The organism is Pseudomonas vancouverensis, assembly GCF_004348895.1.
GTDB classification, from domain to species: domain Bacteria; phylum Pseudomonadota; class Gammaproteobacteria; order Pseudomonadales; family Pseudomonadaceae; genus Aquipseudomonas; species Aquipseudomonas vancouverensis.
In genome coordinates, this window is sequence record NZ_RRZK01000030.1 from 1 (window position 1) to 113,199 (window position 113,199).

Annotated in this window: 113 protein-coding genes and 4 tRNA genes (1 of these 117 only partly in view); 87 read left to right on the forward strand and 30 right to left on the reverse strand. The window is 59.9% G+C overall.

Features of this window, described 5'->3' with window-relative positions; genetic code table 11:
- The first annotated feature begins 196 nt into the window (after positions 1-196).
- From birA to bfr, 49 genes are all read left to right on the forward strand, one after another.
- On the forward strand, positions 197-1,156 hold the full coding sequence (gene birA, locus EIY72_RS22095; protein ID WP_093229654.1) for a bifunctional biotin--[acetyl-CoA-carboxylase] ligase/biotin operon repressor BirA: 960 nt from the start codon (positions 197-199) through the stop codon (positions 1,154-1,156).
- A complete protein-coding gene (locus EIY72_RS22100; protein WP_093229656.1) occupies positions 1,146-1,895 on the forward strand; it encodes a pantothenate kinase in 750 nt (249 codons plus the stop codon). The genes birA and EIY72_RS22100 overlap by 11 nt, the downstream gene beginning before the upstream one ends.
- A gap of 7 nt (positions 1,896-1,902) precedes the next feature.
- Positions 1,903-2,343 (forward strand): hypothetical protein, encoded by a 441-nt coding sequence (locus EIY72_RS22105; protein ID WP_093229659.1) that lies wholly within the window; start codon positions 1,903-1,905, stop codon positions 2,341-2,343.
- A gap of 143 nt (positions 2,344-2,486) precedes the next feature.
- Positions 2,487-2,571: transfer RNA gene (locus EIY72_RS22110), tRNA-Tyr, on the forward strand.
- A 23-nt stretch (positions 2,572-2,594) separates the two neighbouring features.
- A tRNA-Gly gene (locus EIY72_RS22115) sits at positions 2,595-2,668 on the forward strand.
- A 26-nt stretch (positions 2,669-2,694) separates the two neighbouring features.
- Positions 2,695-2,770: transfer RNA gene (locus tag EIY72_RS22120), tRNA-Thr, on the forward strand.
- 173 nt (positions 2,771-2,943) lie between these two features.
- Positions 2,944-3,019 (forward strand) — tRNA-Trp (locus tag EIY72_RS22125).
- Positions 3,020-3,064: 45 nt separating this feature from the next.
- Positions 3,065-3,433 carry a preprotein translocase subunit SecE gene (gene secE / locus EIY72_RS22130; RefSeq protein ID WP_007896620.1) on the forward strand — a complete coding sequence of 123 codons (369 nt, stop codon included), beginning with the start codon at positions 3,065-3,067 and terminating at the stop codon, positions 3,431-3,433.
- A gap of 9 nt (positions 3,434-3,442) precedes the next feature.
- On the forward strand, positions 3,443-3,976 hold the full coding sequence (gene nusG, locus EIY72_RS22135; protein ID WP_007984405.1) for a transcription termination/antitermination protein NusG: 534 nt from the start codon (positions 3,443-3,445) through the stop codon (positions 3,974-3,976).
- Between the two features lie 117 nt (positions 3,977-4,093).
- Entirely contained in the window at positions 4,094-4,525 is a 432-nt protein-coding gene (gene rplK / locus EIY72_RS22140) for a 50S ribosomal protein L11 (RefSeq protein WP_007933726.1), read from the forward strand.
- Positions 4,525-5,220: a 50S ribosomal protein L1 gene (gene rplA / locus EIY72_RS22145; RefSeq protein WP_003228754.1), complete on the forward strand. Its 696-nt coding sequence runs from the start codon at positions 4,525-4,527 to the stop codon at positions 5,218-5,220. Before rplK ends, rplA begins: the two co-directional genes overlap by 1 nt.
- Positions 5,221-5,418: 198 nt before the next feature.
- Complete coding sequence (gene rplJ, locus EIY72_RS22150) at positions 5,419-5,919, forward strand: 50S ribosomal protein L10 (RefSeq protein WP_007970413.1); 501 nt, start codon at positions 5,419-5,421, stop codon at positions 5,917-5,919.
- A gap of 75 nt (positions 5,920-5,994) precedes the next feature.
- Positions 5,995-6,360: a 50S ribosomal protein L7/L12 gene (rplL, locus tag EIY72_RS22155; protein ID WP_093229662.1), complete on the forward strand. Its 366-nt coding sequence runs from the start codon at positions 5,995-5,997 to the stop codon at positions 6,358-6,360.
- 220 nt (positions 6,361-6,580) lie between these two features.
- Positions 6,581-10,654, forward strand: coding sequence for a DNA-directed RNA polymerase subunit beta (gene rpoB, locus EIY72_RS22160; protein WP_093229665.1), 4,074 nt, complete (start codon positions 6,581-6,583; stop codon positions 10,652-10,654).
- A 64-nt stretch (positions 10,655-10,718) separates the two neighbouring features.
- Positions 10,719-14,918, forward strand: a complete 4,200-nt coding sequence (gene rpoC, locus EIY72_RS22165) for a DNA-directed RNA polymerase subunit beta' (RefSeq protein WP_093229667.1) — start codon at positions 10,719-10,721, stop codon at positions 14,916-14,918.
- 216 nt (positions 14,919-15,134) lie between these two features.
- A complete protein-coding gene (rpsL, locus tag EIY72_RS22170; RefSeq protein ID WP_003186084.1) occupies positions 15,135-15,506 on the forward strand; it encodes a 30S ribosomal protein S12 in 372 nt (123 codons plus the stop codon).
- Between the two features lie 119 nt (positions 15,507-15,625).
- Positions 15,626-16,096 (forward strand): 30S ribosomal protein S7, encoded by a 471-nt coding sequence (gene rpsG / locus EIY72_RS22175; protein WP_002555493.1) that lies wholly within the window; start codon positions 15,626-15,628, stop codon positions 16,094-16,096.
- Positions 16,097-16,126: 30 nt separating this feature from the next.
- A complete protein-coding gene (gene fusA / locus EIY72_RS22180; RefSeq protein WP_093229670.1) occupies positions 16,127-18,232 on the forward strand; it encodes an elongation factor G in 2,106 nt (701 codons plus the stop codon).
- A gap of 31 nt (positions 18,233-18,263) precedes the next feature.
- Positions 18,264-19,457, forward strand: coding sequence for an elongation factor Tu (gene tuf, locus EIY72_RS22185; protein WP_093229673.1), 1,194 nt, complete (start codon positions 18,264-18,266; stop codon positions 19,455-19,457).
- Positions 19,458-19,615: 158 nt separating this feature from the next.
- A complete protein-coding gene (gene rpsJ / locus EIY72_RS22190; protein ID WP_003186070.1) occupies positions 19,616-19,927 on the forward strand; it encodes a 30S ribosomal protein S10 in 312 nt (103 codons plus the stop codon).
- Between the two features lie 80 nt (positions 19,928-20,007).
- Positions 20,008-20,643, forward strand: a complete 636-nt coding sequence (gene rplC, locus EIY72_RS22195) for a 50S ribosomal protein L3 (protein WP_093229675.1) — start codon at positions 20,008-20,010, stop codon at positions 20,641-20,643.
- A gap of 12 nt (positions 20,644-20,655) precedes the next feature.
- Positions 20,656-21,258, forward strand: coding sequence for a 50S ribosomal protein L4 (gene rplD / locus EIY72_RS22200; protein WP_003228735.1), 603 nt, complete (start codon positions 20,656-20,658; stop codon positions 21,256-21,258).
- The gene (gene rplW, locus EIY72_RS22205) at positions 21,255-21,554 is read left to right on the forward strand and encodes a 50S ribosomal protein L23 (protein WP_002555488.1); all 300 of its coding nucleotides are present in this window, start codon (positions 21,255-21,257) and stop codon (positions 21,552-21,554) included. Before rplD ends, rplW begins: the two co-directional genes overlap by 4 nt.
- A gap of 14 nt (positions 21,555-21,568) precedes the next feature.
- Positions 21,569-22,393 carry a 50S ribosomal protein L2 gene (gene rplB, locus EIY72_RS22210; protein ID WP_093229677.1) on the forward strand — a complete coding sequence of 275 codons (825 nt, stop codon included), beginning with the start codon at positions 21,569-21,571 and terminating at the stop codon, positions 22,391-22,393.
- 16 nt (positions 22,394-22,409) lie between these two features.
- Positions 22,410-22,685: a 30S ribosomal protein S19 gene (gene rpsS / locus EIY72_RS22215; RefSeq protein ID WP_002555486.1), complete on the forward strand. Its 276-nt coding sequence runs from the start codon at positions 22,410-22,412 to the stop codon at positions 22,683-22,685.
- An 11-nt stretch (positions 22,686-22,696) separates the two neighbouring features.
- Entirely contained in the window at positions 22,697-23,029 is a 333-nt protein-coding gene (gene rplV, locus EIY72_RS22220) for a 50S ribosomal protein L22 (protein ID WP_003103908.1), read from the forward strand.
- 13 nt (positions 23,030-23,042) lie between these two features.
- Positions 23,043-23,729: a 30S ribosomal protein S3 gene (rpsC, locus tag EIY72_RS22225; protein WP_007970424.1), complete on the forward strand. Its 687-nt coding sequence runs from the start codon at positions 23,043-23,045 to the stop codon at positions 23,727-23,729.
- A gap of 12 nt (positions 23,730-23,741) precedes the next feature.
- The gene (gene rplP / locus EIY72_RS22230) at positions 23,742-24,155 is read left to right on the forward strand and encodes a 50S ribosomal protein L16 (protein ID WP_003176421.1); all 414 of its coding nucleotides are present in this window, start codon (positions 23,742-23,744) and stop codon (positions 24,153-24,155) included.
- Positions 24,155-24,346 (forward strand): 50S ribosomal protein L29, encoded by a 192-nt coding sequence (gene rpmC / locus EIY72_RS22235; RefSeq protein ID WP_002555481.1) that lies wholly within the window; start codon positions 24,155-24,157, stop codon positions 24,344-24,346. The genes rplP and rpmC overlap by 1 nt, the downstream gene beginning before the upstream one ends.
- Positions 24,347-24,348: 2 nt before the next feature.
- Positions 24,349-24,615, forward strand: coding sequence for a 30S ribosomal protein S17 (rpsQ, locus tag EIY72_RS22240; RefSeq protein WP_003194644.1), 267 nt, complete (start codon positions 24,349-24,351; stop codon positions 24,613-24,615).
- Between the two features lie 23 nt (positions 24,616-24,638).
- Entirely contained in the window at positions 24,639-25,007 is a 369-nt protein-coding gene (gene rplN, locus EIY72_RS22245; RefSeq protein WP_002555479.1) for a 50S ribosomal protein L14, read from the forward strand.
- 11 nt (positions 25,008-25,018) lie between these two features.
- A complete protein-coding gene (gene rplX / locus EIY72_RS22250; protein WP_003186046.1) occupies positions 25,019-25,333 on the forward strand; it encodes a 50S ribosomal protein L24 in 315 nt (104 codons plus the stop codon).
- A 20-nt stretch (positions 25,334-25,353) separates the two neighbouring features.
- Positions 25,354-25,893: a 50S ribosomal protein L5 gene (gene rplE / locus EIY72_RS22255; RefSeq protein ID WP_003210069.1), complete on the forward strand. Its 540-nt coding sequence runs from the start codon at positions 25,354-25,356 to the stop codon at positions 25,891-25,893.
- A 13-nt stretch (positions 25,894-25,906) separates the two neighbouring features.
- On the forward strand, positions 25,907-26,212 hold the full coding sequence (gene rpsN / locus EIY72_RS22260) for a 30S ribosomal protein S14 (protein WP_003176414.1): 306 nt from the start codon (positions 25,907-25,909) through the stop codon (positions 26,210-26,212).
- A gap of 209 nt (positions 26,213-26,421) precedes the next feature.
- Entirely contained in the window at positions 26,422-26,814 is a 393-nt protein-coding gene (gene rpsH, locus EIY72_RS22265; RefSeq protein ID WP_008065722.1) for a 30S ribosomal protein S8, read from the forward strand.
- Between the two features lie 12 nt (positions 26,815-26,826).
- Positions 26,827-27,360: a 50S ribosomal protein L6 gene (rplF, locus tag EIY72_RS22270; protein ID WP_003176412.1), complete on the forward strand. Its 534-nt coding sequence runs from the start codon at positions 26,827-26,829 to the stop codon at positions 27,358-27,360.
- Between the two features lie 10 nt (positions 27,361-27,370).
- Entirely contained in the window at positions 27,371-27,721 is a 351-nt protein-coding gene (gene rplR, locus EIY72_RS22275; RefSeq protein WP_003186037.1) for a 50S ribosomal protein L18, read from the forward strand.
- 3 nt (positions 27,722-27,724) lie between these two features.
- A complete protein-coding gene (gene rpsE / locus EIY72_RS22280) occupies positions 27,725-28,225 on the forward strand; it encodes a 30S ribosomal protein S5 (protein WP_003186035.1) in 501 nt (166 codons plus the stop codon).
- Between the two features lie 2 nt (positions 28,226-28,227).
- Positions 28,228-28,404 carry a 50S ribosomal protein L30 gene (rpmD, locus tag EIY72_RS22285; protein ID WP_003176408.1) on the forward strand — a complete coding sequence of 59 codons (177 nt, stop codon included), beginning with the start codon at positions 28,228-28,230 and terminating at the stop codon, positions 28,402-28,404.
- A gap of 3 nt (positions 28,405-28,407) precedes the next feature.
- Positions 28,408-28,845, forward strand: a complete 438-nt coding sequence (gene rplO / locus EIY72_RS22290; protein WP_003228720.1) for a 50S ribosomal protein L15 — start codon at positions 28,408-28,410, stop codon at positions 28,843-28,845.
- On the forward strand, positions 28,846-30,174 hold the full coding sequence (secY, locus tag EIY72_RS22295) for a preprotein translocase subunit SecY (RefSeq protein WP_003228718.1): 1,329 nt from the start codon (positions 28,846-28,848) through the stop codon (positions 30,172-30,174).
- A 24-nt stretch (positions 30,175-30,198) separates the two neighbouring features.
- Complete coding sequence (rpmJ, locus tag EIY72_RS22300) at positions 30,199-30,315, forward strand: 50S ribosomal protein L36 (RefSeq protein ID WP_002555468.1); 117 nt, start codon at positions 30,199-30,201, stop codon at positions 30,313-30,315.
- A 130-nt stretch (positions 30,316-30,445) separates the two neighbouring features.
- A complete protein-coding gene (rpsM, locus tag EIY72_RS22305; protein ID WP_009045849.1) occupies positions 30,446-30,802 on the forward strand; it encodes a 30S ribosomal protein S13 in 357 nt (118 codons plus the stop codon).
- Positions 30,803-30,832: 30 nt separating this feature from the next.
- The gene (rpsK, locus tag EIY72_RS22310; protein ID WP_002555466.1) at positions 30,833-31,222 is read left to right on the forward strand and encodes a 30S ribosomal protein S11; all 390 of its coding nucleotides are present in this window, start codon (positions 30,833-30,835) and stop codon (positions 31,220-31,222) included.
- Positions 31,223-31,240: 18 nt separating this feature from the next.
- A complete protein-coding gene (gene rpsD, locus EIY72_RS22315) occupies positions 31,241-31,861 on the forward strand; it encodes a 30S ribosomal protein S4 (protein WP_003176404.1) in 621 nt (206 codons plus the stop codon).
- Positions 31,862-31,883: 22 nt separating this feature from the next.
- Positions 31,884-32,885: a DNA-directed RNA polymerase subunit alpha gene (locus EIY72_RS22320; protein WP_007970428.1), complete on the forward strand. Its 1,002-nt coding sequence runs from the start codon at positions 31,884-31,886 to the stop codon at positions 32,883-32,885.
- A gap of 42 nt (positions 32,886-32,927) precedes the next feature.
- On the forward strand, positions 32,928-33,314 hold the full coding sequence (gene rplQ / locus EIY72_RS22325; protein WP_007970429.1) for a 50S ribosomal protein L17: 387 nt from the start codon (positions 32,928-32,930) through the stop codon (positions 33,312-33,314).
- A gap of 239 nt (positions 33,315-33,553) precedes the next feature.
- On the forward strand, positions 33,554-35,008 hold the full coding sequence (locus EIY72_RS22330) for a catalase (protein WP_093229680.1): 1,455 nt from the start codon (positions 33,554-33,556) through the stop codon (positions 35,006-35,008).
- A gap of 148 nt (positions 35,009-35,156) precedes the next feature.
- The gene (gene bfr / locus EIY72_RS22335; RefSeq protein WP_093229683.1) at positions 35,157-35,621 is read left to right on the forward strand and encodes a bacterioferritin; all 465 of its coding nucleotides are present in this window, start codon (positions 35,157-35,159) and stop codon (positions 35,619-35,621) included.
- A 66-nt stretch (positions 35,622-35,687) separates the two neighbouring features.
- On the opposite strand, the gene uvrA is transcribed toward bfr, so the two are convergent.
- Positions 35,688-38,522 carry an excinuclease ABC subunit UvrA gene (gene uvrA, locus EIY72_RS22340; RefSeq protein WP_093229686.1) on the reverse strand — a complete coding sequence of 945 codons (2,835 nt, stop codon included), beginning with the start codon at positions 38,520-38,522 and terminating at the stop codon, positions 35,688-35,690.
- 191 nt (positions 38,523-38,713) lie between these two features.
- On the opposite strand from uvrA, the gene EIY72_RS22345 reads away from it, so the two are divergent.
- Both EIY72_RS22345 and EIY72_RS22350 read left to right on the forward strand, forming a co-directional pair.
- On the forward strand, positions 38,714-40,111 hold the full coding sequence (locus EIY72_RS22345; RefSeq protein WP_093229689.1) for an MFS transporter: 1,398 nt from the start codon (positions 38,714-38,716) through the stop codon (positions 40,109-40,111).
- Positions 40,112-40,120: 9 nt separating this feature from the next.
- Entirely contained in the window at positions 40,121-40,636 is a 516-nt protein-coding gene (locus EIY72_RS22350; RefSeq protein ID WP_007970128.1) for a single-stranded DNA-binding protein, read from the forward strand.
- 82 nt (positions 40,637-40,718) lie between these two features.
- Here EIY72_RS22350 and EIY72_RS22355 read toward each other — a convergent pair whose 3' ends face one another.
- Complete coding sequence (locus tag EIY72_RS22355) at positions 40,719-41,264, reverse strand: cysteine hydrolase family protein (protein WP_093229692.1); 546 nt, start codon at positions 41,262-41,264, stop codon at positions 40,719-40,721.
- A gap of 101 nt (positions 41,265-41,365) precedes the next feature.
- Between EIY72_RS22355 and EIY72_RS22360 the strand changes: the two genes are divergently transcribed.
- The 3 genes from EIY72_RS22360 to EIY72_RS22370 all read left to right on the forward strand — a co-directional run bounded on the left by EIY72_RS22360 (position 41,366) and on the right by EIY72_RS22370 (position 44,530).
- Positions 41,366-42,349: a GlxA family transcriptional regulator gene (locus tag EIY72_RS22360; RefSeq protein WP_093229694.1), complete on the forward strand. Its 984-nt coding sequence runs from the start codon at positions 41,366-41,368 to the stop codon at positions 42,347-42,349.
- Between the two features lie 323 nt (positions 42,350-42,672).
- Positions 42,673-43,782 carry a DUF3182 family protein gene (locus tag EIY72_RS22365; protein WP_093229697.1) on the forward strand — a complete coding sequence of 370 codons (1,110 nt, stop codon included), beginning with the start codon at positions 42,673-42,675 and terminating at the stop codon, positions 43,780-43,782.
- A complete protein-coding gene (locus EIY72_RS22370) occupies positions 43,772-44,530 on the forward strand; it encodes an alpha/beta hydrolase family protein (protein ID WP_093229699.1) in 759 nt (252 codons plus the stop codon). The genes EIY72_RS22365 and EIY72_RS22370 overlap by 11 nt, the downstream gene beginning before the upstream one ends.
- Positions 44,531-44,679: 149 nt before the next feature.
- Here EIY72_RS22370 and EIY72_RS22375 read toward each other — a convergent pair whose 3' ends face one another.
- Genes EIY72_RS22375 through EIY72_RS22385 form a run of 3 tightly spaced genes read right to left on the reverse strand, consistent with a single transcriptional unit; the run spans position 44,680 to position 47,739 of the window.
- Positions 44,680-45,666, reverse strand: a complete 987-nt coding sequence (locus tag EIY72_RS22375) for a lysylphosphatidylglycerol synthase domain-containing protein (RefSeq protein WP_093229702.1) — start codon at positions 45,664-45,666, stop codon at positions 44,680-44,682.
- Positions 45,653-46,945 (reverse strand): cardiolipin synthase ClsB, encoded by a 1,293-nt coding sequence (clsB, locus tag EIY72_RS22380; RefSeq protein ID WP_093229705.1) that lies wholly within the window; start codon positions 46,943-46,945, stop codon positions 45,653-45,655. The genes EIY72_RS22375 and clsB overlap by 14 nt, the downstream gene beginning before the upstream one ends.
- The gene (locus EIY72_RS22385) at positions 46,942-47,739 is read right to left on the reverse strand and encodes an endonuclease/exonuclease/phosphatase family protein (RefSeq protein ID WP_093229708.1); all 798 of its coding nucleotides are present in this window, start codon (positions 47,737-47,739) and stop codon (positions 46,942-46,944) included. The genes clsB and EIY72_RS22385 overlap by 4 nt, the downstream gene beginning before the upstream one ends.
- Before the next feature lie 305 nt (positions 47,740-48,044).
- Between EIY72_RS22385 and EIY72_RS22395 the strand changes: the two genes are divergently transcribed.
- Positions 48,045-50,168, forward strand: a complete 2,124-nt coding sequence (locus EIY72_RS22395; RefSeq protein ID WP_093229711.1) for a mechanosensitive ion channel family protein — start codon at positions 48,045-48,047, stop codon at positions 50,166-50,168.
- Positions 50,169-50,219: 51 nt separating this feature from the next.
- Here the strand turns inward: EIY72_RS22395 and EIY72_RS22400 are convergent, their stop codons facing one another.
- Positions 50,220-54,536 (reverse strand): DEAD/DEAH box helicase, encoded by a 4,317-nt coding sequence (locus tag EIY72_RS22400; RefSeq protein ID WP_093229714.1) that lies wholly within the window; start codon positions 54,534-54,536, stop codon positions 50,220-50,222.
- Between the two features lie 231 nt (positions 54,537-54,767).
- Here EIY72_RS22400 and EIY72_RS22405 point away from each other — a divergent pair, with 231 nt between their 5' ends.
- Entirely contained in the window at positions 54,768-55,652 is an 885-nt protein-coding gene (locus tag EIY72_RS22405) for a sugar nucleotide-binding protein (RefSeq protein WP_093229716.1), read from the forward strand.
- Positions 55,645-56,574: an NAD-dependent epimerase/dehydratase family protein gene (locus tag EIY72_RS22410; protein WP_093229719.1), complete on the forward strand. Its 930-nt coding sequence runs from the start codon at positions 55,645-55,647 to the stop codon at positions 56,572-56,574. Before EIY72_RS22405 ends, EIY72_RS22410 begins: the two co-directional genes overlap by 8 nt.
- Positions 56,575-56,762: 188 nt before the next feature.
- Here the strand turns inward: EIY72_RS22410 and EIY72_RS22415 are convergent, their stop codons facing one another.
- The 5 genes from EIY72_RS22415 to EIY72_RS22435 all read right to left on the reverse strand — a co-directional run bounded on the left by EIY72_RS22415 (position 56,763) and on the right by EIY72_RS22435 (position 60,911).
- Entirely contained in the window at positions 56,763-57,461 is a 699-nt protein-coding gene (locus EIY72_RS22415; protein ID WP_093229721.1) for an OmpW/AlkL family protein, read from the reverse strand.
- 230 nt (positions 57,462-57,691) lie between these two features.
- Positions 57,692-58,210, reverse strand: coding sequence for a DUF3299 domain-containing protein (locus EIY72_RS22420; protein ID WP_093229724.1), 519 nt, complete (start codon positions 58,208-58,210; stop codon positions 57,692-57,694).
- Between the two features lie 11 nt (positions 58,211-58,221).
- A complete protein-coding gene (locus EIY72_RS22425) occupies positions 58,222-59,487 on the reverse strand; it encodes an ABC transporter permease (RefSeq protein WP_093229726.1) in 1,266 nt (421 codons plus the stop codon).
- A gap of 1 nt (position 59,488) precedes the next feature.
- On the reverse strand, positions 59,489-60,199 hold the full coding sequence (locus EIY72_RS22430) for an ABC transporter ATP-binding protein (RefSeq protein WP_093229729.1): 711 nt from the start codon (positions 60,197-60,199) through the stop codon (positions 59,489-59,491).
- 115 nt (positions 60,200-60,314) lie between these two features.
- The gene (locus EIY72_RS22435; RefSeq protein WP_093229732.1) at positions 60,315-60,911 is read right to left on the reverse strand and encodes a DUF2796 domain-containing protein; all 597 of its coding nucleotides are present in this window, start codon (positions 60,909-60,911) and stop codon (positions 60,315-60,317) included.
- 133 nt (positions 60,912-61,044) lie between these two features.
- Between EIY72_RS22435 and EIY72_RS22440 the strand changes: the two genes are divergently transcribed.
- On the forward strand, positions 61,045-61,386 hold the full coding sequence (locus EIY72_RS22440; protein WP_093229734.1) for a hypothetical protein: 342 nt from the start codon (positions 61,045-61,047) through the stop codon (positions 61,384-61,386).
- Between the two features lie 19 nt (positions 61,387-61,405).
- Here the strand turns inward: EIY72_RS22440 and trxA are convergent, their stop codons facing one another.
- The 3 genes from trxA to EIY72_RS22455 form a co-directional block, all read right to left on the reverse strand.
- Positions 61,406-62,278 carry a thioredoxin gene (gene trxA / locus EIY72_RS22445; RefSeq protein WP_093229736.1) on the reverse strand — a complete coding sequence of 291 codons (873 nt, stop codon included), beginning with the start codon at positions 62,276-62,278 and terminating at the stop codon, positions 61,406-61,408.
- A gap of 156 nt (positions 62,279-62,434) precedes the next feature.
- Positions 62,435-63,091: a class I SAM-dependent methyltransferase gene (locus tag EIY72_RS22450; protein WP_093229738.1), complete on the reverse strand. Its 657-nt coding sequence runs from the start codon at positions 63,089-63,091 to the stop codon at positions 62,435-62,437.
- On the reverse strand, positions 63,088-63,552 hold the full coding sequence (locus tag EIY72_RS22455; RefSeq protein WP_093229740.1) for a YbaY family lipoprotein: 465 nt from the start codon (positions 63,550-63,552) through the stop codon (positions 63,088-63,090). The genes EIY72_RS22450 and EIY72_RS22455 overlap by 4 nt, the downstream gene beginning before the upstream one ends.
- Positions 63,553-63,680: 128 nt before the next feature.
- Here EIY72_RS22455 and nrdR point away from each other — a divergent pair, with 128 nt between their 5' ends.
- From nrdR to EIY72_RS22520, 12 genes are all read left to right on the forward strand, one after another.
- A complete protein-coding gene (nrdR, locus tag EIY72_RS22460; protein WP_003228656.1) occupies positions 63,681-64,145 on the forward strand; it encodes a transcriptional regulator NrdR in 465 nt (154 codons plus the stop codon).
- Positions 64,142-65,275 carry a bifunctional diaminohydroxyphosphoribosylaminopyrimidine deaminase/5-amino-6-(5-phosphoribosylamino)uracil reductase RibD gene (ribD, locus tag EIY72_RS22465; RefSeq protein ID WP_093229743.1) on the forward strand — a complete coding sequence of 378 codons (1,134 nt, stop codon included), beginning with the start codon at positions 64,142-64,144 and terminating at the stop codon, positions 65,273-65,275. Before nrdR ends, ribD begins: the two co-directional genes overlap by 4 nt.
- A gap of 47 nt (positions 65,276-65,322) precedes the next feature.
- Positions 65,323-65,988, forward strand: a complete 666-nt coding sequence (locus tag EIY72_RS22470; RefSeq protein WP_093229746.1) for a riboflavin synthase — start codon at positions 65,323-65,325, stop codon at positions 65,986-65,988.
- A gap of 16 nt (positions 65,989-66,004) precedes the next feature.
- Positions 66,005-67,096 (forward strand): bifunctional 3,4-dihydroxy-2-butanone-4-phosphate synthase/GTP cyclohydrolase II, encoded by a 1,092-nt coding sequence (ribBA, locus tag EIY72_RS22475; protein ID WP_093229748.1) that lies wholly within the window; start codon positions 66,005-66,007, stop codon positions 67,094-67,096.
- A gap of 229 nt (positions 67,097-67,325) precedes the next feature.
- Complete coding sequence (gene ribH, locus EIY72_RS22485) at positions 67,326-67,802, forward strand: 6,7-dimethyl-8-ribityllumazine synthase (RefSeq protein WP_003228649.1); 477 nt, start codon at positions 67,326-67,328, stop codon at positions 67,800-67,802.
- Complete coding sequence (gene nusB, locus EIY72_RS22490; RefSeq protein WP_007933632.1) at positions 67,799-68,299, forward strand: transcription antitermination factor NusB; 501 nt, start codon at positions 67,799-67,801, stop codon at positions 68,297-68,299. Before ribH ends, nusB begins: the two co-directional genes overlap by 4 nt.
- 21 nt (positions 68,300-68,320) lie before the next feature.
- Positions 68,321-69,286: a thiamine-phosphate kinase gene (gene thiL / locus EIY72_RS22495; protein WP_093229750.1), complete on the forward strand. Its 966-nt coding sequence runs from the start codon at positions 68,321-68,323 to the stop codon at positions 69,284-69,286.
- The gene (locus tag EIY72_RS22500) at positions 69,283-69,786 is read left to right on the forward strand and encodes a phosphatidylglycerophosphatase A family protein (protein WP_093229752.1); all 504 of its coding nucleotides are present in this window, start codon (positions 69,283-69,285) and stop codon (positions 69,784-69,786) included. The genes thiL and EIY72_RS22500 overlap by 4 nt, the downstream gene beginning before the upstream one ends.
- Before the next feature lie 54 nt (positions 69,787-69,840).
- Entirely contained in the window at positions 69,841-70,581 is a 741-nt protein-coding gene (locus tag EIY72_RS22505) for a substrate-binding periplasmic protein (protein WP_093229755.1), read from the forward strand.
- Positions 70,582-70,736: 155 nt separating this feature from the next.
- Positions 70,737-71,354, forward strand: a complete 618-nt coding sequence (gene ribA / locus EIY72_RS22510; RefSeq protein WP_046041645.1) for a GTP cyclohydrolase II — start codon at positions 70,737-70,739, stop codon at positions 71,352-71,354.
- Positions 71,351-71,770, forward strand: a complete 420-nt coding sequence (locus EIY72_RS22515) for an MFS transporter (protein WP_093229757.1) — start codon at positions 71,351-71,353, stop codon at positions 71,768-71,770. Before ribA ends, EIY72_RS22515 begins: the two co-directional genes overlap by 4 nt.
- Complete coding sequence (locus EIY72_RS22520) at positions 71,770-72,567, forward strand: cobalamin-binding protein (protein WP_093229760.1); 798 nt, start codon at positions 71,770-71,772, stop codon at positions 72,565-72,567. The genes EIY72_RS22515 and EIY72_RS22520 overlap by 1 nt, the downstream gene beginning before the upstream one ends.
- A gap of 59 nt (positions 72,568-72,626) precedes the next feature.
- Here EIY72_RS22520 and EIY72_RS22525 read toward each other — a convergent pair whose 3' ends face one another.
- Positions 72,627-73,745: a succinylglutamate desuccinylase/aspartoacylase family protein gene (locus tag EIY72_RS22525; protein ID WP_093229763.1), complete on the reverse strand. Its 1,119-nt coding sequence runs from the start codon at positions 73,743-73,745 to the stop codon at positions 72,627-72,629.
- Positions 73,746-73,996: 251 nt separating this feature from the next.
- Between EIY72_RS22525 and EIY72_RS22530 the strand changes: the two genes are divergently transcribed.
- The 7 genes from EIY72_RS22530 to EIY72_RS22560 are packed head-to-tail and all read left to right on the forward strand — an operon-like array spanning position 73,997 to position 81,558.
- The gene (locus EIY72_RS22530) at positions 73,997-75,598 is read left to right on the forward strand and encodes a 5-guanidino-2-oxopentanoate decarboxylase (RefSeq protein WP_093229766.1); all 1,602 of its coding nucleotides are present in this window, start codon (positions 73,997-73,999) and stop codon (positions 75,596-75,598) included.
- Positions 75,599-75,631: 33 nt separating this feature from the next.
- Complete coding sequence (locus tag EIY72_RS22535) at positions 75,632-77,215, forward strand: zinc-binding metallopeptidase family protein (RefSeq protein ID WP_093229768.1); 1,584 nt, start codon at positions 75,632-75,634, stop codon at positions 77,213-77,215.
- A 33-nt stretch (positions 77,216-77,248) separates the two neighbouring features.
- Complete coding sequence (locus tag EIY72_RS22540; RefSeq protein ID WP_093229771.1) at positions 77,249-78,061, forward strand: ABC transporter ATP-binding protein; 813 nt, start codon at positions 77,249-77,251, stop codon at positions 78,059-78,061.
- Between the two features lie 54 nt (positions 78,062-78,115).
- On the forward strand, positions 78,116-78,889 hold the full coding sequence (locus EIY72_RS22545) for a transporter substrate-binding domain-containing protein (protein ID WP_093229774.1): 774 nt from the start codon (positions 78,116-78,118) through the stop codon (positions 78,887-78,889).
- A gap of 39 nt (positions 78,890-78,928) precedes the next feature.
- Complete coding sequence (locus EIY72_RS22550) at positions 78,929-79,642, forward strand: ABC transporter permease (protein ID WP_093229776.1); 714 nt, start codon at positions 78,929-78,931, stop codon at positions 79,640-79,642.
- Positions 79,643-79,654: 12 nt separating this feature from the next.
- On the forward strand, positions 79,655-80,344 hold the full coding sequence (locus EIY72_RS22555) for an ABC transporter permease (RefSeq protein ID WP_093229779.1): 690 nt from the start codon (positions 79,655-79,657) through the stop codon (positions 80,342-80,344).
- A 32-nt stretch (positions 80,345-80,376) separates the two neighbouring features.
- Positions 80,377-81,558, forward strand: coding sequence for a pyridoxal phosphate-dependent aminotransferase (locus tag EIY72_RS22560; RefSeq protein ID WP_093229782.1), 1,182 nt, complete (start codon positions 80,377-80,379; stop codon positions 81,556-81,558).
- A gap of 45 nt (positions 81,559-81,603) precedes the next feature.
- On the opposite strand, the gene EIY72_RS22565 is transcribed toward EIY72_RS22560, so the two are convergent.
- The 4 genes from EIY72_RS22565 to EIY72_RS22585 form a co-directional block, all read right to left on the reverse strand.
- Positions 81,604-83,487 (reverse strand): TonB-dependent receptor domain-containing protein, encoded by a 1,884-nt coding sequence (locus tag EIY72_RS22565; protein ID WP_093229785.1) that lies wholly within the window; start codon positions 83,485-83,487, stop codon positions 81,604-81,606.
- Positions 83,488-83,644: 157 nt separating this feature from the next.
- On the reverse strand, positions 83,645-85,543 hold the full coding sequence (gene dxs / locus EIY72_RS22575; RefSeq protein ID WP_093229788.1) for a 1-deoxy-D-xylulose-5-phosphate synthase: 1,899 nt from the start codon (positions 85,541-85,543) through the stop codon (positions 83,645-83,647).
- Positions 85,544-85,634: 91 nt separating this feature from the next.
- Positions 85,635-86,522, reverse strand: coding sequence for a (2E,6E)-farnesyl diphosphate synthase (gene ispA, locus EIY72_RS22580; protein WP_093229791.1), 888 nt, complete (start codon positions 86,520-86,522; stop codon positions 85,635-85,637).
- Positions 86,519-86,761 carry an exodeoxyribonuclease VII small subunit gene (locus EIY72_RS22585; RefSeq protein ID WP_007970180.1) on the reverse strand — a complete coding sequence of 81 codons (243 nt, stop codon included), beginning with the start codon at positions 86,759-86,761 and terminating at the stop codon, positions 86,519-86,521. Before EIY72_RS22585 ends, ispA begins: the two co-directional genes overlap by 4 nt.
- Positions 86,762-87,271: 510 nt before the next feature.
- Here EIY72_RS22585 and EIY72_RS22590 point away from each other — a divergent pair.
- The 6 genes from EIY72_RS22590 to EIY72_RS22615 are packed head-to-tail and all read left to right on the forward strand — an operon-like array spanning position 87,272 to position 97,436.
- The gene (locus tag EIY72_RS22590; RefSeq protein WP_093229793.1) at positions 87,272-88,060 is read left to right on the forward strand and encodes a YfaP family protein; all 789 of its coding nucleotides are present in this window, start codon (positions 87,272-87,274) and stop codon (positions 88,058-88,060) included.
- Between the two features lie 38 nt (positions 88,061-88,098).
- Complete coding sequence (locus tag EIY72_RS22595; protein ID WP_093229795.1) at positions 88,099-89,805, forward strand: DUF2138 domain-containing protein; 1,707 nt, start codon at positions 88,099-88,101, stop codon at positions 89,803-89,805.
- Positions 89,790-90,440, forward strand: coding sequence for a DUF1175 domain-containing protein (locus EIY72_RS22600; protein WP_093229798.1), 651 nt, complete (start codon positions 89,790-89,792; stop codon positions 90,438-90,440). The genes EIY72_RS22595 and EIY72_RS22600 overlap by 16 nt, the downstream gene beginning before the upstream one ends.
- Positions 90,437-94,999, forward strand: coding sequence for an alpha-2-macroglobulin family protein (locus EIY72_RS22605; protein ID WP_093229800.1), 4,563 nt, complete (start codon positions 90,437-90,439; stop codon positions 94,997-94,999). The genes EIY72_RS22600 and EIY72_RS22605 overlap by 4 nt, the downstream gene beginning before the upstream one ends.
- Before the next feature lies 1 nt (position 95,000).
- Positions 95,001-96,620 (forward strand): DUF2300 domain-containing protein, encoded by a 1,620-nt coding sequence (locus EIY72_RS22610; RefSeq protein WP_093229803.1) that lies wholly within the window; start codon positions 95,001-95,003, stop codon positions 96,618-96,620.
- 3 nt (positions 96,621-96,623) lie between these two features.
- Positions 96,624-97,436 (forward strand): YfaP family protein, encoded by an 813-nt coding sequence (locus EIY72_RS22615; RefSeq protein ID WP_093229806.1) that lies wholly within the window; start codon positions 96,624-96,626, stop codon positions 97,434-97,436.
- 355 nt (positions 97,437-97,791) lie between these two features.
- Here EIY72_RS22615 and EIY72_RS22620 read toward each other — a convergent pair whose 3' ends face one another.
- From EIY72_RS22620 to exaC, 8 genes are all read right to left on the reverse strand, one after another.
- A complete protein-coding gene (locus tag EIY72_RS22620) occupies positions 97,792-98,538 on the reverse strand; it encodes a S24 family peptidase (protein ID WP_093229812.1) in 747 nt (248 codons plus the stop codon).
- A gap of 228 nt (positions 98,539-98,766) precedes the next feature.
- Positions 98,767-99,294 (reverse strand): inorganic diphosphatase, encoded by a 528-nt coding sequence (ppa, locus tag EIY72_RS22625; RefSeq protein ID WP_007933577.1) that lies wholly within the window; start codon positions 99,292-99,294, stop codon positions 98,767-98,769.
- Between the two features lie 112 nt (positions 99,295-99,406).
- Entirely contained in the window at positions 99,407-100,219 is an 813-nt protein-coding gene (locus EIY72_RS22630) for a M90 family metallopeptidase (RefSeq protein ID WP_093229815.1), read from the reverse strand.
- A 4-nt stretch (positions 100,220-100,223) separates the two neighbouring features.
- Complete coding sequence (locus tag EIY72_RS22635; protein ID WP_093229818.1) at positions 100,224-100,880, reverse strand: DedA family protein; 657 nt, start codon at positions 100,878-100,880, stop codon at positions 100,224-100,226.
- Positions 100,881-101,106: 226 nt separating this feature from the next.
- Positions 101,107-101,562, reverse strand: coding sequence for a GNAT family N-acetyltransferase (locus EIY72_RS22640; protein WP_093229820.1), 456 nt, complete (start codon positions 101,560-101,562; stop codon positions 101,107-101,109).
- Positions 101,563-101,676: 114 nt separating this feature from the next.
- The gene (gene eutC, locus EIY72_RS22645) at positions 101,677-102,501 is read right to left on the reverse strand and encodes an ethanolamine ammonia-lyase subunit EutC (RefSeq protein WP_093229822.1); all 825 of its coding nucleotides are present in this window, start codon (positions 102,499-102,501) and stop codon (positions 101,677-101,679) included.
- 8 nt (positions 102,502-102,509) lie between these two features.
- The gene (locus EIY72_RS22650; RefSeq protein ID WP_093229825.1) at positions 102,510-103,904 is read right to left on the reverse strand and encodes an ethanolamine ammonia-lyase subunit EutB; all 1,395 of its coding nucleotides are present in this window, start codon (positions 103,902-103,904) and stop codon (positions 102,510-102,512) included.
- 224 nt (positions 103,905-104,128) lie between these two features.
- Positions 104,129-105,649, reverse strand: coding sequence for an acetaldehyde dehydrogenase ExaC (exaC, locus tag EIY72_RS22655; protein ID WP_093229827.1), 1,521 nt, complete (start codon positions 105,647-105,649; stop codon positions 104,129-104,131).
- 299 nt (positions 105,650-105,948) lie between these two features.
- On the opposite strand from exaC, the gene EIY72_RS22660 reads away from it, so the two are divergent.
- The 4 genes from EIY72_RS22660 to EIY72_RS22675 all read left to right on the forward strand — a co-directional run bounded on the left by EIY72_RS22660 (position 105,949) and on the right by EIY72_RS22675 (position 110,276).
- Positions 105,949-107,862 carry a sigma-54-dependent Fis family transcriptional regulator gene (locus tag EIY72_RS22660; protein WP_093229829.1) on the forward strand — a complete coding sequence of 638 codons (1,914 nt, stop codon included), beginning with the start codon at positions 105,949-105,951 and terminating at the stop codon, positions 107,860-107,862.
- A gap of 158 nt (positions 107,863-108,020) precedes the next feature.
- Positions 108,021-109,370 carry a UDP-N-acetylmuramate:L-alanyl-gamma-D-glutamyl-meso-diaminopimelate ligase gene (gene mpl / locus EIY72_RS22665; RefSeq protein WP_093229832.1) on the forward strand — a complete coding sequence of 450 codons (1,350 nt, stop codon included), beginning with the start codon at positions 108,021-108,023 and terminating at the stop codon, positions 109,368-109,370.
- Positions 109,367-109,999: a flavin prenyltransferase UbiX gene (gene ubiX, locus EIY72_RS22670; protein WP_093229835.1), complete on the forward strand. Its 633-nt coding sequence runs from the start codon at positions 109,367-109,369 to the stop codon at positions 109,997-109,999. Before mpl ends, ubiX begins: the two co-directional genes overlap by 4 nt.
- Positions 109,992-110,276, forward strand: a complete 285-nt coding sequence (locus EIY72_RS22675) for a YceK/YidQ family lipoprotein (protein ID WP_093229837.1) — start codon at positions 109,992-109,994, stop codon at positions 110,274-110,276. Before ubiX ends, EIY72_RS22675 begins: the two co-directional genes overlap by 8 nt.
- A gap of 99 nt (positions 110,277-110,375) precedes the next feature.
- On the opposite strand, the gene EIY72_RS22680 is transcribed toward EIY72_RS22675, so the two are convergent.
- The 3 genes from EIY72_RS22680 to EIY72_RS22690 all read right to left on the reverse strand — a co-directional run.
- Entirely contained in the window at positions 110,376-111,017 is a 642-nt protein-coding gene (locus EIY72_RS22680; RefSeq protein ID WP_093229840.1) for an oxidoreductase, read from the reverse strand.
- Between the two features lie 27 nt (positions 111,018-111,044).
- Positions 111,045-112,763, reverse strand: a complete 1,719-nt coding sequence (locus EIY72_RS22685) for a C13 family peptidase (protein WP_093229843.1) — start codon at positions 112,761-112,763, stop codon at positions 111,045-111,047.
- Positions 112,764-112,877: 114 nt separating this feature from the next.
- Positions 112,878-113,199, reverse strand: the 3' portion of a protein-coding gene (locus EIY72_RS22690) for a MaoC family dehydratase (RefSeq protein ID WP_093229845.1). Its footprint extends 134 nt past the window's final position; only the last 322 of its 456 coding nucleotides appear in the window; its start codon lies beyond the right edge, outside the window — the gene reads right to left on this strand; it ends in the stop codon at positions 112,878-112,880.

The following is a 113,199-nucleotide window of genomic DNA, read 5'->3' on the forward strand; positions in this document are numbered from 1 at the left end:
AACGATGCATCGCCGATGGTAGTGTGGGGTTTCCCCATGTGAGAGTAGGTCATCGTCAAGATTAAATTCCGAAACCCCAATTGCGAAAGCAGTTGGGGTTTTGTTTTTGGCCGCGGAAAAGTCTCGATGCTCGGAATTCTATGCAATGGCTCATGGCGTGGCTATTATGCGGACCTCATTGTGAGGCGGGACTTGCATGCTGACGTTGTTAAAGCTTCTTGAAGATGGTCGATTTCATTCTGGGCAGGCCCTGGGTGCTGCCTTGGGCGTCAGTCGTAGCGCAGTATGGAAGCAGCTTCAGCAATTGGAGGCTGAACTGGGGCTGTCTATTCACAAGATCCGTGGTCGGGGCTATCAATTGTCTGCGCCATTGGCGCTCCTTGATCCCGGCGTAATACAGTCTCAATCGGCCTCATGCGCCTGGCCTGTCCAGGTTCACGATTCAATCGACTCCACGAATGCTGCGGCTCTTCGAGCGATAGAGCATGGTGGCGTGGCCCCTCTCCTGGTTCTTGCTGAGCGGCAAACGGCGGGGCGCGGACGGCGAGGGCGTAAGTGGGCAAGCCCTTTCGCTGAAAATGTCTACTACAGCCTGGTGCTGCGTATCGAAGGCGGTATGCGCCAACTGGAAGGGTTGAGTCTCGTGGTCGGGCTCGCTGTTCTACAGACGCTGCGTCAGCTCGGCATCTCCAATGCTGGATTGAAATGGCCCAACGACGTCCTGGTGGGGCAGAAAAAAATCGCCGGCATATTGCTTGAGTTGGTGGGCGATCCTGCGGACGTTTGCCACGTAGTGCTTGGCGTAGGCATAAATGTGAACATGCAATCGACCGAAGAGGTTGATCAGCAGTGGACATCCATGCGTCTTGAGTCGGGGCAGTTGTTCGATCGCAACAGGCTGGTCGCGGAACTGAGTTTGATGCTGCAGAAGTATCTTGCTCGTCATCAGGAGGGTGGTTTCATGGCGATCCAGCCTGAGTGGGAGCAGAGTCATCTGTGGCAGGGACGAAATGTGTCACTGATAGCAGGCACTCACCAAATAGAAGGTGAGGTGCTGGGTATCGATAGCCAGGGTGCGCTGCGCTTGAAGGTGGATGGTGTGGAGAAGGTCTTCAGTGGCGGTGAGTTGAGTTTGAGGTTGCGTGATGATTCTTGAGCTCGACTGCGGAAACAGTTTTATCAAATGGCGCGTGCTCGCAGCCAATGCCCGGCAGGTAATGGGTGAGGGGGTTGTCGACTCCGATCTTGCGTTGCTGGACGGTGTAAGGGCGATCGAAGGGCTTTCTCTGGTGTTCTGCCGGCTGGTGAGTGTCAGAACTGCCGAGGAAACCGCGTCCTTGACCGCCTTGCTATCGGCGACTTTCGGAGTCTCTGCGGTTTGTGCGGCGCCTGCGCTTGAAATGTCGGGTGTGCGCAACGGATATGAGTCATTCGAACGCCTTGGTCTTGATCGTTGGCTCGCAATGCTCGGGGGCTTTCATCTCGCGGCAGGTGCGTGCCTGGTCCTGGACTTTGGTACAGCGGTCACCGCGGACTTTATTGCGCCCGATGGCGAGCATCTCGGCGGGTTCATTTGCCCAGGCATGCCATTGATGCGCAACCAGTTGCGTACACATACGCGAAAGATCCGCTATGGCGACGTAGCTGCCGAACGTGCCCTGGAAAGTCTTGTGCCGGGGCGGACGACGGTTGAGGCGGTCGAGCGTGGTTGTCTGTTGATGCTGCGTGGTTTTGTGATGACTCAGCTTGAACTGGCCCGCAGCTATTGGGGTGAGAACTTCGTCGTGTTTCTCACGGGAGGGGACGCGGACCTGGTATCCGAGGTCGTACCCGAGGCCAGGGTTGTTCCCGACCTGGTGTTTGTCGGCTTGGCCATGGCCTGCCCTTTGTCTTGAGGTCCTTATGCGTTGGTTGTTCCTGTTGCTGCTTGTTCTCAACGGCTTCTACTACATCTGGCATCAACAGGAGGCTCCCCTGCGTGCGAAGGATGTCACGCCGCTGAGTTTGTATCGCGGAAGTCAGCAGGACATCCGCTTATTGAGTGAGGCTGGAGACGTCACTCGGGACAAGGCCAAGTCTGCGCCCGTCGACAGTGGTTGCCTTTACGTAGGTGGCTACGTTCGCCAGGAGTCCGCCCAGGCCGTTGAGCGGCGCTTGACGGGGATGGATGTCAAATTTCAAACCTTGCCCAAGGCAGCGTCCGAATCGGCTGGTTACTGGGTACGTATTGCCCCTGAAAGCCGGCGCTGGTTGGACGACGTGCAGCTGCAAAACCTTTCTAAAGAATTCAATGAGTTAAAACATAAAATAATGCCTTGCGAGGGGGTTGCGCCCTTCGAATAGTTTGCATAGAATGGCGCCCGCTCCACAGGGAACACCGGAAACGGCAAACGATGTGAAGCGAGGTCAACGCAGCTAAGCTCAGGTTTTTAATGAGAAAAATGCTTGACAGAAGGCTGGCATGATGTAGAATGCCGGCTCGCTTAGGAGGGGTTCCCGAGCGGCCAAAGGGATCAGACTGTAAATCTGACGTCTACGACTTCGAAGGTTCGAATCCTTCCCCCTCCACCATTTTAGCGAGAGCTGTAAGCCTCGCGGGTATAGTTTAGTGGTAGAACCTCAGCCTTCCAAGCTGATGATGCGGGTTCGATTCCCGCTACCCGCTCCAAGTTTACAGGTTTTGCACAGTGTTACGCTCTTGTAGCTCAGTTGGTAGAGCACACCCTTGGTAAGGGTGAGGTCAGCGGTTCAAATCCGCTCAAGAGCTCCATACAGAAGGCAGATATGAAAATATCTGCCTTTGTTTTAGGCGGCTAAGGCTGCGCCCCGTAGAGAGCCTCAAGGTTGTTGCTCTTGTAGGTCGGGGTGTTTTAGTCGGGTCGCCTAGCAAGTGGTTGTAAAGTCTTTTTCAGGTCTGCATAATGGTCGGCCTGATTTTGTTTTAGGTCAGTAGCTCAATTGGCAGAGCGACGGTCTCCAAAACCGTAGGTTGGGGGTTCGATTCCCTCCTGACCTGCCAGATTCACTCGGTGTGTCTGGCTTTCTTTTCACAGGATCTTCATAGATGACTCCTAAAGCTGAAGCTCAAGGCTCTCGTTTCGACCTCCTCAAGTGGCTTGTAGTAGTCGCTTTGGTGGTTGTTGGCGTTGTTGGCAATCAGTATTACTCTGCTTCGCCGATCCTGTACCGCGTACTCGCTTTGCTTGTTATTGCTGCCGTAGCTGCCTTTGTAGGCCTGCAGACAGTCAAGGGCAAGTCTTTCTTTGTACTGGTTAAGGAAGCGCGCACTGAAATTCGTAAAGTCGTATGGCCAACTCGCCAAGAAACCACGCAGACCACGTTGATCGTTGTGGCTGTTGTCCTGGTTATGGCGTTGCTGTTGTGGGGGCTTGATTCCCTGCTCGGCTGGCTTGTTTCCTTGATTGTCGGCTAAGGGTGTCCCGTGGCTAAGCGTTGGTATGTTGTGCATGCTTACTCCGGTTACGAGAAGCATGTAATGCGCTCGCTCATCGAGCGCGTAAAGCTGGCTGGCATGGAAGATGGCTTCGGCGAGATTCTGGTCCCCACTGAAGAAGTGGTTGAAATGCGCAATGGCCAGAAGCGCAAAAGCGAGCGTAAGTTCTTCCCTGGCTACGTGCTGGTGCAGATGGATATGAACGAGGGTACTTGGCACTTGGTCAAGGACACGCCTCGGGTGATGGGTTTCATTGGCGGTACTGCCGATAAGCCTGCACCGATCACCGATAAAGAAGCAGAAGCGATCCTGCGTCGCGTTGCTGATGGTAGCGACAAGCCGAAGCCGAAGACGTTGTTCGAGCCGGGTGAGTCGGTACGTGTTAACGACGGTCCGTTCGCTGACTTTACCGGTGTTGTTGAAGAAGTTAACTACGAAAAGAGCCGGATCCAGGTCGCAGTGCTCATTTTCGGTCGCTCTACTCCGGTGGAGCTCGAGTTCAGCCAGGTCGAAAAGGTCTAGTTGAGCAAAAATCCCAACCCCGCAGCCATAGGCTGTGGGGTTTTGTCGTCACTGGGATAAACGCGCAAGTAACCGGGGAGCCTTTCGAGGCGTTCGAACCCGTAATTGGAGTGCCTCATGGCCAAGAAGATTACCGCTTACATCAAGCTGCAAGTGAAGGCCGCTCAGGCTAACCCAAGCCCACCTGTTGGTCCTGCTCTGGGTCAGCACGGCGTGAACATCATGGAATTCTGCAAGGCTTTCAACGCCCGTACTCAGGGTCTTGAGCCAGGTCTGCCGACTCCAGTGATCATCACTGTCTACAGCGACCGTAGCTTCACTTTCGAAACCAAATCCACCCCTGCTTCGGTTCTGCTGAAGAAGGCGGCCGGTCTGACCAGCGGTTCCGCTCGTCCGAACACCGTTAAGGTTGGCACCGTGACCCGTGCTCAGCTGGAAGAAATCGCGAAAACCAAAAACGCGGATCTGACTGCAGCTGATATGGAAGCAGCCGTGCGTACTATCGCCGGTTCTGCTCGTAGCATGGGCCTTAACGTGGAGGGTGTGTAATGGCTAAGCTGACCAAGCGTCAAAAGGCTATCGCCGGCAAAATCGAAGCAGGCAAGGCCTACAACATTGTAGACGCCGCTGCTCTGCTGGCCGAGCTGTCGACAGTCAAGTTCAGCGAGTCGTTCGACGTTGCTGTAAACCTGGGTGTAGACCCGCGTAAATCCGACCAGGTCGTTCGTAGCGCTACTGTGCTGCCACACGGCACTGGCAAGACCGTTCGCGTTGCCGTGTTCACCCAGGGTCCAGCTGCTGAGGCCGCTCTGGCTGCCGGCGCTGACCGTGTAGGTATGGACGACCTGGCTGCCGAAATGAAAGGCGGCGACCTGAACTATGACGTAGTCATCGCATCCCCGGATGCCATGCGCGTTGTGGGTCAACTGGGTCAGATCCTCGGTCCACGTGGCCTGATGCCTAACCCTAAAGTCGGCACCGTAACTCCAGACGTAGCTACCGCGGTTAAAAACGCCAAGGCTGGTCAGGTTCGTTATCGCACCGACAAAAACGGCATCATCCACACTTCCGTTGGCAAGATCGGCTTCGACGCCGTCAAGCTGAAGGAAAACGTTGAAGCCCTGATCGCTGATCTGAAGCGTATCAAGCCAGCTTCCTCGAAAGGCATTTACGTCAAGCGCGTTACCCTGAGCACCACCATGGGCCCAGGTCTGGTTATCGACCAGAGCTCGCTGGACGCGTAAGACTAAGATTGGCGCGATTATTCGCGCCAGTTGAAAGATTGGGGTCCCTGCCTGGCGGGGGCTATCCAAGACCGTAGGCGACGCAAGTCTTAAACCACAAGCCTACGCAGATGGTGCTCCCGGTTCCTTACCGAATCAGACACCAAAACGACATCCGGCTCCGGCCAGATGAAACGGTAACAAGCAGGAGTTAAACCCGTGGCAATTAAACTCGAAGACAAGAAGGCCATCGTCGCTGAAGTCAACGAGGCTGCCAAAGTCGCTCTGTCCGCTGTCGTGGCTGATGCCCGTGGCGTAACAGTAGGCGCGATGACCGGACTCCGTAAAGAGGCTCGTGAAGCTGGCGTTTACGTACGTGTTGTACGTAACACCCTGCTCAAGCGCGCTGTTGCTGACACTGAATTCAGTGTTCTCAACGACGTGTTCACCGGCCCTACCCTGATTGCATTCTCGAAAGAACATCCAGGCGCTGCTGCCCGGATCTTCAAAGAGTTCGCAAAGGGTCAGGACAAGTTCGAGATCAAGGCAGCTGCGTTCGAGGGCAAGTTCCTCGCAGCTAACCAAATCGACGTACTGGCAACTCTGCCGACCCGTGACGAAGCAATTTCTCAGCTGATGAGCGTGATTCAAGGCGCTACCAGCAAATTGGCTCGTACTCTGGCGGCAATTCGCGACCAGAAAGAAGCTGCTGCAGCCTAAGGCTCGTCAACTTCTCGCGTTTTTTGTTTTTTTCGATGGTCGCGTAGGCCGTCCCCAATATCAGGAATTAGATTCATGTCTATCTCTCAGAACGATATCCTTGAAGCCGTTGGCAACATGTCCGTAATGGAAGTTGTTGAACTGATCAAAGCTTTCGAAGAAAAATTCGGCGTTACCGCTGCTGCTGCATCGGCTGGTCCAGCTGTTGCTGTTGCCGCTGCTGAAGAGCAAACCGAATTCAACGTCATGCTGACCGAAGCTGGCGAGAAGAAAGTTAACGTGATCAAGGCTGTACGTGAACTGACCGGTCTGGGCTTGAAAGAAGCCAAGGCTGTAGTTGACGGCGCACCTGCCATGGTTCTGGAAGCTGTTGCCAAAGACGCAGCTGACAAAGCCAAAGCAGCTCTGGAAGAAGCAGGCGCTAAAGTCGAGCTGAAGTAAGCATCGACTTTGCTCCTCCAGCCCGAGCGTTAAGCGACAGGCTGATGGCTGGTGGCTCTTGCCACCGGCCTTTTTCCGTTATTGGCAGCCGACTCGGTCGGCGCCGACAACGTGCTGTAACCACCCGATGCGGTGGCGCAAACCATGGGGTTTGCACGATTTTCTGGCTGCTCCCGTCGGGAGGGGCCAAACAAGCAGGTGACCAAGCTGGGGAACGCTGATGGCTTACTCATATACTGAGAAAAAACGTATCCGCAAGGACTTTAGCAAGTTGCCGGACGTCATGGATGTGCCGTACCTCCTGGCCATCCAGCTGGATTCGTATCGTGAATTCTTGCAAGCGGGAGCGACTAAAGATCAGTTCCGCGACGTGGGCCTGCATGCGGCCTTCAAATCCGTTTTCCCGATCATCAGCTACTCCGGCAATGCTGCGCTGGAGTACGTCGGATATCGTCTGGGCGAACCGGCATTTGATGTCAAAGAATGCGTATTGCGCGGTGTAACTTACGCCGTACCTTTGCGGGTAAAAGTGCGCCTGATCATTTTCGACAAAGAATCGTCGAACAAAGCGATCAAGGACATCAAAGAGCAAGAAGTCTACATGGGTGAAATCCCCCTGATGACTGAAAACGGTACCTTCGTAATCAACGGTACCGAGCGTGTAATCGTTTCCCAGCTGCACCGTTCCCCGGGCGTGTTCTTCGACCACGACCGTGGCAAGACGCACAGCTCCGGTAAACTGCTGTACTCCGCGCGCATCATTCCTTACCGCGGTTCGTGGCTGGACTTCGAGTTCGACCCGAAAGACTGCGTATTCGTGCGTATCGACCGTCGTCGCAAGCTGCCTGCATCGGTACTGCTGCGCGCGCTCGGCTACACCACCGAAGAAGTGCTGGACGCGTTCTACACCACCAACGTATTCCACGTGAAGGGCGAAAGCCTGAGCCTGGAGCTGGTGCCTCAGCGCCTGCGCGGTGAAATCGCTGTCCTGGACATCCAGGATGACAAAGGCAAGGTTATTGTCGAGCAGGGTCGTCGTATCACCGCTCGCCACATCAACCAGCTGGAAAAAGCCGGGATCAAAGAGCTGGATGTGCCTCTGGACTACGTCCTGGGTCGCACAACCGCCAAGGTCATCGTGCATCCGGCAACCGGCGAAATCCTGGCAGAGTGCAACACCGAGCTGAACACCGAGATCCTGGCGAAAATCGCCAAGGCCGGCGTTGTTCGCATCGAAACTCTGTACACCAACGATATCGACTGCGGTCCGTTCGTCTCCGACACGCTGAAGATCGACTCCACCAGCAACCAACTGGAAGCGCTGGTCGAGATCTATCGCATGATGCGTCCTGGCGAGCCGCCAACCAAAGACGCTGCCGAGACCCTGTTCAACAACCTGTTCTTCAGCCCTGAGCGCTATGACCTGTCTGCGGTCGGCCGGATGAAGTTCAACCGTCGTATCGGTCGTACCGAGATCGAAGGTTCGGGCGTGCTGTGCAAGGAAGACATCGTCGCGGTACTGAAGACCCTGGTCGACATCCGTAACGGTAAAGGCATTGTCGACGACATCGACCACCTGGGTAACCGTCGTGTTCGCTGCGTAGGCGAAATGGCCGAGAACCAGTTCCGCGTTGGCCTGGTACGTGTTGAGCGTGCGGTCAAAGAGCGTCTGTCGATGGCTGAAAGCGAAGGCCTGATGCCGCAAGACCTGATCAACGCTAAGCCAGTGGCTGCGGCGGTGAAAGAGTTCTTCGGTTCCAGCCAGCTGTCGCAGTTCATGGACCAGAACAACCCGTTGTCCGAGATCACCCACAAGCGTCGTGTTTCCGCACTCGGCCCTGGCGGTCTGACTCGTGAGCGCGCGGGCTTTGAAGTTCGTGACGTACACCCGACTCACTACGGTCGTGTATGCCCGATTGAAACGCCGGAAGGTCCGAACATCGGTCTGATCAACTCCCTGGCTGCCTATGCGCGCACCAACCAGTACGGCTTCCTCGAGAGCCCGTACCGCGTGGTGAAAGACGCTCTGGTCACCGACGAGATCGTGTTCCTGTCCGCCATCGAAGAAGCTGATCACGTGATCGCTCAGGCTTCGGCCACGATGAACGACAAGAAAGTCCTGATCGACGAGCTGGTAGCTGTTCGTCACCTGAACGAATTCACCGTCAAGGCGCCGGAAGACGTCACCTTGATGGACGTATCGCCGAAGCAGGTAGTTTCGGTTGCTGCGTCGCTGATTCCGTTCCTCGAGCACGACGACGCCAACCGTGCGTTGATGGGTTCGAACATGCAGCGTCAAGCTGTACCGACCCTGCGCGCTGACAAGCCGCTGGTAGGTACCGGCATGGAGCGTAACGTAGCCCGTGACTCCGGCGTTTGCGTCGTGGCTCGTCGTGGCGGCGTGATCGACTCCGTCGACGCCAGCCGTATCGTGGTTCGTGTTGCCGATGACGAAGTTGAAACCGGTGAAGCCGGTGTCGACATCTACAACCTGACCAAGTACACCCGCTCCAACCAGAACACCTGCATCAACCAGCGTCCGCTGGTGCGTAAGGGTGATCGGGTTCAGCGTAGCGACATCATGGCCGACGGCCCGTCCACCGACATGGGTGAGCTGGCGCTGGGTCAGAACATGCGCATCGCGTTCATGGCATGGAACGGCTTCAACTTCGAAGACTCCATCTGCCTGTCCGAGCGTGTTGTTCAGGAAGACCGTTTCACCACGATCCACATTCAGGAACTGACCTGTGTGGCCCGTGACACCAAGCTTGGCCCAGAGGAAATCACTGCGGACATCCCGAACGTGGGTGAAGCTGCACTGAACAAGCTGGACGAAGCCGGTATCGTTTACGTAGGTGCTGAAGTTGGCGCAGGCGACATCCTGGTCGGTAAGGTCACTCCGAAAGGCGAGACCCAACTGACTCCGGAAGAAAAACTGCTGCGTGCGATCTTCGGTGAAAAAGCCAGCGACGTTAAAGACACCTCCCTGCGTGTACCTACCGGTACCAAAGGTACTGTCATCGACGTACAGGTCTTCACCCGCGACGGCGTTGAGCGTGATGCTCGTGCACTGTCGATCGAGAAGTCCCAACTGGACGAGATCCGCAAGGATCTGAACGAAGAGTTCCGCATCGTCGAAGGCGCTACTTTCGAACGTCTGCGCTCCGCTCTGGTCGGCCACAAAGCCGAAGGCGGCGCCGGTCTGAAGAAAGGCCAGGACATCACCGACGAAGTACTCGACGGTCTTGAGCACGGCCAGTGGTTCAAACTGCGCATGGCTGAAGATGCTCTGAACGAGCAGCTCGAGAAGGCCCAGGCCTACATCGTTGATCGTCGCCGTCTGCTGGACGACAAGTTCGAAGACAAGAAGCGCAAACTGCAGCAGGGCGATGACCTGGCTCCGGGCGTGCTGAAAATCGTCAAGGTTTACCTGGCAATCCGTCGTCGCATCCAGCCGGGCGACAAGATGGCCGGTCGTCACGGTAACAAGGGTGTGGTCTCCGTGATCATGCCGGTTGAAGACATGCCGCACGATGCCAATGGCACCCCGGTCGACGTAGTCCTCAACCCGCTGGGCGTACCTTCGCGTATGAACGTCGGTCAGATCCTTGAAACCCACCTGGGCCTCGCGGCGAAAGGTCTGGGCGAGAAGATCAACCGCATGGTTGAAGAGCAGCGCAAGGTTGCCGAGCTGCGCAAATTCCTGCACGAGATCTACAACGAGATCGGCGGTCGTCAGGAAAGCCTCGATGACTTCTCGGACCAGGAAATCCTGGACCTGGCTCAAAACCTGCGTGGCGGCGTTCCAATGGCCACTCCAGTGTTCGACGGCGCCAAGGAAAGCGAAATCAAGGCCATGCTGAAACTGGCAGACCTGCCAGAAAGCGGCCAGATGCAGCTGACCGACGGCCGTACCGGCAACAAGTTCGAGCGCCCGGTAACCGTTGGCTACATGTACATGCTGAAGCTGAACCACTTGGTAGACGACAAGATGCACGCGCGTTCTACCGGTTCGTACAGCCTGGTTACCCAGCAGCCGCTGGGTGGTAAGGCGCAGTTCGGTGGTCAGCGTTTCGGGGAGATGGAGGTCTGGGCACTGGAAGCATACGGTGCCGCTTACACTCTGCAAGAAATGCTCACAGTGAAGTCGGACGATGTGAACGGCCGTACCAAGATGTACAAGAACATCGTGGATGGCGATCACCGTATGGAGCCGGGCATGCCCGAGTCCTTCAACGTGTTGATCAAGGAAATTCGTTCCCTCGGCATCGATATCGATCTGGAAACCGAATAACACGTGACGCGAATCGAGAGCGGGGCAGGACTGCCCGCTCTCTGCTCCGCCAGGAGGAAAGGCCTTGAAAGACCTACTGAATTTGCTGAAAAACCAGGGTCAAGTCGAAGAGTTCGACGCCATCCGTATCGGATTGGCATCGCCTGAGATGATCCGTTCGTGGTCGTTCGGTGAAGTTAAAAAGCCGGAAACCATCAACTACCGTACGTTCAAACCTGAGCGTGACGGCCTGTTCTGCGCCAAGATCTTTGGCCCGGTAAAGGATTACGAGTGCCTGTGCGGTAAGTACAAGCGCTTGAAGCATCGCGGTGTGATCTGCGAGAAGTGTGGCGTTGAAGTCGCACTGGCAAAAGTTCGTCGTGAGCGCATGGCGCACATCGAACTGGCTTCGCCGGTTGCCCACATCTGGTTCCTGAAATCGCTGCCGTCCCGTATCGGCTTGCTGATGGACATGACCCTGCGTGATATCGAGCGTGTTCTCTACTTCGAGAGCTATGTCGTTATCGATCCAGGCATGACCACCCTTGAAAAAGGTCAGCTGCTGAACGACGAGCAGTACTTCGAAGCGCTGGAAGAGTTCGGCGACGATTTCGATGCCCGCATGGGTGCCGAAGCTGTCCGCGAACTGCTGCACGCTATCGACCTGGAACACGAGATTGGCCGTCTGCGTGAAGAAATTCCGCAAACCAACTCCGAAACCAAAATCAAGAAGCTGTCCAAGCGTCTGAAGTTGATGGAAGCCTTCCAGGGTTCCGGCAACCTGCCAGAGTGGATGGTGCTGACCGTTCTGCCGGTTCTGCCGCCAGATCTGCGTCCACTGGTCCCGCTGGATGGCGGTCGCTTCGCGACTTCCGACCTCAACGATCTGTATCGTCGAGTGATCAACCGTAACAACCGTTTGAAGCGCCTGCTGGATCTGTCCGCTCCGGACATCATCGTGCGCAACGAAAAGCGTATGTTGCAGGAAGCCGTCGACGCACTGCTCGACAACGGTCGTCGTGGCCGCGCTATCACCGGTTCCAACAAGCGTCCTCTGAAATCCCTGGCTGACATGATCAAGGGTAAGCAAGGTCGTTTCCGTCAGAACTTGCTCGGTAAGCGTGTTGACTACTCCGGTCGTTCGGTAATTACCGTAGGTCCGACCCTGCGTCTGCACCAGTGCGGTCTGCCGAAGAAAATGGCTCTCGAGCTGTTCAAGCCGTTCATTTTCGGCAAGCTGGAAATGCGTGGTCTCGCTACCACCATCAAAGCTGCCAAGAAGATGGTCGAGCGCGAGCTGCCAGAGGTTTGGGACGTTCTCGCTGAAGTGATTCGCGAACACCCAGTGCTGCTCAACCGTGCACCGACCCTTCACCGTCTGGGTATCCAGGCGTTTGAACCGGTACTGATCGAAGGTAAGGCTATCCAGCTGCACCCTCTGGTCTGTGCTGCGTACAACGCCGACTTCGACGGCGACCAAATGGCCGTGCACGTACCGCTGACGCTGGAAGCCCAGCTCGAAGCGCGTGCGTTGATGATGTCGACCAACAACATTCTGTCGCCAGCCAACGGTGAGCCAATCATCGTTCCGTCGCAGGACGTTGTATTGGGTCTGTACTACATGACTCGTGAAGCGATCAACGCCAAGGGCGAAGGTCGTGTGTTCGCGGATCTGCAGGAAGTTGACCGTGTGTTCCGTGCCGGCGAAGCCGCACTGCACGCCAAGGTCAAGGTGCGGATCAACGAAACCGTCAACGACCGTGATGGCGGCAGCGTGACCAACACCCGTATCGTCGACACCACTGTCGGCCGTGCGCTGTTGTTCCAGGTTGTGCCAAAAGGCCTGTCGTTCGACGTCGTCAACCTGCCGATGAAGAAAAAGGCGATCTCCAAGCTGATCAACCAGTGCTACCGCGTGGTTGGTCTGAAAGAGACCGTGATCTTCGCTGACCAGTTGATGTACACCGGTTTTGCTTACTCGACCATTTCCGGCGTTTCCATCGGTGTTAACGACTTCGTTATCCCGGATGAAAAAGCCCGCATCATCGGTGCTGCCACCGACGAAGTGAAAGAGATCGAGAGCCAGTACGCCTCCGGCCTGGTAACCCAGGGCGAGAAGTACAACAAAGTGATCGACCTTTGGTCGAAGGCGAACGACGAAGTTTCCAAGGCGATGATGGCCAACCTCTCGAAAGAGAAAGTCATCGACCGTCATGGCGACGAAGTCGACCAAGAGTCCTTCAACTCGATGTACATGATGGCCGACTCGGGTGCGCGGGGTTCCGCAGCACAGATTCGTCAGCTGGCCGGTATGCGTGGCCTGATGGCCAAGCCGGACGGTTCCATCATTGAAACGCCGATTACTGCGAACTTCCGTGAAGGTTTGAGCGTACTCCAGTACTTCATCTCCACTCACGGTGCTCGTAAAGGTCTGGCGGATACCGCGTTGAAAACCGCTAACTCCGGTTACCTGACTCGTCGTCTGGTAGACGTGGCACAAGATCTGGTTGTAACCGAGATCGATTGCGGCACCGAGCACGGTCTGCTGATGACTCCGCACATTGAAGGCGGTGACGTTGTAGAGCCGTTGGGTGAACGCGTATTGGGTCGTGTTATCGCCCGTGACGTATTCAAGCCAGGTACCGAGGACGTCATCGTTCCTGCCGGCACCCTGGTAGACGAGAAGTGGGTCGAGTTCATCGAGCTGAACAGCATCGACGAAGTGATCGTGCGTTCGCCGATCAGCTGCGAAACCCGCTACGGCATTTGCGCCAAGTGCTACGGCCGTGATCTGGCCCGTGGTCACCAGGTGAACATCGGTGAAGCGGTCGGCGTTATCGCTGCCCAGTCCATCGGTGAGCCGGGTACCCAGCTGACGATGCGTACGTTCCACATCGGTGGTGCGGCAAGCCGGACCTCCGCAGCCGACAGCGTTCAGGTGAAGAATGGCGGTACCGTCCGTCTGCACAACCTGAAACACGTTGAGCGAGTGGATGGTCACCTGGTTGCCGTGTCCCGTTCCGGTGAGCTGGCCATCGCTGATGACTTCGGTCGTGAGCGCGAGCGTTACAAGCTGCCGTACGGTGCCGTGATTTCGGTTAAAGAAGGTGACAAGGTCGACGCTGGTGCCATCGTGGCCAAGTGGGATCCGCACACTCACCCGATCGTTACCGAAATGAAAGGTACCGTGACCTACGTGGGCATGGAAGAAGGCATCACGATCAAGCGTCAGACTGACGAATTGACCGGTATGACCAACATTGAAGTACTTGACGCGAAAGATCGTCCAGCTGCCGGCAAGGACATCCGTCCAGCCGTGAAGATGGTCGACGACAACGGCAAGGATCTGTTGCTGCCAGGCACTGACGTTATCGCTCAGTACTTCCTGCCAGCCAACGCCCTGGTCGGTGTAGCGGACGGTGCGAAGATTGCGATCGGTGATGTTATCGCTCGTATCCCGCAGGAAACTTCGAAGACCCGTGACATCACCGGTGGTCTGCCGCGTGTTGCCGACCTGTTCGAAGCCCGTCGTCCGAAAGAAGCGTCGATTCTGGCTGAAGTCAGCGGCACCATCGCGTTCGGTAAAGAGACCAAAGGCAAGCGCCGTCTGGTTATCACCCCGAACGACGGTAGCGATCCGTATGAAGAGCTGATTCCGAAGTGGCGTCACCTGAACGTGTTCGAAGGCGAACAGGTAAACCGCGGCGAAGTTATCTCCGACGGCCCGAGCGATCCACATGACATCCTGCGTCTGCTGGGTGTGAGTGCGCTGGCCAAGTACATTGTTAACGAGATCCAGGACGTTTACCGTCTGCAAGGCGTGAAGATCAACGACAAGCACATCGAGACCATCCTGCGTCAGATGCTGCGTAAAGTTGAAATCGCTGAATCCGGCGATTCCAGTTTCATCAAGGGCGACCAGATGGAATTGACTCACGTTCTCGTAGAGAACGAGCGTTTGAGCAACGAAGACAAGTTCGTCTCCAAGTTCACTCGCGTTCTGCTGGGTATCACCAAGGCGTCGTTGTCCACCGAATCGTTCATCTCGGCGGCTTCCTTCCAGGAAACCACTCGCGTACTGACCGAAGCGGCGGTAACCGGCAAGCGCGACTACCTGCGCGGCCTGAAAGAAAACGTGGTCGTGGGTCGTTTGATCCCGGCTGGTACCGGCCTGGCCTACCACAGCGAGCGCAAGCGTCGCCGTGATGCAGACAAGCCGTTGCGCGTAAGCGCCAGTGAAGTGGAAGCTGCACTGACCGAAGCGCTGAACTCGAGCGGTAACTGAGTTCTGCGGTGAATGAGCGTAAGGCCCTGGTCACTCCGTTCATCGAATCGAGACAATTTGTCGAGGTTGGATGAGCGGGGAGGTCGGGGCCTTGCCTTGACTGGGGACAAGATCCTCTTTAGACTCTTGTACCCCTAAATTTGGCGGGAACTCGTTCCTGCCATTTTGCTTTTCTTGCAAGACAATAGCGTCGCAAGACAACAGTGGAGCTAGTAGATGGCAACTATCAACCAGCTGGTACGTCAGCCGCGTAAGCGTATCGTCGAGAAATCCGACGTGCCTGCGCTGCAGAACTGCCCGCAACGCCGTGGCGTGTGCACCCGTGTGTACACCACCACGCCGAAAAAACCTAACTCGGCACTGCGTAAAGTATGCCGTGTGCGTCTGACCAACGGTTTCGAGGTTTCCTCGTACATCGGTGGTGAAGGCCACAACCTGCAAGAGCACAGCGTGGTACTGATCCGCGGCGGTCGTGTAAAAGACTTGCCAGGTGTTCGTTACCACACCGTTCGCGGTTCGTTGGATACTTCCGGTGTTAAAGGTCGTAACCAGGGTCGTTCGAAGTACGGTACCAAGCGTCCGAAGTAATGGCCGCTTGCTGCAAAAAACTGATTTCTATTTTTCTGAGTCGATAAGAGTAAGGTCGGAGGCGTGCCGTAAGAGGCGCCTATTCCGAGCGAACCTGAAGACCGTTTGAGGGCTTATCCATGCCAAGAAGACGCGTAGCAGCCAAGCGCGAAGTGCTTGACGATCCAAAATACGGAAGCCAAATTCTGGCCAAGTTCATGAACCACGTAATGGAAAGCGGCAAGAAAGCCGTTGCCGAGCGTATCGTTTATGGCGCGCTGGAAAAGGTTAAAGAACGCAAGAACAGCGACCCCCTGGAAATCTTCGAGAAAGCTCTCGACGCCATCGCTCCGCTGGTCGAAGTAAAGTCGCGCCGTGTTGGCGGTGCTACTTACCAGGTTCCGGTTGAAGTTCGTCCGTCCCGTCGTAACGCTCTGGCAATGCGCTGGTTGGTAGACTTCGCCCGTAAGCGCGGCGAGAAGTCTATGGCTCTGCGTTTGGCTGGCGAACTGTTGGACGCCGCCGAAGGTAAAGGTGCTGCAGTTAAGAAGCGTGAAGACGTACACCGTATGGCTGAAGCCAACAAGGCTTTCTCGCACTACCGCTTCTAATTTTAGCGTCACTAATTTTGCGAGGGCTTTATGGCTCGTACAACACCGATTAATCGCTACCGTAACATTGGTATCGTTGCACACGTGGATGCTGGTAAAACCACCACCACCGAGCGCGTCCTTTTTTACACTGGCAAAAGTCACAAAATGGGCGAGGTGCATGACGGCGCCGCGACCACAGACTGGATGGTTCAGGAGCAGGAGCGTGGTATTACCATTACTTCTGCTGCCATTACCGCCTTCTGGCAGGGTTCCGCCAAGCAGCACAAAGACCAGTATCGCTTCAACGTCATCGATACCCCAGGCCACGTAGACTTCACCATTGAAGTAGAGCGTTCCCTGCGTGTACTCGACGGCGCGGTCGTTGTGTTCTGTGGTACTTCCGGCGTTGAGCCGCAGTCCGAAACCGTATGGCGTCAAGCCAACAAGTACGGTGTTCCACGTATCGTTTACGTGAACAAGATGGACCGTGCCGGCGCTAACTTCCTGCGCGTGATCGGTCAGATCAAGCAGCGTCTGGGTCACACCCCGGTGCCAATCCAGTTGGCTATCGGTTCCGAAGACAACTTCCAGGGTCAGATCGATCTGATGACTATGGAAGCGGTTTACTGGAACGATGCTGACAAGGGCATGACTCCACGTCGCGAAGCTATCCCTGCTGAACTGCAGGAACTGGCTGAAGAGTGGCGCAGCAACATGGTTGAGGCTGCTGCCGAAGCCAGCGAAGAGCTGATGAACAAGTACCTCGAAGGCGAAGAGCTCTCCATCGAGGAAATCAAGGCCGCTCTGCGTCAGCGTACTATCGCTGGTGAGATCGTTCTGGCTGTTTGCGGTTCCTCGTTCAAGAACAAGGGCGTTCCCCTGGTTCTCGACGCCGTTATCGACTACCTGCCTGCTCCAACCGACATTCCTGCCATCAAGGGTACTGACCCGGATGACGAGGAAAAGCAGATGGAGCGTCATGCAGACGACAACGAGCCGTTCTCGGCTCTGGCGTTCAAGATCGCTACCGACCCATTCGTGGGTACCTTGACCTTCGTCCGCGTTTACTCGGGCGTGTTGGCCTCCGGCGACGGCGTGATCAACTCGGTTAAAGGCAAGAAAGAGCGCGTGGGTCGTATGGTGCAAATGCACGCAAACGCCCGTGAAGAGATCAAGGAAGTACGCGCTGGTGACATCGCGGCCCTGATCGGCATGAAGGACGTCACCACTGGTGAAACTTTGTGCAACGCTGACAAGCCAATCATCCTGGTTCGCATGGACTTCCCGGAGCCGGTTATTTCGGTTGCCGTTGAGCCTAAGACCAAGGATGACCAGGAAAAAATGGGTATCGCTCTGGGCAAACTTGCTCAGGAAGACCCGTCTTTCCGCGTCAAGACTGATGAAGAGACTGGTCAAACGATCATCTCTGGCATGGGCGAGCTGCACCTGGACATCCTGGTTGACCGGATGCGCCGTGAGTTCAACGTCGAAGCCAACATCGGTAAGCCTCAGGTTTCCTATCGTGAGCGCATCACGAAGAGCTGCGAAATCGAAGGCAAGTTCGTTCGCCAGTCCGGCGGTCGTGGCCAGTTCGGTCACTGCTGGATTCGTTTTGCACCTGCTGACGAAGGTCAGGAAGGTCTGCAATTCCTGAACGAAGTAGTGGGTGGTGTGGTTCCTAAGGAATACATCCCGGCTATCCAGAAGGGTATCGAAGAGCAGATGAAGAACGGTGTTGTTGCCGGCTATCCGCTGATCGGCCTGAAGGCTACCGTGTTTGATGGTTCCTACCACGACGTCGACTCGAACGAGATGGCGTTTAAGGTGGCTGCTTCCATGGCGACCAAGCAACTGGCCCAAAAGGGCGGTGGTGAGCTGCTTGAGCCGATCATGGCGGTAGAGGTTGTTACGCCTGAAGACTATATGGGTGACGTGATGGGCGACCTTAACCGTCGTCGCGGCATGATTCTGGGTATGGAAGACACGGTTTCCGGTAAGGTTATCCGTGCTGAAGTACCGTTGGGCGAAATGTTCGGTTATGCGACCGACGTTCGTTCGATGTCCCAGGGTCGCGCAAGCTACTCTATGGAATTCAAAAAATACAATACAGCTCCGTCGCACATCGTCGAAACTGTTACCAAAAAACAAGGCTGATTCAGCCCCTTTAGGCTAGGAGTTAATTGTCGTGGCTAAAGAAAAATTTGATCGTTCCCTTCCGCACGTCAACGTTGGCACCATCGGTCACGTTGACCACGGTAAAACCACTCTGACCGCAGCTCTGACTCGCGTTTGCTCCGAAGTTTTCGGTTCCGCAATCGTTGAATTCGACAAGATCGACAGCGCTCCAGAAGAGAAAGCTCGCGGTATTACCATCAACACCGCGCACGTTGAGTACAACTCGAACATTCGTCACTACGCTCACGTTGACTGCCCAGGTCACGCTGACTACGTGAAGAACATGATCACTGGTGCTGCCCAGATGGACGGCGCGATCCTGGTTTGCTCGGCTGCCGATGGTCCGATGCCACAAACCCGTGAGCACATCCTGCTGTCCCGTCAGGTAGGCGTTCCGTACATCGTGGTTTTCCTGAACAAGGCTGACCTGGTAGACGACGCTGAGCTGCTGGAACTGGTTGAGATGGAAGTTCGCGACCTGCTGTCCACCTATGACTTCCCAGGCGACGACACTCCGATCATCATCGGTTCGGCTCGTATGGCTCTGGAAGGCAAAGACGACAACGAAATGGGCACTACCGCTGTTAAGAAGCTGGTAGAAACTCTGGACAACTACATCCCAGAGCCAGAGCGTGCTATCGACAAGCCGTTCCTGATGCCAATCGAAGACGTATTCTCGATCTCCGGTCGCGGTACTGTTGTAACTGGTCGTATCGAGCGCGGTATCGTTCGCGTTCAGGACGCCCTGGAAATCGTTGGTCTGCGTGACACCACCACCACCACCTGCACCGGTGTTGAAATGTTCCGCAAGCTGCTCGACGAAGGTCGTGCTGGCGAGAACTGCGGCGTTCTGCTGCGTGGTACCAAGCGTGACGACGTTGAGCGTGGCCAGGTTCTGGTTAAGCCAGGTTCGGTTAAGCCGCACACCAAGTTCACCGCAGAAGTTTACGTTCTGAGCAAGGAAGAAGGCGGCCGTCACACTCCGTTCTTCAAAGGCTACCGTCCACAGTTCTACTTCCGTACTACTGACGTGACTGGTAACTGCGAACTGCCAGAAGGCGTTGAAATGGTAATGCCAGGTGACAACATTCAGATGACTGTTACCCTGATCAAAACCATCGCAATGGAAGACGGTCTGCGCTTCGCTATCCGTGAAGGCGGCCGTACCGTTGGTGCTGGCGTTGTAGCTAAAATCATCGAGTAATCTCTTTTTTGAGATAGCTTCGATGCTTTGAAAAAAGCCCCCGCTCAGCGGGGGCTTTTTTATTGGGTTGACACCTATCTGGGGCGTCTATAGAATTGCGCCTCCTTTTAACGGGCGTATTGCGCCCGGTGGGAATAGCAGCCGGAGTCTGAAATCCAATGCAAAATCAGCAAATCCGTATCAGGTTGAAGGCTTTCGACCATCGCCTGATCGACCAATCAACCCAGGAAATCGTGGAAACCGCGAAACGTACTGGTGCTCAAGTGCGTGGTCCAATTCCACTGCCTACCCGTAAAGAGCGGTTCACCGTTCTGGTCTCCCCGCACGTCAACAAAGACGCGCGTGACCAGTACGAGATCCGTACTCATAAGCGCGTTCTGGACATCGTCCAGCCAACGGATAAAACCGTTGATGCTCTTATGAAGCTTGATCTTGCGGCCGGTGTGGAAGTGCAGATCAGCCTCGGCTAAGACTCGGTCTTGGTCGTGTAACGCTCTGAAATGGGCGGCCATAGCGGGTGAAAGCCCCGTACACTCATGAGGTTTACAACATGACTATTGGTGTAGTCGGTCGAAAAGCGGGCATGACCCGTATTTTCACCGAAGAAGGTGTCTCCATTCCGGTCACGGTCATTGAGATCGAGCCGAATCGCGTCACCCAGTTCAAAACTGAAGAAACCGATGGCTATCGTGCAGTGCAAGTCACTGTCGGCGAGCGTCGCGCTTCGCGTGTAACAGCAGCTCAGGCTGGCCACTTCGCCAAGGCGAACGTTGCCGCTGGTCGTACCGTAATGGAATTCCGTCTTGAAGACGGCGAATACCAGGCCGGCGATCTGATCAACGCTGAAATCTTCGCCGCTGGTCAACTGGTTGATGTAACCGGTCAGTCCAAGGGTAAAGGCTTCCAGGGTACGATCAAGCGTTGGAATTTCCGCGGGCAAGATAACACCCACGGTAACTCCGTATCCCACCGCGTTCCAGGCTCTATCGGCCAGTGCCAGACTCCTGGTCGTGTATTCAAGGGCAAAAAAATGTCCGGTCATATGGGCGCTGAGCGCGTGACCGTGCAGTCCCTCGAAGTAGTGCGCGTGGACGCTGAACGCAATCTGTTGTTGGTCAAGGGCGCTGTTCCTGGCGCTACTGGCGGCAACGTGGTTGTACGTCCAGCAGCCAAGGCTCGCGGTTAAGGGGAAGCTGACATGCAATTAAATGTAAATGACGCTCAAGCGATCGAAGTTTCCGAACTGACATTTGGCGGCGAGTTCAACGAGACGCTGGTTCACCAAGCAGTCGTGGCCTACATGGCTGGCGGTCGTCAGGGTTCCAAGCAGCAAAAGACCCGTTCCGACGTTCGTGGTGGCGGCAAGCGCCCATGGCGTCAGAAAGGTACTGGCCGTGCTCGTGCCGGTACTATCCGTAGCCCAATCTGGCGTGGCGGCGGTACCACTTTCGCAGCTCGTCCACAGGATCACTCCCAGAAGCTGAACAAGAAGATGTACCGCGCAGCAATGCGTTCCATCCTTGCTGAGCTGGTGCGTACTGATCGTCTGGTCGTGGTTCAGGATTTCGCCGTTGAAACGCCGAAAACCAAAGACCTGCTGGGCAAACTGAACAACATGAGCCTGACCGACGTTCTGATCGTGTCGGACGCTGTTGATCAGAACCTGTACCTGGCTGCTCGTAACCTGCCACACGTTGATGTACGTGACGTGCAAGGTTCCGATCCAGTTAGTCTGATCGCATACGACAAGGTGTTGATCACCGTGTCGGCCGTGAAGAAATTCGAGGAGCTGCTGGGATGAACCAGGAACGCGTATTTAAAGTTCTGCTTGGCCCGCACGTTTCCGAGAAGGCTACGGTTCTGGCAGACAAGAAAGGCCAGTTCGTTTTCAAGGTTGCGACTGACGCAACCAAGCTGGAAATCAAGAAGGCCGTCGAAAGCCTGTTCAGCGTGAAAGTAGAGCGTGTTACTACCCTGAATGTTCTGGGTAAGAGCAAGCGCACTGCTCGCGGTCTGGGCAAGCGTAATGACTGGAAGAAGGCAGTTATCTCCCTTCAGCCAGGCCAAGATCTCGATTTCAGCAGCAGTGCTGAGTAAGGAAGGGGTGCATCATGGCAATCGTTAAATGCAAACCGACTTCCCCTGGCCGCCGTTTTGTGGTCAAGGTGGTCAACCAGGAGCTGCATAAAGGCGCTCCTCACGCACCGCTGCTCGAGAAGAAATCGAAGTCTGGTGGTCGTAACAACAATGGCCGTATTACCACTCGTCACATCGGTGGTGGTCATAAGCAGCATTACCGTATGGTCGATTTCCGTCGCAACGACAAAGATGGCATCGTCGCCACTGTCGAGCGTATCGAATACGATCCAAACCGTACTGCTCACATCGCACTGCTGTGCTATGCAGACGGCGAGCGCCGCTACATCATCGCCCCTAAAGGCGTGAGTGCTGGCGACCAGCTGATCGCAGGTTCGTTGGCTCCGATCAAACCGGGCAACGCTCTGCAACTGCGTAACATCCCAGTGGGTTCCACTGTACACGGCATCGAATTGAAGCCAGGTAAAGGCGCTCAGATCGCTCGTTCCGCTGGTGCTTCGGCTCAGTTGATCGCTCGTGAAGGCGTGTACGTTACCCTGCGTCTGCGTTCCGGTGAAATGCGTAAAGTCCTGGCTGAATGCCGTGCGACCCTGGGCGAAGTCTCGAACTCCGAGCACAGCCTGCGTTCGCTGGGTAAAGCTGGTGCCAAACGCTGGCGTGGCGTTCGCCCAACCGTTCGTGGTGTTGCCATGAACCCGGTTGACCACCCACATGGTGGTGGTGAAGGTCGTACCTCTGGTGGTCGTCATCCGGTATCGCCATGGGGCTTCCCGACTAAGGGCGCGAAGACTCGTGGTAATAAGCGTACCGACAAAATGATCGTCCGTCGTCGCAAGTAAATAGAGGGATACGACAGTGCCACGTTCTCTGAAAAAAGGTCCTTTTATCGATCTTCACCTACTGAAGAAGATCGAAGTGGCGGCGGAAAAGAACGATCGCAAACCGGTGAAAACCTGGTCGCGTCGTTCGATGATCCTGCCACAAATGGTCGGTCTGACCATCGCAGTACACAACGGTCGTCAGCACGTCCCAGTTCTCGTGAACGAAGACATGGTCGGCCACAAACTGGGCGAGTTCGCCGGTACCCGCACTTATCGCGGGCACGTGGCAGACAAGAAAGCCAAGCGTTAAGGGGTTAGGAAATGGAAGTAGCCGCTAAGTTGTCGGGCGCTCGAATCTCCGCCCAGAAAGCCCGCTTGGTCGCCGACCAGATCCGCGGGAAGAAGGTGGGCGAAGCGCTCAACCTGTTGGCTTTCAGCAGTAAGAAAGCCGCCGAGATCATGAAGAAAGTGCTGGAGTCGGCCGTAGCCAACGCCGAGCATAACGAAGGCGCAGACGTTGATGACCTGAAGGTCAGCACTGTTTTCGTCAACGAAGGGCGTTCGCTGAAGCGCATCATGCCACGTGCCAAAGGCCGTGCTGATCGCATCGTCAAGCGGTCTTGCCATATCACTGTCAAGGTTGCTGACAAGTAACGGAGTCGAAGAGATGGGTCAGAAAGTACATCCCATTGGCATTCGCCTGGGAATCGTCAAGGAGCACACCTCCGTCTGGTACGCAGACGGTCGGACTTATGCGGACTATTTGCTCGCAGATCTGAATGTGCGTGAGTACCTCCAAGACAAACTAAAAAGCGCGTCCGTAAGCCGTATCGATATTCATCGTCCGGCTCAAACTGCACGCATCACCATCCACACCGCTCGTCCAGGTATCGTTATCGGGAAGAAAGGTGAAGATGTTGAGAAACTGCGTCAGGACCTGACCAAGCAAATGGGTGTGCCTGTGCACATCAATATCGAAGAGATCCGCAAGCCGGAACTCGACGGTATGCTGGTTGCGCAGAGCGTAGCTCAGCAGCTGGAGCGTCGCGTAATGTTCCGTCGCGCTATGAAGCGCGCAGTACAGAACGCCATGCGCATTGGTGCCAAAGGCATCAAAATCCAAGTGAGCGGTCGTCTCGGCGGTGCTGAAATCGCACGTACTGAATGGTATCGCGAAGGTCGTGTGCCACTGCACACCCTGCGTGCCGACATCGACTATGCCAACTACGAAGCTCACACCACCTACGGTGTGATCGGTGTAAAGGTTTGGATCTTCAAAGGCGAAGTAATTGGTGGTCGCCAAGAAGAACTGAAACCACAAGCACCAGCGCCTCGTAAAAAAGCTGCTAAGTAAGGGGTACGCCAAATGTTGCAACCAAAGCGTACGAAGTTCCGCAAGCAGATGACCGGCCACAACCGTGGTCTGGCTCAGCGCGGTAGCAAAGTCAGCTTCGGCGAGTTCGCGCTGAAGTCTGTAGCTCGTGGTCGTCTCACCGCTCGTCAGATCGAGTCAGCGCGTCGTGCTCTGACCCGTCACGTAAAACGTGGCGGCAAGATCTGGATCCGTGTATTCCCGGACAAGCCGATCTCCAAGAAGCCTCTCGAAGTGCGGATGGGTAAAGGTAAGGGTAACGTGGAATACTGGGTTGCCCAGATTCAGCCAGGCAAAGTCCTGTATGAAATCGAGGGTGTTTCTGAAGAGCTGGCGCGTGAGGCTTTCGCCCTGGCTGCTGCAAAGCTGCCGCTCGCCACCTCCTTTGTTAAACGGACGGTGATGTGATGAAAGCGAATGAACTTCGTGAAAAATCCGCACAGCAGCTGAACGAGCAACTGCTCGGCTTGCTGCGCGACCAGTTCAATCTGCGCATGCAGAAAGCAACTGGCCAGTTGGGGCAGTCGCATCTGCTCTCGCAAGTTAAGCGTGACATCGCTCGCGTGAAGACTGTGCTCAACCAGCAGGCAGGTAAGTGATCATGGCTGAAGCCGAAAAAACTGTCCGTACGCTGACTGGCCGTGTTGTCAGCGACAAGATGGACAAAACCATCACCGTTCTGATCGAGCGTCGCGTTAAGCACCCGATCTACGGTAAATACGTTAAGCGTTCGACTAAGCTGCACGCGCACGACGAAACCAATCAGTGCCACATCGGCGACAAAGTCACTATTCGTGAAACTCGTCCGATGGCCAAGACCAAGTCTTGGGCGCTGGTTGATGTTCTCGAACGCGCTGTGGAAGTCTAAGGGCTAGGGGTCGGAGAAATTATATGATTCAGACTCAATCCATGCTCGATGTGGCCGATAACAGCGGCGCTCGCCGCGTTATGTGCATCAAGGTGCTGGGTGGCTCCCATCGTCGTTACGCTGGTATCGGTGACATCATCAAAGTTACCGTCAAGGAAGCAATTCCTCGCGGTAAAGTGAAAAAAGGCCAAGTGATGACTGCTGTTGTAGTCCGCACTCGTCACGGCGTACGTCGTGCTGATGGCTCCATTATCCGCTTTGATGGCAACGCTGCTGTTCTTCTGAACAACAAGCAAGAGCCGATCGGCACCCGTATCTTTGGGCCAGTGACCCGTGAACTTCGTACTGAGAAGTTCATGAAGATCGTCTCGCTCGCCCCAGAAGTGCTGTAAGGAGATCCGACATGCAAAAGATTCGTCGTGACGACGAGATCATCGTGATCGCCGGCAAAGACAAAGGTAAGCGCGGTAAGGTGCTGAAGGTTCTTGCTGACAACCGTCTGGTTGTTGGTGGTCTGAACCTGGTCAAGCGTCATACCAAGCCTAACCCGATGTCGGGCGTACAGGGCGGTATCGTCGAGAAAGAAGCGCCACTGCACGCTTCCAACGTCGCCATCTTCAACGGCGAAACCAACAAGGCTGACCGCGTTGGTTTCAAAGTAGAAGACGGTAAGAAAATTCGTGTCTTCAAGTCGACCCAAAAAGCGGTTGATGCTTGAACACTGCTAGGTAGAAGACCATGGCACGACTAAAAGAGATTTACCGGAAGGAAATCGCTCCGAAACTTAAGGAAGAACTTAAGCTTTCGAACGTGATGGAAGTTCCGCGCGTTACCAAAATCACCCTGAACATGGGTCTGGGCGAAGCGATCGGCGACAAAAAAGTCATCGAGCACGCTGTTGCTGACCTGGAAAAGATCACCGGCCAGAAAGTCGTTGTGACCTACGCTCGCAAATCCATCGCTGGCTTTAAAGTCCGTGAAGGTTGGCCGATCGGCGTCAAAGTGACTCTGCGCCGTGAGCGTATGTACGAGTTCCTGGATCGTCTGCTGTCGATCTCCCTGCCTCGGGTTCGCGACTTCCGCGGCCTGAATGCCAAGTCCTTCGATGGTCGTGGCAACTACAGCATGGGCGTGAAAGAGCAGATCATCTTCCCGGAAATCGACTACGACAAGATCGATGCTCTCCGCGGTCTGGACATCACCCTGACCACCACTGCCAAGAACGATGATGAAGGCCGCGCTCTGCTGCGTGCGTTCAAATTCCCGTTCCGCAACTGATTGGAGTAGGACCATGGCCAAGATGAGCATGAAAAACCGCGAGCTGAAGCGTCAGCTCACGGTTGCCAAGTACGCCAAGAAGCGTGCAGCACTGAAAGCAATCATCGTTGATCTGAACGCAAGTCCAGAAGCGCGTTGGGAAGCTACAGTAGCTCTGCAGAAGCAGCCACGTGACGCAAGCGCTTCGCGCATGCGTAACCGCTGCCGCCTGACCGGTCGTCCACACGGCGTTTACCGCAAGTTCGGCCTCGGCCGTAACAAACTGCGTGAAGCGGCAATGCGTGGTGACGTACCGGGTCTGGTTAAAGCCAGCTGGTAAGTACTGTCAAAGTCCTGGTGTTCAGGTTCGCAAGATCCTGACCACCGGTGGCCTTGAATCTGGATCAAGCCCCTTTTGGGGCTTGATTCATTTCTGGTGTGTGTCTAGAATACCCGGCTCGCCTGAGCCCGTGTTTTTCATGCCCGGAGATTCTCGGCGACACGTAATAGCCGCAAGGCTAATTTTTTTGTATTAGGAGCGTCTAGCCCATGAGTATGCAGGACCCGTTAGCGGACATGCTAACTCGTATCCGTAATGCCCAGATGGCTGAAAAGTCCGTCGTAAGCATGCCATCTTCCACGTTGAAGGTAGCTGTTGCCAAAGTCCTGAAGGACGAAGGTTACATTGCGGGTTATCAGATCAGCAGCGAAACCAAACCACTGCTGTCCATCGAGCTGAAGTACTTCGAAGGCCGTCCGGTTATCGAAGAAGTGAAGCGCGTTAGCCGTCCAGGCCTGCGTCAGTACAAGTCCGTCGATGATCTGCCAAAAGTACGTGGCGGTCTCGGTGTGTCTATCGTCTCCACCAACAAGGGTGTGATGACTGATCGTGCTGCGCGCGCTGCCGGTGTCGGCGGCGAAGTTCTTTGCACTGTGTTCTAAGGGGGGATAAGCATGTCTCGCGTCGCTAAGAACCCCGTTAAGCTGCCAGCCGGTGTCGAAGTAAAATTCGCAGGCCAACAGCTTTCGGTGAAGGGTGCCAAGGGCACTCTCGAACTGAACATCCATTCGTCCGTTGAGATCGTTGAAGAAGCTGGTGAGCTGCGTTTCGCTGCTCGCAATGGCGATCAGCAGACTCGCGCAATGGCTGGTACCACTCGTGCGTTGGTAAACAACATGGTCCAAGGCGTAAGCCAAGGCTTCGAGCGCAAGCTCCAGCTGGTCGGTGTTGGTTACAAAGCGCAAGCAAAAGGCACAGTGCTGAACCTGGCTCTTGGCTTCTCGCACCCAGTGGATTACGAACTGCCGGAAGGCATCACCGCTGAGACTCCTAGCCAGACCGATATCCTGATCAAGGGCATCGACAAGCAGCTGGTAGGTCAAGTGGCCGCCGAGATCCGCGACTTCCGTCCACCAGAGCCGTACAAAGGCAAAGGTGTGCGCTACGCGGACGAAGTCGTCCGTCGTAAAGAAGCCAAGAAGAAGTAGGGCATAGCAAATGACCGACAAAAAAGTTACTCGACTGCGTCGCGCTCGCAAAGCACGCCTGAAAATGCACGAACTCGAAGTCGTGCGTCTCTGCGTGTTCCGCTCTTCGCAGCACATCTACGCCCAGGTCATTTCGGCCGACGGCAACAAAGTCCTGGCAAGCGCCTCGACTTTGGATAAAGAACTGCGTGATGGCGCCACTGGCAACATCGACGCGGCCACTAAGGTTGGCCAGCTGGTCGCTACGCGTGCTAAGGCCGCTGGCGTCTCGCAGGTGGCTTTCGACCGCTCTGGCTTCAAGTACCACGGCCGCGTTAAAGCGCTGGCTGATGCTGCTCGTGAAGCTGGGCTGGAGTTCTAAGTTATGTCAAATAACGACCAAAAGCGCGACGAAGGCTACATCGAGAAGCTGGTTCAAGTTAACCGCGTAGCCAAAACCGTTAAAGGCGGCCGTATCTTCACTTTCACCGCGTTGACCGTGGTTGGTGATGGTAAGGGCCGTGTTGGCTTCGGCCGTGGCAAGTCGCGTGAAGTGCCTGCTGCGATCCAGAAGGCAATGGAAGCTGCTCGCCGCAACATGATCCAGGTTGATCTGAACGGCACCACTCTGCAGTACGCAATGAAGTCCGCTCACGGCGCTTCGAAGGTGTACATGCAGCCTGCTTCTGAAGGTACCGGTATCATCGCTGGCGGCGCTATGCGTGCCGTTCTCGAAGTTGCTGGCGTTCAGAACGTTCTGGCCAAGTGCTACGGCTCGACTAACCCGGTAAACGTGGTTCACGCCACTTTCAAAGGTTTGAAGGCTATGCAGTCTCCTGAATCCATTGCCGCCAAGCGTGGCAAAAGCGTCAAGGAGATCTTCTGATCATGGCTACCGTTAAAGTTACGCTGATCAAAAGCATGACCGGCCGCATCCCTAACCACAAACTGTGCGTTAAGGGTCTGGGTCTGCGTCGCATCGGTCACACTGTAGAAGTCCAGGATACTCCCGAGAATCGCGGGATGATCAACAAGGCTTACTACATGCTGCGTGTCGAGGGTTAATCGATGAAACTCAATGATCTGAGTCCAGCGCCGGGTTCCCGTCGCGAAAAGCATCGTCCGGGCCGTGGTATCGGTAGTGGTTTGGGTAAGACTGGTGGCCGTGGTCACAAAGGTCAGACTTCCCGCTCCGGTGGCACCATTGCTCCAGGCTTTGAAGGCGGTCAACAGCCGCTGCATCGTCGCCTGCCGAAGTTCGGTTTCGTTTCCCTGAAGGCCATGGACCGCGCAGAAGTGCGTCTGTCCGAGCTGGCTAAAGTGGAAGGCGACATCGTCACCGTGCAGTCTCTGAAAGATGCCAACGTGATCAACGTCAACGTTCAGCGTGTGAAAATCATGCTGTCCGGCGAAGTGACTCGCGCTGTTACCATCGGAAAGGGAATCGGCGCCACCAAAGGTGCGCGTGCGGCTATCGAAGCAGCTGGCGGCAAGTTCGAGGAATAAATGGCTAAGCAAGGTGCTCTCTCTGCGCTCGGCAAAGGCGGTATGTCTGAACTCTGGGCTCGTCTGCGTTTTCTGTTCCTGGCGATTATCGTCTACCGAATAGGCGCACACATCCCGGTTCCAGGTATCAACCCGGACCGACTCGCGGACCTGTTTCGACAGAATGAGGGGACCATTCTTAGCTTGTTCAACATGTTTTCCGGCGGCGCGCTGGAGCGGATGAGCATCTTTGCACTGGGGATCATGCCGTACATTTCGGCATCGATCATCATGCAACTGATGACCGCCGTCAGCCCGCAGCTGGAGCAGTTGAAGAAGGAAGGTGAAGCTGGCCGTCGCAAGATCAGCCAGTACACCCGCTACGGCACTGTCGTCCTCGCTCTCGTCCAGGCCATTGGCATGTCCATTGGTCTGGCGGGGCAGGGCGTTGCGTTCACTGGTGACTTTGGCTTCCATTTCGTCGCGGTATCCACGTTTGTGGCTGGTGCGATGTTCATGATGTGGCTGGGTGAGCAGATTACTGAGCGTGGTGTTGGCAACGGTATCTCGATGTTGATTTTTTCGGGTATCGTCGCCGGTCTTCCGAGAGCGATCGGGCAGTCTTTCGAGTCTGCACGTCAGGGTGATATCAACATCTTCGCCCTGGTTGCCATCGGTTTGCTGGCAGTAGCGATTATCGGTTTCGTGGTGTTCATTGAGCGTGGTCAGCGTCGTATTGCTGTTCACTACGCCAAGCGTCAGCAGGGCCGCAAGGTCTTCGCTGCGCAGACTAGCCACTTGCCGCTGAAGGTGAACATGGCCGGTGTTATTCCGGCTATTTTCGCGAGCAGCATTTTGCTGTTCCCGGCTTCGTTGGGTGCCTGGTTCGGCCAGTCTGAAGGTATGGGCTGGTTGCAGGACATCTCGCAGTCGATCGCTCCTGGTCAGCCGTTGAATATTCTGCTGTTTAGTGCAGGGATTATTTTCTTCTGCTTCTTCTATACGGCGTTGATGTTCAATCCGAAAGACGTAGCGGAAAACCTGAAGAAGTCCGGTGCCTTTATTCCGGGCATCCGTCCAGGTGAGCAGTCTGCGCGCTACATTGATGGCGTTCTGACCCGCTTGACCATGTTCGGTGCTCTTTACATGACGGCCGTGTGCCTGCTGCCCCAGTTCCTGGTGGTTGCAGCCAACGTTCCGTTCTACCTTGGCGGGACCTCGTTGCTGATCGTCGTCGTGGTTGTGATGGACTTCATGTCCCAAGTACAATCGCACCTCGTTTCGCACCAGTACGAATCCCTGATGAAGAAAGCCAACCTGAAGGGTTACGGCAGCGGCATGCTGCGCTAATCCATAAGGTTCGAGGAGTTGGTGATGAAAGTTCGTGCATCGGTGAAAAAGCTGTGCCGTAACTGCAAGATTATTCGCCGCGAAGGTGTTGTTCGAGTAATTTGCAGCGCGGAACCGCGTCACAAACAGCGCCAAGGCTGAGTGTGATTGTGCTTCAAGCCCGGTAGCTAGTGCGCTACCGGGTTGATTATTTGTTATTACAGCGATATTATCTCGCGCCCTATTTCTTGGCTTCCGGGGCGTAGGTAGCTGTCAATTGGAGTCCCACTGAATGGCCCGTATTGCAGGCGTTAACATTCCAGATAACAAGCATACTGTTATCTCGCTGACCTACATCTATGGTGTTGGTCGCACTACTGCACAGAAAATTTGTGCAGAGACTGGGGTAAACCCAGCAGCAAAGATCAAAGATCTGAGCGACGAGCAAATTGAACAGCTGCGTGGCGAAGTGGCGAAGTTCACCACTGAAGGTGACCTGCGTCGCGAAATCAACATGAAAATCAAGCGCTTGATGGACCTCGGTTGCTATCGCGGTCTGCGTCATCGTCGCGGTCTTCCAGTACGCGGTCAGCGTACCAAGACCAACGCGCGTACCCGTAAAGGTCCGCGTAAGCCGATCCGCAAGTAATCGCCCCAGCGAATCGACAGGAATTTAATCATGGCAAAACCTGCTGCTCGTCCTCGTAAAAAAGTTAAAAAGACAGTGGTTGATGGCATCGCCCACATCCATGCATCTTTTAACAACACCATCGTGACCATTACCGACCGTCAAGGTAACGCTCTTTCCTGGGCTACCTCCGGTGGTTCGGGTTTCCGCGGTTCCCGCAAGTCCACCCCGTTTGCTGCTCAAGTAGCTGCTGAACGTGCTGGTCAAGCTGCGCTGGAATACGGCCTGAAAAACCTCGACGTCAACGTCAAGGGCCCAGGTCCAGGTCGTGAATCCGCAGTCCGCGCTTTGAACGGCTGTGGCTACAAGATCGCCAGCATCACCGACGTGACGCCAATCCCGCACAACGGGTGCCGTCCGCCGAAGAAGCGCCGCGTGTAATCCAGGAGATTGTAAAGAATGGCTCGTTACATTGGTCCAAAATGCAAACTCGCTCGTCGCGAAGGCACCGATCTCTTCCTGAAGAGCGGCGTGCGCGCGATCGAATCGAAGTGCAACATTGAAGCAGCACCTGGCATCCACGGCCAGCGCCGCGGTCGTCAGTCCGACTACGGCACCCAGCTGCGTGAAAAGCAGAAAGTCCGTCGTATCTACGGCGTTCTCGAGCGTCAATTCAGCGGCTACTACAAAGAAGCTGCTGGCAAGAAAGGCGCAACCGGTGAAAACCTGCTGCAACTGCTCGAATGCCGTCTGGACAACGTGGTATACCGTATGGGCTTTGGTTCGACTCGTGCCGAATCCCGTCAGCTGGTATCGCACAAGTCGATCAGCGTAAACGGTCAGACCGTTAACGTTCCGTCCTACCAGGTTCGTGCTGGTGACGTGGTCGCTGTTCGCGAGAAAGCAAAAAATCAACTTCGCATTGTCCAAGCTCTCGATCTGTGTGCTCAACGTGGCCGCGTAGAGTGGGTAGAAGTAGACACTGAGAAGAAGTCGGGCGTTTTCAAGAACGTTCCTGCTCGCAGTGATCTGTCCGCCGACATCAACGAAAGCCTGATTGTCGAGCTCTACTCCAAGTAAGGGCTAGAAAATAGGTGCATCCATGCAGATTTCGGTAAATGAGTTCCTGACACCCCGCCACATTGATGTGCAGGTTGTCAGTCCAACCCGCGCCAAGATCACTCTCGAGCCTCTCGAGCGTGGTTTCGGCCACACCCTGGGCAACGCGCTGCGCCGCATCCTGTTGTCCTCAATGCCCGGCTGCGCAGTAGTCGAGGCCGAGATTGACGGTGTGCTCCACGAGTACAGCGCCATCGAAGGTGTACAGGAAGACGTAATTGAAATCCTGTTGAACCTTAAAGGTCTGGCTATCAAGCTGCACGGCCGTGACGAAGTTACGCTGACCTTGTCGAAGAAGGGTTCGGGGGTGGTTACCGCTGCCGATATTCAGCTGGATCATGATGTCGAGATCGTTAATCCCGATCACGTAATCGCTAACCTGGCGTCTAACGGCGCCCTGAACATGAAGCTCGTAGTAGCTCGTGGTCGTGGTTATGAACCGGCCGACTCGCGTCAGAGCGATGAAGACGAAAGCCGCAGCATTGGTCGCTTGCAGCTTGACTCTTCGTTCAGCCCGGTTCGCCGTATCGCATACGTGGTGGAAAACGCCCGTGTCGAACAGCGTACTAACCTGGACAAGCTGGTTATTGATCTGGAAACCAACGGTACCCTGGATCCTGAAGAGGCTATCCGTCGCGCTGCAACCATCCTGCAACAGCAGTTGGCTGCGTTCGTCGACCTCAAAGGTGACAGTGAGCCAGTGGTTGTCGAGCAGGAAGACGAGATCGATCCGATCCTGCTTCGCCCGGTTGACGATCTGGAACTGACTGTACGTTCGGCTAACTGCCTTAAGGCGGAAAACATCTACTACATCGGCGACCTGATTCAGCGTACCGAAGTAGAGCTGTTGAAGACTCCGAACCTGGGCAAGAAATCCTTGACTGAAATCAAGGACGTTCTGGCCTCCCGCGGTCTGTCCCTCGGCATGCGCCTCGACAACTGGCCGCCTGCAAGTCTTAAGAAGGACGACAAGGCGACTGCCTGATCGTCGTAATCACCGAACGTAGTGTTTGGTAAGGAATGAACCATGCGTCATCGTAAAAGTGGTCGTCACCTGAGCCGCACCAGCTCGCACCGCAAGGCCATGTTCCAAAACATGGCGGTGTCGCTGTTCGAGCACGAGCTGATCAAAACTACTCTGCCAAAAGCTAAAGAACTGCGCCGCGTTGCCGAGCCGCTGATCACTTTGGCCAAGACAGACAGCGTTGCTAACCGCCGTTTGGCTTTCGACCGTACTCGTTCGAAAGCTATCGTTGGTAAGCTCTTCAACGACCTGGGCAAGCGTTACGCTACCCGTGAGGGTGGCTACCTGCGCATCCTCAAGTGCGGTTTCCGCGCTGGCGACAACGCGCCTATGGCGTACGTCGAGTTGGTTGATCGTGCTACTGCCGGCGAAGCTGTTTCTGCCGAGTAAGACGTCAGTCTGAAACAAAGAACCGGGCCCAGTGCCCGGTTTTTTGTGTCCGCAACAAAAGCATCGTTCATACAAGCGGTGTCGTGCTTCCTCGGGTCATGATGTGATCGGAGTTTGTCATTAGTAATTTTCTATCGATGCATGCGAGTTAATGAATTTGTAGGCGTCATATTGATGATCAATACTCCTTCTCAGCCGATTAGCCGGCAGTTGAAGATCAATAGAGGAAGGACGATCACATGAGCCAGAACACGACGCTCACCACCGCCAGTGGTGCTCCTGTAGCCGATAACCAGAATTCCCGCTCTGCAGGTCCTCGCGGCCCATTGCTGCTCGACGACTTTCACCTGATCGAAAAGCTTGCACACTTCAACCGTGAAAACATTCCAGAGCGTCGCGTACATGCGAAAGGTTCGGGCGCCTACGGTACCTTCACGGTCACCCGCGACATCAGCCAGTACACCAGCGCCAAACTGTTTGAAGCTGTCGGCAAGCAAACCCCGACCTTCCTGCGCTTTTCCACGGTTGGCGGTGAGCGCGGCTCGGCTGACACCGAGCGCGACCCAAGGGGCTTTGCCCTGAAGTTCTACACCGAAGAAGGTAACTGGGACATTGTGGGTAACAACACCCCGGTGTTTTTCATCCGCGACCCACTTAAGTTTCCGGACTTTATCCACACCCAGAAACGCCTGCCGCAAAGCAATCTGAAAAGTGCGCAGATGATGTGGGACTTCTGGTCTCACTCGCCTGAGGCGCTGCACCAGGTCACCATCCTGTTTTCCGATCGGGGCATTCCTGACGGCTATCGCCACATGCACGGCTTCGGCAGTCACACTTACAGCCTGATCAGCGCTCAAGGTGAGCGGCACTGGGTGAAATGGCACTACAAGACCCAGCAAGGCATCAAGAACCTGGCTCCGGCCGAGGCCGCCCGTTTGGCCGGTACTGATCCGGACTACGCCCAGCGCGATCTGTTCGAGGCCATTGAGCGCGGCGATTTCCCGAAATGGCGCGTGTGCATCCAGATCATGACTGAAGCCCAGGCCGAAGCTCATTACGAGAACCCGTTCGACGTGACCAAGACTTGGTCGCAAAAGGAATTCCCGTTGATTGAAGTCGGTGAGCTGGAACTCAACCGTAACCCGCAGAACTACTTTGCCGAGGTTGAACAGGCTGCGTTTGGTCCAAGCAACATGGTGCCGGGTGTCGGTCTTTCACCCGACCGCATGCTGCAGGGCCGCGTGTTTGCCTATGCGGACGCCCATCGCTACCGCGTTGGCACCAATCACCAGCAACTGCCGGTGAATGCGCCTCGTAGCCCGGTCAACACCTATCAGCGTGATGGCTCGATGGCCTTTGGCAGTAATGGTGGTGCAGCGCCCAACTATGAACCGAACAGCTACATCGAGTCGCCAAAGCAGGCGCCTCGTTACGCTGAACCGGCGTTGGCACTGAGCGGCGCGGCTGGCCGTTACGATCATCGCGAAGACACCGATTACTACAGCCACGCCGGTGCCCTGTTCCGTTTGATGTCTGACGAGCAGAAGGCACTGTTGGTCAGCAACATTGCCGGAGCAATGGCGGGTGTATCGAGTGACGTGGTCGACCGTCAATTGCAGCATTTCCACAAGGCCGATCCGGCGTATGGAGAAGCAATCGCAAAGCTGCTCAACGTACAGCTTAACGAAGTCTAAATGAGAAGCAGAACCGCCCTTATCTGGGCGGTTTTTGCGTTATTTCGGCTGCTTTTCTCAGAATATCTTCGCTTTTATTGCGTATGGCGAGTGACGATCCGGGCAGGTTGGTTCAAACTACAACTTTCAAGCAGGGAGATGTAGGGCGATGCAAGGCCACCCAGACGTTATCGATTACCTCAACACGTTGCTGACCGGCGAGCTGGCCGCACGTGATCAATATTTCGTCCACTCGCGGATGTATGAGGACTGGGGTTTCACCAAGCTCTACGAACGAATCAACCACGAGATGGAAGAAGAAGCAGGGCACGCGGATGCGCTGATGCGTCGGATTCTGATGCTGGAAGGCACGCCACGCATGCGCCCTGACGATGTTGATGTCGGCACTACCGTGCCGGAGATGCTCGAAGCTGACCTGCGCCTGGAATACCAGGTGCGTGCCGCACTGTGCAAAGGCATCGAGCTGTGCGAGAAGCACGGCGACTACGTCAGCCGCGAAATTCTGCGTGTACAGCTGAACGACACTGAAGAAGACCACACCTACTGGCTGGAAAAGCAGTTGGGCCTGATCAAGCTGATCGGTCTCGAGAACTACCTGCAATCCCACGCCTGATCGCTGCGGGATAAAAACAAGCCCCTGTCACTGATGAAGTGACAGGGGCTTTTTCATTGCCGGCGGTTAAGCGCGATCGCGCTCAAGCAGCGGTTTGAGGTAGAAGCCGGTGTGGGACTGCTTCATTTCGGACACCTCTTCCGGGGTGCCGACAGCAATGATCTGCCCGCCTTTGGAGCCGCCCTCTGGACCCAGATCCACCAACCAGTCGGCAGTCTTGATCACGTCCAGGTTGTGCTCGATAACCACAACCGTGTTGCCGTGGTCGCGCAGTCGATGCAAGACGTCGAGCAGTTGCTGGATATCCGCAAAATGCAGGCCGGTGGTCGGCTCGTCGAGGATGTACAGGGTCTTGCCGGTATCGCGCTTGGACAGCTCGCGAGATAGCTTCACCCGTTGCGCTTCACCCCCGGACAGGGTGGTCGCCGACTGACCGAGCTTGATGTACGACAGGCCGACGTCCATCAGCGTCTGAAGCTTGCGTGCCAGCGCCGGCACCGCATCAAAGAACTCCCGCGCCTCCTCGATGGTCATCTCAAGGGTTTCGTGGATGCTCTTGCCCTTGTATTTGATCTCAAGGGTTTCGCGGTTGTAGCGCTTGCTCTTGCACACATCACACGGCACGTAGATGTCCGGCAGGAAGTGCATCTCCACCTTGATCAGGCCATCGCCCTGGCAGGCCTCGCAGCGCCCGCCCTTGACGTTGAAGGAGAAACGGCCCGGGCCATAACCCCGTGAGCGGGATTCCGGTACGCCGGCAAACAGCTCACGGATCGGCGTGAACAGCCCGGTGTAGGTCGCCGGGTTCGATCGCGGCGTGCGGCCGATCGGGCTCTGGTCGATGTCGACGACCTTGTCCAGGTGCTCCAGGCCCTTGATGCTGTCGTGGGCCGCTGCTTCCAGCGTCGTTGCGCCGTTGAGTGCAGTCGCGCTCAACGGGAAGAGGGTGTTGTTGATCAGCGTCGATTTGCCCGAACCGGAGACCCCGGTGACGCAGGTCAGCAGGCCGATTGGAATCTCCAGATCGACATTGCGCAAGTTGTTGCCACGAGCGCCCTTGAGCGACAGGGTCAGCTTCTTGTTGCGTGGCGTACGCTTGGCCGGCACTTCGATCTTGACGCGGCCCGACAGGTATTTGCCGGTCAGTGAGTCTGGATGAGCCATCACTTCTGCCGGCGTACCTTCGGCAACGATATGCCCGCCATGCACGCCGGCACCCGGGCCGATGTCCACGACATAGTCGGCCAGGCGGATCGCGTCCTCATCGTGTTCGACGACGATGACCGTGTTGCCGATGTCCCGCAGGTGCTTGAGAGTGCCCAGCAAGCGATCGTTATCGCGCTGGTGCAAGCCGATGGACGGTTCGTCGAGGATGTAGAGGACGCCGACAAGACCGGCACCGATCTGGCTGGCCAGACGAATACGCTGTGCCTCGCCGCCAGACAGGGTGTCGGCGCTGCGATCCAGCGACAGGTAGTCGAGACCGACGTTGACCAGGAACTGCAGGCGTTCGCGGATTTCCTTGAGAATCTTGTCGGCAATTTCGCCGCGACGGCCGGTGAGCTTGAGTTCGCCGAAATATTCCGACGCATCGCCGATCGGCAGGTTGGTCACTGCCGGCAGGGTTTTTTCGCCGACCCACACATGCCGCGCTTCCCGGCGCAGGCGGGTGCCGCGGCAGTCCGGGCAGGACTGGGTACTGAGGAACTTGGCCAACTCTTCACGCACCGACGCCGATTCGGTTTCGCGGTAGCGTCGCTCCAGGTTCGGCACGATGCCTTCGAAGGGGTGCGAGCGCTTGACGATGTCACCACGGTCATTCAGGTATTTGAAGTCGACGTTCTGCGAACCGCTGCCATGCAGAATGTGCTTCTGCTGGTCGGCCGACAGCTCATTGAACGGCACTTCCAGGCTGAATTTGTAGTGCGCAGCCAGTGAGCCGAGCATCTGGAAGTAATAGACGTTGCGCCGGTCCCAGCCGCGAATCGCCCCTTCCGCCAGGGTCAGCTCGCCATTGACCAGGCGCTTGATATCAAAGAACTGCTTCACCCCCAAACCGTCGCAGGTCGGGCAGGCGCCGGCCGGGTTGTTGAAGGAGAACAGCTTCGGCTCCAGCTCGCTGATGGCATGGCCGCAGATCGGGCAGGCGAACCGCGCGGAGAAGATCATCTCTTCGCCCGGCTCGTCGTCCATCGGCGCGACCAGGGCGATGCCGTCCGCCAGTTTCAGGGCGGTCTCGAAGGATTCGGCCAGACGTTGTTGCAGATCGGCGCGGACCTTGAAGCGGTCGACCACTACATCAATGGTGTGTTTCTTCTGCTTGTCGAGCTTGGGCGCTTCGTCCAGTTCGTACAGCTTGCCGTTGATTCGCGCACGCACGAAGCCCTGGGCGCGCAGCTCTTCGAAGACCGACAGGTGCTCGCCCTTGCGCTCGCGGATCACCGGCGCCAGCAACATCAGCTTGCTGCCTTCCGGTTGCGCGAGGACCAGGTCGACCATCTGGCTGACGGTTTGTGCTTCCAGCGGAATATCGTGATCCGGGCAGCGAGGAATACCGACACGGGCATACAGCAGGCGCAGGTAATCGTAGATTTCGGTGATGGTACCGACCGTCGAGCGCGGGTTGTGCGAGGTCGACTTCTGTTCGATGGAGATCGCCGGCGACAGGCCTTCGATGGTGTCGACGTCGGGCTTTTCCATCATCGACAGGAATTGCCGGGCGTAGGCCGACAGCGATTCGACATAGCGACGCTGGCCTTCGGCATACAGTGTGTCGAACGCCAGGGACGACTTGCCGGAGCCGGACAGGCCGGTGATAACGATCAGCTTGTCCCGTGGCAGGGTCAGGTCGATGTTTTTCAGGTTGTGGGTTCGGGCCCCACGAATCAGGATCTTGTCCAAAGTGGCCTCGCTCGGCGGGCGTCGAAAACGTAGGAGTATACGGCCAAATACTGGATGGATGCACACTATCAAACGCGTGAACGGCTGTCTTACATGAAGAGTGTGTCAGCAATGCGCGGCAAAGCGTCGCGATATATCCCGTCAATCGATGGGACTGGTAGAATCGCCGCCGGTTCACACGAGGTTATTCCATGCACGATCCCCATAGCGAGCGTATGAGTGGCAGCGAGACCCGCGCAGCAAGCGGTCTGGCCCTGGTGTTCGCCTTCCGTATGCTTGGCATGTTCATGGTGTTGCCGGTCCTGGCGACCTATGGCATGGATCTGGCCGGAGCGACGCCTGCCCTGATCGGCCTGGCGATTGGCGCCTATGGCCTGACCCAGGCCTTTTTCCAGATTCCCTTCGGCTTCATTTCCGACCGCATCGGTCGACGTCCGGTCATTTATATCGGCCTGATAGTCTTCGCCCTTGGCAGCGTGCTAGCGGCTCAGGCCGACTCGATCTGGGGCGTGATCGCCGGCCGTATCCTGCAAGGCGCCGGCGCGATTTCCGCGGCAGTCATGGCCTTGCTGTCCGACCTGACCCGCGAACAACACCGCACCAAGGCCATGGCCATGATCGGCATGACCATCGGTCTCTCGTTTGCCGTGGCCATGGTCGTCGGTCCGTTGCTGACCCGCGCCTTCGGGCTGTCCGGGCTGTTTCTTGCCACCGGTGGCATGGCGCTGCTCGGCATCCTGATCGTGATGTTCATGGTGCCTCGCTCCACGGGGCCGCTGCAGCACCGTGAGTCGGGTGTCGCCCGTCAGGCGCTGATCCCGACGTTGAAACATCCTGACCTGCTGCGCCTGGACCTCGGCATTTTTGTGTTGCACGCCATGTTGATGTCCAGCTTCGTCGCCTTGCCCCTGGCGCTGGTCGAGAAAGCCGGGTTGCCCAAGGAGCAGCATTGGTGGGTCTACCTGACCGCGTTGCTGGTTTCGTTCTTCGCCATGATCCCGTTCATCATCTACGGCGAGAAGAAACGCAAAATGAAACGAGTTTTGATCGGCGCCGTCGTGACGCTGATGCTCACTGAGCTATTCTTCTGGCAGTTCGGCGACAGCTTGCGGGCTCTGGTGATTGGCACCGTGGTGTTCTTTACCGCGTTCAATCTGCTGGAAGCTTCATTGCCATCGCTGATCAGCAAGGTTTCACCGGCGGGGGGCAAAGGCACGGCGATGGGGGTCTACTCCACCAGTCAGTTCCTGGGTTCGGCACTGGGCGGCATTCTCGGCGGCTGGCTGTTCCAGCATGGCGGTCTGTCGGTTGTGTTCCTCGGATGCGCCGGTCTGGCTGCCCTCTGGCTGGCCTTTGCTGTTACCATGCGTGAACCTCCCTACGTCACGAGCCTGCGCTTGCCGTTGTCGCCTGAGGCGATCCGCGAAGCGGGTCTGGTTGAGCGCCTGAAGGCGGTCGTAGGGGTAACAGATGCAGTGATTGTCGCGGACGAAGCGGCGATTTACATCAAACTGGATACCGAATTATTGGATCGCACCACCCTTGAGCGCCTGGTGAACAACCCGGCCGAGGCAGCGTGCGTAGCCTAGGAGAACGTTATGGCCCGTGGGGTTAACAAAGTCATATTGGTCGGCACTTGCGGCCAGGATCCCGAAGTTCGCTACTTGCCTAACGGTAACGCCGTGACCAACCTGAGTCTGGCGACCAGCGAACAATGGACCGACAAGCAAACCGGTCAGAAAGTCGAAAAGACTGAATGGCACCGTGTGTCGATGTTCGGCAAGGTTGCGGAAATCGCCGGCGAGTACCTGCGTAAAGGTTCGCAGGTCTACATCGAAGGCAAGCTGCAGACCCGCGAGTGGGAAAAAGACGGCATCAAGCGTTACACCACCGAAATCGTGGTCGACATGCAAGGCACCATGCAACTGCTGGGTGGCCGTCCACAGGGCGACCAGCAGGGCCAGGGCGGCGGTAACAACTACCAGCAATCCGCTCCGCGCCAGCAGGCTCCACGTCCTGCGCCGCAACAGCAGCCACAGCGTCCGGCCCCACAACAGGCGGCTCCGCAACCGGCTCCGGATTTCGACAGCTTTGATGACGATATCCCGTTCTGAGCATTCGCTTGATCGGCTGATATAAAAAGGCCCGTAGCGCCAAAACGCTACGGGCCTTTTTTTTTTCCGGATCGATCAGCTGTTACGCCAGAAACTCATCGGTCGACACTACGCTGGCATACGCAAACGCCAGGGATGCCATGAACGCCGCATGCACCTGTGCCGCTGGCACCGTCAAACCGTTGAATTCCAGATCACGTGTCGCGCAGGCGTCGTGGATCACCGTCACGGCGTAACCCAGGTCCGCCGCCGCGCGGGTGATGCCGTCGACGCACATGTGGCTCATGCTGCCCACGACGACCAACTCCTTGATGCCTTGCTCGTCGAGTACGGATTGCAGGTGGGTGTCGCGGAACGAATTGACGAAGTGCTTGAGTACCACGGGTTCGTCGGCGCGGTTGACGACTTTTGGGTGAAGCTTTGCGCCCTCCGAGCCGGGGGTGAAGAATGGAGCTTCGGCCGAGGTGAACTCGTGGCGGATGTGGATCACCGAATCACCGGCATCGCGGAAGGCATTGAGTACGCGCACGGCATTGTCTGCGGCGGACTCTGCACCGACCAATGGCCATTTGCCTTGAGGGAAGTAGTCGTTCTGGATATCGACTAGGATGAGCGCTTGCTTGGCCATGACTGTTTCCTTGGTGTGTGTGTGGATGTGGAATCAAGTATTGGCGCTGGCGGTCGATTCGAGGATTGGCCGCACCGACAATAACAGGGGGAAAACTGACAATGGACGCACAAAGGTCAATCGCCGAGCTGGCGGTGCTTATCTACCCAGGCGCGCAAATGGCAGCGGTGCATGGGTTGACCGACCTGTTCGATGTGGCCAACCGCATCGCCGCCGATCATCAGGCTGTGCAGTTGCCGTTGTTGCGGGTCAGTCATTGGCAAGTAGAGGGTGATCAGGCGCCGGCACGAATCCACGACAGCCACCCAGGTCCGGACCGCAACCTGGTGGCCGTGTTGATCCCGCCCTCGATTGCCGGTTTCACCGAGGACCAGGCACCCCAAGGCTTGATCGATTGGCTACGTGAACAGCATGCCCGTGGCGCGACCCTGGGCGGGGTCTGCGTCGGTTCGATCCTGCTCGCCGAAAGCGGATTGCTCGATGGCCGCAGCGCCACTACGCACTGGAGCTCGGCGAAAAAATTCGCCGAGCGTTATCCCGCGATCAAGCTCAAGGCCGATACGCCCATCGTCGATGACGGCGACCTGATCACCACGGCCGGGTTGATGGCCTGGTCGGAGCTGGGCTTGCGCCTGGTCGACCGCTTGCTGGGGCCGAGCATCGCCACCGCGACCGCGCGTTTCCTGGTAGTGGAACACAGTGACAGCGCCAGTGAGTGCGGCAGCAACTTTGCGCCGATTCTCAGCCATGGCGACGGGCCGATTCTCAAGGTACAACACTGGCTGCAAAGTACCGGTGCGACGGACGTGTCATTGACCGCAATGGCTGAGCGGGCGGGGCTGGAGGAACGCACGTTCCTGCGTCGATTCCGTGCCGCCACCGGGCTCAAGCCTACCGAGTACTGCCAGCACTTGCGGGTCGGCAAGGCGCGGGAAATGCTCGAGTTCAGCAATGGCACCATCGATCACATCGCCTGGACCGTGGGCTATCAGGACCCGGGAGCGTTTCGCTCGACCTTCAAGAAAATCACCGGGCTGGCGCCGAGTGATTATCGGGCGCGGTTTGGTGGAAGACCCGGGCGCTAGCTGCACCGCATAACCCTTGTTGGAGCGCGCATGGTCCGGGCGGCGCTCCGACGATGGCGGCCTCATATTCAACATCGAGGTGTCCGACACATCGCAATCGTCAGAGCGCCGCCCGGAGCTTGCTCGCTCCTACAGGATCGGGGCGAAGCGCCATCGTGCAAAATGCCCCAGCCCAAAGCCACGTCGTGCAGAATAAAACAGGCGCTGTGCCATCACGATGTTCGCAAGACCCTGATTTAAAACCCCTTGCGCCAAGCCAGGCTCTGGCCTGATCCCTGCACCCCAATCCCCACACTCATCAAGCGCCGATTGAAGGGGGACGCATGACCCCAACCGACCGCAAGAAACTGGTAGTCGCCCATTCGCTGCTCGCCGACGCGCCGCAGCACGAAGTCGAGACCAATCGGGCGTTGGCGCGCTGGCTGGCGCACATTCTGGGCCTCAAGTACGGCGGCATTTACGACGCGCAATTGCACCGCGGTCGCGATTTGTACCTGTTGCCGACGCAAACCCTGGTGGGCGCGGCGGCCGCCCGGGAACTGGGCGTCCGGGGCCCGGAGGATTTGTGGGGCGGTTATGTCGAGCATGATTTCATCTGCACCAAGGCCATCAGCCACGGTCTGCTCAACCATCATGCCCATGCGCCAGAAGGTTGGTCGCCGTTGTTTTCCCAACGGGTGCGCAGCGTGGTGCTGGATGGTCTGAGCGTGTTTTCCTTCGAGGATGCTCGCCCCGCAGCCGAGCACTTGCTGTACGCCGGGCCGATCCGCCTCAAGCCCATTCATGCCTGCGCCGGGCGTGGTCAGGAAGTGATCGATAGCCTCGACCAATTCGATGCCGTGCTGGCCAGACCCGATGCCAAGAAGCTGTTCAGCGAAGGCGTGGTACTCGAACAGGACTTGAGCCAGGTCATCACCCACAGCGTCGGCCAGAGCTTCGTCGCGGGCAAGGTACTGAGTTACTGCGGTGAGCAATACCTGACAGAAGATCCGCAGGGCGAGGCCGTGTATGGCGGGTCTGATTTGTTGGTAGTGCAGGGCGACTATGATGAGTTATTGAAGTTGGAACTGGCCGACGACGTGCGACTGGCCATTCACCAGGCTCAGGTATTTGACCGGGCGGCGGACGAAGCCTATCCCGGGTTTTATGCGTCGCGGCGCAACTACGACATCGCCCAGGGCCTCGACAGTACCGGTAAACCGCGCAGCGGCGTACTCGAACAATCCTGGCGCCTGGGCGGGGCCAGCAGTGCGGAAGTGGCAGCCCTGCAGAGTTTTATCAACGATCCGGCGATGCACGCCATTCAGGTGTCTTCGGTCGAGACTTACATCGATCAGGCGCTGCCGGCGGACGCCATCGAGGTGTACCGTGGGCCTGCACAGGACAGCGAATTTCTCCTCAAGTACGTGACGGTCAAATCCTATGACGGCTAGAAGCGAATCCATTGCGATCGACATCGATAACGAGCAGATGAGCGGGACTTTTCTCAGTCCCAAATCGAAAGTCCCCGGCGTGCTGTTCGTGCACGGCTGGGGCGGCAGCCAGGAGCGCGACCTGGAACGGGCCAAGGGCATTGCCGGGCTCGGTTGTGTGTGCCTGACGTTCGACCTGCGTGGGCACACCGGCGGCACGGGTATTCCACTGTCGCGGGTGACTCGCGAAGACAACCTGCGCGACTTGCTGGCGGCCTATGACCGCCTGCTGGCGCACCCGGCGCTGGATACCTCGGCGATTGCGGTGGTGGGCACCAGTTACGGTGGTTATCTGGCTTCCATCCTGACTTCGCTGCGGCCGGTGCGCTGGCTGGCATTGCGCGTGCCGGCGCTGTATCGCGATGAGCAATGGCATACGCCCAAACGCGATCTGGACAAGCTGGACCTGCGCGATTACCGCAGCACTCTGGTGCGCGCCGACAGCAATCGGGCCCTGCATGCCTGTTCGCAATTTACCGGGGATGTCTTGCTGGTGCAGTCGGAAACCGATGATTACGTGCCCCACGCAACGATCATGAGTTATCGCGCGGCCTGTCAGCAGACGCATTCACTGACCCACCGGATCATCGATGGCGCCGATCATGCCTTGAGCGATCCGGTTTCGCAGCAGGCCTACACATCGATTCTGGTGGACTGGATTACCGAGATGGTGGTCGGGGAGCGGTTGAGCATTATTCAGTCTTCTTGAGAGATAGGGTGTTCTTGCGGCCGTCATCGTCGGAGCGCCGCCCGGACCAAGCTCGCTCCCTCAGATTTCGCGTCAACCGCCAAGTTTTGGTACGACTCGATCCAGTGGGAGCGGGCTTGCCCGCGAAGGGGCCCGCATAGGCGCAAAATTCATCCAGGTTTCTTCTCGATCCGCAACGCCTTGGCCTTCGCCTCCACCAGCAGATACATCACCAGCGTAATCAGCAACGGCAAGATGAAATAAATTGCCCGATACGCCAGCAACCCCGCCACCAGGCTTCCTCGCGACGCTTCATGCTGCAGCAAGGCGACAAACACCGCTTCCAGCACACCGAGCCCCGCCGGAATGTGCGTGATGACCCCGGCAATGGCGCTGATCAGCAGCACGCCGAGCACCAGCGGATAATCCAGCTTGCTCGGCAGCAGGGTGAAAATCACCGCGGCCATCAACGACCAGTTCAACGCCCCAAGGGCCAGTTGCAGCGTGGCCATGCGCAGCGACGGCAGGTTGATTTCCACGCCGCGAATCGCCCACTCCCGGCGTTTGGAAAACCGACAGGCCGCCAGATACCCGGCACTCACCAGCAGCAACAGGATGCCGACGCCCTGCAGCGCCGCGCTGCTGAGTTTCCAGCCCGGCGGCATGCGCACCAGCCCACTGCTGAACACCGCGCCGGCAATCACCATGTAGCCGAACCAGTTGGTCGCCAGGCTCAGGCCGAGGATCTTGGCGATATTGCTTTTGCTCACCCCCAGTCGCGAATACAGGCGATAGCGCATGGCGATGCCGCCGACCCAGGCACTCAGGTTCAGATTGAAGGCGTAGCTGATGACGCCCACCGGCAGGATCTGTTTCCACGTCAGGTCCTGACGGATGTAACTGCGGCCGATCAAATCGAAGCAGGCGTACACCAGAAAACTGGTCAGGGTCAGCCCGGACGCGATGATCAAGGTGCGTACCTTGAAATCGGCCAGGGTATCGAACACTTCGTTCCATTCGATGCGCTGGGCGAGCAGGGTGAACATCACGATCAGCAACAGAAAAAACAGCAGGGTCAGCGGCCGTTTCCAGCGACTCCAGGGAGATTTCGCCGGCGTGTGAGTGTGTGTCGCCGACGGGCTTTCAGCGCGGCTCATGGTCAGCGCTCCCGGTCGGCCGAGGGTAGGGTTTCAAATGCGGCTTGTGCGCCGGCAACCACCCGGCCCAGGCCGGAAAATGCCGCAGGAAGTGAAACACCAGGAAGCCGACGGTCATGTGCCAGATCCGCCCGCGGGGTGCGTTGTCCGGTGACATCATCTTGCAATGGTGATCGCTGAGGTCTTGCAGTCGCTTGAACAGGTATCGATTGAAGCTGCGGTCGCGGATCAAGACGTTGGCTTCCAGGTTCATCGACAGGCTCAAGGGATCAAGATTGCTCGAGCCGACTGTGCTCCACTCGTCGTCCACCAGCGCGACTTTGCCGTGCAGCGGACGGTCGCAGTATTCGTAGATCTTCACCCCGGACTTGAGCAGGTAGTCGTAGGTCATGCGCGCGGCCAGTTTGGCCACCAGCATGTCCGGCTGGCCCTGCAGGATCAGCCGCACATCGACGCCGCGTCGGGCCGCGTTGCGGATTTCCCGCAGCAGGCGAAAACCGGGAAAGAAATAGGCGTTGGCGATCACCACCCGGCGTTGGGCCTTGCGCAGCGCCAGGCGATACACCTGTTCAATGTCGGTCGAATGCTCGCCGTTGTCGCGATACACCAACCGGACCTGGCCATCGTGTTCGCTGAAGGCCATTTCCGTGCGCCGCTGCCGACGCCGCTGCCACCAGTATTTGGCCCGCACCGGGCGACCGCATTGCATCAGGGCGAAGTGATGAATGTCGGCTACTGCCGGGCCCTGCACTTCAACGGCGTAATCCTGCTTGGCTTCAGGGCCGAAGTCGGCCAGATGATCGGCGGAAAAATTGATCCCGCCGACGAAGGCCACGGTGCCATCCACCACCACTATCTTGCGATGCAGCCGGCGGAACCAGTTGACGCGAATACCCAGACGTTTCGGTGCCGGGTCGAACATCTGCAGGTGCACGCCGGCCGCAGTCAGGGCGGTGAGAAAAGCGGTGCTCAGTTCGCCACAGCCAAAGCCGTCGAGGCTGACGGTGGTACGCACGCCCCGCTGCGCGGCGTCGATCAGGATCTGCTGCAACTCATGGCCGACCTTGTCTTCGAACAGGATGAACGTCTCCAGGAGGATTTCGCTCTGCGCCTGGCGCAATGCTTCAAAGACCCGGGGGAAGTACGCCTCGCCGTTTTCCAGCAGCTCGACACGGTTGTTGCCTTGCCAGCCGTACTCGACGTCGACCGTGGTCGGTTCGTGCATTGGTGGTGCCGGGATCGCCTCAATCGTGGTGTTGTCCATCAATTGCTCGCTCATAGCTCGATCTCCACGGACAGCGGGGCATGGTCGGACAGATGCGACCAAGGGCGTGTGGTCAGCACCTGTGGCTGGCGGGCCTTGAGGTTGCGCACGTAGATGCGGTCCAGGCGCAATGTCGGGAGGCGGGCGGGAAAGCTGCGCGCCGGTTTGCCGTGGTGCTCGGCAAACACTTCACGCAAACCGCAGGGGCGGAGCAGGGCATCGGCGCGTTGCCGCCAGTCATTGAAGTCACCGGCGACTATGACCGGTTCGTCATCGGGCAAGTCCTTCAGGCGCTCGGTCAGCAACCTGAGCTGGGCGCTGCGGTGATCCTCGCGCAGGCCCAGGTGTACGCAAATCGCGTGTACGTGGCGGCCATCGCCGGGCAGGCGCAACACACAATGCAACAGCCCGCGGTTCTCGTGACCGCTGATGGACACGTCGAGGTTGTCGTGGCGGATGATCTGGAATTTCGACAGCAAGGCATTGCCGTGATCGCCCTCTGGATACACGGCATTTCGGCCGTAGGCGAACTGCGGCCACAGGGTATCGGCGAGAAATTCGTACTGCGGCATCGTCGGCCAATTGTTGTAGCGCTTGGGGTGCTGTTCGTGGGTGCCGTGCACTTCCTGCAAAAACACCACGTCGGCCGATACGCTGCGCACGGCCTCGCGCAGCTCAGGCAGGATGAAACGGCGGTTGAAGGCGGTAAAACCCTTGTGGGTGTTGACCGTCAGCACGGTAAAACGCTGCACAGCGGTATTGATGGGCGTCTGTTCATCGGTGACGCCGACCGGTTCCGGGAGGCTCATGGCAGCAGCCCGTCGGAGTAGAAGCCACCCCGCCAGAGCGTGTAGCGCCAACCTGAAATACCGATATGAATCGTCACCATGTCGCCCCCGCTCCGACTGTCGTTATCTTGGGATGACTGGCGTACGGCAGCGAAAGTTTCGACGGCATTACCGACGGCAGCGACCGGGCGCGCCGTAGGAGCCCGCGGGCCATGCGTGCTACTGTCTTTGCGGATGCTCTGCAACGCACATTCACGGGCCTTGGGCGAACTTGCCCGGCATTTTTTGATCAGTTCCTTACAGTCACAGCCAAGGGAGCGGGTGCTTTGATCAGGCTCAAGACCGCGATATTACTGGGAGCGTTGCTGTTTTTTGGCAGCGAGGAGCTGCAAGCCGCGGGGATTCCGGGGCTGCCGTCCGCCAGCGCCGCAACACCACCCGCTCATCCGGAACCCCTGGTACAGGGTGGCTTGCTTGGGGCGATCAGTTCGAGCATCGATGAGGTGCAGGACAAACTCGACCTCAACCAGAACCTGCTCGACGCCTGGCGCCTGCGCGCGGACCGCGCGGCCGATGAAGTGGATCAACTGGTCAATCGACCGTCGGCTCGTTCGCCCTGGAGCGTTGCTGGCGACTTCCTCTTGCTGACCTGCGTCTGGGCGGCCGTGTTCGCCGGGCTGTGGTCGTTCGGCCGCTGGATGGCGCGACGGCTGTGCGGACACCGTTTACTGCTCAGCCGCGAGCGCGGTCAGGCCTTGCTCGGTTATGTCTTGCCCTACACATTGCCGGCGGTAATCAGCCTGCCACTGACCATTTACGCCAGTCAGTTCGTGCCGGTTTCCGCAGGGCGGGCGCTGGCGTTGTCCTTTGCCTATGCCACCAGCGCCGGGGTCTTTGCCGCGTCGCTGGTCATGTCATTGGTGGTGATGTTCAACGCCGGCCACAAGCGTCGGGCCGTGCAGATCATTCGCGAGCAAAGCCCGCGACCGTTGTTCGGCATCGGTTTTCTGGTCGCCTTGAGCGATGCCCTGACCAGCCCGCAGATCGCCCATCAACTGGGTAACAACCTCACCAGCAGCGTTGCCGTGTTCACCGGTACGGCCGCGTCGGTCGCCTTCGGCCTGCTGGTGATCAGGATGCGCCGCCCGGTGGCCCACGTGATCCGTATCCTGCCGCTGGCGCAACGGACCAAGCAGCCAGCCTTGCGTGAAACCCTGCGGATTTTTTCCGGGCTCTGGTACTGGCCGATCCTGTTGATGGTGCTGGTCTCGGTCATCAACCTGGTCGGCATCGGCGACGACAACCAGAAAGTCATGCGCAGTGCGCTGTTCACCACGGTGCTACTGATTGCCACGGTGTTCCTCAGTACCAGCCTGCACCATCTGTTCAAAACACGCAGTGAGGCGGATGTTCGCCGCAGCAGTGCCTACAAGGAACGCTTTCTCAACCTGTCCCACGCCTTGCTGCGCATCGGCATGGCCATCGTCTTCATCGATATCCTTGGGCGGATCTGGGGCGTGTCGTTGTTCGAGTTCGCGGTGAGCAACTCGGTGGGCCGAGCGATCAGTGATTCGCTGAGCCACATCGGCCTGATCTTCCTGGTGACCTGGATGGTCTGGGTGGTGCTCGACACCGCCATCCAGGAGGCGCTGAAGCCGCCGGTCAACAAGCGTTCGGCACGCCAGCCAAGCACCAGGGTGAAAACTATCCTGCCGCTGCTGCGCAACGCGATCAAAATCGTCCTGGTGGTGATTTGCGCAATCACCACCATGGCCAATCTGGGGATCAACGTCGCGCCGTTCCTGGCCGGTGCCGGGGTCATCGGTCTGGCCATCGGTTTCGGTTCCCAGCAACTGGTGCAGGACGTGATCACCGGGTTGTTCATCATCATCGAAGACACCCTGTCCATCGGCGACTGGGTGGTGCTCGACTCCGGTCACGCCGGCACTGTTGAAGGCCTGACCATCCGCACCTTGCGCCTGCGGGACGGCAAGGGCTTCGTGCACTCGGTGCCGTTCGGCCAGATCAAGGCGGTGACCAACCAATCGCGGCAGTTCGCCTACGCGTTCTTTTCGGTGCAGTTCACCTACGACACCGATGTCGACAAGGCCATCGAGCTAATTCGTGAGGCCGGGCATTCGATCAGCGGCGACCCGTTCCTCAAGTACAACCTGCAAGGCCCGCTCGACGTGTTCGGCGTCGACCGGATGGACCTCAATGGCGTGGTGCTGACGGCGCAGTTCCGCACGGTGTCGGGCGGCCAATATGCGGTGAGTCGGGCATTCAACCAGCGTTTGAAAAAGCTTGTGGATAACAGCCCGTGGGTGCATTTCGCGCAGACTTATCCACAGCAGGCGCTGGTGCCGCGGCACCCCGTGGAACCACCGGAAGTTGAACACGAACCAGAACATTCGGCGGTGTTGATGCCGGACCGGCCGCGCGCTCAGTAAGTACGGGAAATCTTTGGCGGCGTTCCGACGATGGGGCCCAACCAGACGCCCTCAATGCCGGATCAGTTTGTTGTGCACCTCAGCGCGACTGAGCTGATCCATTTCCCCCCAGAAAACCGGCTTGCCGGCAATCTGCGCCGCCACCGGCAAACCATCCCGGTACACCAGTCGATTGCTCGCCAGCGCCGGGACTTTCGCCCCTGGCAGCAGCGTTCCGGCGAGGTTCAGCGGATCGACCCCGCACACCGCCACCAGACTTCCATCAGCCGGCCGACGGCGCACTTGCCGCAGCAGTGGGATCGCCTCCGGCAAGGCAAATTGCTCGCCTGCCAGACCACTGACAAAACGCCCCCCGCGAATCTCGCCACGGGCCTCCAGGCGATGGAAGGTGCGCAGCAATTCCCGCCAGCTTGGCAGCCAGTCCGCCTCGCGCTCCAGCAAACGCCAGAACACCACGCCGTAGCGCCGCAACAAGGTCATGGCGATGTGTTCGAGCGTCTCGTTCGGTGTGGGCGCAGGGCGTTGCTTGTCGATGACCGGCGCGGCAGTACCGCGTTTCAACAAGGCCCAGCGCCCGGCATCGTCCATGCCCCCGATGAAGGCACCGCGACCACGTCGGGCGGAATGCTGCTGGCGCTTGCTGGCGGGGGTAATCAGTGCCCGCAACCCGGCGAAACTGTCGGCGTTCACCCAGCCGGCACCGACCAGTTCCTGCAAGGCGATTTCCAGTTCCGAACGCAGCAGATGGGCTTCGTGGATCAGCTCATCAAAAAACAGCGCGCCCTGCTGGCTGAGAGCGGCGTGGACCTTTTGCGTCTTGGGCGACAGCTCACTCACTGGCGTGGTTTCGGCCAGGCTGCTCCAGAGCCCGACCTGACTGCGCGGCAGTAGCACTATCGGCGTGCTGCGCAAGGCCGTGGTGCTGCTCTTGTTGCGGCTGCTCAGGCGCGTCCACACCAGTTTTCCGCTGCGGCACAATTCATCCAGCCAGGAGGCTGAATAATCCTTGATACGCGCCGGCAAGATGTCGCTGTCCCAGGCCGATGCCGCCGCCGGATAGCCTTCGAACTGCGCGATGACCGCGGGTAGCATCGCTGCACCCTGGCCTTGGTTGGCGGTCGACAGATGCTGCCAGTCAAACAGAAAACGCATGAAATCCTGCAACGCCACCGGCTCGATTTCCCGGCGCAGGCGTTTGACCGTGTAGCGGTGAATTCGCGCCAGCAAATGCCGTTCACACCATTCCTCCTGGTCCACGCCAGGTGTGAATCGACCGCGCAACACGTAACCTTCGCGCTCCAGTTGGGCGAGGGCCTGAGCCACTTGCGTCGCTGGCAATCCCAGCGGTTCGGCGATGGGATTCAAGGGCAACGGGCCAAAGGCACTCAGCCGCGCACGAATGACTTCAAGCACCGCTTCATCCTGTTCCCAGACTTCATCGAAGCCCGGCAAAGCTTCCAGTGGCGGTTGCAGATTCGCCTGTGGATAAATCGCCTTCAGGCAGGTCAGCCGCTCCAGCGCCAGCCACAGCGATTGCCCGGAATTGATCTGCAAGCGGCTGGCGCGGCCGCTGGCGGCCAAGGCGTTGAGCCAGTCGAGCCACTGCACATTGGCTCCGGCTTCGGCATCGCTGATGCAAGCCAGGCTCATCAGCGCTTCATGCATTTCGTCCAGGCCGGTGGGCGCAGGCCAGGCTTCCTCGCGCACGGCAACAATCGCCTCGGCATCGAGGGCGCCGAGATCATCGGTCGATTGCGGGTCGCTCCAGCGTCGGTTGAGCACCGCTTGCGTGCGTCGTTCTTCCAGCGGTGCGTCGTCGAGAAAGGTGTAAGGCCGGGCGCTGAGAATTTCTGCCGCCAGCGGCGAGGGCGCAGGCAAGTCGCGACTGATCAGGCGGACGTCACCGCGCTCCATGCGCCGCAGCAAGGCCAGCCAGCCCTCGCTGTCCATCGCTTCATGCAGGCAGTCGTCGAGGGTTTGTTCCACCAGCGGGTGGTCGGGGATTTCCCGCTCACCGGCGAGGTTTTCCACACAAGCGATCTGATCGGGGAACACGCTGGCGATCAGGTCTTCGCTTTTCATTCGCTGGATCTGCGGCGCTACTTTGCGCCCACCGCTGTAGCGCGGTAGCGCCAGGGCTACACCGGCATTCCAGCGCCAGCGCACGCCGAACAGCGGTGCCTCCAGGAGCGCCTGAATCAGAATGTGTTCGGCGCTGTTGCTGTGCAGGTAACGCCAGACGTCATCCAGTTCAAAGCTGTGGCTGGTGGACAGCGACAGCACGATGGCATCTTCGCTGGCGGCGGCCTGCAATTCGAAGTTGAAGGTGCGGCAGAAACGCTTGCGCAGGGCCAGGCCCCAGGCGCGGTTGATGCGGCTGCCGAAGGGCGTGTGGATGACCAGTTGGGTGCCGCCGGACTCGTCGAAAAAACGCTCCATCAGCAACGTGTCTTGCGACGGTAGCGCGCCCAGGGTCTGCCGTGCGCGGGCCAGGTAGTCCACCAGCTGTTCGGCGCTGGCGAGGTTCAGGCCGAGGGTACCGGTCAGCCAGTCGAGGGCGGGCTGCAAGTGGCCCGGGGTGATGCCGAGCAAGTCGTCGAGGTGCGCTTGCAGGCGTGCCACTGCCGCCGACAGTTCAGCGCTGCGGCCCGGTGCTTCGCCAAGCCAGAAGGGAATGCTCGGCGGCTGGCCTTGTGCATCCTCGACCCGGACCCTGCCGGTTTCAACGCGCAGGATCCGGTAGGAAGTATTGCCCAACTGGAAGACATCCCCGGCGATGCTTTCCACGGCGAAGTCTTCGTTGACGCTGCCGATGTTCAGCCCCTGGGGTTCGAGCAACACGGCATAGTCGGCGTTGTCCGGAATGGTCCCGCCACTGGTCACGGCCGTCAGCCTGGCGCCCCGGCGACCGCGCAGGGTGCGGCTTACGGCGTCGCGGTGCAGATAAGCGCTGCGAATACCCTGGCGGCCGTTGTTGCCCTCGGCGAGCATCTGCAGCACGGCCTGATAGTGCTGTTCGTCGAGTTCGGCATAGGGCGAAGCACGGCGCAGCATGTCCAGTAGCGCCTGCTCCTGCCATTCCTGGCAACTGACTTCGGCGATGATCTGCTGGGCCAGCACATCCAGCGGTGCCCGCGGGATCAGCAGGGTGTCGAGCTCACCCCGGCGCACGCAGTCGAGTAACGCGGCGCATTCGATCAGGTCGTCGCGGGTGGTGGCGAATAAACGCCCCTTGGGCGTGCCGCCAACCTGGTGCCCGGAGCGGCCGACCCGTTGCAGAAAACCGGCAATCGAACGCGGCGAGGCGATCTGGCAGACCAGATCGACGTCGCCGATGTCGATGCCCAGTTCCAGCGAGGCGGTCGCGATCAATACCTGCAACTCGCCACGCTTGAGCCGCTGTTCGGCATCCAGGCGAAACTCCTTGGCCAGACTGCCATGGTGCGCGGCCACGGCGTGCTTGCCGAGGCGTTCGCTCAGGTGCCGGCTCAAGCGTTCGGCCAAGCGTCGGGTGTTGACGAAAATCAGCGTGGTCCGGTGTTCGCGGGCGAGGGCGGCGAGGCGATCGTAGACCAGTTCCCAGACATCATTGGCCATCACCGCCGATAACGGCACCGGAGGTACCTCGATGTCCAGATCCCGGGGGCGGGCATGGCCGATGTCGATGATCTCGCACGGGCGCCCGTGCCCCACCAGAAATCGCGAGACCGCTTCGATAGGTTTTTGCGTGGCCGACAGCCCGATACGCAACAGCGGCTGCGGGCAAAGCGCCTGCAAGCGTTCCAGGCTCAGGGCCAGGTGGCTGCCGCGTTTGCTCGCGGCCATGGCGTGGATTTCGTCGACGATGACGGTTTGCGTGGTACCGAGCATTGTTCGCCCGGAGTCGGAGCCGAGCAGCACGTAGAGGGATTCGGGCGTCGTCACCAGAATGTGCGGCGCGGTCTTGCGCATCGCCGAGCGTTCTTTTTGCGGTGTATCACCGGTGCGCACGGCCGTGCTGATCTGCAATTCGGGCAGGCCCATGCTGCGCAATTGTTCGGTAATGCCAGCGAGGGGGGTCTGCAGGTTGATCTGAATGTCGTTGGAAAGCGCCTTGAGCGGCGACACGTAGACCACCAGGGTTTCGTCGGGCAAGCCGTCGGGGCTTTCCAGACCGCGGTGTACCAGGTCGTCGATCACCGCGAGAAATGCGGTAAGGGTCTTGCCGGAGCCAGTGGGCGCGGCGACCAGGGTCGAACGGCGCTGGCGAATCAACGGCCACGCCCGGGCCTGGGCGGCGGTGACCGCTGGGAAGGTGTGACTGAACCAGGCGCTGACGGCGGGGTGAAAACCGTTCAGGGCGCTGTCTGCGGGGAGGGGCAGGTTCATGGAGCCAGTTATGCGGGTGGGGGCTCGAAGATGCAAGTACCGCTCGGGGATCTCTATCGATGCTGATGGCCTCATCGCGAGCAGCACCCCAAATCCCGGACATCTACACTTTACGGATGACGGTTGCGCACTAAACCCGCAAAATGCAACGATTCCGGCCTCTATCCATGACATCGCCCGTGCGCGCTGTCGATAAGCCATCGTTCCAATCAGACTGGGCCTGCTGACTCTATGCGAATGCGCCTTATGTTACTGGGCGGCGGAAATGCCCTTGGGCAGGCGCTGATTCGCCTCGGTGCAGAGGAAGACATCGGTTTCCTCGCCCCCCGCCCGCCAGAAAACGGCTGGGATGCCGCGAGCCTGACGCAACTGCTCGACGACACCCGTCCGGATGCGTTGATCAACCTCGCCTATTACTTTGACTGGTTCCAGGCCGAGGTGGTCAGCGAACAGCGTCTGGCCGGCCAGGAACGCGCCATCGAGCGCCTGGCCGAGCTGTGCCAGCATCACAACATCGTGCTGGTGCAACCCTCGAGCTATCGCGTGTTCGACGGCTCGCGCGCCACGGCCTACAGCGAAAAAGACGAACCGGTACCCTTGGGCCTGCGCGGCCAGGCGTTGTGGCGAATCGAACAAAGCGTTCGTGCCACCTGCCCGCAACACGTGTTGCTGCGCTTCGGCTGGCTGCTCGATGACAGCCCTGATGGCGCATTGGGACGTTTCCTCGCCCGTGCAGAAAAACCTGAAGAGCTGCTGATGGCCGACGACCGTCGCGGCAATCCGACGCCGGTCGATGATGCGGCGCGGGTGATCATTTCCGTGCTCAAACAACTCGACTGCGCCGCGCCACTGTGGGGCACCTATCACTATGCCGGGCATGAGGCGACCACGCCCCTGGCGCTGGGGCAGGCGATCCTGACCGAAGCCCGCAGCCTGCATGAACTGGCCATCGAAGCGCCGACCGCCCAGGCCCATGCCGCGCGACCGGATGCCGCTGAAGAACCGCAGCACGCGGTACTGGCCTGCAAGAAAATCCTTCACACCTTCGGGATCAAACCGCGGGCTTGGCGTGCTGCGCTTCCCGCCCTACTGGACAGGTTCTATCGCCATGGCTGACGGCCCCGTACTCATCACCGGCGGCGCCGGTTTCATTGGTTCGCACCTGACCGACGCCTTGCTTGCCAAGGGCCACTCGGTGCGCGTTCTCGATGACCTGTCCACCGGCAAGCGCAGCAATCTGCCGCTGGACAATCCCCGGGTCGAGCTGATCGTCGGCGACGTTGCCGATGCGGCGCTGGTTACCAGGGCCATGGCCGGTTGCAGTGCGGTGGCGCACCTGGCAGCCATTGCTTCGGTGCCGGCCTCGGTGGACGACCCGGTGAAAACCCACCAGAGCAACTTCATCGGCACCCTGAATGTCTGCGAAGCCATGCGCCAGGCCGAGGTCAAGCGCGTGGTGTTCGCCTCCAGTGCGGCGGTCTACGGCAACAATGGCGAAGGTGAGTCGATCGATGAAGACACCGCCAAGGAACCCTTGACGCCCTACGCGTCGGACAAGCTGGCCAGCGAGTACTACTTCGATTTCTACCGTCGCCAGCATGGCCTGGAACCGGTGATCTTCCGCTTCTTCAACATCTTCGGCCCGCGCCAGGATCCGTCTTCGCCCTACTCCGGGGTGATCAGCATTTTCAGCGAGCGCGCGCAGAAGGGCCTGCCGATCACCCTGTTCGGTGACGGCGAGCAGACCCGGGACTTTTTCTACGTTGAAGACCTGGTCGACCTGCTGGTGCAGGCCATCGAAAAACCAGTGGTTGAAGTCGGCGCGGTCAACGTCGGCTGGAACCAGGCCACGACCCTCAAGCAGATGCTGCAAGCGCTCGAGGCCGTGGTCGGTGAGTTGCCGCCGGTGAGCTATGGTCCTGCACGCTCCGGTGACATTCGCCATTCGCGAGCGAACAACCAGCGTCTGCTGGAGCGCTTCAACACCGGCCAGCAGACGCCGTTGAGCGTTGGCCTGGCGCGCTTGCTCGGGCGCTGACCAAGGCTGAAACGCAGACATGAAAAAGGCGCCTTTTGACAGGCGCCTTTTTCACGGCCGGAATCCGCATTTACTACGCTGTAATCCCTGTGCCGAGGGAGCGTTCCTCCCCGGTCGACTGCAACGGTCGCCGTCAGCTCTGAGTCTGCTCGCCATCAAGCCTCATTCACCACCACGTGAACGTTCGTTTAGAACTTGTAGCCCAGACCGACCATGTACACGAACGGGTCGACGTCGACGTTGACACGGGCGCGGGTGCCCGGGGCCACGGCGTCGTTTTCAACGGTCGCGCGGGTGTCGATGTCGATGTAACGCACCTGGGCGTTGAGCATGACCTTGTCGGTCAGCATGTAGTCGGCACCGACCTGCCACGCCATGCCCCAGGAGTTCTTCGCATTGAAGTTGCTGAAACCGGCGGCGCTGGCTTCGCTGCCGACGTGTTCGTCATAGATCCAGGTGTAGTTGATGCCGGCGCCCACATACGGCTGGAAGTCCGATTTCGGGTCCAGCGGGTAGTACACCACGCTCAGGGTCGGCGGCAGGTGTTTGAGGGTGCCGAGTTTGCCGTTGGCGGCGGACAGGGCGGTGCCCTTGAGCTTCACGTCATGTTCGAACGGGGTGGCCGCCAGCAACTCGATACCGATGTTGTTGGTGATCATGTAGGCGAAGTTCAGACCCAGTTGCGTGTCGCTGCTCATGGTTGCCTTGCCGCCCAGATCGGCACCGGCCAACGGACCCTGATCGACCTTGACGCTGGAGCTGTCGGCCTTCGGGTTAACGGTGATGGCGCCGGCACGCAGGATGATGTCACCTGCTTCGTGGGCGTGGGCAAACGGGGCTGCGAGCGCGAGGACTGCCAGCGAGGCACCGAGCAAGGACTTGTTCATGGGGGCTCCAGAGGACGTTAGAAATTTTCGATGTCCAATGGTAAACAGTCGTTTGATTCGGTCTGTTGACGCAGCTCAATGAAATCGTGAAGGGCTTGGGTTTATCGGGGATTTTCGATGGCCCCATCGCCGTCCACAGACAAGCTCGCTGCCACAGTCGAAACGCATTTCCCTGTGGGAGCGAGCTTGCTCGCGAAGACTATTATGCAGGCGACGATGAACGTCCGGCTTCACTCCTGCAATTCATACATGTAGATCTTGTCCGCCTCCATCTGGTACCCGGCGTCGGCGATTTCGCTGCTGGACGCCTTGACCTGCAAGGGGCCCTCGACCCAGTACGGCTGATACAGCTCGTCGACCTTCACACCCACTTCACTCTTGACGTGGACGATCTGGTTCGACGGCGGTGGCGGTACGTGGATGCACGCGCCGAAATACGGCACCAGCAGGAACTCGGTGGTGCGGCCTTCTTCGTTCACTTCCAGTGGCACGATGTAGCCCGGCAGACGAATGTCCTGACCGTCGAGGGTCTGCACCACCGGTGCATCGGGCAGGTCTTGCTTGGCCGCCGGTGCCGATTCGGCGGATAGCGCGTTGCCCATCTGCGACAGGTCGTGCAGCGGGGTCATGTTCGGCACTTCTTTCGGCGCATCTGGCGGGATCATTTCCGACCAGGTCAGGTCGCGCGGCTGGGCCGCCCACAGCGGCAGCGCGACCAGCATCAACAGCGCAAGTACAGCGCGGGGCATTTTCAACGTCCTCATAAACGGATCGACAGGCCATCGGCCAGGGATTGGCGATAGGCGCGCCACGCTGGCACGCTGCCCATCAGCAAGGCTGCGATCAGGATGCCACCCAGCAGCGTCCATTCATACTGACTTGGCCAGGACAGCGGCAGATACAGGCCGTAGTTCGCCTGCACATAACCCTGGGCCACGGCGATGCACACATACAGCAGGGCCACGCCGGCGACCACGCCAGCCAGCGCCAGGGCGAAGGCTTCCAGCACCAGCAGGGTCGCGATGTGCCATGGCCGTGCACCCACCGAGCGCAGAATCGCCATCTCGCGGCGACGTTCGTTGAGGCTGGTGAGAATAGCCGTGAGCATGCCGATCAAGCCGGTCAGAACCACGAACAGCGACACGATGAACAGGGCTTTTTCCGCCGTGCTCATCAGGCTCCACAGCTCTTGCAAGGCCACGCCCGGGAGGATCGCTAGCATCGGCTCTCCGCGGAATTCGTTGATTTCCCGTTGCAGGGCGAAGGTCGAAATCTTGTTGTTGAGGCCGAGCATGAACGCGGTGATCGCTTGCGGCGTCAGGTCCATGTTGCGCGCCTGATCGGCGGTGACGCGTCCTTCGCCACGGGCCGGTACGCCGTTGTGCCAGTCGATGTGAATCGCCTCCATGCCGCCGAGGCTGATGTGCAACGTGCGGTCCACTGGCGTGCCGGTACGCTTGAGGACTCCGACCACTGTGAAGGGTTTGTCATCGTGCTTGACCAGGCTGATCGCTGCCACGCCGTGAGCCAGCACCAGCTTGTCGCCGAGCTTGTAGTGCAGGGCGTCGGCCACTTCGGCGCCGAGCACCACTTCAAACGGGTCGGTGGCAAAGGCACGGCCATCGGCCAGTTCCAGGTGCTGCTGGCGGCCATACTGGTAATGCTCGAAATAGGCTTCGGTGGTGCCCATCACCCGGTAGCCGCGATGGGAGTCGCCGAGGGACATGGGGATTGCCCATTTCACTTTCGGGTTGCTGGCGAAGTGTTCGAAGCTGTCCCAGCGGATGTTGTTGGTGGCGTTGCCGATGCGGAACACCGAGTACAGCAGCAGGTTCACCGAGCCCGAGCGCGCGCCGACGATCAGGTCGGTACCGCTGATGGTGCTGGCGAAACTGGCCTTGGCTTCAGTGCGTACGCGTTCGACGGCCAGCAGCAGGCAGACTGACAAGGCGATGGCGAAGGCCGTGAGGATCGCGGTGAAGCGGCGGTTGGCCAGGCTGGCCATGGCCAGACGAAACAGATACATGTCAAACCTCTGCGGGCGTGGCGGCGCGATTGAGTTCGGCCAGCGACAGGTTGTGATCGAACAGCGGCGCCAGGCTCTGGTCATGGCTGACGAACAGCAGGCTCGAACCGGCTTCGCGGCATTCGGCGAACAGCAGGCGAATGAAGTTTTCGCGGGCGTCGTAGTCGAGGGCCGAGGTCGGCTCGTCGGCGATTACCAATTCTGGTTGGCCGATCAAGGCACGGGCGGCGGCGACCCGTTGCTGTTGGCCGATGGACAACGAGTCGGCGCGGCGATTGAGGATGTTTTCATCCTTCAGCCCCAGGTGCGCCAGCAGCGTGGCGGCGGCCTTGTCTACGCTGCCGTGGCGCTGCTTCGCCCGTTCGGCGCGCAGTTTCGAGAAGTGGCAGGGCAGTTCGACGTTTTCGCGTACCGACAGGAACGGCAGCAGGTTGAACTGCTGGAAGATGTAGCCGGTGTGGTCGACCCGGAAGTGATCGCGGGCGCCGGCCGACAGCTCGGTCAGTTCCTGGCCAAGCAGGCGGATGCTGCCGCGATCAGGCTTTTGCACACCGCCGAGCAGGCCGAGCAGGGTGGTCTTGCCACTGCCGCTGGGGCCTTTGAGGAACAGGGTTTCGCCGCGTTCCAGGCGAAACGCCGGGATGTCCAGCAGTGGCGGGTGACCGGGCCAGCTGAAGCCCAGGTCGGAGAGTTCGATGAGTGCTTGGGTCATGTGCAACCGGTCTGGTAGGTGATGAGCACTGGTAGGAGCGAGCCTGCTCGCGATGGCGTGTCAGTCAGTAAGTGGCGACTGGCCTGGCATCGCGAGCAGGGGGCTTACAGTTTATTCAGAACTTCAGCGCGGCAGCCTTGGCCGTCACGTCGACACCCTGCTGGCCGCTCGGGCCAATCAGTTGTACCTGAATTTTCTGGGTCGCCGGGAATCGGTTGAAAATATTCGCCAGGTCCAGGGTTTTCAGCGCAGCCGGCGTCGCGCAGGTGAACTGGTAGCGGGCGTGGACTTCGCTGTGTTCGTGATGATGTTCGTCGCCGTCTGCATCCTTGGCGTCGTCATCGTGATCATCGTCGGCATCGGGCTTGTCACCGAACAGCGGGCTTTCCAGTTCCTGGTTCTCCACCACGCAACCGGCGGCCTTGGGCAGGTTGAACAATACCAATGGTTGTTCAAGCTGAGCACGGGCGGCAGCCACTTTGGCCTTGTCGGCGTCAGTGGTGGCGGCGTGTTCGAAACCGACCAGGTTCATCGCCGGGCTGTCCAGCTCCAGCTCCAGGGTCGGCCCGTCCAGCGCCGCGTTCAGCCGGCCGACGCCATGTTCGTGAGCACCGAGGCTGCCGTGCTCATGGTCGTGATCGTGTTCGTCGGCGGCGTGAGCGAGAGCCAGCGGCAACAAGGCAAACGGCAGAGCGAGGAGCAGACGGCGCATGGCGAGTCTCCGAAGTAAAATGAAAAATATGTTATGTAATCTTATAACGTAAGTGCGCAGAGTTTGACTGCCTGCTTGGCGATGCACAAGTCCCATGGGAGCATGGGCGCAAGAAATGTGCGGGAGCAGACCTATGTTGCGAATTCGCGGAAGCATCGGCGACTGGCCGGTGGATTTGACGCTGGAAATGGATGACAGCGACTGGGCACGCCTGGGCGCGCAGTTGACGGTGGAGAAAACCGAGACGCCTGCCGCCACGGCGAAACCGCTGAATCAGGATGATGCGCTGTGGCAGATCGCCAGGGATTTGTTGCGCAAGGCCGGGCAACTCAGCGGGCCTGACCTGCTCGATCAACTGGAAGGGCTGACCGGCAGCGCCGTGGCGGGCAAGCGCCTGTTGGTGCGCTTGCGCCACAGCTCGGATGTGAAGGTGCTGAGCGGCGGGGATACGCCGCTCTACAGCTGGATCGAATGATGCCCGGCAATAACCGCGATCAGTACAGCGCCGCAAACAACTTGCGACGGTAGGTGCTCACCAGCGGGTGATCATTGCCCAACAGCTCGAACACTTGCAGCAAGGTCTTGTGCGGCAGGCCTTCGCTGTAGCTGCGGTTGCGGATGAACAGTTTGAGCAAGGCATCCAGCGCCGCTTCGTATTGCTGACGAGCCAGTTGCTGGATGGCCAGTTGGTAGACCGCTTCATCGTCCTGCGGGTCTTTCGCCAGGCGTGCCTTCAGCTCGGCCGCATCCGGCAGGTCCCGAGCCAACCCCAGAAACTTGATCTGCGCCTTGGCACCGGCCAGCGCGGCCTTGTGTTCGTCGCTCTTGACCGCGTCCAGCACGGCCTGGGCTTCACCCAGCTCGCCACGTTCAGTCAGGCAGCGGGCGTAAAGGATCAGCGCCTTGGCATTGGTGTTGTCTTCGCCCAGCAACACTTTCAACAGCGCCTCGGCATCGGCGAAACGGCTGTCGTCGAACAGCGCCTGAGCCTGCTCGAACGGATCGGCGGCCGCCGGCGGTGGCATCTGCACGTGGGGTTCGAGCAGGGCGCGAACCGCGGATTCCGGCTGCGCACCGGCGAAACCGTCCACCGGCTGACCATCCTTGAACAGCACCACGGTCGGCAGGCTGCGAATGCCGAAACGGGCGACGATGTCCTGCTCGATGTCGCAGTTGACCTTGGCCAGCAGCAACTCGCCCTGATAGCTCTCGGCGATGCTTTGCAGCATCGGCATCAACACCTTGCAGGGCGCGCACCATTCGGCCCAGAAATCCACCAGCACCGGTTTGTGAAAGGAGTTCTCGATCACCGACTGGTCGAAATCGGCAGTCGTGGCGTCGAAGATGTACGGCGTTGGCTGACTCATTGGGGGGATCTCGTAAAAGCGTGAATGGGGCAACTATACGGCTTGGTGGGGTGTGGCCGGAAGGCGGCCACCGTTAGAACTGTGTTGTCTGGCAGGCCGCCATCGCGAGCAAGGGAACGCATTCCACTGTGGGAGCGAGCTTGCTCGCGATGCTTTTCAGCCGCGCCGCGCGTGATACAGGCTCACATGCCGAAACTCATGGGGCTCGGCCAGGTCTGGCAAGGTCATGGCTTCCAGCATCTCGATGCGTTGATACAACGGATGACGGAAATCCCTGACCCGCGAATCCGCCACCAGCGCCTCTCGACCCCGACTGAGAAACTCGTCAAGCAGCGGCAGGTTCGCCCGGTCGTACAGCACATCCGCCACCAGGATCAGATCGAAGCGATCGGCCTCGGCGAAAAAGTCCGTGGAGTAATTGAGCTGCACGTCATTGAGCGCCGCGTTCGCCCGGCAGGCGGCGATGGCCAAGGGGTCGAGGTCACAGGCCACCACTTCCAGCGCGCCGGCCTTCACCGCAGCAATACCTGCAACACCAGAGCCGGCGCCGAAATCCAGCACCCGTTTGCCTTCGACCCACTGCGGGTTGTCCGCCAGGTAGCGGGCCACGGCCAGGCCGCTGGCCCAGCAGAAACTCCAGTATGGCGGCTCATGCAGGATGCGCCGGGTTTCTTCCGGGCTGAAGGCGCGGTCCATGTTGTCGCCATCGATCAGCCACAACTTCAGGTCGGTGCCCGGTAATTCGCAGTCCACCAGTTGCGCATCGCCGAGCAGGTCGCTCAGGGCCTGTTGCAGGTCGAGCGGCGCACTCATGGGGCTTTGACGAATTGCAGCTGGCCCAGGGCCTGGGTGGTCGGTTGGGTGATCACCTGCGAAGGCAGGTGCAGGATCAACTGACCGGACTGGCTGGCGCGACCACGCAGTTCAACCCGCGCACCGGCCGGGAAGGCCTCCGGGTTGAAGCGCAGATGAAACGGCAATACCTGATTGGTACCGATAATGGTCGAACTGGCGAGCAATTGTTGCGGGCGATCCTTGTCGTCGATCACCAGCAGCGCCAGTTCGACTTCGGCGCCGGCCGGTACGCCTTGCAGGGTGCCGCTCAATTCGCGCTGATACGCCGGCAGCGGGCCGAGTTCCGTCGCTTGTCGGGCCTGCTTCTGCGCCTGCTGCGACGCGGGGCCTGGCGTAGGCGGCTGGGGTTTCGGGGCATCGCTGCCGCACGCTGCCAGCAGGCTGAAAACACTGAGTAAAACGAGCGCTCGTAACGACATTTGCGACTCCGGCAAAAGGGTATCCATGGATCAAGCGGTATAGCTCGACTGTATACCGCAAACCCTATGGCTTGTCTTGCCACCGGGATGCGCTACCATGGCCCTCCCTTTTTTTGTTGCCTGCCACCATGCACTGTCCCTTCTGCGGTGCCAACGACACCAAGGTCATCGACTCGCGTCTGGTCGCCGAGGGCGAACAGGTGCGCCGCCGGCGTGAATGCCTGGCCTGCGGCGAACGTTTCACGACGTTCGAGACGGCTGAACTGGTGTTGCCGCGCCTGATCAAAACCGACGGCAGTCGCCAGCCGTTCGACGAAGAAAAACTCCGCGCCGGCATGCAGCGCGCGCTGGAGAAGCGCCCGGTGAGTGTCGAGCGCCTCGAATCGTCGCTGGTGCACATCAAACACAAACTGCGTGCCACGGGCGAACGCGAGGTCAAATCCCTCGTGGTCGGCGAGCTGGTGATGGCCGAGCTGCAAAAGCTCGATGAAGTTGCCTACATTCGCTTCGCCTCGGTGTATCGCCGCTTCCAGGATCTCAACGAGTTCCGCGAAGAGATCGATCGCCTGGCCCGGGAACCGGTGAAAGAATGACCACGCCCGCCGAACTTGCCATCCTCGATGCCCACTTCATGGCCCGTGCCCTGGAGCTGGCGCGCAAAGGTCATTACACGACGCACCCCAACCCGCGTGTCGGCTGTGTAATCGTGCGTGACGGGCAGATCGTCGGCGAAGGCTGGCATGTCCGCGCCGGCGAACCCCACGCTGAAGTCCATGCCTTGCGCGCCGCCGGTGAGCTGGCGCGTGGCGCGACGGCCTACGTGACGCTCGAACCCTGCAGCCATCACGGGCGCACGCCGCCCTGTGCCGACGCGCTGGTCAACGCTGGCGTGGCGCGGGTGGTGGCAGCGATGCAGGACCCGAACCCGGAAGTCGCCGGTCGCGGTCTGCAACGCCTGGCCCAGGCCGGGATTGCCACTGAAAGCGGTGTGCTGGAAGGCGAGGCGCGTCAGCTCAATCAAGGTTTCCTCAAGCGCATGGAGCACGGCTTGCCGTTCGTTCGGGTCAAGCTGGCGATGAGCCTCGACGGTCGCACGGCGATGGAAAGCGGCGAAAGCCAGTGGATCACCGGCCCGGCTGCCCGTTCGGCCGTACAACGCCTGCGTGCCCAGGCCAGCGTCGTGCTGACCGGCGCTGACACGGTACTGGCAGACAATGCGCGGTTGACCGTGCGCGCCGATGAGCTGGGGCTGGATGCCGAACAAACCGCACTGGCCATGAGCCGCCCACCGTTGCGTGTATTGATTGACGGCCGTCTGCGGGTGCCGCTCGATGCGCCGTTCTTCAAGGCTGGCCCGGCCCTGGTCGCGACCTGCATGGCGGTGGAAGAGCAGTACGCCAATGGCCCCGAGTGCCTGATCGTGCCGGGCGATGACGGCCAGGTCGATCTGCGCCGCTTGCTGGTTGAACTCGCCGCCCGAGGCATCAATGAAGTGCTGGTCGAAGCAGGTCCACGTCTGGCGGGCGCGTTTGCGCAACTCGGCCTGGTGGACGAGTTCCAGATTTTCATGGCGGGCAAGTTCATGGGCGCTTCGGCGCGACCGCTGCTGGACTGGCCGATCGCGCAAATGAAGGATGCGCCCGAACTGAAGATCACCGAAATTCGCGCGGTTGGCGATGACTGGCGAGTCACTGCCATCCCATCGCCATCAGCGAGCGTATAATTCCCGGCCATCGCTATAGCGCTGGCCCTGTTCTCGAGGAGAACCCCATGTTCACCGGCATCATCGAATCCATCGGCAGTATTCGTGCATTGACCCCAAAAGGCGGAGATGTGCGGGTTCACGTAGAAACCGGCAAGCTCGACCTGAGCGACGTCAAACTGGGCGACAGCATCGCGGTCAACGGCGTGTGCCTGACCGCCGTGGAGCTGCCGGGTAACGGCTTTGCCGCGGACGTCAGTCGCGAAACCCTCGACTGCACCGCGATGAACGACCTGAAAAGCGGCAGCCCGGTCAACCTGGAAAAAGCCCTGACCCCGACCACTCGCCTGGGCGGGCACCTGGTCAGCGGTCACGTCGACGGCGTCGGCGAAGTGGTTGCCCGTACCGAAAACGCCCGTGCCGTGGAATTCCGCATTCGCGCACCGAAAGAGCTGGCCAAGTACATCGCCCATAAAGGCTCGATCACCGTCGACGGCACCAGCCTGACCGTGAACGCGGTCGATGGCGCCGAGTTCCTGCTGACCATCATTCCGCACACCCTGAGCGAAACCATCATGGCGTCGTATCAGCCGGGTCGTCGGGTGAACCTGGAAGTGGACTTGCTGGCCCGTTACCTGGAGCGCTTGCTTCTGGGCGACAAGGCGGCAGAGCCGGCTGCCGGCAGCACCATTACCGAAAGCTTTCTGGCCGCCAACGGCTACCTCAAATCCTGACTGAAGGGGGTGCCTTGTGGCGCTCAATAGCATCGAAGAACTGGTTGAAGACATCCGCCAAGGCAAGATGGTCATCCTCATGGATGACGAAGACCGCGAGAACGAAGGCGACCTGATCATGGCCGCCGAGTGCTGCCAGCCCGAGCACATCAACTTCATGGCCAAGCACGCCCGTGGCCTGATCTGCATGCCGATGACCCGTGAGCGCTGCGAACTGCTCAAGCTGCCGCTGATGGCACCGCGCAACGGTTCCGGTTTCGGCACCAAGTTCACCGTGTCCATCGAAGCCGCCACCGGTGTGACCACCGGCATCTCCGCCGCCGACCGTGCGCGCACGGTGCAGGCAGCTGCCGCCAAGGACGCCAAGGCTGAAGACATCGTCAGCCCGGGCCACATTTTCCCGCTGATGGCCCAGGCCGGTGGCACCCTGGCCCGCGCCGGTCACACCGAAGCCGCCTGCGACCTGGCGCGCATGGCCGGTTTCGAGCCGAGCGGTGTGATCTGCGAAGTGATGAACGATGACGGCACCATGTCCCGTCGCGCCGAGCTGGAAACCTTTGCCGCCGAACACGGCATCAAGATCGGCACCATCGCCGACCTGATTCACTACCGGATGATCCACGAACGTACCGTTCAGCGGATTGCCGAGCAGCCGCTGGACAGCGAACTGGGCCAATTCAACCTGGTAACCTATCGTGATTCCGTGGAAGGCGACGTGCACATGGCACTGACCCTGGGCAACATCTGCGCCGAAGAACCGACCCTGGTGCGCGTGCACAACATGGACCCGCTGCGCGACCTGCTGATGGTCAAGCAACCGGGCCGCTGGAGCCTGCGCGCCGCCATGGCCACGGTTGCCGAGGCCGGCAGCGGTGTGGTGCTGTTGCTCGGTCACCCGCTCGATGGCGACGTGTTGCTGGCGCACATCCGTGAAACCGCCGACCAGCTGGCGGTGAAAAAACCGACCACCTACAGCACCGTGGGTGCCGGTTCGCAGATCCTGCGTGACCTCGGCGTGCGCAAAATGCGCCTGATGTCGGCACCGATGAAATTTAATGCGATATCCGGTTTCGATCTGGAAGTTGTAGAATACGTGCCCTCCGAATAATGACCGGTTGTTTCCGGCCTTGTTGACTGAGATGCATTGTGGCGAGGGAGCTTGCTCCCGCTTGGGTGCGAAGCGCCCACAAAAGGGGCCGCTTCGCAGCCCGACGGGAGCAAGCTCCCTCGCCACAAAATCTGAGCGGCAATGCGGGATTTTCCGGTTTTGTATTCGTGGCTAATATCACTGAGGGGCGCGTACGAGACGCGTCCCGGCTCTTTAAGAGATCTGACGAATGACCCTGAAGACCATCGAAGGTACCTTCATCGCCCCTAAAGGCCGCTACGCTCTGGTAGTGGGCCGTTTCAACAGCTTCGTCGTTGAAAGCCTGGTCAGCGGTGCTGTTGATGCCCTGGTTCGCCACGGCGTGAGCGAAAGCGACATCACCATCATCCGCGCACCTGGCGCCTTCGAAATTCCGCTGGTTGCGCAAAAAGTCGCTCAAAAAGGCGAGTTCGCAGCAATCATCGCTCTGGGCGCGGTCATTCGTGGCGGCACTCCGCACTTCGAATACGTGGCGGGCGAATGCACCAAGGGCCTGGCCCAGGTGTCCATGGAGTTCGGCGTACCGGTTGCCTTCGGCGTCCTGACCGTTGATTCCATCGAGCAAGCCATCGAACGTTCCGGCACCAAGGCCGGCAACAAAGGTGCTGAAGCTGCCCTGTCCGCTCTGGAAATGGTCAGCCTGCTGGCGCAGTTGGAGGCCAAGTGATTAGCGACGATAGCGATCGTTTCAACCCGCGCGATCCAAAGCCTGCGGATGCCGGCAAGCCATCGAAAAGCGCCAAGCGCCGCGAAGCCCGTCAGCTCGCGACCCAGGCGCTGTACCAATGGCACATGGCCAAGCAGTCGCTGAACGAGATCGAAGCGCAGTTCCGGGTCGATAACGATTTCACCGATGTCGATGGCGCCTACTTCCGCGAAATTCTTCACGGGGTTCCGCAGTTCAAGACCGAAATCGACACCGCGCTCAAGCCTTGCCTGGACTTGACCATCGAAGAGCTGGACCCGGTTGAACTGGCGGTTCTGCGCCTGTCCACCTGGGAGCTGCTCAAGCGCGTCGACGTGCCGTACCGCGTTGTGATCAACGAAGGTATCGAACTGGCCAAGGTCTTCGGTTCCACCGACGGCCACAAGTTCGTCAACGGTGTGCTCGACAAGCTGGCCCCGCGTCTGCGTGAAGCTGAAGTGAAGGCGTTCAAGCGCTGATTGGCGCTTGAAATATCGCCTATGGGTGAGTTTGAGCTGATCCGCCATTTCTTCGCCGCCGCGCCTTGTGCGCAGGGCGGCGAAGGCGTTGCCCTGGGGATCGGCGATGACTGCGCCTTGCTGGCTGTTCCCTGCGGGGAGCAGTTGGCGATTTCCACCGATACGCTGGTGGCCGGCGTGCATTTCGCCGACCCCTGCGATCCCTTTCTGCTCGGTCAGCGTTCGCTGGCCGTGGCCGTCAGCGATCTGGCTGCCATGGGTGCCACACCCGTTGCCTTTACCCTTGCCCTGACCTTGCCGACGGTGACCGCCGATTGGCTGCAAGCCTATGCCCGCGGTTTGAACCAGATGGCGCAAAGTTGCGGCGTGGCACTGGTCGGCGGTGACACCACCCGTGGGCCACTGAGCCTGACCATGACCGTGTTCGGCCGCGTACCGAGCGGTCAGGCGCTGACCCGCAGCGGCGCGCAGCCGGGCGATCTGCTGTGTGTCGGCGGCGAGCTGGGCAATGCGGCGGGTGCCTTGCCGCTGGTCCTGGGCGAGCGCACGGCCGAAGCGATCATCGCCGATCCGCTGCTGGCGCATTACTGGTCACCGCAACCGCAGTTGGCACTGGGCCAGGCCTTGCGGGGCAGGGCGACTTCGGCGATGGACATCTCCGACGGCCTGCTCGCGGACTGCGGGCACATCGCGCTGGCTTCCAAGGTGGGTATCCGCATTGAGCAGGACCGCTTGCCCTTGTCCGAGGCCCTTCTCGCCTTTCTCGGCGAACCGGCTGCACAAGCCGCGGCCTTGAGCGGCGGTGACGATTACGTCCTGGCCTTCACACTGCCGCCCGTCGAGTTGCCACTGCTGTTGGCCGACGGTTGGCCGATTCATGTGATCGGGCAGGTCGTGGCGGGGCAGGGCGTGGCATTGCTCGACGTCGATGGCCAAGACATCACCCCGCAAACCCGGGGTTATCAACATTTTCGGGAGTCACCGTGACAGATCACCCCAAACAGGTCCCGGCAGAGCACGTACCGCCGTCGGTCTGGCGCAATCCTTGGCATTTCCTGGCGTTCGGTTTCGGCTCGGGCACTTTGCCAAAGGCCCCGGGCACCTGGGGATCGCTGGTTGCGCTACCCTTTATCCCGTTGTGGCAGATGCTCCCGGATTGGGGGTATTGGCTGATGCTGGGCATCACCATGCTGTTCGGCTTCTGGCTGTGCGGCAAGGTGGCCGACGATCTGCGCGTACACGATCACGAAGGCATCGTCTGGGACGAAATGGTCGGGATGTGGATCACCCTGTGGCTGGTGCCGGAAGGTTGGCAGTGGTTGCTGGCGGGTTTCCTGATGTTCCGCTTCTTCGATATTCTCAAGCCCTGGCCGATTCGCTGGATCGACCGGCATGTGCATGGCGGCGTCGGCATCATGCTCGATGATGTTCTTGCCGGTGTGTTTGCGTGGCTGGCGATGCAAGGGCTGGTGCATTATTTCGCTTGACCGGGTGCGTGGTCAGGGGTGAGTCAGGAGAGCGGTTAGTCGGGGGAATCAGGGATGGCTCTACGCGGGTTGATGCTGCTGGTATTGGCGACGTTTTGTGCTTTCGCCCAGGCGGGAGGCGGGACGACTACACCGCCCTCGGTGATTCACCTGGCCAGCGAAGAGTGGGAAGACTATACCGCTGCCGATGGTCACGGGCTGGCCTGGGATGTGCTGCGACAGGTGTTCGAACCAGCGGGTGTGAAGGTGGATATCCGTACCGAGCCTTACGTGCGTTCCCTCGGCCTGGCTGAACGTGGTGAGGTGGATGCTTGCGTCGGCTCCTATCGTGACGAGTCCGCGGGCGTGCTTTATCCCCGGTGGAATTTCGACACCGATCATATCTATGCACTGGGTTTGACCAGCAGTCCGATACCAACCCCGGAAACCCTGGGCAACTATCGCCTGGCCTGGGTGCGTGGCTACGACTATCAGCACTACCTGCCCAATGTGCGCCACTTCGACGAAGTGCTGCGGCGTACCGGCATCGTGTCGATGCTGATGCACAATCGCGCCGACTTCTACATCGATGCACAAACCGAGGTCGAATACGTGCGCAGCCGCGCCAAGGATCCCGCGCAGTTGCGCAGCAGCCATATCGCCGAATTGCCGTTGTACCTGTGCTTCGCCAAGACCCCGCAGGCCCGCACCTTGATGGCCCTGTTCGATCAGCGTATGGAGCAATTGGTGAACAGCGGCGAGCTGAAGCCGATCTTCGAGCGCTGGAAGCAGCCGTATCCGTTTGACTCCAATTAAAAGACTGGCATAGAACCTTGTGGGACGGCGTGGTCAGGGCTGATATCAAACTTTTTGATCGTTATCGCCGATAATTCAGCCTAAGCGTCCCACGGAAGCTGCTGTTACAATGCCGGCTCTGCGAAACTTCAGACTTTCAGATCAGGAGCACACCGGTGCCTGTCGCTTTTGTCGCCGCTTGCAAGCTGCCCACACCTTTTGCGCAATTCACCATGCATGGCTTTCTCGACGAAGCCACCGGCCGCGAGCACGTCGTGCTCAGCCTGGGTGAGTTCGACGACGGTGCCCCGGTACTCGGCCGGTTGCACTCCGAATGCCTGACGGGCGATGCCCTGTTCAGCCAGCGCTGCGACTGCGGTTCGCAGCTTGAGGCGGCCTTGCAGGCCATCGCCCGCGAAGGTCGCGGCGTGTTGCTGTACCTGCGCCAGGAAGGCCGTGGCATTGGCCTGTTGAACAAGATCCGTGCCTACGAGTTGCAGGACGGCGGCGCCGACACCGTTGAAGCCAACGAGCGCCTGGGTTTTGCCGCCGACCAGCGTGACTACGCCATGTGCCTGCCAATGCTGGAACACATGGGCGTGAAATCCCTGCGCCTGATGACCAACAACCCGCGCAAGGTCAAAGCCTTGACCGACATGGGCATCGTCGTCGCCGAGCGCGTGCCGCTGCACACCGGTCACAACCCGCACAACCGCCTGTACCTGGCGACCAAGGCGAGCAAACTCGACCACATGATGGGCAACGAGCACCAAGGCGAGGTAGACCGGGCGTGACGCGCGGTCAGGTCCGGCGGCGGCTGTCCGTCAACTGGTGGCAATACCTGGCGCTGGCCTTGCTGCCGTTGTTCGTGATCAATGGCGTGTTCGGCCAAAGCGAGGCTATCTTGCCGGTGCTGGCGATGCCGTTGTTCATTGCCGGCGTGGCCTCGATGTTTGTCAGCCTGAAATTTTTCGGCGGCTACAAACACGCATTGATCGCTACGCAAAAAGCCCTGGATACGCCTGACGAGCCTGCCGCCTGGATTCATCTGGCAGCCAAGCGGCGCACGGCATTTCTCGCGGCTGGCCTGCCGGCGTGGATTGGCGCACTGGCGGTGTTCGTCGGCCTTGAAGCCGTGCCGTTGATGTTGCTGGCGCTGTCGACCGCGGTGCTGTTCTACCTCTATCGTATCCCTCGTCAACTCGCCTGATGCGAGCTGTCTGGCTGGCGCTATTGCTGCTGGCCGCCGGCTCGGCAGCGGCCGTGGAGCGGGTGGTCAGCCTCGCGCCGTCCCTTTCCGAAATCGTCGTTGAACTGGGGTCGGCCGACCTCCTGGTGGGCGTGCTGGATGCCGGTGAGCGCCCCGCTGAACTGAAAAACCTGCCTTCCGTGGGCCGCTACGGCCAACTGGACATGGAACGTCTGCTCAGCCTCAAACCCGATTTGCTGTTGCTCTGGCCAGGCAGCGTCGCTCCGGCCCAGCGTGAGCAGCTCAAACGCCTGAACATACCGACTTACGTCGCTGAACCCCATAGCCTGAATCAACTGGCCACACAGATCGAAGACATTGCCGCTGCGCTCGGCCGCCCTGAGCGTGGCGTTGCGCTGGCCGGCGATTTGCGTCGGCGGCTGGAAGAGTTGCGACAGCGCTATCGGCGCGACGAGCCGTTGCGGGTGTTCTATCAGGTCTGGGACCGGCCGCTCTACACCGTCGGCGGCGAGCAGATCATCAGTGATGCGCTGGAAGTGTGTGGTGGGCGCAATGTCTTCGCCGAGCTGAAACTGCCCGCGCCGCAAGTCAGCGTGGAAGCTGTGCTACAGCGTAATCCCGAAGTGATTCTGGCCAGCGAACAGGCCCAGCTCGATGCCTGGAAGGCCTGGCCGCAAGTGGCGGCTGTCGAACAGCAGCAATTACGTCTGGTGACGGACAAGGGGCTGGAACGGCCGAGCGGGCAGATGATCGAAGCGACCGCCAAGCTGTGCCAGCTGATCGCCCCCGAGCGCTGAAGCCGGCAGTCGACCCGATCCCTTGTGGGAGCGAGCTTGCTCTCAGTGCCCGATCGGTTTTATGCGGAAACCGTCACCCCACCCTCCAGCGCATTCGCCCCAGCCACCTTGCACAACTCCACCCCCGCCGCGGCAAAGCGGATCGCGCTGCGCATGTACATCACCCCACTGACGCTGCTGCAGACCACCTGCGTCGCGCTGCTGATGGGGTCGATGAGGTGCACCACCGGCTGCTTCTCTTCAATCCAGGCGCCGGGTTGATGGAGGAACACCACGAGCCCGGCACAGGGGGCGCGCAGGGTGAGGGAGCCGTTGAACGGCGTGGCCGGCCGAGGCAGCTCTGGCATGTCCGGTGCTGTGCCGGCAATGACGCCACGGTGTTGCAGGAAGGCATAAAGCGCTGCGGCATCGCGGCTGGCCAGTGCGTGCTCGACCTGTGCCTCGCCGCGCAATTCGACAGTGGCGGCGACGCAGCCCGACGGGATCGGGAAGCGCCCGGCAAACCTTTCTTGCAGTCGCCACCAGGTCTGGCCGCAAGCTTCATCGAACGAGCCGGCGCCGCTGCCGTCGGCGAGCAAGCTGGCTTCGGCACCGATGTAGCGCGCCAGGGGTTCGATCTGCGGCCAGTAGGGCGTTTCACCATAGAGGTGCAGCACCGCCTGGGCATCACAGTGCAGGTCGAGGACAAAGTCGGCATCGATGGCCAGGAGCAATTGGGCCTGACGCAGGGAGTCGATTTCGCTGGCAGGTTGCATCTGCTGCAACGCCTCGACCATGGCATGGCGAATGATCTGTCGGTTCTGCTCGATATCGTCTGTCAGAACACGGGCCAAGTTGTCCGCGATCAACGCAGTCAGGTCAGGGTAACGCCGGTTGAAGTTCTCGCCGCTGTTGAAATCGAAACGCCCCATGGCGTCGTGCATCAACGTCTGTTCCAGGCCGATGGGGTTGGCAATCGGCACCAGCACGATTTCCCCGAGTATCTCCCCACGTGCTTCGGCGCGATCCAGCAGTTGTCGCAAATGATGCAGTGTCAGCATGCCCGGCAGTTCGTCAGCGTGCAGGCTGGCTTGCAGGTACACCTTGCCGGCACCGCCAGGCTCGCCGTAATGCAGGCTGGTCAATTCTCTCCGTGTGCACGGGGTGCGGCTCAACAGGGGATGGTGTTCGATGCGCATGATGTGTTCCCGCCGGGATAAGCGCTCGATCATTTATGAAAAACCACGGCTGCCACAATCGAAAATTTTCCCCGTCATTGGTGAGCCAGATGATCCATTCAGCCCATAAGCGTTCGGCGTATCTGTTCAATTAAATTGGACAATTACGCAAATTTATTTTGATTGATGTAATTGTTTTGTCACCAATACTAGAGCCCTCGTTCAGGTTGCCCTGCACCTGACATCCAATAAGAAAAACAAGAGGTGCTCGCATGACCAGTTGTGCCCAGGCGCTTGTTCGCTTGCTCGAAGGCTACGGTGTGGAGTCGGTGTTCGGAATTCCCGGCGTCCACACGGTCGAGCTGTACCGTGGACTGCACGGCAGTTCGCTGCGCCACATCAGCCCGCGCCATGAGCAGGGCGCCGGTTTCATGGCCGACGGTTATGCCCGCGCCAGTGGCAAACCGGGCGTGTGCTTCATCATCACCGGCCCCGGGATGACCAATATCCTCACCGCCATGGGCCAGGCCTACGCCGATTCGATTCCCATGCTGGTGATCTCCACCACCAGCCGCCGCGAGCACCAACGCCTCGGTCATGGCTATCTGCACGAAATGCTCGACCAGCGTGCCGTGGTTTCCGGGGTGTGCGCGTTCAGTCATACCTTGCAGCGCCCGCAGGAACTGCCGGAAGTGCTGGCTCGCGCCTTCGCCCTGTTCAACTGCGCCCGTCCACGGCCAGTGCATATCGAGATCCCGCTGGACGTGCTGGAAATGCCAGCTGATGAACTCGACCTGCGTCCACGGGCCTTGCCACAAGCACCGGCCCCGGCGGCGGCGAACATCGATGCCGCGGTAAAACTGCTGGCGTCGGCGCGCCGTCCGTTGATCCTCGTCGGCGGCGGAGCACGCCGTGCCGGTCAGGCCGTGCAAGCGCTGGCGGAACGTTTGCAGGCAGCGGTGGCCCTGACCACCAACGCCCGTGGCTTGCTGGCCCCTGAACATCCGCTGCTGCTCGATGGCGTGCAGTCGTCGAGCCATGGCCGCGAGCTGTTCGCCCAGGCCGATGTGGTGCTCGCGGTGGGCACTGAGCTGGGGGAAACCGACTACGACTTCTTCGGCCTCGGCCCGCTGGCGTTGAATGCGCCATTGATTCGCCTGGACATCGATCCGCTGCAGATTCTTGGTGCCGCGCGTGCCGATGTCGGCCTGCTGGGCGATGCCAAGCAAGGTTTACAAGCGCTGCTTGCCGCGCTGCCGCAAATGCCATCCAGCGACTGGGCACAGAGCAATGTCGCCCGGGTCAACGCTGCTGAACGCGCCGGCTGGACCGGCAAACAGAACGTCATGCAGCAAATGCTCGACACCCTGCGCGACAGCCTGCCGGCGCCGATTGTCGTCGGCGACTCGACCCAACCGGTCTACCAGGGAGCGCTGGGTTATCGCGCGCCGCAGGCCAACAGTTGGTTCAACGCCGGCACCGGTTTCGGCACCCTGGGTTACGGCCTGCCGGCGGCCATCGGCGCCAAGCTGGCGATGCCGGAGCGTCCGGTGCTCGCGGTGGTGGGCGACGGCGGCATGCAGTTCTCCAGTGCCGAACTGATCGCCGCACGGGAAGCCGAGGCGGGGGTGATCGTGGTGCTGTGGAACAACCACTGCTACGGCGAAATCCGCGACTACATGACGGCCCGCGATATCTCGCCACTGGGCGTCGACATTCTGCCACCGGACTTTGCCGCCCTGGCCAAGTCCTGCCATGTCCAGCACCTGCCGGTACGCAGCTTCGAACAATTGCACGAAGTGCTCGCCGGCCTGAAAGACACCCGTCAACCCGTACTGCTGGAGCTGGACGCCGCCGCCTTCCTGTCTGCCTGAGCCATTGCCGCTGAATACCTGGGAGTGAACCGCATGGAACTGCAAAAAAGATTTGCCCTGAACTGGATCGAACGGCACCGCCAGCAATTGTCGGATTGGCATCAGATTATCTGGCACTACGCGGAGCCGGCGTTTCGCGAATACAAATCCTGCGCCTGGTACGTGGAACTGCTGCGCAAGGAAGGTTTCACCGTAGAAGAGGGCAGCGGCGGCATGCCGACAGCCTTCTGCGCCACCTTCACCAATGGCGAAGGCCCGGTGCTGGCGACCTACGCCGAATACGACGCGGTGCCGGGCAACTGCCAGGCCGCGACGACGCGCAAGATGCCCCGCGATGGCCTGTCGCGTTTTGCCCCGGGTCATACCGATCCGCATTCGGCCCTCGGCATCAGTGCTCTCGGTGGCGTGCTGGCGGCCAAGGCGACCATGCTCGAGTTTGGCATCCAGGGCACCATCCGCTTCTTCGGCGAACCAGCGGAAAAACTCCGCGCCTCAAAACCGGTGCACGCCGCCAAGGGTTACTACGACAACCTCGACGCAGCGATCAGCTTCCACCCCACCTACATGCTGCCGCTGAACAACACCACGACCTGGGATACCCATTGCGGTATCGCCTACGCCTATATCTACACCTTTACCTGCGAAGATCCCGAGAACTGGATCGCCGCCGATCGCTACAGCCCGATTCCGCAGAACCATCTGGCGGCGCGGGCGCCGGGCGCCAACGATGCGTTGATGCACTTCTACAACCTCAACGAAAGCCTGCGCCGTTCCACGCTGCCGTTCACCGGGCTGTGGAGCTACAACGAAGCGATCCTCACCGCCGGCCAGGCCACGGCGGACAACCTGCCGCCGCACATCTCGCAGATCCAGTACCTGCTGCGTTGTGATTCGATCGAACAGGCCGAAACCATTTCCTCGGTCATGGACAACAACGCTGCCGCTGCGGCCATGGCCACCGGCTGCAAGTGGAAAAAAACCTGGGTCTGCAAATCCCGCGGTGGCTTGCCCAACCATGTGTTGGCCCAGGCCACCTACGACAACCTGGCCGCCGTCGGTGCTCCGCAGTGGGGTCGCGAGGCCTGTGACATCGCTCGTGAAATCCAGGTCAATCTGGGGCTGGAGCCGATGGCCGAACCTTTCCTGCCGGCCACCGAGCAACTGATCGAGCCGCAGGAATGCGAACGGCAGATGCGCCTGCAAATGCCGGCCTGGCAGAAGTACCTGACCTCCGACGACTACCCGGAATACACCTGGCATTGCCCGACGGTGCGTCTGCTGGTGGCACGTCCGATGCTCTCCGCGCCCGCCGGTCACGTGTACCCGGACTGGGTCTCGAACGCCCTGGGCGGTATTCCCCAGACCATCGACCCGATGATCTATGTGGCCTCGAAAACCATCGCCACGACCTTGCTCGACCTGTTCTGCCGCGACGAACTGCTGAGTGCCGCCAAGGCCGAGTTCAACCAGCGCACCGGTGGTGGCATTGGCGGTGAGCATTGGCAGGCACCGTTGTTGCCGGCCGATTTCCAGGCGCCGCACCGCTTCCGCTGGCCGGAGTACATCAGCACTGTGCGTGGCGAGGAGTGGTGGATTCCCGCCCGAGAAGACGAGTAGTTCCCATAACAACAAGAATTGGAGGGACCCAACGTGCAAGCACTCAATGTCAACGTTCCACAGCAGGACACCGACAACGCGGTCGTCGCCATCGACGACCTGCATAAAAGCTACGCCGATCACCACGTGCTCAAGGGCATTTCGATGCGCGCCAAAGAGGGCGAAGTGGTGTCGCTGATCGGCTCCAGCGGCTCGGGCAAAAGTACCTTGCTGCGTTGCATCAACCTGCTGGAAATTCCGTGCAGCGGCACGCTGCGCATCAACGGTGAAACCGTCGGCCTGAAAACCGGCCGTAATGGCGTTGCGCAGGTGGCCGACCCACGCCAGGTCGAGCGCCTGCGTACTCGACTGAGCATGGTCTTCCAGAGCTTCAACCTGTGGCCGCACCGCACGGTGCTGGAGAACGTCATCGAAGCGCCGGTGTACGTGCTTGGCGAAGACCGCAAGGAGGCCATCGCCCATGGCGAGCATCTGCTGGAAAAGGTCGGCCTGATCGACAAGCGCAACACCTATCCGTCGTTTCTGTCCGGTGGCCAGCAGCAACGCGTGGCCATTGCCCGCGCCTTGGCCATGCGTCCGCAAGTGATGCTGTTCGATGAGCCGACCTCGGCCCTCGACCCCGAGTTGGTGGGTGAAGTGCTGCGGGTGATCCAGGGCATCGCCGAAGAGGGACGGACGATGATTCTGGTGACCCACGAGATGGCCTTCGCCCGGGATGTGTCGAGCAAGGTGATTTATCTGCATCAGGGACGGGTCGAGGAAGAAGGCCCGCCGTCTCAGGTGTTGCTGGACCCGCGCAGCGAACGCTGCCGGCAGTTTGTGATGGCGCAGGACAACCGCGGATAACCCGCAGCGATTGTTTTTACCTCGATATCAATAACCAGAATGAGGCACTCAAACATGAAAAAAACCCTGTTGGTTACCCTGCAAGCCTGCCTGTTGGCCGGTATCGCGAGCACGGCGATGGCCGCTGACAAACTGGTGTTCGGCATCGCCCTGGAACCCTATCCGCCGTTCTCGTTCAAGAGCGGCAAGGGCGAGTGGAGCGGGTTCGAGCCGGAGATGATCACCGCCGTCTGCGAGCGCATGAAGGCCGACTGCTCCCTCAACGAAATGTCCTGGGACGGCTTGATCCCGGCGCTCAAGTCGCAGCAGGTCGACGTGGTGCTCAACTCGCTGTCGATCACCCCGGAACGCCAGCAGGTGATCGATTTCACCCAGCCGTACTTCTTCACCCGCGCCCTGTGGATCGGTGACCGCAACCTGGAACTCGACCCGACTCCGGCCGGCCTTAAGGGCAAGATCATCGGCGTGCAGGGCTCGACCACTCACGCTGCATTCGTCAAGAAGTACTACGGCGAAACCTCGACCATCCGCTACTACAACGATCAGGACGACATACTTTCCGACCTGCGCAGTGGCCGCGTCGACATCATGCTCGCCGACCAGTTGGTGGTCGAGCCGCTGCTGGACAACCCCGACAACTCGATGCTCGCCAGCAAGGGCGTGGCACCGCTCGATCCGCTGTTCGGCGATGGCGTCGGTGCCGGTGTGCGCAAAGGCAACGATGCCCTGCGCGAGCGCCTGAACGTGGCCCTGCAATCGCTGCGCGATGACGGCAGCTACGAAAAAATCCGCCAGCGCTACTTCAAGACCGACATCTCGGCCCTCTAGTGCTCCGGTCGTTCCAGCAAGTCCTGCAAAGGAGGGCTCATGACGTTATCTGACATTACCCGGCTGTTTCTGACCGATGGCTGGCTCCAGGCCCTGGCACAGGGCATGGTGAAAACCCTGGGCATTTCCGTGGGGGCCTTCATCCTGGGGTTGGCGATCGGCCTGATCGTGGCGATGGTCAAGCTCAAGGGCCCGCGCTGGATGGTGGCTTGCGCCAACTGCTACACCACCCTCTACCGCGCCGTGCCGGAACTGCTGCTGATTCTGCTGCTGTATTACGCCGGCGCCGACCTGATCAACCTGACGATGGCCGCGCTCGGTCAACCGAAGGTCGAGATCAACGGCTTCCTCGCGGCCATCGTGGTGCTGGGGATCGTGCAGGGGGCCTACTCCGGTGAAATCATCCGTGGCGCCATCGAAGCAATTCCCCACGGCCAGATCGAAGCGGCGCGTGCCTATGGCATCAACCGCTTCCTGCTGGTGCGCCGGGTGATCCTGCCGACCATGCTGCCGTTCGCCATCGCCGGTTTGTCCAACCTGTGGCTGGTGCTGGTCAAGGAAAGCGCGCTGATCAGCGTGGTCGGTTACAGCGAACTGTTGACGGCGGGGCGCCAGGCGGCGGCCTCGACCAAACACTACTTGCTGTTCTACCTCGCGGTGGGCGCGTTCTATTACCTGATCACGCTGGTGTCCAGCTCGGTGTTCCGGCAGGTCGAAGTTCGCTTCGAGCGCTGGATGCCACGGCACGCATAAGGGAGGCCGGTCATGGATTTTCATTGGTTGAGCAGTTTTTACGGCGAGTTGGTCAGGGGCATCGGCCTGACGATGCAACTGCTGCTGATCTCGGGTTTTTTCGGCTTCCTTCTGGCGGTGGGCGTGGCCCTGGGTCGGTTGTCGAAGTTTGCTGTGCTGGCCAACGGGCTGCGTTTCTACACCAGCGTGCTGCGCGGTACGCCGCTGCTGGTGCAGATCTACATCCTGTATTACGGCGTGGGCAGTGTATTCGCCAGTTTCCCATTGATTCGCGGCAGCATGCTCTGGCCGTACCTGCGTGAAGGCTTCTGGTATGTTGCCTTCGCCCTGACCCTGAGCGTGTCCGCATACGTCGGCGAAGTGCTGCGTGGCGGCCTGCGCGCGGTGCCCCGTGGCGAGCTGGAAGCGGCGCGGGCCTATGGCATGCGCCCATGGCTGGTGCTGCGCCGGGTGTGGATGCCACGGGCCTTGCAGATGTTGCGTCCGACCCTGGCAGGCGAGAGCGTGATGCTACTCAAGGCCACGGCACTGGCTTCGACCGTGGCCGTGACCGACCTGCTCGGCGCGGCGAACCTGGTCCGTGCACAAACGTTGCGGGTCTACGAACCGCTGCTGGTGGTGGCGGTGATCTACATCATTCTGGCGATCATCATCGAACAAGGCTTTGCCCGAATCGGCAAAACGCCCCAACGTCAGGCCTGACTCATCGGCCCGGGGCTTTTAAGGAGTTGCACATGAAATATTCGTCCATGGTCACGCGCATCAGCGGTGAAACCGTCACTGCCTGGGACATCCATTACGCGGCCTGTGACGCTCAGGCGCGCGGTGAAGACGCCATCGTGCTGAGCATCGGCGATCCGGACTTCGCCACCGACGCTGACATCTGTGCGGCCGCCGTACAGGCGATCAACGAAGGCGACACCCATTACACCCACGTGATCGGCCGCCCGGAATTGCGCGAGGCGATTGCCGCCAAACAATCGGCGCTGCTCGGCCTGCCGGTGTCCGCCGACAACGTGGCGCTGGTGGCCGGTGCGCAGAACGGTTTGTACGCCACCGCCATGTGCCTGTTCGAACAGGGCGACGAGGTGCTGGTGCCAGCGCCCATGTACCTGACGTACGAGGCGAGCATCCAGGCTTCTGGAGCGAAGCTGGTGCCAATTGCCCAGCCGGCGGAAGGCGATTTCCGCCTGACCCTGGCAGCCATCGAAGCAGTGATCACCAACAAGACCCGCGGCATCGCCCTGGCGACGCCGAACAACCCGACCGGCAACGTCTACACCCGCGAAGAACTGGAAGCTGTGGCGCTGGTCGCTCAACGCCACAACCTGTGGGTGATCAGTGACGAGGTCTACGGTCAGTTGACCTATGACCGCCCACACGAAAGCATCGCGACCCTGGAAGGCATGACCGAGCGCACCGTCATCCTCAACAGCCTGTCCAAATCCCACGCGATGACCGGCTGGCGGGTTGGCTGGGTGGTGGGGCCGCAGGAGTTGATCGGACACCTGGATAACCTGCTCCTGTGCATGCTCTACGGCTTGCCGGGTTTCATTCAGGCCGCCGCCCTCAAGGCGCTGGAGCTGGATGAGCAAGTGGTCGGCCAGGCGCGGGAGCTGTACCTGCGCCGGCGCAATCTGGTGGTTGAGGGGCTGCGCAACGTGCCGTTGCTCAAGTGCAAGGTGCCTGAGGCCGGCATGTTCATGCTGGTGGACGTGCGTGAAACGGGGCTGTCGAGCACCGATTTTGCCTGGCAGCTGTTTCGTGAGACGGGCGTCGCGGTCCTAGATGCCAGCGCGTTTGGCGCCAGCACCGCCGGGTTTGTGCGGATCTCGTTTACCGTTTCCGATGCTGCATTGAGCGACGCTTGTGGACGCATCGCAGGCTTTGTCGAAGGCCTGCAGGCGCGTCGCTGATTTAAGCGCGACCAGATCTGGATGCCGAAGCACTGACCGTTTCTGTCAGGGTTCCGGTGTCCAGGTCACCCCGAACATCCACGCCCGACCTTCCTCACGATAGCCGTATTGATTGCCGTCAAAGCTGTACAGGGTACGGCTGTAACCCTTGTCCAGCAGGTTGTCGACCTTCAGCTCCAGACGGGTTTCCCGATTCAGTTCCCAACTGCTGCGCAGCCCGAACAGGGCGTAGCCACCCAAGGGTTGCTGATTGTTCAGGTCGTCGTAGCTGCTGCTGACCGCCTGCCAACTGGCGCCGAGGCCCAGTCGATCAAATTGCCGATCCAGGTCCCAGCTCAAGGTGCGGCGTGCACGACGGGCCAGGGTGTGGCCGGTATCGCGATCCCGAGGATCGATGATCGCCAGGCCCAGATCGCTCTGCCAGCCGAACAGTTCCTGTTTCAACGCGGCTTCGAAGCCGTTGATCCGCGCCGAGGCGACGTTTTCCGGGCGTGAGTTGCTGCCGAAGATGATCGCGTCCTCAAGGTCGGTGCGGTACAGCGAGGCCTCCAGTCGGCTGCTTTCGCTCAACTGGCTGCGCCATTGCAGCTCGTAGCTTTTCGAGGTCTCGGGCTTGAGGTCCGGGTTGCTGAAGTCCGGGTAATACAGGTCGTTGAAGGTCGGCGCGCGGAAGCCTTCGCTGTAGCTCAATAGCAAGTCGTTGCTCGGGTTCAGCGGCAGGGTGAGGGTGCCGCTCCAGGTGTTCTGGCTGCCGAACTGCTGGTTGTCGTCGTGGCGCAGGCCCAGTTCCGTGGAGAAACTGTCGGCCTTGAAACGATGCTGGATGAAGGCCGCGCGGTTCCAGCGGCTGTCCTCGTCGAACGCGGTGCTGCTGTTGACCCGGTCTTCGTACCAGTCGCCGCCGAGGATCAGACTGTTGCGCTCGTCGAGCTTCAGGTCGTTCTGCCAGTTCAGTGAGTCACGGTAAGTGTTGAACACTGTGCGTTCGTCGCTGAGCTTGTCGAGGGTCTTCTCGCGGTTTTCGCTGTGGCCGATCTCGATACGGGTTTTCCACAGGTCATTGACCCGCGCATCGACATAACTGCTGACGCCGCTGACGTTGAAGTCGCTGTAGGGCTGCTGCGGCACGGATTCGAAAGTCGTCATGTCGAAGCGACCGAACGGGTTGTCGAACTCGCTTTTGCCGCGGTTATCCAGCACGTTGGTGCCGACTTCGATGTCGTCGGTCAGCGCGTGGCTCAAGCTCAGGCTGAAGGATTTGTTACGGTATTCATCGTGATCGCCATCGCTGGCGAACGACTCGTGGGTACGATTGATGCCAGCGGTTTCATCCAGGCTGGCGCCGAGGTTGAAACGGGTTTTCTCGTCACCGCCGGACAGGCCCAGGCTGCGCTCCCAGGTCTGGTTGCTGCCGAAACCCACATGCAGGCGTGGCTGCAAGCCTTGTTCGCCGCCACGGCGGGTGAAAATCTGGATGACCCCGCCAATCGCATCGCTGCCGTAAATCGCCGAACGGGAGCCGCGCAGCACTTCGACGCGCTCGACCTGATCGATGTTGATGTGCTGCAGGTTGCTGTCGCCGGAGGTCGAACTGCCAATGCGCTGGCCATCGACCAGCACCAGGCTCTGGGCCGATTGCGTGCCGCGAATGTAAATCCCCGGCAGGCTGCCGCGCCCGCCGGTCTGCGCCACCTGTACCCCCGGCACTCGACGCAGCAGGTCGGTCACGCTGTCGGGCTGCAGGCGGTCGATGTCTTCACGGGTGAACACGGTGTTGGCGGCACTGCTGTCGTTGCGGGCTTCGACCTGGCGGTTGGCGCTGATCACGACGTCGGGCAGTTTCAGCGCCTGGTCGCGTTCGAAGGTGTCGGCCAGCAGGTGGCCGGACGGCAGGAGGGTCAGCGTCAGGGCGAGGCGGGAGAGGTTCATCGGTAGTCCGTTGGTGCTTTGAGACGAATACGGTTTTGATAGACGCTGAAAACCACTGTGGGAGCGAGCTTGCACGCGATTGCGGTGTCTCAGTCAGCATCTGCGTCGACTGACAGGCCGCTATCGCGAGCAAGCTCGCTCCCACAGGGTGATGTGTTTAGAGGTTCAGCAGTTGCAGCCGCTCGCGGATCGAAGCCTCGATCCCGGCTTCATCCAGCCCGCACTCGGCGAGCATCTGCGCCGGCTTGGCGTGTTCGACATAGATGTCCGGCAAGCCCAGGTGCAGGATCGACTTGAGGATGTTTTCGCGGGCGAGGAATTCGCTGACCGCCGCACCGGCGCCGCCCATGATCGCGTTCTCTTCGACGGTCACCAGCAACTCGTGGCTACCGGCAATCTCGCGTACCAGCGCTTCATCCAGGGGTTTGACGAAACGCATGTCGACCACGGTGGCATCCAGGGTCTCGGCGACTTTTAGCGCCTCGGCCAGTTGCACGCCGAACACCAGCAGGGCGACCTTGCTGCCCTGACGACGCACCACGCCCTTGCCGATCTCGATCGGCTCGAGGTCTTTCTCGATGGTCGCGTTCGGGCCGTTGCCGCGCGGGTAACGCACCGCCGCCGGGCCTTCGTACAGGTGGCCGGTGGTGAGCATCTTGCGCAGCTCGTTTTCGTCGCTCGGCGTCATCACCAGCATGCCGGGGATGCAGCGCAGGAACGACAGGTCGAAACTGCCGGCGTGGGTCGGTCCGTCTTCGCCCACCAGACCTGCGCGGTCGATGGCGAACAGCACGTCGAGGTTCTGCACCGCGACGTCATGCACCAACTGGTCATAACCGCGTTGCAGGAAGGTCGAATAGATCGCCACCACCGGTTTTGCGCCTTCGCAGGCCATGCCGGCAGCGAGGGTCACGGCGTGCTGTTCGGCAATCGCCACGTCGAAGTAGCGCTGCGGGAAGCGTTCGCTGAAGGCCACCAGGTCGGAGCCTTCCTTCATTGCCGGGGTGATCCCGACCAGGCGCGGGTCGGCCGCTGCCATGTCGCACAACCACTCGCCGAACACACCGGAATACTTCGGTCCGCTGGCTTTTTTCGGGGCAGCGACCGGTGCGTTCAGCGGTTCGAGCTTGGTGATGGCGTGGTAACCGATCGGGTCGACTTCCGCCGGGGCGAAGCCTTTGCCTTTCTTGGTGACCACGTGCAGGAACTGCGGGCCCTTCAGATCACGCATGTTGCGCAGGGTGGCGATCAGGGTCGGCAGGTCGTGGCCGTCGATCGGGCCGATGTAGTTCCAGCCCAGCTCTTCGAACAGCGTGCCGGGGACCAGCATGCCCTTGGCGTATTCTTCGGTGCGACGGGCGATTTCCCAGGCACCCGGCAGGCGCGACAGGACTTTCTTGCTGCCCTCGCGCATGCTCGCGTAAGTGCGGCTGGAAAGGATCTTCGCCAGGTAGTTGGACAGCCCGCCGACGTTGCGCGAGATCGACATGTCGTTGTCGTTGAGGATCACCAGCATGTTGGCGTTGACTTCCGGGGCGTGGTTCAACGCCTCGAACGCCATGCCGGCGGTCAGCGCGCCGTCACCGATCACCGCGATGGCCTTGCGATCGCTGTTTTGCAGGCGGGCGGCAATGGCCATGCCCAGCGCTGCGCTGATCGAGGTGCTGGAGTGACCGACGCCGAAGGTGTCGTACTCGCTCTCGGAGCGACGCGGGAAAGCGGCAATGCCGTCCTTCTGGCGCAGGGTGCCCATGCGCTCGCGGCGACCGGTGAGGATCTTGTGTGGATAAGCCTGATGACCCACGTCCCACACCAGCCGGTCGTCCGGGGTGTCGAAGACGTAATGCAACGCGATGGTCAGCTCGATCACGCCCAGGCCGGCGCCGAAATGCCCACCGGTCTGACCGACCGTGTAGAGCAATTCCAGGCGCAACTCATCGGCCAGGGTTTCCAGCTCGGCTTCACCTAACCGGCGCAGGCCGTCCGGCGTGTTCGCGCGGTCGAGCAGGGGCGTGGTCGGGCGCTTGCGGGGAATCTCATGAAACGTCGTGGGCATCAGGCGAATCGTTATAGGTATAAAAGAGGCGGCAGTTTACCTGATGCATCGGTCCCTGCCCACGCGTTGGTCTTTTTTGACCGATTAGCTGTCAATTGCGCCGTTCGACGATATACCGGGCCAGCTCACGCAAAGGCTCGGCGCCCGCGTCAAAGGGTCGCAGGGCATGCAGGGCCTGATCGCGCAGTTCCAGGGCATAGGCCTTGGCCGCATCGAGGCCGAGCAGGGCCGGGTACGTCGGCTTGTCCCGGGCAATATCGGCACCTTGGCGTTTGCCCAGGGTTTCGGTATCGCTTTCGACGTCGAGAATGTCGTCCTGGACCTGGAACGCCAGACCGATGGCCTGTGCATACGTCTGCAGGGACTTCAGTTCGTCCTTTTCGGCGCGGCCGCTGGCCAGAGCACCGAGCTTGACGCTGGCTTCGATCAGCGCGCCGGTCTTGTGCCGGTGCATGTATTCGAGGGCTTTCTGGTCGAGTTTGAGGCCCACGGAGCCGAGGTCGATGGCCTGACCGCCAACCATGCCCGCAGGACCTGCCGCCAGGGCCAGGGCGCTGACCATTTGCAGGCGGATTTCCGCGCCCGCGGCATTCAGGCGGGGATCGAGCAGGGCGCTGAAGGCCAGGCTCTGCAAGCCGTCGCCGGCCAGAATGGCGCAGGCTTCGTCGAATTTCTTGTGGGTGGTCGGCTGGCCGCGACGCAGATCGTCGTCGTCCATGGCCGGCAAGTCGTCGTGCACCAGGGAATAAGCGTGGATCAGCTCAACCGCGCAGGCCGCGCCGTTGGCATCCTCAGCCTTGCCACCCAGGGCCTCGCAGGCGGCGTAGGCCAGCAGCGGGCGGACGCGCTTGCCGCCGTTCATCACGCTGTAGCGCATGGCTTCGTAAAGGCGCGCCAGCTCCGGGCTCGGGGCGCTGAACAGGGTTTCCAGGGCGGCGTTGACGCGGGCCTGGCTGGTTGCCGAGTACGCTGCAATCATTCTGGCTGATCCGCGTCGAAGGGTTCCTCGGCCAGCTCGCCATCACGTTCAAGCAACACCTGAACCTTTTGCTCGGCCTGGGCCAGCGCCGCCTGGCAATCACGGGTCAGACCGATGCCTTGCTCGAAAGCGGCCAGCGAGTCTTCCAGCGACAGTTCGCCATTCTCCAGACGCTCTACCAGCGTTTGCAGGTCGGCGAGGGATTGTTCGAAATCCAGTGCAGCTTTTTTGCGGGCCATGGCGGCGATTTCCGGTTGACGTTAAACCGGCGCGACACTAGCAGATAGGGGGGGCATGGGCAAATGAGCGACTTGATTGCGCCACTGAAGCTTCTTAGTAAACCTGATTTCTGTGGCGAGGGAGCTTGCTCCCGTTGGGTCGCGAAGCGGCCCTGAAAAACAGGGGCAGCAATTGTGCAGGTGTCGCTCACGTCACTGCTTGGGCCTGCTTCGCAGTCCAGCGGGAGCAAGCTCCCTCGCCACACCTTGGATGCCGAATCCAGAAAACAGGTTATTCGGCTCATTTTGTGAGCCGAATAGGCTCGCTATTCGGCTCATGGTGCATTCTCGAATCGTGATTGGCGCCGCATTGTAGGAAATGTCCGATTGTTACGGGCGAAATGACTGGCTAACCTTCGCGCCATATCCGACCCGGCAGTCACGGGTCTTTCAGACGAAACGCAACATTCGTACCTGTAATGCGCCGAGGATCGGGCACAAGGTTTCGTCAGGCATGGCAGGAGGCGTCACATGCGTTCATTTCTTTTGCTGCTGATCGGCTGGGCCTGTCTGCCGGCCCTGGCTGCGCCGAGCGCCGAGTTGTCGGAGCCGGTGGGTGGCTGGCGTTTTAACGGCCTGCTGGACCGCAGTGAAAATCCGCAGGTCGCTTATCCCACGCCGCCTATTGATCGTGGTATCCAACGCAACCGGACCATGATCGAAGGCCGCCTCAAGGCCATCGGCAACCAACGCGGGCCGCACACGCTGGCGGTCAACGGCAATCCCCTGAATCTGTATACCGACGAGCAAGGCCGGTTCGTGCGGCCTTACGCGTTTGGCGCCGGCTCCAACAGTGTCGAGATCCGCAGCGCCGAAGGGCAGTCGCTCAAGCGTGTGCAGTTCTATGAAGCCAACAACCTGCGTACCCCGGCGAAAGTCCGTGTGGTGCTGGGCTGGGACGATCCAAAGGCCGAACTCGACCTGCACATCATCACCCCGGACGGACAGCACGCGTTCTGGGCGCACACGGCGTTGACCAACGGCGGCGGCCTCGACCCGGATGGCGTCGACGGACCGGGCCCGGAAATGTTCACCATGACCGCGCCGCTGCATGGCACCTATCTGGTTTATGTGAACTATTGGGGCAACTTCGGCAGCGGCGGCTATAACTTCGATGAGTCCAGCAACCAGAACGAGGTGATTACCTCGCAGATCAGCCTGGTGCTCAACGAAAACACCGTCGACGAAAAGCGCGAGACCTTCATCGTGCCCCTGCGTGCCATCGGTGACCTGCTACTGGTCAAGACTTTCAAATATTAAACATCCCGCTCCACGGATGACATTCGGGTTTTGTGAACATGAGCGATAACACGGTTACTCCCGCCGCCCCCGCAGCGAAATCTTCCCTGCATTGGCCGACACTGTTGATCGGTTTATGCCTGGTCGCCGGCGTTGCCGGGGGAATGGCGTGGTTCATGCACAAACCCAAGGTTGCAGCCCCAGTGCTGGCCAGTGACAAGCTGGGGATGAGTCGCCCTGACGGCTTGCTGGAAAGCCATTCGTTGAGCCAACTGCCCAAGGACTTGCTGGCAGTACCTTTCCTCAAGGAAACCCTGACCGAAGACTTTGTCTTCTATTACCAGACCCATGCCGATCGTCTTGGCCTGATCGGCAGCTTGCGGCGGATCATCTACGAGCATGACCTGAAATTGCAGGACAGCCTGATCGAGCAGCTCTTCGATCAACCGGCCGATGTGGCGTTGTGGCGCGGTGCGGATGGCCGGCTCAAGGATTTCCTGCTGGTGATGGACCGTGGAGGCCTGGCCAAGGTGCTGGAGCCGCTGGCCAAAGTCGCGCTGGATGACACGCAGTTGAGCAAGGTCAGCGAGGTGAAGGTCGGCAGCGATGAAGTGAGCCTGTACCAACTCACCTACAACGCCAGCAAGGCGCTGATCTTCGCTTCCCACGCCGACAAACTGGTGGTGCTGTCCAATCCGGCGAAACTCTACGATCCGCAGAGCGGTGCAGCCGAGGAGGCGGGCAGCGTTTCGACCAGTGCCATTGCCGCGTTGCTCAATGGCGACAAACTCTTCCCCGAAGCCTTCGGCCTGCCACCGCGAGCGCCGGAGGTGAAGCAGCGGCTTTCGGTCAACGCCAGCGTATTGGCCATGGGGTATCAGCGTTTCATCCCCAACTTCGCCGGTCTGCGTTTCGACATGGACGACAAGGGCTGGCACAGCTTCCTGGCACTGGACGAGCAAGACAACCAGGCGGACTTCGATTTCAAGCCGATCTGGCAAGCCATGCCCATGGGCGCCAGTGCCTGCGTGGCCCTGCCGCTGGCCGCCGAGCAACAGAAACCGCTGTTGGTGAAACTTGGCGCCGAGGACAAAGTCGCCCAGGCGCTGACCGAACACATGGCCGGCGCCGCTGGCCTGTGCTGGTACGCCGATTCACGTTTGTACACGCCCTTGCTGGTGGCCAGCCTCAAGGATGATGACAGCGGCAAACTCGACGGTGATCTGGGCAAGTTGTTCGGCTCGATGGTCGGCGCCTACGAGAACAATGTCGAAGACGGCGCCTTCCCGGTGGTGGAAAAACAGGAGGGCCAAAGCCATCAATGGCAGCGTCAGGTCAGTAGCAGTTTCGGCCCTTATGCTGCCAAGGATGCCGAGGACCCGGACGCCATCACCGGCAAGGCCTTCATGAAAGTCAGCCTGGCACGGCACGCCTCGACGCTGCTGTTTTCCCTCGACGACAAGCTGGTGGACAAGGCCCTCGGCACCCTCGACAAACGCTTCCCGCCGATGGCTGACGTGGTGCCCAAGGACCTCTTGATGCCGGTCTATTTCGGCCCCGATGCCATGGCGCAACTGATTCAGCAGGAAACCCTCGACAGCCTGCCCCAGGACATGGAGCCGGTGTTCAACAACGCCGCGCAAACCTACCTGATCCCGAAACTGCGCAAGCTGGGCGGCTACGGGAAATACGCGCTGACCTTGCCCGAAGGCAGCGAACCGGACGGCCACTGGCAGTGGCTGCCGCTGCAATGGAAAGCCCTGTGACGACGCTGATCAGAAGCCTCGGCCTGTTCGCGCTGCTGTTGAGCGCAACGGCCCGAGCCGTGGAAACGCCGGCGCTCGACCCGCAGCAATCCCAGGTCTTCCGCGCCTGGTTCGTGCGCATCGCCCAGGAACAGCTGAGCCAGGGCCCGAGCCCGCGCTGGTATCAACAGGACTGCGCCGGGCTGGTGCGCTTTGCCGCCAATGAGGCGTTGAAAGTCCACGACGACAAGTGGCTGCGCAGCAATGGCATGTCCAATCGCTACTTGCCGCCGGAGCTCGAATTGAGCGAGGCCCAACGCGGTCTCGCGCAACAATGGCAACAGGGTGGCGGCAAGGTCGGGCCCTACGTCAACGCGATCAAACTGATTCAGTTCAACAGTCATCTGGTCAGCCGCGATGTGTCCCAGGCCCGTCCCGGCGACCTGATGTTCTTCGATCAGGGTGACGACCAGCACCTGATGATCTGGATGGGCCGTTACATCGCCTATCACACCGGCACCAGCACCCCCACCGACAACGGCATGCGTTCGGCAAGCCTGCAACAACTCATGACATGGAAGGACACCCGATGGATACCCGATGCAAGCAACCCCAATTTCATCGGCGTCTATCGACTGAATTTTCTCTCCCAATGACCGGTGCCCGCATGTTGCGCTTGTGTTTGAAACTGCCGTTGCTGTTCGCCCTGTGGTTGTCGGTATCGCCGGTCAACGCTGATGACAGCGTGCCGTCGAGCGGCTACGCACCCGTGGCGGGCGAAAGTTTTTTCCTGCTGGCCGACAGCAGTTTTGCCAGCGATGAACAGGCGATGGTGCGCCTCGAAGCACCGGGGCGCGACTACCGGCGGTTCCGCATGGAGCCTTACGGGGGCGCCGATATTCGCGTGTATCGCATCGACAAGCCGCTGGACTTCCTCAAGCGCCAGAAGAACCTGCACCGGGTGGTCAGCGATGGCCAGTTCAAGGGTGAAGGCTTGTCGAACACGCTGGCGTACCTGTGGGACAACTGGTACCGCAAATCCCGGCGGGTGATGCAGCGGGCGTTTTCCTACGAGTCGCGTAAACAAGTCACCGAAGCAGTGCCGGAGCTGAAGATGGGCAACGCGATGGCTGCGCCTACGCCCTACGACGCCCAGCCGCAATTCGCCCTGATCCCCGGTCTGCCGGTGGTCAGCCAGTTCCGTTATCCGCTGTGGCAAGCCAAACCGATCCAGCCGCCAGCCGGGGTCAATCTGGCAGGGTCTTCCAGCGAGTTCGTCAGTGTTGCCCCGGGCAACGTGTACATCCCGTTGGGCAACCTGAAACCCGGGCTGTACCTGGTGGAAGCGCTGATCGGCAAGTACCGCGCCACCACCATGGTGTTCGTCTCCAACACCGTGGCGGTGAGCAAGATTGCCGGTGACGAGTTGCTGGTGTGGGCGGCACGCAAACACGAAGGCAGCTCGGTGCCCAAGGTCAATGTGCTGTGGACCGATGGCCTTGGCGTGATGAACAGCGGCGTCACTGACGCCGATGGTTTGCTGCGCCTGAAGCACGCCAGCCCCGAGCGATCCTATGTCATTGGCGAAGACGAAGAGGGCGGCGTATTCGTCTCGGAAAACTTCTATTACGACAGTGAAATCTACGACACCAAACTCTACGCCTTCACCGATCGACCGCTGTATCGCCCGGGGGATTGGGTGTCGCTGAAAGTCGTCGGCCGTGAGTTCAAGAACGCCCGGGACTCGGTACTGCCGGGTGCCGCCGACATCAATGTCAGCGTGCTCGATGCCACCGGCACAGCGTTGCAATCCCTCGACTTGAAACTGGATTCCAAGGCCGGCACCCAGGCCCGTTTCCAGTTGCCGGACAACGCCGTGGCCGGGGGTTACGAACTGCGCTTGAGCTACAAGGATCAGCTCTACAGCAGCGCCTTCCGTGTCGCCGAGTACATCAAGCCGCACTTCGAGATATCCCTCAACCTGGCCAAGCAGGATTACCGCACCGGCGAGCCGGTCAAAGGCAATCTGGTGCTGCTGTACCCGGACGGCAAGCCGGTGGCGAATGCCAAACTCAGCCTGAGCCTGCGTGCGCAACAGCTGTCGATGGTCGACAACGAACTGCAATACCTGGGGCAGTTCCCGGTCGAACTGACCAGCACTGAATTGACCACCGATGCCAAGGGTAACGCCAGCCTCGATCTGCCGGCCGCCGACAAGCCGAGCCGCTACATGCTCACGGTATTTGCCAGCGATGGCGCGGCGTATCGGGTGAAGACCACCAAGGAAATTCTCATCGATCGTGGTGCCGCGAATTATCGCTTGAGTGCGCCGCAACGCTTCAGCGCGGTGGGCGACAAAGTCCTGTTCAGCTACGCCAATGAGAGTGAGCAAGCCGCGGCGCCGCCGAGCAGTTACGCCTGGGTGCGCCTGGAAGATCAGAGCAAGGACGAAGGCAATTTGTCCGCCACCGATAAAGGCTTCTCGCTGGCCTTTGACCGGCCGGGCACCTACAACCTGACGCTCAAGGACGATCACGGTCGCGTAGTCGGCGCCAGCGGACACTCGGTCACCGGAGAGGGTGTCAAAGCCGTGCCCGGTACCGTGGAAATCGTCCTCGACAAACCCGAGTACAAGGCCGGAGATGAAGCGCTGGCGCTGATCACATTTCCTGAGCCGGTCAGCGATGCATTGCTGTCGCTGGAGCGCGACAAAGTCGAGGCCACTGCGTTGCTGTCCAAGGGCGCCGACTGGCTGAAAATGGAAAAGCTCAGCGACACCCAGTACCGCGCACGCATTCCGGTAAAGGACGCTTTTGCACCGAACCTGACCTTCTCGGTGCTGTACACCAAGGGTGGTCAGTACAGCTTCCAGAACGCCGGCATCAAGGTGATCACGCCGCAGATCGACGTGACCATCGCCACGGATAAAGAGACCTATCAGCCGGGCGAAACCGTGTCGGTCGACCTGACCACCCAGTTCGCCGGCAAACCGTTGCCGGCGCACCTGACCGTCAGCGTGGTCGATGAAATGGTCTACGCCCTGCAACCGGAAGTGGCGCCGACCATCGACCAGTTCTTCTATCACCCACGGCGCAACAACGTGCGCACCAGCGCCAGCCTGTCCTTCATCAGCTATGACGTGGCATTGCCGGGCAGCCCCGCTGCACCGGGCAAGGCCAATCGCAGCGAGCGTGGGGTGAAAGTGCTGGAACGCCCGCGCCGCGAAGACGTCGACACCGCTGCCTGGCAGCCCGAACTGTTGACCGATGCCAATGGCAAGACCCGCTTCACCTTCAAGATGCCGGACTCGCTGACCCGCTGGCGCATCACTGCGCGGGCGATTGCCGATGACGGCCATGTCGGGCAGAAGAAGCAGTTCCTGCGCTCGGAGAAACCGCTGTACCTGAAGTGGAGCGGGCCGAGCCGATTCCGTTCCGGCGACAAACCGCAGCTCGGCGTGTTCGCTTTCAGTCAGGCCGAGCAACCGGTCAAGGCTGAACTGGTGACGCATTACGCGGGCAGCGGTCAGCGCATTCCGGTCACCCTCAACAGTGGCATCAACTACATTCCGTTGCCGGCGTTCGAACTGGCCAACGGCGAATGGACGGCTGAACTGGTGCAGGACGGCAAGACCGCCGATGCCCTGGCGGTACAGCTGACGGCGACGGGCGAAGGCTGGCAAGTGACCCGCAGCCAAAGTCTCGACGTGGTCGGAGGCGATACGCCGCTGACCTTGCCGGCGGACGCCAGTGATGTTCGCTTGCGCCTGGACGACAGCCCGCAAGCGCTGTTCCGTTCGGCCCTCGATGATCTGTTGAGTTATCCCTACGGTGGCGTCGAGCAAACCGCGAGTCGCCTGCTGCCGCTGAGCATCGCTTACCCGACCCTGGCGGCCAATCCTCAGGTCCGCGATCGCTTGCGCTTGATCCTGCAGAACAGCCGCTTGCGTCTTGTACAGATGGCCGGTCCATCGGCCAGCTTCACCTGGTGGGGCATGGACGGCGAACCGGATGCCTTCCTCACGGCCTACGCCTATTACGCTGATTGGCACGCCAGCCAGGTGTTGGACCTGAGCCTGCCACCGGAGCACTGGCAACGAGTGCTGGAGGTGTATGCGAAACAGGCGAAAAACACACCACTGCTGCAACGGGCGCTGATCCTGTCGTTTGCCAAACAGATGCAACTGCCGGTCAACACCTTGCTCAGCGGTTTGATGGAGGATCTGGCGAAAGCGGGTGAGGGCACGGCGGTGAATCTGCTGGAGGACGGTGAAGACAGCATCGTCATGAGCGACCCCGATTCGGCCTTGGGGCTGTCGGCTGCGCGGGTGCTGACGGCGTCACTGGCCAAACAAGCGAAAGTCACGGTGCCGGACGCTTTCAATCGACAGCTGGCGGATGCGCAGCAGCGCTTGGCGGTCAGTTCACAACCCTTTGCCGAAGCGCTGAATCTGTCCTTGCAACCCTTTGATCAGGCCCGTGCACAGGCCTTGCTGCAACGTCTGTTGCCGCAACAGTCGACCCTTGAGCGAGCGCTGGCGCTGAGCTGGCTGCAACGCAGCATCGAGCAGGCCGCCCCCGCCGTTGCCCTCAAACCGGGTGAAAACTGGAAGCAGGAACAAGGCGCGAGCGGTGAGTTGTACTGGACCTGGCAAGGCGCGCAAGTGCCGAATGTCTTGTCGCTGACCGGTGCTCAGGAACGCCCGCTGCGTGCCTTGCTGAGTTATCAGAGCCAGCAACCGGCCGTCGACCCAATGGCCGTGACCATCATCCGACGCCTGTCCCGACTGGTGCCGGGGGATGAGGCCTTCACCTTCAAACTGGAGGCGGTGGGCAGCGGGCCGTTGTCCAGCGACAACCTCTATCTGGATGAAGTGATCATCACCAGCAAGGCCGCCAAGCCATTGCGCTACGGCATGCTTGAAGTGCCGCTGCCTCCGGGTGCGGATGTCGAGCGCACGACCTGGGGCATCAAGCTGTTGGGCAAGCCGGGTACCGAGCCAAGTGCATTGGAGAAAGCGCGCTTTGAACCGGGGCAAATGGCTTACGCGATTCCAGTGGATGCCTTGAGCGGTGAGCTGCGTCTGCGCCATCTGGTGCGCTTCTCGCAAAAAGGCCAGTTCAACCTGCCGCCGGTGCGCTTCACGCAAATCTATGCACCGCAGCATCAGGCGCAGGAACAGCAACCAGCGCTCGGCCAGGTCACGGTTCACTGACGTGTTACGGCCCTGGCTTGGCTGGCTGTTGTGTCTGCTCCCTGCGCTGGCAACGGCGCAGGACGCACCGCTGCGCTTGGGTTTTAACGGTGAATTGCTGTCGTTGAACCGGACTCAGGTGATTGCCCGCGAGCCGTTACCGGCGTCGTTACAGACGCCCCTGGGCAGTGTGTGGAAGCTGTTTGTCTATGCCTGGCTGGTGGATACCGGCGAACATGAATCGGCTTATGAATGTCGCGGCCAGTCGAAGGAAGAGGTTTATTGCTGCACCGCTGGCAACAAGATCGAGCGCGATCAGGCGTTGGTGAAGTCCTGTGGGTTGTATTTCGAGCCTGAGCGTCTGGGCATCAACGCCCCTGAGTGGCGAACCTATTGGCAGGCGCGGCAGGCGCCGTCATGGTTGCAGGAGCTGCCTTCTCTGCAACCGGCCACGCGGGTGTCGGTAGTGGAGTTGTTGAAAGTGCTGAGCATATTGCCGGCGCAGGATCAGGCTCGGCGTGTGTTGCTTGATGTGGTGCTGAATGCCGCCGATGGCAATGTCGTCGGCGAACTCGGCAGTCGCTTGCGGGTGAAGACCTGGAGCTGGCTCGACGATCAGGATGCGGCCTCGCGTCAGGGTGGCTTCGCCGGCTGGACGGTGGATGGCACAGCGATCTGGGCCGGTGGGCGCGGCACCAGTCAACAGGTGCTGCGTGACTACGCACCGGCCTTGTCGGCGCTGTTGCCGGTAGTGTGGCCAGTCGATGCAGGGCGTTGTGTCGAGGTGGAATTGTTCTCGCGCTACCCGTTGCAATGCGTGCTTTCCGGCGACAGGGAGGTAGCGTCCGGCCCCTTGCGCGGCGACTACCGTGTCGAATTCGCCAACGGCAATGCGCTGGATATCCACAGTGATGGCGAGCTGTTTTTGCTCGATGGCAAACTCGTCGCCCGGCTGGATCGCGAGGAATACGTCGCCCGGGTCTTGCAGCGCGAAGCCAGCAGCGAACCGGTCGAAGCCGCCAAGGCCTTGTCTGTGGCTATCCGCACTTATCTGCTGCAAAACGCGACCCGCAACGGTGACTGTTTGAGCATCGACGACAGCAGCCAGCGGCAACGGGTCGCGCCGCGCCCGGCCACTGAAGCGTCTCGCCGCGTCGCGGCGTGGACCGCCGATCTGGTACTGGCCGGCAGCACGGTCACCTATCATTCCGAGCAACCCGGCCCGGACAAGTTGTCCTGGCAACAAGCCGTCGAACAAGCCAACGCCGGTCAGCGCTACGACGCGATCTTGCTGCATGCCTATCCGCGCGCGAGCCTCAGCCGTTGGGGCAATCCTGTCGCTTCCTGCGAAGCGCTGCCCGCGGCACAGGACTGGCTGCAAAAGCAGCGCAGCAGCTGGCGGCCACGGCTGGAAAGTGAAGTCGGCTACAGCGAAGTCAGCACCTTCGCAGTGTGTCGGCTGGCGTTCGGTCGTCCCTACGTCGACCGCGAACGCCAGCGCATCTACGTGCGCGGCGTCCAGTCGCTGCAAGACCGCCTCGACCTGACCCATGAATACCTGCACCTGGCGTTTGAAGCACATCCCAACGGCCAGGACGAACACTACATCGAAGGGCTCGCCCGCCACCTCTTGCTGGAATAGACCATGAAACTCAGTTATCCACAGGTCGTGTTGTTGCTCTGCTCGCTCTCGGCATTGCCATGGGTGATGGCGGTCGACAGTGTCTCCCTCGACACCCCCGTCGGTGGCTGGCGCACGGGCGCAGCGGAGGGTGAAGGCGAAAGCTTCCGCCAGACCGTGAATTACCCGGCCTCGTCAGTCAACACCCCGGCAGGTCAGGCCATCACCGCGCGTATCAGCGGCCAGATCAAGGCCACGCCAAAATCCACTGACCCTGGCCGGCTGATCGTCAACGGCGTCAGCATGCCGCTGAAAATCGACCCGGCCGGTCGTTTCGATCGCCCGTTTTCGTTCCCCAACGGCAGCAACAGCGTTGAAGTGCGCAGCCCCGACGGCCAGTTGCGCCATCGCACGCAATTTCTCAACAGCAGCGGCGGCGCGACCCCGGCCAAGCTGCGCGTGTTGTTGTCGTGGGACAGCGACAACACCGACCTCGACCTGCACCTGATCACCCCCGACGGCGCCCACATCTGGTACGGCGATCGCGTCGCCGCCAACGGCGCCGCACTCGACGTCGACGTCACCACCGGCTACGGCCCGGAAATCTTCGCCATGCCCGCGCCGATCAAGGGGCAGTATCTGGTGTATGTGAATTACTTTGGCGGTGGTTATCGCAGTGATGAAGACGGGCAGGAAGACGCGGTACAACCGCTGACCACGGCGCAGGTGACGGTGATTACCGAAGAGGGTACGCCGAGCGAGAAGATGGAGACCTTTGTGGTGCCGATGCGAGCGGTGGGGGAGTTGACGTTGGTGAAGGGGTTTAGTTATCCGTGAGAGGGAAGTACGGATTGCGCAGGGCCGACTTGCGATTACCTTGCTTCGTGTAACGAAATCAGCGATTTCTGACAGGCATTAAAAAGCCGGCTTGTGGCCGGCTTCTCGGGGACTGGCTTGGTTCATTTTTGGTAAACCGCGCCAGCCTTCAAAACGTACACCCGGATCTTGCGTCCGGCTGTGGGACCTGGGGAGAAAATCATCTGCCAGGTCGGTGCGATCTGAGCCGCGGGGCGGGTCGATGCGCAAATGTGGGGCGCAGCATACGCAGGTTTGCTGCAAATTCCCAGCAGGAACTGCGGCTTGCAGTCATTTGGCCACCCTACGTGGTGGCAAAGTGTTGCGGTTCGCGGGTTCAAAGAAAGGGCACCGGTGGCCGCCGTTTGTTCAGGGTCGACCACCAGAACACCCAGCCCAAGACCCGAATGTTCTGCTCTTCGATTTGCGCGGCGCGGAAAATTTCGTCCGGGTATTCGGCGCGGTTGTGGCTGCGCAAGCGCAGTGCGTTGCCGGGCAGGCGATGCAGGTATTTGATGCGCAGCATACCGTCGTGCTCTATGGCGTAGATTTCGCCATCGATGATCTGGGTCAGGCCACGGTCGATGGCCAGGGTTGAGCCGTCTTCGATTCTCTCGGCCATGCTGTTGCCGCTCATGAGCGCGCAGATGGCGTCGGCGTGATTGATTTCTAGGGCATCGAGGTGGCTGCGTGGCAGGCGGATGGTTTGCTCCGAATCGATGATCACATGGGTGCTGCTGGAGCCCGGGGCGGTGACCACTTCTTTGTAGAAGGCCAGTTCGACGTCGCTGGGCTCAATGACCGTGTAAACGCCACGGATGGTTTGGGCATCGAAGGTATTCCCGGTGTCATCAGGCAGGCGCAGGTGCTGGGAGTCTTTCGAGCCTTCGCCTGTCCTCAGCCAAGCGCTGCTGACCGACAGTTTTCGAGCGACTTCTTCCATGCAATGGGCAGGCACACCGCGGGTGTACCAGTTGTGTACATTTTGCGGTGCCGTGTCGAGGAATTCGGCAAAACCTGTGGTGGTTATGTTCGCCTCTTCGAGGAGCATTCTGAAGCGGGGGCCGCTAGTGTTCTTTTTCATGAACGCGAGTCTACTGGCGGCGACCAAGGCTTGAATCAACGGGGTGTTCAAATTTCGCGGGAAATTTACGACTTGATGTAAGACCTGTTTGAGAAGTTTTAAACAGGCAAAAACCGCTGGCGGATCTGATTTAAACAGTGTGTTTATGTGCTTTCCCGGCGCCCACAAAAAACCCCGGCTAACCGGGGTTTTTTCTTGAAGCTTGCAGCTTAAAGCTCGCAGCTGCTCTTAACCTTTATAGGCTGCAACCGACTTGGTGATCGCGGCACGGGCGGCGTCTGCGCCGTCCCAACCTTCGATTTTCACCCATTTGCCTTTTTCGAGATCTTTGTAGTTCGCGAAGAAGTGCTCGATCTGCTGGATCAGCAGGGCCGGCAGGTCGGTGTATTCCTTCACGTCGACATACAGTTGGGACAGCTTGTCGTGTGGTACTGCGATAACTTTGGCATCGCCGCCGCCGTCGTCGGTCATGTTCAGGATACCGACCGGACGAGCGCGGATCACCGAACCTGGCGCAACCGGGTAAGGGGTCACGACCAGCACGTCGAGGGGATCACCGTCGTCAGCCAGGGTGTTCGGGATGTAACCGTAGTTGGCCGGGTAGAACATTGGGGTGGCCATGAAACGGTCAACGAACAGGCAATCGCTGTCTTTGTCGATTTCGTACTTGATCGGCGCGTGGTTGGCCGGAATCTCGATCGCGACGTAGATGTCGTTCGGCAGGTCTTTGCCAGCCGGAATCTTGCTGTAGCTCATTGGGCGTTGCCCCCGTTAGTTGACCAGAAACACTTGGCCGGATTGACCAAAAAGTGGCGGCGATTATAGGCATATTCCTGTGCCGATGCCATGTACCAGAGGTCGTGAGAACTCAGTGGTGTGGCTGATAGACAGGGTTGTGCGCCTGAAGTTGCTGCAATCTGGCCAGCGGGTCCTGGCGGTAAAACAGCTTGAGCTGTTCGTAGACCTGTGGATAAGCCTGGTGCAGCAAATCCGGGGCGCTGAAGAAGTATTCGCTGGTGACGGCGAAGAACTCGGCCGGGTTTTCCGCAGCGTAGGGATCGATGGCGGTTTCGGCGTCAGGGTTGCGGTCCAGTTGCCGGTCGAGATCGTCGTAGGCTTGCTGCATGACACGGGCCCAGTCACTGACGCGCATGTCGGCGTGCAGTGGCGGCAGGCCGTTGGCGTCGCCGTTGAGCATGTCGAGTTTGTGTGCCAGTTCGTGAATCACCAGGTTGTAGCCTTCCCAACCACCACTGGCCATTACACCCGGCCAGGCGAGGATGATCGGGCCCTGTTGCCAGGCCTCACCACTGTGTTCACCGTCCCATTCGTGTTCCACGCCGCTGGCGTCGCGATGCCGCTGGGGGCTGAGGAAGTCGTCGGGGTAGAGGATGATTTCGTGGAAGCCCCGGTACCAGTTCAGGTCACCGAGGTTCAGCAACGGCAATTGTGCCTGGGCGGCCAGCAGCAGCCGTTGCTCCTGGTGCAACTCGACGCCGGGCAGGGCGGTCAGGTGCTTGTCTTCGAGAAACAGCACGCAGGCCTCGCGCAGCCATTGGTCTTGGGCAGCACTCAGGCCATCGAGAAAACTCAGGTGATGGCGCACCCGTTGCCACATGTCGTCGGTAATCGGGTGCCGGGCCAGGATGCGCCGGCGACGCCAGGCGCTCAGGGACCACATCGGCTCAGCGGGATTCGGCTTTGGAACTCGAACCGCCGAAGCGGCTGCGTACGACGCCGATGATCATCGGTACCAGCGACAGCAGAATGATGCCGACCACCATCAGCGACAGGTTCTTCTTGATGAACGGGACGTTGCCGAAGAAGTAACCGAGCGTCACCAGACCGCCGACCCACAGCACGGTGCCGAAGACGCTGAAAGCGAAGAAGCGCGGGTAAGGCATTTTCCCAACGCCGGCGACGAACGGTGCAAAGGTGCGAATGATCGGCAGGAAGCGCGCCAGGGTTACGGTTTTGCCACCGTGTTTGTCGTAGAAATCATGGGTTTTTTGCAGGTAGTCGCGGCGGAAAATCTTCGAATCCGGGTTACTGAACAACTTCTCGCCCGCGGTTCGCCCGATCACGTAGTTGGTGCTGTCGCCGAGGATCGCCGCCAGCATCAGCAAACCGCCCAGCAATACAGGGTCCATTGCGCCACCCGCTGCGACTGCACCGGCAATGAACAACAAGGAATCACCCGGCAGGAACGGCATGACCACCAGCCCGGTCTCGCAGAAAATCACCATGAACAGAATGGCGTAGATCCAGGTCCCGTAGTTGGTCACCAACATGTCGAGGTAAACGTCGAGATGCAGGATAAGGTCAATCGGGTTGAAATCCATGTAAAGCACCTGTGTCAATGGCCCGACTCGGCAGGCCTGTGCGGATGACTTCGCGTAAGACTACCAGTGACAGTAGTTTTTCTTACAAGCCGGGAAGGTCGGCATTATACGGGCCGATAGGTGAAAAACGCGTCGAGATTGTAGCGAGGCGTGTCATGGCAGACGGGTGGCATGGTGCTGTGCCTTAAGGCGCGGCCAAGCTCGCGCCTACAGGTTTCCAGCGGTATCAGAGTTCGTCGCTGATCGGTAACACGTAGTTCAGGAACTCGGTGTCTTCCTTGAACCCGATGGATTCATAGGTTTTCTGCGCGACTTTGTTATGACTGCTGGTGGAAACACGCATGCGCACGGCATTGGTTTCCTTGGCCATCTTTTTCGCCGTGCGGATCAGGTTGTCCGCAACCAGCTGGCGGCGGGCATCTTCTGCGACATAAATGTCGTTGAGAATCCACACACGCTTGAGCGAGAGCGAGGAAAAGCTCGGGTACAACTGACAGAAGCCCATCAGTTTGTCGTCATCGGAAAACGCCAGGTAAATCACCGACTCCTTGCGCCGCAGGCGTTTTTCGAGAAAAGCCCGGGACGAGTCCGGATACGGCAGGGAACCATAAAACTCGCGATATTTGACGAACAACGGGGTCAACAGGTCCAGGTGTTCGAGGGTCGCTTGAATAATCCGCATGATAGGTCTCGTCTTCAATTGGCTGTCTTACGTCTCTGACGGCGATGGGAAACCCGTGGCGGCCGCGCAACGATCCTGCCTGAAATTGGCACGAAAGTGCAACGCACAAGCGATTCAGGAACCGGGTGGCGCCAGCAGAAAATTGTCTTTCATATCGGTCTCCGCGCCTGCCTCCAGCGTCTGCACCTGTGCCTCGTCCTTCAGGTTGACCCCCGAGAGCTGACGCCGACAGGCTTCGCGCATCAAAAACTGCAGGCGATGTGCCGCCATCCCGTAGCTCAAGCCTTCCAGCCGCACATTGGAGATGCAGTTGCGCCAGGCATCGGTCAGGCCGACCTTGGGATTGTAGGTGAAATACAACCCCAGGCTGTCGGGAGAGCTCAGGCCAGGGCGTTCGCCGATCAGGATGACCGACATTTTCGCGCCCAGGCGTTCGCCGATCTCGTCCGCAATCGCTACGCGACCTTGTTCAACCAGCACCACAGGGGCCACGGACCAGCCTTCAGCGCTGATTTGTTCTTCAAGACGCGCCAGAAACGGCAGGGTATGCCGATGCACGGCCAGTGCCGACAGGCCATCGGCAACCACAATCACCAGATCCACCCCGCCTGGGTGGTTGGCGACATAGTCATTCAGGGCTTGCGCAGAGGCATCACTGAGTTTTCGCCCAAGATCGGGGCGTTGCAGGTAGGTATTGCGATCCGGTGCAGCACTGTGCAGCAACAGGCAGTCGTGACCGCGTTCGGCCAGTTGCTGACGGAGCGCGGCATGCTCAAACGGTAGATGCACCGCGTCCCTGGCCTGGGCGTGGGCATACTGAAAATCAAGCTGGGCGCGGGTCGGAATGCTGGTGCCGGTTCGACCGAGGGCGATCCGTGCCGGGGTCAGACGGCGTAGCTCCAGCCAGGGATTGTGGGGATCAAAGGGTAATTTATCCATATCAACACTTATCCCAATTGCGCCAATGCCTGGCGGAAGGCCGGTGGCAGGCTGTTGCCAAACAGGACCCGGCCGTCCGCCTGGGTGAAGATGCCCATTCTTGCCAACCATTGCTCGAACTCCGGCGCAGGCTTCAATCCCAGGGTCTGGCGGGCGTAGAGCGCATCGTGGAAGGACGTGGTCTGGTAGTTGAGCATGATGTCGTCGGAGCCGGGAATGCCCATGATGAAGTTGATTCCGGCGACGCCGAGCAGGGTCAGCAAGGTGTCCATGTCATCCTGATCGGCTTCGGCATGGTTGGTGTAGCAGATGTCGCAGCCCATGGGCACACCGAGCAGCTTGCCGCAGAAGTGGTCTTCGAGGCCGGCGCGGATGATCTGCTTGCCGTTATAGAGATACTCCGGGCCAATGAATCCTACGACGGTGTTCACCAGAAACGGCTTGAAATGGCGTGCCACGGCGTAGGCTCGGGTCTCGCAGGTCTGTTGGTCGATACCGTGATGGGCGTTTGCCGACAATGCGCTGCCTTGGCCGGTTTCGAAATACATCAGGTTTTGCCCGAGGGTGCCGCGATTGAGGCTCAAACCGGCTTCGTAACCTTCCTGCAACAGGTTCAGATTGATGCCGAAACTGGCGTTGGCTGCTTCGGTACCGGCAATCGACTGGAACACCAGATCCAGCGGCACGCCTCGATTCACCGCTTCTATGGAGGTGGTGACATGGGTGAGCACGCAGGCCTGGGTCGGGATGTCATAGCGCTGGATGATGGCATCGAGCATTTCCAGCAGGGCGCAGATCGAGGCGATGCTGTCGGTCGCCGGGTTGATGCCGATCATGGCATCGCCATTACCGTGCAACAGACCATCGAGAATACTCGCGGCGATGCCGGCCGGCTCGTCGGTCGGGTGGTTGGGTTGCAGGCGTGTGGACAGGCGGCCACGCAGACCGAGGGTGCCGCGAAATCGCGTGACGATGCGAATCTTCTGCGCCACCAGCACCAGGTCCTGCACGCGCATGATCTTCGACACGGCGGCCGCCATTTCCGGGGTCAGTCCAGGCGCCAGGGCACGCAGTGTCTGCTCGTTGGCTGCGTCGCTGAGCAGCCAGTCGCGAAAGCCGCCGACAGTCAAGTGGCTGACAATGGCGAATGCCTGTGGGTCGTGGGTGTCGATGATCAGTCGGGTAACTTCATCTGTTTCGTAAGGGATCAGCGCTTCCTGTAGGAAATGGCTCAGCGGGATGTCAGCCAATGCCATCTGCGCGGCAACGCGCTCGCCATCATTCTGGGCGGCAACACCGGCCAGGAAGTCCCCGGAACGCGCCGGGCTGGCTTTGGCCATGACGTCTCTGAGGCTGTCGAAACGATAGGTCTGGGCGCCGACGGAATGGGCAAATGCGGCCATGGGGCGGTGTTCTCCAGATATTTGGATGATGACCTTTAGATGCAAGGCCTGAGCCAAGGCGCTCAGTCGCGGAGACAGTCAGGACGCTATAGCGGGCAAGCCCGCTCCCACAGGGTTATGGGCCAGCCATAAAAATGGACTCATCCGATAACCCTGTGGGAGCGAGCTTGCTCGCGATGGCTGATTCAAGGGCGACACAGTAACAACTGCATCGCCCACGGCACTTAGAAGAAGCCCAGCGGGTTGATGTCGTAGCTCACCAGCAGGTTTTTGGTCTGCTGATAGTGATCGAGCATCATCTTGTGGGTTTCACGGCCGACGCCGGACTTCTTGTAACCGCCGAACGCGGCGTGAGCCGGGTACAGGTGGTAGCAGTTGGTCCACACACGACCGGCCTTGATGGCGCGGCCCATGCGGTAGGCGCGGTTGATGTCGCGGGTCCAGAGACCGGCGCCAAGGCCGAACTCGGTGTCGTTGGCGATGGCCAGGGCTTCGGCTTCGTCCTTGAAGGTGGTGATGCTCACCACCGGGCCAAAGATTTCTTCCTGGAACACGCGCATTTTGTTGGTGCCCTTGAGAAGCGTCGGCTGGATGTAATAGCCAGTCGCAAGATTGCCTTCGAGTTTTTCCACCTTGCCGCCGGTCAGCAGCTCGGCGCCTTCGCCCTTGGCGATTTCCAGGTACGAGAGGATCTTGTCGAATTGCTGCTCGGACGCCTGGGCGCCGACCATGGTGTCGGTGTCGAACGGGTCGCCACGCTTGATCTGCATGACTTTCTTCATCACCACCTGCATGAATTCGTCGTAGATCGACTCCTGCACCAGTGCGCGGGAAGGGCAGGTGCAGACTTCACCCTGGTTGAAGAACGCCAGCACCAGGCCTTCAGCGGCCTTTTCAATGAAGGTCGGTTCGGCCTTCATGATGTCTTCGAAGAAGATGTTCGGTGATTTGCCACCCAGCTCCACGGTGGACGGAATAATGTTTTCGGCCGCGCATTTCATGATGTGCGAACCGACCGGGGTCGAGCCGGTGAAGGCGATCTTGGCGATGCGTTTGCTGGTGGCCAGAGCTTCGCCGGCTTCTTTGCCGAAACCTTGCACGATGTTCAGCACGCCCGGTGGCAGCAGGTCGCCGATCAGTTCGACCAGCACGCTGATGCCCAGCGGGGTTTGTTCGGCCGGCTTGAGCACCACGCAGTTACCGGCGGCCAGGGCCGGGGCGAGTTTCCAGGCGGCCATCAGGATCGGGAAGTTCCAAGGAATGATCTGCCCGACCACGCCCAGTGGTTCATGGATGTGATAGGCCACGGTGTTGCCGTCGATTTCGGCAGCGCTGCCTTCCTGGGCACGCAGGCAGCCGGCGAAGTAGCGGAAGTGGTCGGCGGCCAGCGGAATGTCGGCGTTGAGGGTTTCACGTACGGCTTTGCCGTTGTCCCAGGACTCGGTGAGTGCCAGGGTTTCCAGGTTCTGTTCGATGCGGTCGGCGATTTTCAGCAGGATCAGCGAACGGGCCTGAACAGAGGTGGCACCCCACGCATCGGCAGCGGCGTGGGCAGCGTCCAGGGCCTTTTCGATGTCTTCGGCCGTGGAGCGGGGGAATTCGGCAATGGGTTGGCCATTCACTGGCGAGGTATTGGTGAAGTACTGACCTTTGACAGGCGCGACGAACTCGCCGCCGATGTAGTTACCGTATTTGCTCTTGAACGAAACGATAGCGCCTTCAGTACCGGGGTGAGCGTAACGCATGGTGTTTTCTCCTGGCTTTTGTGCTTATAGGGAGGCGCGCATGTGCGCTTGCTTTAAGCGTAGAGCAAGGGTCGGGCCAGCGCCTTGCACGTCAGGCAAATCAAGGCCTTGCGTAGGTTTTGTCAGACGGGTGGGCGGCGTCTGTGACGCTTCCGGTACAGGGGGTGTGACACTTTGTACCGTTTCTGGCACAGCTTGTGACCGACCGGTCTCGCCGGCATTGCAATGCAAGTCAGGCTGGAGGATGCTCGGCATTACCTCATGCACGGGTCGCCGAGCCCCGGGGAGCATAATAAGAAATGCACGACAACCATTTGAGTCGCCATGCCCAGCAAGTACTGACCGTCGCTCAGGGTAAAGCCCACCTGCAGGGACCGGGCAGTGATCCTTCCATCGCTCGCTCCTGGCTGCGTTGTCTGGAGGACTATCACCTCGATCCTGCGCTGAGCGTTGCGCCGACCGTGCTTGAGCATGGTCGCGTTCTTGAAAGCCGCGAACGGTTGCGCCAGGTGCTGCACATCGCCGGCAACGAAATGACCAGCCTGCATCAACAACTCTCCGGCGCAGGCCACGCGGTGCTGCTGACGGACGCCCGCGGGGTGATCCTCAACTGCGTCACGGCTCCGACCGAACGCAAGATTTTCGAGCATGCCGGGCTCTGGCTTGGTGCCGACTGGAGCGAGGCCTGTGAGGGCACCAACGGCATCGGCACCTGCCTGGTGGAGCGCCAGTCGCTGACCATTCATCAGGATGAACACTTTCGCGGCCGCCATACGGGACTGACCTGCTCGGCAAGCCCGGTGTTCGACCCGCAGGGCGAATTGCTGGCGGTGCTCGATGTGTCCTCGGCCCGTCGCGACGTCTCACGCCAGAGTCAGTTCCACACCATGGCGCTGGTCAATCTCTCGGCGAAGATGATCGAGAGCAGCTACTTCCTGCACAGTTTCGATAATCAATGGCTGCTGCGATTTCACTTGCAGGCCGAGTCCGTGGGCCTGTTCAGCGAAGGTTTGTTGGCGTTCGACGGGGAAGGGCGCATTTGTGCGGTCAATCAGAGTGCTCTGAACCTGTTGGGGCATGTTCGCGGTGGGCTGTCGGGCAAACCGGTGGAACAGTTTTTCGATTGCTCGCTGGATGAGTTACTGGGTCGAGCCAGTATCGATGCCAGCACGCGTTGGCCCCTGCGGACCCGCGACGGTCGCAAATTGTTTGCTGCGCTGCGGGGGCAGCCACGCCGTGCGCCGGTGCCGATGGTGGCCCGTGCACCCGTCGAACAACCTGCGCCGCTTTTGGGCATTTGCCTTGGCGACGCTGCCTTGCAGGAAAGTTTCCGCAAGTCCCTGCGGGTTTATGAGCGAGACGTACCGCTGCTGATCAATGGTGAAACCGGCTCGGGTAAGGAAGCCTTCGCCAAGGCGGTACATCAGGCCAGCCAGCGGGCGGACAAGGCCTTTGTTGCACTCAATTGCGCGGCGATCCCGGAAAGCCTGATCGAAAGTGAGTTGTTCGGTTATCGCGGTGGCAGCTTCACCGGTGCACGCAAAGAAGGAATGCGTGGCAAGTTGCAGCAGGCCGATGGCGGGACTTTATTCCTTGATGAAATCGGCGACATGCCGCTGGCCTTGCAGACGCGACTGCTGAGGGTGCTGGAGGATCGTCAGGTGGTGCCGATTGGTGGCGAGCCTGAGTCGGTGAACGTGCGGATCATCAGCGCTACCCACCGCAATCTGCTTGAACGGGTCCAGGACGGCAGCTTCCGCGAGGATCTGTATTACCGGCTCAATGGTCTTGAGGTCGCCTTGCCGGCCTTGCGTGAACGCAGTGACAAATCCCAGTTGCTGGATTTTTTGCTGGCTGAAGAGGCGGCCGGAGAATCCATACTGATCGACACGTCGGCGCGTGAAGCTTTGCTGGGGTTTACCTGGCCTGGCAACGTCAGACAGTTGCGCAATGTGCTGCGTACGCTGGCGGCGCTGTGTGACGAGGGGCGGGTGGGGCTGGAGGATCTGCCGGCGATGATTCGGCAGGCACGGCCGGCAGAGATGATGGTTGTCGCTGAGACGCCGGAGCATCCATTAGAGGACGCCGAGCGGTTGGCGTTGCTCAATGCCTTGGAGCATACGCGCTGGCACATGACGCACACGGCGCAACAGTTGGGCGTCAGCCGTAACACCCTCTATCGCAAGCTGCGCAAGCACGGGATCGCCCGGTAAACCGCGCCGCGGCCATCGCGAGCAAGCTCGCTGCCACAAGGGCTGTGCAGATCCTGTGGGAGCAGCCTGCTCGCGAATGGCATCCCTCCAATCTGAAACACAAGGTGCGATTTTCCCCTCCCTAGGCTAACCTGCGGCCATGTTTTACGAGGTCGACTATGCACATTCATATTCTGGGTATCTGTGGCACTTTCATGGGTTCGATGGCCGTTCTGGCCAAGGAGCTGGGTCATCACGTGACCGGCTCCGATGCCAACGTCTATCCGCCGATGAGCACTCAGCTCGAGGCCCAGGGCATTGAACTGACTCAAGGTTACGATCCGGAGCAACTCGACCCGGCACCGGACCTGGTGGTGATCGGCAATGCCATGTCCCGGGGTAACCCGGCCGTGGAGTATGTGCTGAACAAAGGCTTGCCTTACGTTTCCGGCCCGCAGTGGCTGGCCGACCACGTGCTGCAAGGTCGCTGGGTACTGGCCGTTGCCGGCACGCACGGCAAGACCACCACCAGCAGCATGCTCGCCTGGGTCCTGGAACACGCGGGCATGAGCCCGGGCTTCCTGATCGGCGGCGTACCGCAGAATTTCTCGGTATCGGCGCGCCTGGGCGGAACACCGTTCTTCGTCATCGAGGCCGACGAGTACGACAGTGCGTTCTTCGACAAACGCTCCAAGTTCGTTCACTACCGCCCACGCACCGCCATCCTCAACAACCTTGAATTCGATCACGCCGATATCTTCCCGGACCTGCCGGCGATCGAACGCCAATTCCACCATCTGGTGCGGACCATCCCCAGCGAAGGTCTGGTCATTCACCCGACCACCGAGCCTGCTCTGCAGCGCGTCATCGAGATGGGCTGCTGGACGCCGGTGCAGACCACTGGCGCCGGTGGCCAGTGGCAGGTGAAATTGCTCAGCGAGGACGGTTCGAAGTTCGAGGTCATGTTTGAAGGCGTTGCCCAGGGCGTGGTCGAGTGGGACATGACCGGTCAGCATAACGTGGCCAACGCCCTGGCGACCCTGGCCGCCGCCCGCCATGTCGGTGTGGTGCCGTCCATGGGCATCGCCGCCTTGAGCGCGTTCAAGAGCGTGAAGCGCCGGATGGAAAAAGTTGCCGAGGTTCGCGGCATTACCATCTATGACGATTTCGCCCACCACCCGACCGCCATCGCCACCACCCTCGACGGTCTGCGCAAGCGCATCGGCGATGCACCGTTGATCGCGATCATCGAGCCACGCTCCAACTCGATGAAGCTCGGCGCGCACCGCGACGGTTTGCCGGAAAGCGTGGTCGATGCCGATCAGGTGATCTGGTACGCACCGGCCAACCTCGGCTGGGATCTGGCGGGGACGGCGGCGCTTTGCACCGTGCCGTCGATTGTCAGCGATTCACTGGAAGGCATCATCGAGCGGGTGAAGAGCCAGGCGCAGCCCGGCACTCACGTGCTGATCATGAGCAACGGCGGCTTCGGCGGCCTGCACGGCAAACTGGCCGAGGCGCTCAAATGAACAAAGGCCCGGACCGTATCACCCTGGCCATGACCGGCGCTTCCGGCGCCCAGTACGGTTTGCGCCTGCTCGACTGCCTGGTGCGCGACGATCGCGAAGTGCACTTCCTGATTTCCAAGGCTGCGCAACTGGTGATGGCCACCGAAACCGATGTCACGCTGCCGGCCAAGCCGCAGATGATGCAGGCCTTCCTCACCGAATACACCGGCGCTGCTGCCGGGCAGATTCGTGTGTACGGCAAGGAAGACTGGATGTCGCCGGTTGCCTCGGGCTCGGGCGCGCCGGCGGCGATGGTGGTGGTGCCGTGCTCCACTGGCACCTTGTCCGCCATTGCCACGGGCGCGTGCAACAACCTGATCGAGCGTGCCGCGGATGTGACCTTGAAGGAGCGCCGCCAGTTGATCGTGGTGCCTCGGGAAGCGCCGTATTCGAGCATTCACCTGGAGCACATGCTCAAACTGTCAAACATGGGTGTGACCATCCTGCCGGCATCGCCGGGCTTTTATCACCAGCCACAAACTATCGACGACCTGATCGACTTCGTGGTGGCGCGGATTCTCAACCTGCTGAACATTCCTCAGGACATGCTGCCGCGCTGGGGCGAGCATCATTTGACCAGTGATGAATAAGCTGTTGGTGGTGGTGCTGGCCCTGCAACTGGCCGGTTGCGCCACTGCGCGCACACTGGATGCGGCCAAGCCGGGGGCGCCGATCGTGTATTCGGGCACGCGTCTGGATTTGTACGCCATGAATGGCGGTTGCTGCGCCAAGGACCGCTTCGGGGCCGAAGCGCCGAGCTATCCCGGCGTCGATCTGCCGGGGAGTGCACTGCTCGATACGTTGTTGCTGCCGCTTTCCTTGCTGACGGTGTTGGGTGTGAGCTTTCAGGCGACGGGTGGGTTGTAGGGGAGCGCTTTGCGCTCATCGCGAGCAAGCTCGCTGCCACATTTGAACGGTGTCGTTCACCAAGCCAGTTCGCGAAAGCGCCTTGTCAGGCCAAACAGATTATTTGCCGAGCTTGCGCAACTCATCCGACTCGACAATCCGAATGCCATCCTGCTCTTCGAGCGCCAGGCGCCACATTGCGCGAGCCAGTTGGCAGGCTTCGATACCCCGATACTTGCCCGGAATCAGGCGGGACAAGGGGCCGGCAAATTGTTCGGCCATGCGCGGTTCGACGCGCTCGCCCAACAGCAATGACGGACGGCAGATGGTCAGTTGCGGCCAATCCTGCGCCCGCAGTGCCTGCTCCATCTCACCTTTGACACGGTTGTAGAAAATCGAGGATTTCGGATCGGCGCCCAGGGCGCTGATCACGATCAGGTGGCGTGCGCCCATTTCCCGGGCACGTTTGGCGAAGGCTACGACCATGTCCAGATCCACCGCGCGAAATGCCTGCTCGGAGCCGGCCTGCTTGATGGTGGTGCCCAGGCAGCAGTAGGCGATGTCGACGCGACCGTTCAGTTGCGGCAGGAACACCGCAGGATCACCCACCGGGTTTTCCAGGTGCGGATGCTTGGCCAGAGGCCGGCGTGAGGGGGCCAGCACCCGGCTGATCGTCGGCTCGTTGAGCAGCCGATCGAGCAAATGTTCACCGGTCAGACCCGTGGCTCCGGCAAGCAGTACGTGCTGAGGCGTCAAGTACATAGTGTTTCCCCCTTGATACTGTTCAGCTTAGTTGCTGTTTGCATCCTTGCTCTCGATAGAGACACTTTGCAGCGCCTTTCGTGCCTGTTGCTTGCGTAACAATTGCCAGTGCGAGAGGACGGTTTTCGGTGCCCAGATCTGCGGTTCAGAGGCTTCGAAACCGTCTGCCAGCTCGCGTTCGGCCACGGTGGCCTTCGCCAGCTTGAACGCCTGTTCGAGGTCGTCGGTCTGGTTGAGCGCCTGGGCGAACAGCGCGTCGCCGAAGTAGGTGAAGTTGGCTTCTTCCGAACAGCCGAAGGACACGCGATCGGCCCGGGAGGCGGTCATGATCAGCGTCCGCTCATCCTTGAGGGCGGGGATGAAACCACCGGAATAGCAGGAGGAGATCACGATGATCTTGTCGCGATTTTTCAGCGGAGCCAGCACCGCGGCCATTTCGTCGGCCGGCAGGTCGGCCAGCTCCATGCGCGGCTGATCGAGCACCAGTTCGTGCTCGGCGGTGCCATGGCTGGTCAGGTAGATGAAGATCAGGTCTTCCGGCCCGCTGCGTTCGGCCAGGGTCTGGGCGGCGCGCCGCAGGTTTTCCCGGGTGGCCATCGGCCGATCGCCGAGGTGATCACGATGGTTGACCAGGCGGATCTGGCCGTAGGCGCCGAAGCGGCTGGCGAGCATGTTGGCGACGTAATCGGACTCGCGCAGGAACACGCTCTGCTTGCCATCGCCGCCCAGGGTCAGTGAGTAAAGCTCAATGGCCGGCGTCGAGGCCGGGACGTTGGCCAGTGCCTCATCGAGCAAGCGTCCTTGAGCGAGCAGGCCGAGCTCCAGGGTATCGGGTAACAATTTGCCATCGGCGTCGCGCACGCGTTGGCCATTGATCCAGGTGCCGCTGAGCAGGGTGCCATCAGTGAGTACCAGGATGCCGCGCCCCTGATAGCTGTCGTTGTCGAACTGACCGGTGTAAAAGCTGCCGTCCGGCAGGTTCAGGCGGCCCTGGCCGGAAAAGCGCCAGTCACTGAACTGGCCGATGTAATGGCTGCCGTCTGCGCCGATCAGCTCGCCCTTGCCGTTCAGTGAGCCTTCCTTGAACTGCCCGAGCCAGACATCGCCATCGGCGTTTTCGTAGCGACCCTTGCCGTGCAGTTGATTGTTCTTGAAGCTGCCGACATAGATGTCGCCGTCAGCGCTGTTGAATGTCCCGTTGCCTTCCAGTTGCCCGTCGACGAAGTGGCCGGTGAACTGGTTGCCGTTGCCATCGCCACGCTGGCCCTCGCCGTTGGGTTTGCCGTGGGCGAACTGGCCCTGATAGGTGCTGCCGTCTTCGAGTTCGAGGCGACCGAGGCCGGAATACTGATCGGCCTTGAACTCGCCGCGGTAACTCATGCCGTTCTCTTTGAGCGTGCCTTCACCATCGCGTCGGCCGGCCTTGAAACCACCGGTGTAGCTGCTGCCATTGGTGGTCAGGCTGCCCTGGCCCTCGAACAGTCCCTGATTGAATTGTCCGCGATAGACTTCGCCATTGCTGCCGTGCCATTCGCCCTGGCCTTGCCACTGTCCCTTGTCGAACTCGCCGGCGTACCAGCTGCCGTTCGGGTAATCGATGCGGCCCTGGCCTTGCAGCAAACCATTGACCAGGTCACCGCGATAGCGCCCACCGTCCGGTAAACGGGCGTCGGGGGGCAATGGCGATTCGCCGTTGCCGCAAGCGGTCAGCATCAGGGTCAAGGCAAGCAGAGCAAGTGGGCGCATAGCGGGTTCCGGGCAATTAAGCGAGCGAGTATGCCGCAGCTATGTGTCCTTATATAGGGTGAGAAACAGCAATAGAGTGCGAAACAGCGTGCGCTGTTTCGCCTCCGAGAGGTTTTACACGAAGCACAGGGACAAAGGCTCGGCGATGTACGCCGGTTTGTCCGAACCCTCGATTTCCAGGGTGGTGGTGGCCTTGAGCAGCCATTGGCCGGGTTTTTTCTCGGTAACTTCAGTCAGGTCGACCTTGAGCCGTACTCGCGAGTTGACCTTGACCGGTTGAATGAAACGCACGCTGTCGAGGCCGTAGTTGACCACCATCTTCAAGCCTTGCGGCACGACGAGGATGTCCTCCATCAGTTTCGGAATCAGCGACAGTGACAGGAAGCCGTGGGCGATGGTGCCACCAAAAGGTGTCTGCGCGGCTTTGACCGGGTCG

Coding starts and splice junctions, on each gene's coding strand:
- birA (WP_093229654.1), top strand. CDS start 197: ATGCTGACGTTGTTAAAGCTTCTTGAAGATGGTCGATTTCATTCTGGG.
- EIY72_RS22100 (WP_093229656.1), top strand. CDS start 1,146: ATGATTCTTGAGCTCGACTGCGGAAACAGTTTTATCAAATGGCGCGTG.
- EIY72_RS22105 (WP_093229659.1), top strand. CDS start 1,903: ATGCGTTGGTTGTTCCTGTTGCTGCTTGTTCTCAACGGCTTCTACTAC.
- secE (WP_007896620.1), top strand. CDS start 3,065: ATGACTCCTAAAGCTGAAGCTCAAGGCTCTCGTTTCGACCTCCTCAAG.
- rplK (WP_007933726.1), top strand. CDS start 4,094: ATGGCCAAGAAGATTACCGCTTACATCAAGCTGCAAGTGAAGGCCGCT.
- rplA (WP_003228754.1), top strand. CDS start 4,525: ATGGCTAAGCTGACCAAGCGTCAAAAGGCTATCGCCGGCAAAATCGAA.
- rplL (WP_093229662.1), top strand. CDS start 5,995: ATGTCTATCTCTCAGAACGATATCCTTGAAGCCGTTGGCAACATGTCC.
- rpoB (WP_093229665.1), top strand. CDS start 6,581: ATGGCTTACTCATATACTGAGAAAAAACGTATCCGCAAGGACTTTAGC.
- rpsL (WP_003186084.1), top strand. CDS start 15,135: ATGGCAACTATCAACCAGCTGGTACGTCAGCCGCGTAAGCGTATCGTC.
- rpsG (WP_002555493.1), top strand. CDS start 15,626: ATGCCAAGAAGACGCGTAGCAGCCAAGCGCGAAGTGCTTGACGATCCA.
- fusA (WP_093229670.1), top strand. CDS start 16,127: ATGGCTCGTACAACACCGATTAATCGCTACCGTAACATTGGTATCGTT.
- rpsJ (WP_003186070.1), top strand. CDS start 19,616: ATGCAAAATCAGCAAATCCGTATCAGGTTGAAGGCTTTCGACCATCGC.
- rplC (WP_093229675.1), top strand. CDS start 20,008: ATGACTATTGGTGTAGTCGGTCGAAAAGCGGGCATGACCCGTATTTTC.
- rplD (WP_003228735.1), top strand. CDS start 20,656: ATGCAATTAAATGTAAATGACGCTCAAGCGATCGAAGTTTCCGAACTG.
- rplW (WP_002555488.1), top strand. CDS start 21,255: ATGAACCAGGAACGCGTATTTAAAGTTCTGCTTGGCCCGCACGTTTCC.
- rplB (WP_093229677.1), top strand. CDS start 21,569: ATGGCAATCGTTAAATGCAAACCGACTTCCCCTGGCCGCCGTTTTGTG.
- rplV (WP_003103908.1), top strand. CDS start 22,697: ATGGAAGTAGCCGCTAAGTTGTCGGGCGCTCGAATCTCCGCCCAGAAA.
- rpsC (WP_007970424.1), top strand. CDS start 23,043: ATGGGTCAGAAAGTACATCCCATTGGCATTCGCCTGGGAATCGTCAAG.
- rplP (WP_003176421.1), top strand. CDS start 23,742: ATGTTGCAACCAAAGCGTACGAAGTTCCGCAAGCAGATGACCGGCCAC.
- rpmC (WP_002555481.1), top strand. CDS start 24,155: ATGAAAGCGAATGAACTTCGTGAAAAATCCGCACAGCAGCTGAACGAG.
- rpsQ (WP_003194644.1), top strand. CDS start 24,349: ATGGCTGAAGCCGAAAAAACTGTCCGTACGCTGACTGGCCGTGTTGTC.
- rplN (WP_002555479.1), top strand. CDS start 24,639: ATGATTCAGACTCAATCCATGCTCGATGTGGCCGATAACAGCGGCGCT.
- rplX (WP_003186046.1), top strand. CDS start 25,019: ATGCAAAAGATTCGTCGTGACGACGAGATCATCGTGATCGCCGGCAAA.
- rplE (WP_003210069.1), top strand. CDS start 25,354: ATGGCACGACTAAAAGAGATTTACCGGAAGGAAATCGCTCCGAAACTT.
- rpsN (WP_003176414.1), top strand. CDS start 25,907: ATGGCCAAGATGAGCATGAAAAACCGCGAGCTGAAGCGTCAGCTCACG.
- rpsH (WP_008065722.1), top strand. CDS start 26,422: ATGAGTATGCAGGACCCGTTAGCGGACATGCTAACTCGTATCCGTAAT.
- rplF (WP_003176412.1), top strand. CDS start 26,827: ATGTCTCGCGTCGCTAAGAACCCCGTTAAGCTGCCAGCCGGTGTCGAA.
- rplR (WP_003186037.1), top strand. CDS start 27,371: ATGACCGACAAAAAAGTTACTCGACTGCGTCGCGCTCGCAAAGCACGC.
- rpsE (WP_003186035.1), top strand. CDS start 27,725: ATGTCAAATAACGACCAAAAGCGCGACGAAGGCTACATCGAGAAGCTG.
- rpmD (WP_003176408.1), top strand. CDS start 28,228: ATGGCTACCGTTAAAGTTACGCTGATCAAAAGCATGACCGGCCGCATC.
- rplO (WP_003228720.1), top strand. CDS start 28,408: ATGAAACTCAATGATCTGAGTCCAGCGCCGGGTTCCCGTCGCGAAAAG.
- secY (WP_003228718.1), top strand. CDS start 28,846: ATGGCTAAGCAAGGTGCTCTCTCTGCGCTCGGCAAAGGCGGTATGTCT.
- rpmJ (WP_002555468.1), top strand. CDS start 30,199: ATGAAAGTTCGTGCATCGGTGAAAAAGCTGTGCCGTAACTGCAAGATT.
- rpsM (WP_009045849.1), top strand. CDS start 30,446: ATGGCCCGTATTGCAGGCGTTAACATTCCAGATAACAAGCATACTGTT.
- rpsK (WP_002555466.1), top strand. CDS start 30,833: ATGGCAAAACCTGCTGCTCGTCCTCGTAAAAAAGTTAAAAAGACAGTG.
- rpsD (WP_003176404.1), top strand. CDS start 31,241: ATGGCTCGTTACATTGGTCCAAAATGCAAACTCGCTCGTCGCGAAGGC.
- EIY72_RS22320 (WP_007970428.1), top strand. CDS start 31,884: ATGCAGATTTCGGTAAATGAGTTCCTGACACCCCGCCACATTGATGTG.
- rplQ (WP_007970429.1), top strand. CDS start 32,928: ATGCGTCATCGTAAAAGTGGTCGTCACCTGAGCCGCACCAGCTCGCAC.
- EIY72_RS22330 (WP_093229680.1), top strand. CDS start 33,554: ATGAGCCAGAACACGACGCTCACCACCGCCAGTGGTGCTCCTGTAGCC.
- bfr (WP_093229683.1), top strand. CDS start 35,157: ATGCAAGGCCACCCAGACGTTATCGATTACCTCAACACGTTGCTGACC.
- EIY72_RS22345 (WP_093229689.1), top strand. CDS start 38,714: ATGCACGATCCCCATAGCGAGCGTATGAGTGGCAGCGAGACCCGCGCA.
- EIY72_RS22350 (WP_007970128.1), top strand. CDS start 40,121: ATGGCCCGTGGGGTTAACAAAGTCATATTGGTCGGCACTTGCGGCCAG.
- EIY72_RS22355 (WP_093229692.1), bottom strand. CDS start 41,264: ATGGCCAAGCAAGCGCTCATCCTAGTCGATATCCAGAACGACTACTTC.
- EIY72_RS22360 (WP_093229694.1), top strand. CDS start 41,366: ATGGACGCACAAAGGTCAATCGCCGAGCTGGCGGTGCTTATCTACCCA.
- EIY72_RS22365 (WP_093229697.1), top strand. CDS start 42,673: ATGACCCCAACCGACCGCAAGAAACTGGTAGTCGCCCATTCGCTGCTC.
- EIY72_RS22370 (WP_093229699.1), top strand. CDS start 43,772: ATGACGGCTAGAAGCGAATCCATTGCGATCGACATCGATAACGAGCAG.
- EIY72_RS22375 (WP_093229702.1), bottom strand. CDS start 45,666: ATGAGCCGCGCTGAAAGCCCGTCGGCGACACACACTCACACGCCGGCG.
- clsB (WP_093229705.1), bottom strand. CDS start 46,945: ATGAGCGAGCAATTGATGGACAACACCACGATTGAGGCGATCCCGGCA.
- EIY72_RS22385 (WP_093229708.1), bottom strand. CDS start 47,739: ATGAGCCTCCCGGAACCGGTCGGCGTCACCGATGAACAGACGCCCATC.
- EIY72_RS22400 (WP_093229714.1), bottom strand. CDS start 54,536: ATGAACCTGCCCCTCCCCGCAGACAGCGCCCTGAACGGTTTTCACCCC.
- EIY72_RS22405 (WP_093229716.1), top strand. CDS start 54,768: ATGCGAATGCGCCTTATGTTACTGGGCGGCGGAAATGCCCTTGGGCAG.
- EIY72_RS22410 (WP_093229719.1), top strand. CDS start 55,645: ATGGCTGACGGCCCCGTACTCATCACCGGCGGCGCCGGTTTCATTGGT.
- EIY72_RS22415 (WP_093229721.1), bottom strand. CDS start 57,461: ATGAACAAGTCCTTGCTCGGTGCCTCGCTGGCAGTCCTCGCGCTCGCA.
- EIY72_RS22420 (WP_093229724.1), bottom strand. CDS start 58,210: ATGCCCCGCGCTGTACTTGCGCTGTTGATGCTGGTCGCGCTGCCGCTG.
- EIY72_RS22425 (WP_093229726.1), bottom strand. CDS start 59,487: ATGTATCTGTTTCGTCTGGCCATGGCCAGCCTGGCCAACCGCCGCTTC.
- EIY72_RS22430 (WP_093229729.1), bottom strand. CDS start 60,199: ATGACCCAAGCACTCATCGAACTCTCCGACCTGGGCTTCAGCTGGCCC.
- EIY72_RS22435 (WP_093229732.1), bottom strand. CDS start 60,911: ATGCGCCGTCTGCTCCTCGCTCTGCCGTTTGCCTTGTTGCCGCTGGCT.
- EIY72_RS22440 (WP_093229734.1), top strand. CDS start 61,045: ATGTTGCGAATTCGCGGAAGCATCGGCGACTGGCCGGTGGATTTGACG.
- trxA (WP_093229736.1), bottom strand. CDS start 62,278: ATGAGTCAGCCAACGCCGTACATCTTCGACGCCACGACTGCCGATTTC.
- EIY72_RS22450 (WP_093229738.1), bottom strand. CDS start 63,091: ATGAGTGCGCCGCTCGACCTGCAACAGGCCCTGAGCGACCTGCTCGGC.
- EIY72_RS22455 (WP_093229740.1), bottom strand. CDS start 63,552: ATGTCGTTACGAGCGCTCGTTTTACTCAGTGTTTTCAGCCTGCTGGCA.
- nrdR (WP_003228656.1), top strand. CDS start 63,681: ATGCACTGTCCCTTCTGCGGTGCCAACGACACCAAGGTCATCGACTCG.
- ribD (WP_093229743.1), top strand. CDS start 64,142: ATGACCACGCCCGCCGAACTTGCCATCCTCGATGCCCACTTCATGGCC.
- EIY72_RS22470 (WP_093229746.1), top strand. CDS start 65,323: ATGTTCACCGGCATCATCGAATCCATCGGCAGTATTCGTGCATTGACC.
- ribH (WP_003228649.1), top strand. CDS start 67,326: ATGACCCTGAAGACCATCGAAGGTACCTTCATCGCCCCTAAAGGCCGC.
- thiL (WP_093229750.1), top strand. CDS start 68,321: ATGGGTGAGTTTGAGCTGATCCGCCATTTCTTCGCCGCCGCGCCTTGT.
- EIY72_RS22505 (WP_093229755.1), top strand. CDS start 69,841: ATGGCTCTACGCGGGTTGATGCTGCTGGTATTGGCGACGTTTTGTGCT.
- EIY72_RS22520 (WP_093229760.1), top strand. CDS start 71,770: ATGCGAGCTGTCTGGCTGGCGCTATTGCTGCTGGCCGCCGGCTCGGCA.
- EIY72_RS22525 (WP_093229763.1), bottom strand. CDS start 73,745: ATGCGCATCGAACACCATCCCCTGTTGAGCCGCACCCCGTGCACACGG.
- EIY72_RS22530 (WP_093229766.1), top strand. CDS start 73,997: ATGACCAGTTGTGCCCAGGCGCTTGTTCGCTTGCTCGAAGGCTACGGT.
- EIY72_RS22535 (WP_093229768.1), top strand. CDS start 75,632: ATGGAACTGCAAAAAAGATTTGCCCTGAACTGGATCGAACGGCACCGC.
- EIY72_RS22545 (WP_093229774.1), top strand. CDS start 78,116: ATGAAAAAAACCCTGTTGGTTACCCTGCAAGCCTGCCTGTTGGCCGGT.
- EIY72_RS22550 (WP_093229776.1), top strand. CDS start 78,929: ATGACGTTATCTGACATTACCCGGCTGTTTCTGACCGATGGCTGGCTC.
- EIY72_RS22555 (WP_093229779.1), top strand. CDS start 79,655: ATGGATTTTCATTGGTTGAGCAGTTTTTACGGCGAGTTGGTCAGGGGC.
- EIY72_RS22560 (WP_093229782.1), top strand. CDS start 80,377: ATGAAATATTCGTCCATGGTCACGCGCATCAGCGGTGAAACCGTCACT.
- EIY72_RS22565 (WP_093229785.1), bottom strand. CDS start 83,487: ATGAACCTCTCCCGCCTCGCCCTGACGCTGACCCTCCTGCCGTCCGGC.
- dxs (WP_093229788.1), bottom strand. CDS start 85,543: ATGCCCACGACGTTTCATGAGATTCCCCGCAAGCGCCCGACCACGCCC.
- ispA (WP_093229791.1), bottom strand. CDS start 86,522: ATGATTGCAGCGTACTCGGCAACCAGCCAGGCCCGCGTCAACGCCGCC.
- EIY72_RS22585 (WP_007970180.1), bottom strand. CDS start 86,761: ATGGCCCGCAAAAAAGCTGCACTGGATTTCGAACAATCCCTCGCCGAC.
- EIY72_RS22590 (WP_093229793.1), top strand. CDS start 87,272: ATGCGTTCATTTCTTTTGCTGCTGATCGGCTGGGCCTGTCTGCCGGCC.
- EIY72_RS22595 (WP_093229795.1), top strand. CDS start 88,099: ATGAGCGATAACACGGTTACTCCCGCCGCCCCCGCAGCGAAATCTTCC.
- EIY72_RS22600 (WP_093229798.1), top strand. CDS start 89,790: ATGGAAAGCCCTGTGACGACGCTGATCAGAAGCCTCGGCCTGTTCGCG.
- EIY72_RS22605 (WP_093229800.1), top strand. CDS start 90,437: ATGACCGGTGCCCGCATGTTGCGCTTGTGTTTGAAACTGCCGTTGCTG.
- EIY72_RS22615 (WP_093229806.1), top strand. CDS start 96,624: ATGAAACTCAGTTATCCACAGGTCGTGTTGTTGCTCTGCTCGCTCTCG.
- EIY72_RS22620 (WP_093229812.1), bottom strand. CDS start 98,538: ATGAAAAAGAACACTAGCGGCCCCCGCTTCAGAATGCTCCTCGAAGAG.
- ppa (WP_007933577.1), bottom strand. CDS start 99,294: ATGAGCTACAGCAAGATTCCGGCTGGCAAAGACCTGCCGAACGACATC.
- EIY72_RS22630 (WP_093229815.1), bottom strand. CDS start 100,219: ATGTGGTCCCTGAGCGCCTGGCGTCGCCGGCGCATCCTGGCCCGGCAC.
- EIY72_RS22635 (WP_093229818.1), bottom strand. CDS start 100,880: ATGGATTTCAACCCGATTGACCTTATCCTGCATCTCGACGTTTACCTC.
- EIY72_RS22640 (WP_093229820.1), bottom strand. CDS start 101,562: ATGCGGATTATTCAAGCGACCCTCGAACACCTGGACCTGTTGACCCCG.
- eutC (WP_093229822.1), bottom strand. CDS start 102,501: ATGGATAAATTACCCTTTGATCCCCACAATCCCTGGCTGGAGCTACGC.
- EIY72_RS22650 (WP_093229825.1), bottom strand. CDS start 103,904: ATGGCCGCATTTGCCCATTCCGTCGGCGCCCAGACCTATCGTTTCGAC.
- exaC (WP_093229827.1), bottom strand. CDS start 105,649: ATGCGTTACGCTCACCCCGGTACTGAAGGCGCTATCGTTTCGTTCAAG.
- EIY72_RS22660 (WP_093229829.1), top strand. CDS start 105,949: ATGCACGACAACCATTTGAGTCGCCATGCCCAGCAAGTACTGACCGTC.
- mpl (WP_093229832.1), top strand. CDS start 108,021: ATGCACATTCATATTCTGGGTATCTGTGGCACTTTCATGGGTTCGATG.
- ubiX (WP_093229835.1), top strand. CDS start 109,367: ATGAACAAAGGCCCGGACCGTATCACCCTGGCCATGACCGGCGCTTCC.
- EIY72_RS22675 (WP_093229837.1), top strand. CDS start 109,992: ATGAATAAGCTGTTGGTGGTGGTGCTGGCCCTGCAACTGGCCGGTTGC.
- EIY72_RS22680 (WP_093229840.1), bottom strand. CDS start 111,017: ATGTACTTGACGCCTCAGCACGTACTGCTTGCCGGAGCCACGGGTCTG.
- EIY72_RS22685 (WP_093229843.1), bottom strand. CDS start 112,763: ATGCGCCCACTTGCTCTGCTTGCCTTGACCCTGATGCTGACCGCTTGC.